Here is a 115,343-nt window from a genome sequence, read left to right as displayed (position 1 = left end):
ATAATTGAAAAGGAGCAATCCGCTCTCTTAAATCCATCATCAATGCAACAAATTGCTCAATGTTTAATGGTTTAATCCGCTGGTAAAAATCCGAGTTTTTATCCCAAAACATTTCTTTAAAGTTCTTTTCGAATAAATAATCCAATGAGAGAAAGCCGTTATTCGATTCCTTATGCTTTGCAAGTTCTTCATGGGTTAGGAGATTGTCATTTGTGAGATGAGAATCTTCCAAATGGAATCTTACCGCTGGCAATAATCCGCTTCTAGAATGCATAACCATCTTAAATCCATCACTTTCGGCATTTAATTTATAGGTCAACTTGCCTTCATCATCCTGTAAATAACATCCATTTTTCCTCGCCAAAGTTCTTATGGCATCTATCGCGGTTAAAGAAGAACCTTTAATGGCCACAGGGTGATTGAGTTTCAATGCTATTTTAGTAGGTGGATAGGGAGAATCGAAATATCCTTCAACCTTACCTTCATGTTTAATGGGCCAATTGTGTCCCGTACAGACAATTACACGATCGAATTTTAATCTCCCCTTACCTTCAGTCTCTACAATAACGTTATTGAAGTCTGGTTGATCGATAATATCAATCACATTACTACCAAGATGTAAATGTGTGGTAATCCCTTTTTTGATAGCCATTTCCTGTAGAAGCTCAAACTGCGCAGCTAAGTAGTGTCCAAAAAACAATCGCGGTAAAACTTTATACTCATTAAAATTAGAGGGGGTGATGCTGTAGGCATCCAGTAGTTCTTTTGGAGCAACTTCAACCCATTCTTCTATCGAAGTTACAATTTTGGGGATTTCATTATCAGAAACATTTGTGATGTGTTCCTTATTTGCGCCATCTTTACTGTAAGGCATGCCAGCACCTAATTGATGCTTTCTTTCAAAGATAGAGATCTCGAATTTTTGATTTTCAGATTCTATCAATCTTTTATACATGAACAATCCGCTAGGACCACCACCTAAAATGGCGACGTGTTGATGTGTTGATATCATTGTAGAGCGTTACTTACTAAGATTTCCAGGATTATAGGATGATTAAGATTAGGTCATTGCGTCCAAAGCGATGTAATAATATTTTCTTATAAGATGCTAATCTTTATTAATAATTAAAGAACCACCAATTGATACTGGATTATTACTGCCTGTGCCTTCTGTTTTAGGAGTAGATCCATCTGTCGAATCTTCAGTATCCCCATCTTTTATTTCTTGCAGATGATCTTGTTGAGTTGTTGGATTGGCATCTTCGGGATTTTTAGGCCGAGATCTATTTCCATGTCCATCCGATTGAATGGAACTTCCATATCCTACTGGTTTACTTTCGTCCAAGGGGGTTTGGCCCTTTTGTTCTGAAGTTAATTTGGGGGTATTTTGATCTTGAGTTTTCATGTTAATTCTTTTTTTTACAGACATCAACAATTTTATCATCGTTAAGTTTTGAAAATTACCATTGCACTATCTTACCGACCAAAAAAAAGGGATTGTTTAACAATCCCTTTTACATTTATATTAAGTTGAGTTAAGGCTTCACTATACTAATTGAGGCAACACTGGGAATTCTGGCTACCAATTTTTCATAGAGCGCTCTGTTTTGGGTACTCGTAACCACAATGGTGTTATTAGTACCAGTCCTGGTGGTTTGTCCGAAATCATTTGGTGTTAAACCTTTAGCAAGAGCGTTAAGTTCTAAGGAGACTTTAGCTATGTATTTTCCTTTAACAATCTCATAACGAGACATATCAAAGTTGAGAAGCTGTGCGGCATTTAATTGTACCACTACAGGGATCTTAGTGCCCGATTGTTCTATATAGGTACCATTTAAAATTAAGGGAGCCTGAGTGGATGAATCGTTCATAGTTAGCTTAAAATGGATATCCTCATAAACACCTGCAGTTAATGGAATAGTTCCTGCAAGCGAATCGGGTTTAAGTGCATTTACACTGTATAAATTTTTAGATTCTAAGCTGATAGAACTGCCGGCACGTTTAGCGCTAAATTCTACCTTTGCTACATTTAAACTAACACTCGTCCAATTGATACTGCTATTGGTAGCTACAGCAACTGGAACGCCACTTAATGATGCGTTTACATTTAAGGAAGCGTTCATGTTAATTGCGCTAAAACTATAACTTAATTCAGTAGTAGCTGTATCTGCGTCTTTTGCACAGCTAGATAATAATAATGCTACAACAATAAATGAGGGTATAAATTTTTTCATGATTTGTAGTTTTAATATTTGGCTACGAATAACTTACGGTACACGAATATACTAATAGCTAAAATTAAAATCTAATTCTGTAGCAAAACTGAAGTTGATGATGGGAGGAATAAAGGACGTATGGAATACGAAAGCAGGCGCGAATATTGAGGGTTTTAATTTAGCATTTCAAGCGCCTCTTCATTTCCTTGCTGTGCAGCGAAATCAGCCGCTCTAAGACCTTTTCCATCACAAATCGTACTATCGGCACCTTGAACTAATAAAAGTTTAACGAGATCGTTTCTCCCATACATGGCGGCAAACATTAAAGCAGTTGCCCCGTTACTATGTTGTAGATTTAAGTCGGCCCCATTTTCGATTAACAGTTCGGCAATATCGAGGTATCCTTTAAAGGCTACGCCCATTAGCGCTGTATTGCCCCCATTATCTCGAGCATTTACGTCGGCATTATTTTGAACCAGTAGTTTAGCCGCATCATATCTATTGTTATAACACGCTAAGATTAAAGGGGTATGACCTTTATCGTCGTAAATATTCAAATTGGCTTCGCCTTTGATCAGTTCTTGTAACACTTGTACATCTCCTGTTCTGGCAGCATGAAAAATCAGTTCTTGTTCTATTTGCATGGTGAGATAATTAGCAATTAGCTAGTGTGATGATTAGCTAATTAAGGTTTAAGTACTACTTTTACGCAATCTTCTTTTTTCTCGTCAAAAATTTTATAGGCGTGGGTGGCTTCTTCCAAAGGTAATGTATGGGTAATGATATCATCAAGCACCACTTTTTCTTCCCTAACCAATTCTATCAGCTTGTCTATATAATTTAAAACTGGAGCCTGTCCTTGTTTAATGGTTATACCCTTATCAAATATCCTAAATAACGGGAAATTATCATAAGGAGAACCATAAACCCCCATAATTGATACTGTTCCCATCCTCCTAACGGCCTCAAAGCACATGTCTAGCACTTTCATTGAGCCCTTTTCGAAATTAACCGTAGCCTTAACTTTATCCATAAATGTTCTTTCGGGCTCAAAACCAACCGCATCAACGCAAACATCAGCTCCACGGCCACCTGTCATCTCTCTTATGGCTTCAACCACGTCCACTTTGTGCGGATTTAAGGTCTCAACTTTATTTACAGCTCTTGCTTTTTCTAAACGATACTCTAATGGATCGATGGCGATAACCCTGCTGGCACCATTAATCCATGCCGCTTTTTGAGCCATTAGCCCTACCGGCCCGGAACCAAAAATGGCTACTACTTCGCCACCTTTTAATTGAGCCCAATCTATTGCCGACCATCCCGTAGGAAAAATATCAGTTAGAAAGAGCGCTTGTTCATCCGTTAGGTTTTCGGGAACAATCCTCGGACTAATATCCGCATAGGGAACGCGAACGTATTGTGCTTGTCCACCAGAATAACCCCCATATAAATCGGTATACCCAAATAAGGCAGCCCCTTTCTGATCCAACATGTTACCAGCAGGACCATAGGTTTTAAAATTTGAGTTTTCGCAAGCCGGACTTGCTTCATGATTACAAAAAAAACATTTACCACAAGAAATTGGAAATGGAACAACAACCCGATCGCCCTTTTTGAGGTTGGTGATGGCCGAACCTACTTCTTCTACGATTCCCATAAATTCGTGGCCCATAATCATAGGGTCTTTTTGGGGTACTGCCCCACTCAAGATATGCAGATCTGAACCGCATATTGCTGTAGAAGTTACTTTTAAAATAACATCTCTTGCATCTAAAATCTTTGGATCTGGAACATTATCAACGCTGATGTCGCCTGGTTTGTGGAATACTGCTGCTTTCATAGGTAATATTTTAGGTAAATACCCTAACAGAACAGCATACTATAATTAAGGTTTTAGATATTTAGAAATGGTGGAATGACAAAAGGAAAGAATAATCGAATGATCGAATGCACGCCATAAAAAAAGCGGAAGCAACACATCCGTTTGCCCCCGCTTATTTACTTAACCCTTGTTATAGAGACGAAAATTGCACTTAAATATTGTATAGATGCAGATAAATGATAATCGTAATAGTTGTAAGGGGGTTGGGTTGAAGGTTGAGGTTGGAAGTAGGGTAAATTTAGAAAGCCACAGATTTTAAGAGGATTAAATCTTTTTGATCTGAACCTATATTAATGTAGGGGGTTGGAAGGTGGGAACTAAGGTAAATTTAAAAAGCCAAAGATTTTAAGAGGATTAAATCTTTCTAATCTGTAGCTGATCATAAGTTTATGAAGTTATATTTTATCTTCCCTCTTACATCTTACATCTTACATCTCCTTCTATCTAACCACTTGAGTATAATAAGGGTTTGCCTCATCAATATCGATATTACTTTGTGTAGCCAACCAGTTCTCTATCGCATCTACCACTTCTTCCCAATCAGGTTCATTGCAGATAAAATGACTTCGATTGGGGAATTCCCTAATAGAGGTTACGCTATTTTCATCCGTATATGCTTTAAAGTTCTTATCATTTAAGTCAGCAGGACAGATCTTATCTTCCGCCCCCGCGATAAATAAGAGAGGTGCATGAGGCTGTGTTACATCAAAATGTGCAGTAGCACCCATACAATCCCTAAATACGTTCCTACTATCATGGGTAGCCGTGCTTTCAAAAGCGATTGCAGCTTCAGCCTCGCTTAATGTATTAGCAAAAGCGCCATGGAATATTTCTAGATCCATAGGAACGTAGGCATTTCCTTTTAGCGGATTCGCAATTGTTACCGCATTTTTAAAGAATGACCAATCAAAATCGATCATTGCATTTGGAGCAACTGAACTTATGGCAACGCCAATCTTTGCAATTCCTCTGTTTATCAAAATCTGAGTAATTAATCCACCAACAGAATGACCTATTACAATGGGTTTTTCGGGTAAACTATAGATTAATGTTTCTACTGATGTAATAATCGCATCCAAATCCAAGTCGCCCAGCCCTTCGGGAGGATTGCTCCTAAGCTCAGCAGGCTCACCTTCGTGCAATGGCCATGCTGGAGCCAAAACCTCATATCCTTTAGCTTCAAAAAATTCGATCCAGTTTTTCCAACTTTTTGGGTTTTGGAACATTCCGTGTATCAATACAATGGTGCCTTTCATAATGTAGTTTTTAATTACTACAAGTCATGATAAAAAATGTTTTCTGGAAAAGTATTCCTTGCGAGAATAAGAAGTGGGGCTGGAGCAGGGGGCATGGGGCATGGAGCAGGGAGCTTGGAGCGTAGAGCATGGGGCGTAGCCAAGATTCAAAAAGGCTACCGCTAGAGAGGGCTATTGACTGTAGGAATAACTACTACCTCGCTTGTAATGCCTATGCACCAATCTATGAACCATGAACCATGAATCTATGAACTATGAACTTATCTACCGGAGTTCATAGCCCCAGAGGTGATTACTAGATCGTCAATTTTCTTGACCTCGCAAAAATATCCCAAGATTCGGTAACATTACCGTTTTCTATCACAGTAGCACTTTCAAATAAGGCACATGTTGGACAAATATGAAACGGTAGGCCATAAAACACATCCCCTATGTTATAATTGTGATCTTCTCTAACGGCCAGCATCATATGTTCTTCACTGTGCCCTATTACCTTTACCTCGGGGGCATTTAAAAATTTAATTCTATCAGCCAAACCATTTTCAGACGCAATAGATTTATGACCAATATCTAAGCAGATTCTATCTTTTGTAGGCATAGAAACCACTCTTCCCACTACCAAAGCAGCAGGAATAAAGTTTTGCTCGGGTAATTTTTCTAGATAACTCTGGTCCCAAAACACAAAAGTACCGGGGCTACATTCTACATCTTTCAGCTTTGCATATATGGGAAATGAGGGAGAACCGCCCATTACCAATCGTAATCCATTAATTCCCTTTTCCTTTAGGGTCTGCTTTAAACGGTTGGTATCTTCATAAATGGACCAACAAATCGCTGTTCGTTCTGCTATGGCAAAATCTTGTGTTTGTCCATCATAGGCATGCAAGCCCTTAAGTTTAACATTTGGAAACTTATGAACCTCCATCGCTAAGTTTTCCGCCTTTATTGAGGGTTGGATACCTGTTCTATTCATCCCTACATTTATATCCAGAAACACAGCTATCTCTAGTTGATGGCTTTTTGCCGATAAATTGATTTGAAAAGCGGATTCTAAATTATCGATGAGACATGAAAATGAAGTGGCAGGATATTTTTGGATAAGTTGGATAAAACGTTCCAGTTTAGGTCCAACGGGTTGATAGGCCAACAATACATCTTCGCATCCGCACATCCCGAGCATTTCGGCCTCTGCAATAGTAGCACACTTAAATTTGGTAATCCCTGCATCGAGCATTAATTGCGTAACCTCCCTGGTCTTGTGCGTTTTTACATGGGGTCTTAACCGGTCTACATCATCAACGCTTTTTAGCAGTAACTGAATATTTTCTTTAACACGATCTACATAAACCACTAATACTGGGGTGTCCAACTGCTCTATAGCATTAATTTTGTACCAGGGGGATGAGGAGTTTGTCAAAGTGGAATAGAATTTAATTGGTTAACTGGAAACTGATTTACCAATAAACCGTATATATCGCAGCTAAAATACCAACAATAATTACAGAAAGGATCAAAAATGAAGTGCTAACCTTAAAATCTTCTTTATCGGGCACAATAATAGTTGATGTATCTTCTTGCGGTTTGGCCAGGCTAATTCCGATAGTTAATAATAAAACAATTACAAATGTGATCTCCATGCGGTTAAAAAATGGTAGATCGGGAAACCATCCATTTGTATAAGTTGGGAGCAGTTTTAATAGGATAGAAATGATAAAAGTGGCAATAGCCGCAGAAAGAGCCGCAGCACTAGAAGTGCGTTTCCAGAACAAACCTAACATAAATATTACTACCACACCAGGGGTGATAAACCCTACATACTCTTGGATAAATTGATAGGCCTGATCTAGAAAACCTAATTTACGAGCTACGATTGCGCCCAAAAACATCGATACAATTACTGCCCATCTTCCCACCTTTACAATTTTCTGCTCCGAAGCCTTTTTGTTAAAGTATTTATGGTAAATATCTAACGAAAAAATGGTTGAAATGCTATTGGCCTTTCCCGCGAGCGAAGCCACAATTGCCGCAGTTAACGCAGCAAAGGCCACTCCTTTTAATCCGGCTGGCAATAAATTCATTAGTGTAGGATACGCGTGATCTGGTTTTACGGTACCTAAAGATCCCATCATTTCTGATTGGAACAATCCTTTTTTATGCAATACATACATTACCATACCAGGTAAAACGGCAATAATAGGAATTAGCAATTTCAAAAAAGCTGCAAATAGAATCCCACTCCGGGCAGTTTTAAGGTCGGCTCCTAAAGCACGTTGAACAATATATTGGTTACAGCCCCAATATGCAAGATTATTGATCAGCATCCCACCTATTAGCACTGAAATTCCAGGCAGTTCCTTGTAATGTGGACTAGAACGATCCAATATCATATGTAAATGATCCGAAGCCTCAGTTTTTAAGACCGAAAGTCCTCTTAAAATATCATTACCAAAACCAAACTCTTGGGCCAATAAAGAAAGTGCCAGATAGGTGGTCACTAATCCTCCAATAATCAATATAAGTACTTGGATTACATCTGTATAACCGATTACCTTCATCCCGCCCAGGGTAACTACAATAGCAAAAAGAGCTAATCCAACAACCGCCCAATCAAAATTTATACCCGATATAGACGAAATAGCAAGTGCACCTAAATAAATAATGGAAGTAAGATTGATAAACACATACACAAACAGCCAGATGATAGCCATAACTGTGCTCACAGCCGGACTATAACGTTGCGCCAAAAATTGGGGCATCGTATAAATCTTATTTTTAAGATATAGGGGGATGATAAACCAAGCTACCAAAATAAGCGTTCCGGCGGCCATCCATTCGTAGCTAGCTATGGCAAGGCCGATAGCAAAACCAGAACCAGACATCCCTATAAAATGCTCTGCTGAAATGTTTGATGCAATTAACGAAGCCCCAATAGCCCACCAAGTTAGCGAGCCCTCTGCCAAGAAAAAATCACGGGAGGTATCTGTTTTTTTCTTCTTCTGATAAATGTAATATCCATATCCCACAATAATAAAGAAGTAGATAACGAATACAATGTAATCAGCAGTTTGTAATGAATTCATCAATCAATATTTGGTTTGAAAGCAGTAATTTAAAGGTTAAATATCATTCACAAATTGTGAATTTAGTATAATTATAAGATTAATTTTCAAATAGTTAAATCGAATTATATAAATTAAAACTTAATATTAGTTGGCAAATATTTTTTTACGAGTTCTTGGTAGTAATCTTTGAGCTTATCCCAGTCTGGGGCCACTGGATTTTTAGAATATAGATCATAAGGATTGAAAAGGTTAACCCATTTAAGCATCTCCCTATCGTGATCATCCAAAAGGTAACCGTACTCCCCTTCCCTATGCCACGAGTAAAAAGAATGATAGCGCAACATGTAAAGTGCGGGTTCTGGCAGGTAATCTTTTAGCATATGGTAAACGTACTCATCATGGCCCCAAGACATGGTTACATTGCGCAGTCCGCAGCCTTCTGCATATACACCAAAACGGGTATTGTAGTTAGGATTATTAAAATCAGGATTTGCATTAAAAAACTCTGGATAAACTATTTTATTAGAATAGGCACAGCCTACCGGAAACGTATCCCCTACCACAGCCCATTGAGGTTCATCAAATAGACAAAGTACTTTCCCCATATCGTGCATCAATCCGGTTAGTACCATCCAATCTGGGTGACCGTCATGCCTTATCGCTTCAGCGGTTTGCAGCAGATGCTGAAATTGGCTCAGATCAGTATCTGGATCCGAATCATCAACCAATTGGTTTAAAAATTCAAACGCATCCCAAACCGTCATTTCCTTGCGATTGAACCTTAAGTAATCATTCCGCTTTGTTTGCACAAAATCATAGGTCTGAAAAGTATGGTTTAATCGATAGAATTCTTTTACCGTATCCCTGGCGGGATCATCATATTGGCGATATTCCTTCGCCTCTTTACTTTCGGCACTATGCGCTGGGGCCGGATAACGCACTAATAAATCGTCTTCCCATTGATCCAGTCCTTTCAGAGGATTTAATTCATTTTCCATAAAAACAGGTTTTGCAAAGCTTAAAGCAATGCGATTAATTCTTTACAATTGGTTGATCTGTAATGAAATCATATACCAAAATAGTAATTATGTATGAGAATTAAAAAGTTTGTTTGTACATATGTGTAGTCTCTAGTCGATAGTCTGAAGTGTGAAGTCGGGGTATTTTAAACTAAAAAAGTCCGATGATAATTAATCACCGAACTTTAAATCCATTCATTTTTTGCTTGTTAAGCCATAAAAGGCGCAACTATCTTTTCTACGTCTGCCCTATCCAATGGCTCATCAAAGCTAGAGGTTACTGCGTTCCCAACATCAAAACCATTGATGTTGTTGAGGTTAAAAATAACCTGAGTTTTTTGATCCTCACCTTTATATATCGCTTCTAATGGTGTCCCTTTGGTATTGTCGTCTTCAACAATCCATGGTTTTACTATAGAGTCGAAACCATTGAGTCTTCTCGCAAAACGGATATGTGCCGCATGTCGTGCTTCTACAGAATGGATTTGTAGGGCAGCTTTAAGGATTGCATCCGATTTTTTGATATTCCCCGCTTGTCCTTTATATGCTCTTACGCCTGTATCTTCAAAACCTTGGGCCACTGTAAGGAACGTTTTATAGCTTTTAAAAACATCGGGAAATGTTCCTTTGGCCGTAAAGTCATACTTTGCAGCCGAAACCGGTGTCCCGCCTGATGCGCTGATGGTATCCGTTAAGAATTTAACATGTTCGCGTTCATGCGCTTGTATGGCCTTAATGTTATCCTTGGCTATGAGCAAATTGGGTTTTGACAGGGCCGTACTATAAAAATTATATTCCAAATGCTCTAAAGAAAGGGCAAAATTAAGCACCTCAATTACGTCGTCGGGAATTTTACTTTGTCCGTATGCCTTAGTAAACATACTTCCTAAGGCCAAAGGCAATGCAGAAACTGCAATCTTTGAACCGAAAGCAAAAAAATCTTTCATTGCTTTTCTTCTAGGACTCATCCGATCGGCGATCGATTCATCCACTTTTTCAATTTCGTCTATAATATTAATTAAGTTCATTGCTTTAAGATTCTAAAGTGGGTAAATTATCTCCGTTTATCCGGGTTTTGAAGAACTTGGCGGTCATGGCCAACACTTCTTGTGGACTTCTCGACACGTCCAATCCACCGATGTTGCTTACCACATCAGCGCCAGCAAAATCCCCATAACTGATCAGGTCGCGGATTACCGCAGCATGCCTAGCCTCAACAGAAACAATTTTTCCTGCCTGAGCCAAAAAGGGAGCAAATTTCAACAGATTTCCAGCACCGTTATAGGCAGAAACTCCAGTATCTTCAAAGGTTTTAGCTGCTTTAAGTACACTGTTTCTATTGGAGAAATTTATTGAAGTGAAGTCAAATTCTAAGGATAGATCCTGTATCTTATTTAAGAATAATACTTTTTTAAACCATTCTCTATGTGCAACTTCATCATTACTGATATCCGTTAAAAATTCTTTTTCTATAGGAGTAACGCCCGAATAAAAATTTTCCACAACCTTGGTATAAAAAGCAGCTTCGAGCTGTTCTAATGCATACGCATAGTTAAGAATACCGAAATCACCTTTTCCAAGGTCTACTCCAGTTGAACTTACCTTTCTAACGGTACAACCGATACCAACAAGCGCAACACCTGCTGCTCCAGCTCCGGCATACTTAAGAAAAGAGCGACGAGCTAATCTCGCCGAAAGTAACTCGCTTTCCATGTCGGGCAAGTCCACTGCTTTTTTAATGTCTAATTCTTTCATTGTATTTATTTTATGTTTGCAATCTAAAAGATTCAAAATTGATTGCTCTTTAGTTTAACAGCTTAATAATTAAACAGTTTGAGGTGGCAAAATAAATCACACAACACTAAAGAATAGAGTGCCACTGCAGGTTGGATAAGCTGTTTATATAATTAACATTCAGGAAAGAATTGCGAATCGCTTAGCCTTCAACCTATAGAATCATTAAACATTTTATTGCACCACATATTTATTACCTTTATTTCGAAACTTTTATTAATCATACAAATGGAACACAAAGGCATATCAATAAGACCATTTATCGGAGCTAAGAATTTTGAAACCTCTCGTAACTTTTATCGTGATTTAGGTTTCGAAGAAGTAGTTTTATTTCATAACATGTCGCTCTTTAAAACAGGAGGTTTAGGGTTTTATTTACAAGACGCCTATGTTAAAGACTGGATAGACAATACGATGCTCTTTATGGAAGTGGATGATGTAGATCGCTATTATAAAGAACTACTAGCCTTAAACCTTCCGGCTTCCTATCAATTCGCCAGCCTAAAAGCCCCAAAAACTTTTTCGTGGGGAAAAGAGTGCTACTTACACGATCCATCAGGGATCTTATGGCATTTTGGGGAATTTACTGGGAAATAGGTTTTAGTCCATAGTCGATAGTCCATAGATTGGATGCATAGAAAATCTAATAATAAATATCTCTAGCGATAAGCTAGATGCATCCAGACGTAGTCTATGAACCATAACATGGGCCAGTATAACCGCGCTCTGGCAATAGTCCCCTCTGCACCCAGACCATCGTCTATGGACTATCAACCATGGACCAGATCATCACCCTCGGGCAAAAAACTAAAAATTCTCATGAAACATTTGGAATGTTCGAATTAATGTAGTTACTTTGAATTACAAAGTACTTTATAAAAATGGAAACATTTGCCGAAGATATAAGATTACGCACGAAAATATATGTTTGGATAATTATCATAGGATTGGCGGTGAGCGGGATCACAGCCTTCCCCATGGAAACAGAGCTTTCTTTTTTGGTAAAATCGGATAGTTGGCCGGCCCCGATGCAAACTTGGTTATTAACCGTTTTCAATGCCATAAAAGATACCAATTTAACATATTCTTTTTTAAGTTATGGTACAGATTGGCTTGCTTTTGCACATGTAATGTTGGCGATTCTTTTTATTGGTCCACTTAAAGATCCAATCAAAAATAAGTGGGTAATTGAATTTGGCATTATTTGTTGTATCCTGGTTATCCCTCTTGCCCTAATAGCAGGAAGCAGTCGTGAAATTCCCTTTTTCTGGCGTTTAATCGATTGCTCATTTGGCGTAATCGGGATCATCCCATTGGTTTTATGCCGCTTAAACATCAAAAAACTAGAAGAGAAGCAACAAAAAATACAGATACAGAGTTAATACTAAAGAAAAAGATGAGAGATTTTGTAGAGAAAAGTTCGATAGTTCGAAAAATTTGGGGAAACGCAGATGTGATCCTATTCATATTTGCTGGAGCAGCCGCCGAATTCAGTTTAAATAAGGCTGTAGATTGGCTGTACTTTACGGGCAAACTCCCTAAAGATCCATTGGGAAGATTATTTTCTACGGTGGCCTACGCACAGAAAATTGTATTTTCTACTGAGGATGAAGCCCATTCGGCAATTGACCAGATTACTGCAGTGCATAGGCATGTTGAGGTGGCTAGGGAGGCAAAAATTCCTGATTGGGCGTATAGAGATGTATTATTTATGCTTATTGGTTACTCCATCCGATCTTTTGAGTTGTTGGAAAGAAAACTTTCTTTCGAAGAAAAAGAAGAAATTTTTGACACTTTTTATCGTGTTGGACAAAGAATGGGGATAAATGGTCTCCCCTCAAATTTCGCCGCATGGCAAATAATGCATCAAGTACAGCTACAACAGGATTTGGCCTACAGTAATTTCTCGGAAGATCTTTTTATTCAATACCGCAAACAGCTAGGTTATGTAAGATATATCTTGGTAATAAAAATACAAACGCTATTAGTGCCCTATGAGGTTAATAAACTGTTGAAGCTGGGCAAAGGCAAACTCATTTCTCCAGTTTTAAAGTTATATAAGCTAAGTGGTGTATTTAATCTACGTAAAGTATTTAGAAATCTTTTGCTACCCGAAACATATAAAGCACAGATACTGAGCTTAGATAAATGAAATTAAATTATGCCCTATCAACCCTAACATCCTATTTAACCCTATAATCCTGTATCCTAGTCCTTTTCGATCCTGCAATCCTGTAATCCTATTAATCCTAGTTTTCCTAGTAAATCTTAGTATCTTTGTAAAAAATGCAAGCCATTCTATCGCTCCGCTGCACATGCTACGGAGAGGAAAGTCCGGGCAACATAGAGCATCTCGCTTCCTAACGGGAAGGCATTTGGGATTGAAGACCTGAACGACGGAAAGTGCCACAGAAAATAAACCACCTCGTAATACACATATTTTCTATTCTATAGTAAAATTGTGTTACTAAAGGGAAAGGGTGAAAACGTGAGGTAAGAGCTCACGAACTCGCTAAGTGATTAGTGTTTTGGTAAACCCCGGGAGTTGAAAGACCAAATAGGCTAACATCCGCCGGTTGGCGGATAAATGGTTGCTCGCCAGATGTTAGTGGGTAGGTCGTTAGAGATAAGCGGCAACGTTTATAGTAGATTAATGATAGAAATACCGAGCAATTGGTATACAGAACCCGGCTTATCGGCTTGCATTTTTTTTAAAACGTTAAGCGTTAAGCGTTAAGCGCAAAGCGTTCAGAAAGCCCAACCCAATTCGTCAAACTTTTGTTCTCTTTTTCCGTTGTATTAAAAACTATACACTATATTAGTGGCCTATACTTATCCAACATGGCAAAACTGCTGATAATTGATGATGAACGCGCAATAAGAAGCACGTTACGCGAAATTTTAGAATACGAAAGTTATGATGTCGACGACATTGACAATGGTATCGATGGGTTAGAACTCATTAAAAAAAATACTTACGATCTGGTATTGTGTGATATCAAAATGAACAAAATGGACGGGATGGAAGTGCTAGAAAATGCACAGATCATTAAACCAGACCTTCCCTTTATCATGATCTCCGGTCACGGAACCGTAGAAACCGCCATTGAGGCCAGTAAAAAAGGAGCATTTGATTTTGTTTCCAAACCACCTGATCTAAATCGTCTTTTAATTACGGTTCGTAATGCCCTAGATCGTGGCAACTTGGTTACAGAAACCAAGGTTTTAAAGAGAAGAGTAAGCAAAACGCGTCACATTTTAGGAGAATCGGATAGTATTACAAAAATTAAAGAAACCATTGAGAGAGTAGCGCCAACCGAAGCCCGTGTTTTAATTACCGGTGCGAACGGAAGTGGTAAGGAATTAGTTGCCAGGTGGATCCACGAAAAATCTAACCGGGCAGAAAGCGCTCTAATTGAAGTAAATTGTGCTGCCATCCCTTCAGAGCTTATTGAAAGCGAATTATTTGGTCACGAAAAAGGATCGTTCACCTCTGCTGTAAAGCAACGGATCGGTAAATTCGAGCTCGCCAATGGGGGCACTCTATTTCTTGATGAGATTGGCGACATGAGCCTTTCTGCACAAGCAAAGGTACTTCGTGCCCTGCAAGAACATAAAATTACACGTGTGGGTGGAGAAAAGGAACAAGAAGTAAACGTAAGAGTGCTCGCAGCAACCAATAAAGATCTCCTAAAAGAAATAGAAGCTGGTAATTTCAGAATGGATTTATACCACAGGTTAAACGTAATCAACATCCACGTGCCCCATCTTACCGAAAGAACTGATGATATTCCTGTAATAGCACAACAGTTTTTAGAAGAAATCTGTGGAGATTATGGGATGCCCGTTAAAAAAATAAGTGATGGAGCAATGGAAGCCCTTAAAGCATTACCATGGACAGGAAATGTACGTGAGCTACATAATATGATAGAAAGATTGATCATTTTGAGTGATAAAGCTATCACAGAAAATGATGTTATTGCTTTCGCAAATCCAACAGGTGGCACCAATATAGGGGCAGGAAACGGGCAGTCGAGTACACAAAGTGGTCCAGCTTTAAATTACGACAAGTTTTCTAATTTTCAGGATTATAAAGATCACGCCGAAAAAGAATTCATCAAATTTAAACTTGAAAAGAACAACTGGAACGTATCAAAAACCGCCGACGATATCGAAATTCAACGAAGTCATTTATACAGCAAGATTGAGAAGTTTGGACTTAAGAGAGCCGAGTAGTAGTCCGAAGTCCTCAGTCCCTAGTCTTTAGTCTGTTCCAACTCAGGACTATCGACTTCAGACTTAAGAGTTACCATTTGGCTTTCTTTATGATGAACTTCGTGAAGGTATTGGTTTTTTAGCTGGTCATAAAAAGAATGCCTACTGATAAGATTAGCTATTAAATTGGCGAATAAGGCCGTTAGCATAATGTAAAAAATCACATCATGTGTATCGGTCATTTCCAATACTAAAATAGACGAGGTGAAGGGACTTCTGGTAACACTCGTTAAAAAGGCGGTCATACCACATAAAATAATCAAATTTGTTGAGGTGGCTGTTAAATGTAGCCAACCTGCAATTAGTGCTCCTATACTAGCTCCAGCAGTTAGGGATGGCGCAAAAACCCCTCCAGCACCACCTGTTGTAAATGAAAGTATAGAGCCGAATATTTTAAGCAAAGGAATATACCACTCCACATGTTTATCGTTGCTAAACAAGGTTGCTACCATAATTTCTTTACCAGATCCAAATGTTCTCACATCAATAAAAATTGCCGAACTGGCAATGATTAGTCCACAAACAATGATGTAAACATATTTATGGTAATTTTTTGGAAAGGCATTCTTAAGCTTAAATATAAAAAGGATGGCTTTACACATCCAACTTCCAATAGCCCCTACAACTACCGCCAATGGGATAACGATTAAAATAATTCCAATAGAGGTTTTGCCTAGCTGGGGATATCCCAAATAAAGATAAGGGCCCAAGAAATTTAATGCCGTAAGCCCAGCTATAATCACACCGGTTAATAAAGCGGATTTGAAAAAACTGAAATGGGTTTTCGTGAGCTCTTCAATCGCAAAAACTATCCCGCCCAATGGAGTATTAAAAGCGGCTGCTAATCCTGCAGCGGCTCCGGTAACGATCATGTTTCTTTTCGAAATCTTTGGATACCAAGCTGGTAAGCTATCATTTATCTTTTTGAAAATTGCAGCAGAGAGCTGAATGGTTGGTCCCTCCCGCCCGATTATACCTCCACTAAAAACCATGATCAGGCTAGAAATTACTTTAACATAAATTACCCTTAAACTTAAAAGGGAGTTTACCTTGTAATTATGCTTAGGGTTAGATAATTCAATGGCTGCGCTTACCTGTGGAATTCCGCTTCCCCGTGCAAAGGGAGCGAATTTTATTACAATCCAAGCGGCTAAGCAAAATCCCAAGGGGGTAACTATAAAAAAGAGGTAACGTGCATGAAGGTAGAGCAAATGTGTGCCCTCCTCTGCCCAAGAAAATAACTTGGCATACACCACAGCAACTATTCCTGCGATAAAGGCACCAATCCAATAAGGAAGTGCATTTAAAATATTTGACTTAAACTTATTGTCTGGAAGCGAATCAAATCTTGATTTTAGAAATTGCCTAACCTTATTTAATTTAATCGACATGATAGAAGGAATGTTTGCTATTGATTAGTAAGGTGTGCTCACAGTTAAGAATCGAACTTATCGAGTAGCTTTAATAAGGTAGTAAAATCTTTAGGATAAGGTGCCTCGATGCTGATATCCTGTTCATCAAGCCCTTTAAAAACAATGGCTTTGGCATGTAGCGCAAATCTTTTCATGATTGGCTGTTCTTCAGCATCTTTGGCTATACGGTATCCTTTTTTAAGTGCTGATAGAAATACAGGCTTACCTTTATACATATGATCGCCACATATGGCGGCCCGTTGCGTAGCAAGGTGGATCCTGATTTGGTGCATACGACCGGTAACTGGCTTACACTCTACCAGTGTATAGTGCTTATAATATTTTAAAGAATTAAAATAGGTTTCTGCACGCTTCCCCTCCTGCCTATCTATCGTTACATTCTTATTGCCATCATTTAAAATTGGGAGATCAACAAAAAGGTTATCAAATTGATATTGGCCATCAACCACAGCATGGTAGATTTTTTTTACCTTCCTCCGCTCAAATTGCATGGCAAGATGACGGTAAGCTTCTGGGTTTTTGGCTATCACAATAGCTCCTGAGGTCTCTTTATCTAGTCGGTGGCAAACTTGTGCATCTTCGCTATATTGTTTCGCTAATCGAAGGATATTTACTTCGCCAGCTGCGCCGCGTTCATCCAATGAAGCTACGAATGGTGGCTTGTTTACAACAATATAATCATTGCTTTCAAATAGGATGAGGTCTTTAAAGTTTGGGTATTTCACCCCGCAAAAGTACGAAAATAAATGATGTTAAGATGGAAGAGGTAAGATGCCTGCCTGCCGGACAGGCAGGGAATATGACTAGGAAAGGGGCATAAATTAGAAAGCCACAGATTTTAGGAAGGATTAAGTCCGTATAACTGTACCTAATTTACTCCGTTAATCTTTAATGTCTTAACTCTTCGGACCCCGGACTCTCCGACTTTCGGACTCTTTTCTAACTTAGTTCGAACTTATACCCCACCCCTTTTACGGTAGCCACATAATTTTCGCCCAGTTTTTCGCGTAGCTTACGAATATGTACATCGATGGTACGATTGGTTACCACTACCGAATCTTCCCAAATGTTTTTAAGAATGGATTCTCGGGTGTACACCTTCCCAGGTTTAGAAGCGAGCAGGTATAAAAGTTCAAATTCTTTTTTGGCCAACACTACCTTATTTCCATTCTGAAAAACGAGATATGCTTCACGATCAATGATCAGATCACCAATTTCAACTTTGTTATCAGAAATTTCATCACTGCTTGAATTTCTCCTAAGAATAGCATTAATCCTACTTACAAGTGCCCTAGGTTTGATGGGTTTAGCAATATAATCATCAGCGCCTACATTAAAACCCGCAATTTCAGAATACTCTTCACTCCGTGCAGTTAAAAATACCATAAATGTATTTTTAAATTCAGGAATTGCACGCATTAGTCTACAGGCCTCAATACCATCCATCTTGGGCATCATGATATCCAAAATAATTAGATCTGGATGAACCCGCTTTGCCACGGCAATTCCATCTTGTCCGTTACTTGCTAAAAATACATGATAACCTTCTTTTTTGAGGTTGTACTCTATCAGCTCTAAAATATCCGGTTCGTCATCAACAATTAGTATTTTTTGTTTAGCTGTACTCATCGCTTGTTTTTATTTATACGAAAGTAAGGATAGAATTGCATTATTGGGTTAAACCAAAGTTAACAAATTGTTAAACCTATTGATATTTTAATAGTAGAGTTACATTAAGGTAACGTCTTATTTAAAAATGCATCAAGCTCTTCACCACGAAGATTTCTGGCTATGATCTTTCCATTAGGGTCTATTAAAAAGGATGCTGGTATGGCTTCAACCTGATAAAGCCTTACCGTTGTGCCTTCAAAATCAGCTAATTCACCAGCATGAGTCCAAGTTAGGCCATCCTGCTTAATGGCCTGTTGCCAAGCAGCTTTATCCTTATCCAGTGAAATACCTAAAATGGTGAAGTTCCGATCCTTATATTTAGTGTAGGCTTTTACTACATTTGGATTTTCATTTCTGCAAGGTGCGCACCATGAGGCCCAGAAATCGATAAGTACATATTTACCTTTAAAATCTGCCAAACCAATAGTTTTCCCATCGATTGTATTTATATTAAAATTAGGCGCGGGCTGTCCAACCTGAACTGCTTTCAATTTATTTACTCTCGTCACAAAATCTCTTACTGCGGTGTTTTTCTTCAGTTCGTCACTTACCTTTTCTGCATAGGTAACCATAGCGGCTTCGTTGCCTGATGGATTTACCAAACTAATAGCATAAAAACTTACTAGAGAGCTTGTATTTTCATTTGCAAATTTTACGATTGCGGCATTTAGATCCGAAATAGTTTTCATGTACGCAGGCGACATTTGCTGAACAAGTTCTTCTCTTTTTTCGGGGTTTGAAGCTACTTTTTGCTCGAAATCATTTTTTATAGCCTCAACTTTAGTCGTATACGAATTTTTAAGCTTGTTAAATTCTGTAAGTTTATCGGCCTCATCTGCACCAGTAATTTGGTATTCTCCAGTTTTGTTAGCGAGATCAGCGGTTAAACTTATCACATCGCCGTTTTTGGCAATTACCATAAATTCATGGGCGCCAATGTTAACCCGGTAAAAGTCTTGTTCAGGAGCCACCCCTGTAAACATAAACTCTCCTTTTTCAGATAGCACGGTCGAATCCAAGACACTCATGTTCTGGCTCTTCATACCGTACAAAAGCACCTTTTTTTCAGTTCCGAAGTTCTCAAATTTACCTTCGATCTTAAATTTCGTTTTGTCTTTACAAGCTGCTAACACAGCGATTAGACCTAAAATATATACTATTCTTTTCATTCTTATTTTAATTTCTCTGTAATTAAATCACTTACTTTTTTAGCATCTGCCTTACCTTTGGCTAATTTCATCACCTCGCCAACAAACAAACCTAAAACGCCTTTTTTGCCATTTCTATATGCTTCTACTTGAGGTTTATATTTTTCGAGTACTGTGGCAATATATGCATCCATTGAATCCTGATCCTCCACAATCAACAAGTTTAATCTCGTGGCTATATCTTCTACATCATCATCTTTTGTAATCACGGGGATTAATTGCTGCAGGGCAACCGCCTGACCGATCTTCTTAGCATCAACCAAATTGATAGTTTGAGCCAGTTGCGAAGGACTAACATTAAAGGAAGCAATACTTTTTCCTTCTTCGCTTAGTAGGGCTCTAACAGACCCCAATAACCAATTAACCAGGTTTTTAACTTGATCTACTTTAACCTTAGCTTCATTAAAATAGGCATATAGAGCCGTGTCCTCTGCAAGCAAATTTGCTTCGGCATTGCTGATGGCAAGATCGTTAACCAATTGCTTTGCCAATTGCTTAGGAAGCATAGGCATGGCGGCTTTGATTTGGGCAAGCCATTCGTTGGATACTTCGATGGGCGGTAGGTCGGGATCTGGAAAATAACGATAGTCATTCGCTTCTTCTTTACTGCGCATAGGCGAAGTGCTTCCTTTATCTGCATCGAAGTTTAAGGTACTTTGTACGATCTGTCCTCCTTGGTTAACTACTCCAACCTGTCTGTTAAATTCAAACTCCATTGCTCTACGTACGTTACGGATAGAGTTTAGGTTTTTAACTTCACAGCGTGTCCCAAATGCTGTCCCTCCAGTTGGCCGGATCGAAATATTAGCATCACAACGAAGTGATCCTTCTTCCATATTGCCATCACTCACATTCAAATGTCGAACCAATTGCCTAATTTCTGTAAGCAAGGCTGATGCTTCTTCGGCACTCCGAATATCTGGTTCGGTAACAATTTCTATTAAGGGTACCCCCGCCCGATTTAGATCAACATAAGAGAATTTCGCGTCCTGATCATGCAAACTCTTACCCGCATCTTCCTCTAGATGGATTCTATTTATACCGATCCTTTTTTCATCGCCGTTGGCCAATAAGACGTTTATATATCCATTTTTACAAATCGGGCTGTTGTCTTGTGTAATCTGGTAGCCTTTAGGCAAATCGGCGTAAAAATAATTTTTGCGATCGAAGAAGTTATGTTGGTTAATGGTGCAGTTTAATGCAAGTCCGATTCTAATGGCTTTGGCTACCACCTCCCTATTTAATTTGGGCAATGCCCCCGGAAGCGCCAATGATACTGCAGAAATATGTTCGTTTGGTTTGGCGCCAAAAGAGGCACTATCCGAAGAAAATATTTTTGATTGAGTATTTAATTGAACATGAATTTCTAAACCAGAAACCAGTTCGAATGTTGCACTTGAGGTGGGATTTTGTGTACTCATTAATGGGCAATAAACTATTAAAATGGTCATTAACAACCCCTCAAAGATAGCTAAATATCTAGCAATTCTATTGTATAGAGGGCAATTTAATCGACGTGGCACAGTATTGGTTTTAGTTGGAATACACAAAAATGAAACATTATGAAAAAGTTAGTTCTATTGGCATCAATTGCCGTAGCTGTGGTTGCCTACCAACCTGTAAAAGCTCAAGTAAGCTTAAATATTAATATCGGCTCGCGCCCCTATTACGAACCCAATTATTACAGCCCAAATCATTATTACGTAGTACCTCAAAGGGTTTACTCACCACGAACTGTAATAGTGAAGAGACCTGTGTATGTCCCTACGACGGTTTATCGCAGTTATTATTCAAGCCCAGCAAACCGGTATAATACCGTTAGAAATTATCGACAAAATTTTAATAAACACGAAAGAGGACATTCAAAGGGACACCATAAAGGCCGACATTAACCTATCACTTAAATTACAGTCATGAAAAAATCAATCGCATTAATAGTGCTCGCAGTTGCATTATTGGTGCACAAAGAATCAAAAGCGCAGATTAACTTAAATGTTAACATTGCCCAACAACCATTATGGGGACCAACAGGATATGATCATGTAGACAATTATTATCTGCCTGATATAGAAACCTACTATAGCGTTCCAAGGCATCAATACATTATCCAGAATGGCGGAAATTGGATATATACCAACACCTTGCCCGCAAAATATGCTAATTACAATGTTTATAATGGGTATAAGGTAGTGGTAAATGGCGATAAACCCTATGCAAATTTTAATGCAGACAAGGTTCAATATGCCAAATACAAAAATTGGGGCGGCAAACAAAATGTGATCAAAAATAGTAACGACAAGAAATACTATGTAGTGAAAGGTCATCCCCATGGCATGCCTCCCGGACAGGCTAAAAAAATTAGCGGTACCAAAGGGAAAGGAAACTCCAATTTAAAAAGCAATATTGGAAGTAGCAATGGCAAAGGAAATAAAGGTAGCAAAGGAAAACATTAGTTTTCAAACAAAAAAAGGGATCCAAATTTGGATCCCTTTTTTTGTTAAAACCGTTTACCTATAGTTATGCCAGATCGTGGATATCCGCCGATGGCGTCGTTACCAAAAATTCTTCCGAGCCCTAAATAAACTTCTCCTGTAAATCCGTTTCTGGTCAAGAATTTTGCCCCTGCTGCTGCTCCTAGTCCGAAATTGGTTTCTTTTATAGGTGGACCTGAGTAATTCGAACTAGCGCTGCCAAAGAAATAATCTACCTCAACTGTTGATGATACCACGGCTGCATTTGCTTCTACAAAAAATCCAGCTGCTTTTTTACCACCAAAATATACCCTGAAATGGGGAATGGCAGCAAAATCATACTCTTGTTGATCATCAATTCCCACAAAAACGGATAAACCTATTCCCATGTTATCTTTTAGCAAACGTTCGTAAGTTATTTCTGGAATACCTACAATGGCATACAAAAGATTTAATTTTAGTTCGTTATTGCCTCCCTGCCCAATAGCTTCGGCATTTTTCTGAATAGCTTTCGAAACGCTATCCGCTGTTTTCTGTGCATTTGCAATAATAAAAGAGCAAAATAGTGCACCTGTTAATAGTAGTTTTTTCATGTGTTTTATAGTTTAATTTATGTGTTTTGCATCAAAATCTTTTGCCTATGGTAATGCCAACCCTTGGATAAGCATCAACGACTACGTAATCACCGAAAAATCTTCCTAAACCTAGGTAAGCTTCACCCAAAAATCCATTTCTGGTCAAAAATTTTGCCCCAGCGGCAGCGCCCACACCAAGATTAGTGTGAACTTCTCTATGACTGGGGCTGTAAGAGGAGTTAGTATAAAAAAGATAATCCCTTTCGCTTACCCTGAAAATGGCTGTATTAGCCTCTACAAAGAATCCGCTCGCTTTTTTAGAGCCAAAATAAATCCTAAAATGGGGGATCGCTCCAAATTTGTAATAATCTAAATCATCACCTAGTCCGGCCAAAACTGATAACCCTAGCCCCATATTGTCGCCGATAATTCTTTCATAGCTTATTTCGGGGATTCCTAATACCGCATTTAACAAATTAAGCTTGATTTCGTTATTGCCGCCTTGACCAATAGCTTCGGCATTTTTTTGAATAGCTTTAGAAATACTATCCGTTTTATTTTGGGCCTTCGCTAAAATAAACGAAGCCATTAAAATACACGTTACTATTATCTTTTTCATTTATATGTGGTAATTTGTGTTTAAAACCTTTTTCCTAACGTTAATCCGCCTCTTGGTAAAAAATAGTTTCCAGATTTAGCAAAGGTTTGTGATCCACCCAAATAAATATCGAAGGTAAATCCTTTCCTTGTTAAAAACTTCCCTCCGGCGGCAGCACCGAACCCGTAATATGTTTCTTTAATGGGTTGAAAAAAAACACTGTTACCGAAACTATCGATGTAATAATCAGGCTTGTCAACACTAGCACCATCAAATGCTAGCAAAGCACCATGGCCCTCCAAAAAGAAACCGCTTGCCTTTCTGCTGCCGAAGTAATACCTAAAATACGGATTTATCCCAGACTTAAAATCCATCTTTACAATTGTGGTTAAGCGGATAAAAGCTGAAATTCCGATTGCAGTATGATCACTGAGAATTCGTTCGTAGGTAAGTTCGGGAGATCCTAGAACGGTGTACAAAACGTTTAGTTTAATCTCATTATTACCTTGTAAGCTAGTAGATAATGAATCATTTTTCGTTTGAGCTTGAGCAAAAAACACCGAGGTTAATAATAACCCGGAGAGGAGGCATTTTATCATAGGAGAGATTTAGATTTTACTAATTTATAAAATCTTTCGCTTTTAGCAAGACATTTGTTAAACCTGATGGATTTTTTCCTCCTGCAGTAGCGTAAAAAGCCCGTCCGCCTCCACCGCCTTGAATTTCCTTGCCTAATTCGCGTACAATCTTAGCCGCGTTAAGGGTTTCGCTAACTATATTCTCCGAGATCATTACGGTAATACCAGGTTTATTTTCTATTAAGGTTGTAAAAACAAGATATACATTTTGCAAAAGCGCTTTAACCTCAAAAGCTAAATTTTTAACAGCTTCTGCATTGGGCAAATCAACATGTGCAGCAATAAAATTGATACCGTTTATATTTTCTGCTTGATCGGCGATAGACTGTTTCATATCTCCAGCCTTTGCTAAAATCCCCTTTTCTACCTCTTTCTTTAGGCGGGCGTTCTCTTCCAGTAAACTTTGCACAGCAGAGCTGATATGTTGGTTACCTTTCAATAATCCTTTAAGCTGGTTTAGCTCATTGCTTTGAGCTACGATAAACTGTTCGGCCTTGTCGGCTGTTATGGCTTCAATTCTGCGTACTCCTGCAGCTACTGCACTTTCTGATATTATTTTAAAATAACCAATCTGTCCGGTAGCTTTTACGTGCGTACCCCCACATAATTCTTTCGAGAAATGGTCATCAAACGTAATTACGCGAACTCTATCTCCATATTTTTCTCCAAATAAGGCAGTAACACCCGAATTGATTGCCTCGTTATAAGGCACATTACGTTGTTCTTTTATGCGAATATTGGCCCTTATTTTTTGGTTAACGATACGTTCTACCGCTGCAAGATCTTCATCACTAATTTTTGCGAAGTGCGAAAAATCAAATCGAAGGTTATCTGCATTTACTAAACTTCCCTTTTGGTTTACATGAGAGCCTAGCACCTTTTTTAACGCAGCATGAAGCAAATGTGTTGCCGAGTGGTTATCCTCGGTTAAGATCCGTTTATCCTCGTCTATTACTGCCCAAAATTTTCCTTCTACATCTGCTGGCAAATCATCGGTATAGTGAACAATTATGCCATTTTCTTTTTTGGTATCCGTAATTTCTACCCAAAACTGTCTACTGTGATCTTCTAATCGTCCAGTATCTCCTACTTGACCACCACTTTCGGCATAAAATGGGGTTTTGCGCAGAACAATCTGGTATTGGTCTTTCCCTTTTGCGCTAACTTTGCGATATTTTAAGATTTCGGTTTCAATTTCCGTAAAGTCGTAACCAATAAATTCGGTATCATTTCCTGGATTAACCGTTACCCAATCACCGGTATCAACCACTGTTGCGGCACGAGAACGATCTTTTTGGGCAGTTAAAGCTTTGTTAAACCCTTCCATATCAACCGTTAATCCCTTCTCTCTTGCCATCAACTCTGTTAGATCTATTGGAAAGCCGAACGTATCGTATAGTTCGAACGCAAAATTTCCATCAATTTCTGTATGGGTTTCATATTTTTCAAAGCGTTGAATCCCTGTCGCTAAGGTTCTTAAAAATGATACTTCTTCCTCTAAAACAACTTTTTGAACAAAGTCTTTTTGCAAGTACAGCTCATCAAAAATCCCTTTAAATTGCGCGGCTAAAACCGGGACCAACTGATTAAGAAAAGGTTCTTTAAGGTTTAGGAAGGTATAGGCATAACGAACGGCCCGGCGCAAAATCCGGCGGATTACATATCCTGCTTTATTATTTGAGGGCAATTGTCCATCAGCAATTACAAAAGAGATGGCTCTAATATGATCGGCCATTACACGCATCGCTACAGCCTCGTTCCAGCCCTTGTTTCCCGGCTCTGAATTACCTAAATATTCAAAACCAGATTTTTCAGAAATAAATTGGATCAGGGGTTGGAATACATCACTGTCGTAGTTACTGGTTTTTCCCTGTAGCACACGCACCAAACGTTCGAACCCCATTCCAGTATCGACATGCTGTGCGGGTAGGGATTTCAATGATCCATCCTTTAAGCGATTAAACTGCATGAATACATTGTTCCAAATTTCGATTACCTGAGGATGATCTGCATTTACAAGATCCTTTCCGCTTGTTAACATGCGTTCGGCGCTAGATCTACAATCAACATGGATCTCAGAACAGGGGCCACAAGGACCGGTGTCACCCATTTCCCAAAAATTATCTTTTTTATTTCCTAAAATGATGCGATCTTCCGGTACAAACTCCTTCCACAATTCAAAAGCCTCGGTATCACGGGGCAATCCTTCTCTCTCATCACCTTCAAAAATAGAAACATACAATTGATCTTTTGGGATTTTGTAAACCTCAGTAAGCAGTTCCCAGCTCCAGGCAATAGCTTCCTTTTTAAAGTAGTCGCCAAAACTCCAATTGCCTAGCATTTCGAACATGGTATGGTGATAGGTATCTATTCCCACTTCCTCAAGATCGTTATGTTTACCAGATACCCGTAAACAGCGTTGCGTATCGGCAACACGAGAATATTTAATGGCAGCCTCTCCCAAAAACAAATCCTTAAATTGGTTCATTCCAGCATTGGTAAACATCAATGTTGGGTCGTTTTTTACAACAATTGGCGCTGAAGACACAATGTGATGTTGTTTGCTTCTGAAAAAATCTAAATAGGTCTGTCGTATTTCTTTCGCTGTCATCTCTTAGAAAATTAAGGAGAACAAAATTAAAATTTTATTGCGGTATTCTACTAAAATCCCATTACATTTGAATACTTTAAGTAAAAGCTACAAACAATTCATAATCAGCTTGGAACATGCCATACAAGGAGAGAGAAATTAATAAAATGTATTATACCATGGGCGAAGTAACCGAAATGTTTGGCGTAAATGCCTCTCAAATCAGGTTTTATGAAAAAGAGTTTGATGTGCTTCAGCCTAAGAAAAACAAAAAGGGCAACCGACTTTTTACCCCAGAGGATATCGATAATTTAAAAATTATTTTCCATTTGGTAGATGATAAAGGCTTTACGTTAAAAGGTGCTAAAGATCATCTTAAACATAACAATAGCGAAGTTAAGGAAAATCAAAAAGTGATCGCATCATTAGAGAAGCTGAAAGATTTTTTATTGAAGCTGAACGAGGAAATATAGACTGGGATTATAGACTAGGATGATAGAATAGATTAGTAAGATTACAAGATTATAGGATATTAAAATGGCCTATAGCCAACACCTCACCCCTCGCTAGAATGGGAGTTTATCTAAAAAAAATGCCGACCATTTTCATGGCCGGCATATTAACACTAATTAATTATTAGTCGGTAGCAATTACATTTGCTTAGTAGTATCAGGCATTTTCTTAGTGGTATCCACCGTTCCTGTATCAATCATTGTTGTATCAACTTTTGTACTATCAACTGCTGACGAGTCCATCGTACCATTACCGTTTTTGCTCGAGCTACATCCTGCTATTGCCATACCAGCAACTGCAAGGACTATTAAAAATTTCATCTTCATCTTTTTTCTTTTAGGTTAGAAATGTTAAGGCTGACTATGTCAACTCTTTTAATAAATAGGTTTAACCTAAGAATTGTTTTTATAAATGAAAAAAAGTTGAGTTTTGGGTTTTACGTGTAATAGAACCTAAGGGTTGATGGTTCATGGATTATAGTTCATAGATCATGGTTCATGCACTGGGAGCCTAGGTGTAACCGTTAATAGAAATTAATGGTTCATAGATCATGGTTCATAGACTGGGAACCTTGGGTTTAACCGTTAATAAATTTATGGTTGATGGTTCATAGATCATGGTTCATGGTTGATATTCCATAGTTGATGGTTGAGGGGTAGAGAGTAAGTTATACCTCAGCATTATGCACTCTGCATCCAAGCTATGAGTCATGAACCATGAACTATTAGCAATGGGCGATGGGCTATCCACAAGAATCTCAAAAAACCAATCTCCACTTCATTTGTTACCTCTCCATGAATTTAGACAAGTTTTATAACAAGGCATACGATTGGATTATCATTTTTGGTCCACGTTTAATTTTAGGTATTGCGGCATTACTTATTGGTTTATGGGTAGTTAATCTTTTAATTAAATGGATCCATAAAAGCATGCATAAGCGTGAAGTGGATTCTACGGCAAAGCCATTTTTGTTAAGTTTAATTGGGGTTATTTTAAGGATCTTACTTTTCTTAGGAGTAATGCAGATCTTGGGCATCGAAATGACCATTTTTACAGCATTAGTAGCTTCTTTCGGTGTAGCTGCAGGTTTAGCATTATCTGGAACACTTCAAAATTTTGCAAGTGGCGTAATTATCTTATTAATTAAACCTTTTGTAGTGGGTGATAATATCATTACCGAAGGGTTGGAAGGAACGGTTACGTCTATTCAGATATTCTATACTTTTATCACCACTTTTGACAATCGATCGGTGATTGTACCCAATAGTAAACTCTCAAATGAAGTAATCATCAACATCAGCAGAGAAGGAAGTAGACGTTTAGACATAGAAATGAAGTTCAAATATGCGGTCGATTTTGAAACTGTGAAATCATTAATAAATGCAGCAATTGATAAATCCAAAAACATTTTAGCAAAACCGGATAGGAGAATTGGGATTGCCAGTTTTGAGCCAGAGGGATTTAAGGTGAGTATTAATGTTTGGGTAAATGCACATGGATTTCAAGATACAAAACTTGCTTTACAGGAAACCATTTTGAAGGATATGAAAGCTTCAGAAATTGATATCACTACAAAGTAAGTTTAGAGTTGGGGGATTGGGGTGTTAAGCTGGTCTTAAAAATCCATTTATAAGAGTGCAGTTATTGGTTCGTTGCAAAACTATCTATAAGCGCGCCCTGACGATCAACGATGTTTATCTTAATAATCGTTAGCTCGTCAATAATTCCAACTACATGATCTTGTAATTCCTGTGAAAAATGAGCTGCCCCTGTTCCACCCTCAACTGTAAGTGTAATTTCTGCTTTACCAGTAACCTTGATATCAGAAATCATATCGTAGTATTTGTTCTGTAATTGTTCTATTAGTTCGTCCATTGTGGTTAGTTTTATAAGTGTAATAATATTAACTGGTTAACTGGCAACTGTAAACTGATAATTGATTAGTCGATCAAGTTTATAGCTAAGCAACGAACAAGTATATTGTCTTGTTTAAATTTATCTTGTAAAGTTTTTTTATATTTTTCCCAATAAGAGATATCTACCTGATCTGTCATTACTTCATAAATAACTAATTTATCCTTTATGATATTATTCTGGGAATCTTCCCACCTTCCACCTAGTGGAGCTCTGTTATACATGGATAATCCTTCGAATTTGTTGATTAATGTTTTTTTAACATTATCGAAATATTTAGTTGGATAGGGTTTTCCCTCTTCATTTTCAATTGGCAAAAACAATTGGATCAGCTTAGTCTTTGTGGTATCTTTATTCTTCTCATTGGCAAGCATAGAAATAGCCTTTTTGGAGTTTACCCGTTCAATTACATTAAATACCTTTCCTGCTTGAGCATTATAATTGGTAAAGAAATTTATCAATTCATCTATAAGCTGTTTAGGGAAATCTTTTAGCTCTTTTACGTTTGCATAAAGGTTTGAAACTTGCGGAATTACGATATAACGATCATTACGGGTTTTCTTGCCATCCAACTCATGTTGATCAGCTTTAATTGCTCCAATTATCCGGCAGTCCATAGCACATCCGGGAAAAGTTTTAATTTCAGAAATTACGATGGCATCCAATGGATCACCATCCTCACCAATGGTACCTTCAACAAAACCAAAATCAAATGGAAAAACCATGCCTTGGGGCATTATTTTATTTAACTTGATGTATCCAGTTTTTGGATCAAAATCGTACTTAAGTGGGCTGCCTTGTGGAGTTTCTACAATAACACTAACTGTTTGCATATTGGGGTGATGCGAACTGCTTTTCAATAAAGCCGCCAATGTCTTCAATAAATTCTTCCGATAGTTTCTGACCTCCTATTTGCTCCCAGCCATCTGTTACTTTGTTGATAGTCCCAACTAAATGATCGTTAATACAGATATAAAAAACATCGTTAACATCTACCTGTAACAGGGTGTAAAGGAGGGGGAGTTGATTTTCAAATAATTCGCACAAATAATCAATTTTTATCATAACTCATATCAATTAATATTCATCTGAACAACTTAAATAGAAACCAACAAGCTATATCATTTGTTTGGATAGTTAACGATTAACTTATTTTAAATTAAAATTAGCTTTTTATTTAGAAAATCTCCAAAACATAAATGATACATTGTTGTTAAACAGCAAATAAAAAATTATGCAAAAGTATTCATCTTACCTCATTTTCTTAACCTTAGGCATTTTAAGTGCGTGCAACAATTCGAACACAACTTCGGAAACAGCTACCGATACTACGAGCAAAAAAGCTGATACCATTATTAGTAAAACCAGCAACGCACAAGATTTGGATACCACTGATGTATCCTTTTTTCAAAATGCAGCATATGGTGGCATGGTTGAAGTTGAAAGCAGCAATAAAATAGTTCAAGAATCGAAAGATGCCGCAGTAAAAGCTTTTGCAGAGATGATGGTTAAAGATCATACGCAGGCTAATGCAAAATTAAAAGCTATAGCTGCTGCTAAAGGTTATATTTTACCAGCCCTAATTCCTGAGAGTAAGCAAACCATGATCAAAAAGATGGATACCTATAAAGAAGAAGGAAGGGACGAATATTATGTCCAATTGATGATAGCCGAACATAAAAATGCCATTGATGTATTTTCAGCAGGTAGCAGATCACACGATACCACCATCTCTAAGTTTGCCTCTTCCCTATTGCCAACCCTAAACCATCATTACCAACATACCTTAAAAATTGATACCGCATTAAAAGCGCTTAAAGCTAATCAGGGTGATGACCCTTTAAAATTGAGCAATCGTAAAAAACAATAGAACCATTTACCTATGGAAAACTTAAATAACAATTATGCACTAATAACAGGAGGCACAAGTGGGATCGGATTTGAATTGGCGAAACTATTTGCCAAAGATAAATACGATTTGATTATTGTTGCCAGAAATCAGGATGAACTTGATAATGCAGCAGCAGAACTGAAAAAGGAAGGCGTTAAGGTAATTACCATTAGCAAAGATTTCTTTTTATCAGGCGCAGCCTTTGATCTTTATAACGAGATCAAAGGAATGGGAATTACCGTTAAGGTGCTTGTAAATGACGCCGGACAAGGAGTTTACGGTAAGTTTATAGAAACGGATCTACAACGTGAAATGAACATTATCCAACTAAATATTGGAGCTACGGTAGTGTTAACCAAATTGTTTTTGAAGGATATGGTTAAAAGAAATTCGGGCAAAATTTTAAATGTAGCGTCGATCGCTGGCAAAGTACCTGGACCTTATCAAGCCGTGTATCATGGAACAAAAGCGTTTGTTCATTCCTTTAATGAGGCGGTGCGCAATGAAATTAAAGATACTGAAGTTACATTAACCTCTCTTTTACCTGGCGCAACAGATACCGACTTTTTTAGAAAAGCAGATATGCTGGAATCAAAAATTGTGCAAGAAGGTAATTTAGGCGATGCCGCGGAGGTTGCGAAAGACGGCTATGACGCATTGATGGAAGGAAAAGATATGGTAATATCTGGATTTAAAAATAAAGTACAGGTTGCCGTGAGCAATATCATCCCTGATAGTGTAGTAGCTAATAATATGCGTAAAACGCAGGAACCTGTAGATGAGTCATGAGTAGGAAGTCCGAAGTTTTCTAAGCCTGTTCAAACTAAAGACAACCGACTGTTAACTGTTAATTGAGAACTTATTTACTATGCCCCTCTTTCACTCCTTGTCTATTACGATCAGGTTCTTCTTTAGATAAATCTGTTGATTCAATAGTGGAAGGGATCTCTTTTTGATCACTAATCGTCTTTGGAGCCCTATCAATGAAATTGTCGTCTGTTAATCTAGGATTGTGGTTGCCCCATTCTAGCTGATTTGAAGTGCTTTCCCATTCTAGCTGATTTGAAGTGCTTTGTGGTGAGGTTGGGTTAGGATTTTTATTCACTATGCAAGGTGTTAATGTTAAAATAATTAAACACCTTAAGAGTAAATTTGTTTGTTATTAAATCAAAAAATTCGCTTATTAGTTGATTTCTTTGATTATAGCGATAATATCTTCTTCGCCCCGCCTCAGCTGTGCTTTATTAAAGCTATCATGAGCGGCACTGGCGAGTGGCGAATTTAATCCTTCATCCTTTGCCAGGCGCAGATCTTTCGCAATATGTTTGAGTGCAAATACTGGACTATAATTTTCCTGTAATATCGCATCGCCCTTTATTTTCATGAATATATTTCCCAGTGCACTATTATTGATCAATTCTAACAGGTCTTTTAGTTCAATTCCTTTATCTTTTGCAAAAGCCACCGCTTCTGCCAATCCTTGGGCATGAAAACTCAATAACGAGTTAATAGCCAACTTAGCAATATTACCAGCACCTGTATCTCCAACATGAAGTGTTAATTTACCTAAACAATCAAAAATAGGCTTAACAATGTTAAATACATCTTTATCACCTCCCACCATAACCACCAGCGAGCCTTCCTGCGCTTGTTTTAAACTGCCAGAAACAGGAGCATCAATATAGGTGCAGCCCTTTTCAAGAGATAAGAGCGCCATTCTCTTACTAATGGAAGGAGAAACGGTACTCATGTTTATGATCACTTTTTGATGAATATTTGAAGCGAATAGCCCCTCTTCACTCATAACAATTTCCTCAACGGCCGCATCATCCGAAACCATTAAGATTACCACTTCACATAAGGTGATTAATACTGCTGGATTTGCGACAAGAACTGCTCCTTCACTAATCAAAGGTGCAGCCTTTTCGGCATTTCGGTTAAAAACGATTAATGCATACCCAGCTTTAATTAAATTCTGTGCCATTGGGACTCCCATCTTCCCTAAACCAATAAATCCTATTTTTTGCATGCTAATGATTTGTTTTTTTTAACTGGTAAGTATTGGTTAACTGGTTAATTGGTTAATTGGTTAACTGTTGATTAAATTTTTTGATTGATTAAGTTTATTAGAGGCCTCGATTAAACAATTTATACAATTAACCGATTAACCAATTCTCATTCTACTCCTTGCACATTCATCGGCAAGATATAGATAGATTTTGAAGCAGTAATGAATAAAATATTTCTTTTTTTGCCGCTAAAACACAAATTTGCGGTATGATTTTCGGGGACATTAATATGTGCTATTTTTTCGCCCTGCGTATTAAATACATCTATTCCTTTACCAGTGAGATAGAGGTTTCCATATTGGTCTAATGTCATTCCATCAGAACCCCTATTAATAAAGAGCTGCCTATTTTTTAAAGCTCCATTTTTCTCGATTTCATACTTGTAGGTTTTACCGTCTTTAGCATCGGCAACGTATAAGTATTTGCCATCAGGAGTGCCAACAATTCCATTAGGGCGCAGCAAACGATCTTCAACGGTAACTATTTCGCTTTTTCCTTTGGGCAAATAGTACACTTTTTCGCCAGGTAGGGCTGGCGATTTTCGGGTCCAATAGTCGCGTTGATAATAGGGATCGGTAAAATAAATTCCACCTTTACGATCTATCCATAAATCGTTAGGACCATTTAAGGCTTTATCTGTTGGGTTTTTATACAACAATTTGGGTTTCTTATCCGTGCTAAAAATCCACAGTTCATTTTGCTCATCTGCACAAACAATCAAATTTCCCGCTTTATCCACATAAGTACCATTGGCCCTGCCTGCTTTATCCGAATAAAGTGAAAGCTGGCCGTCTGTACTGTACATCCAAATTGTATTGTTCGGTTGATCGGTAAAGAAAACATCGCCTTTGGAATTTACCGATGGTCCTTCGGTAAATTTAAACTGAGAAGATATAAGGGTTAGCGAGTCCTGATTAAACAAGGGTTTGATAGGTATTTGCGCATTAGCGTATACTGCTAAAAATACCATCACAAAACATATATTGATCAATTTCATCTTGCTAACTCAAATCGTTAACCGAAAACTGGCATTTGATAATTGCAAACTGCCAACGGGCTACGCTTTCCACTTTCCACTTTTCTTCATATATCGGATAGTTGCATAATAGAATGCTAAGACAATCAGCACAGTTATCCCGATTTTATCCCTTAAAACCACATCGTTATGGGTTAATTGTGGATAATAATAAAGGAGGATTACAGCAATGCCCAACAACCAAACCGTTTGTGTATTGTATTCTTTAATTAACCAGCGTTTGCCATTAAATGCCATGCTGTTAATGGTTTTACCCAGACCGTTAAAATTTATCCACCAGCGATTTACCCTGGCACAATACGCATCAAACTGGGCGCCAAATTTCCCCCTCAAAAATTTCTCTTCGGCCAGTACAATTGCCTGATATATGAACAGGAATAATGGAATGAAAATTAGCATAAAGATCATCGAATTCATTAAAATTCCTACACCTACCAGCATTAAAATATTGCCCACATACAGCGGATTTCGGCCATGGTTAAAAAACCCTTCGGTTACCAGATCATCGGCATGCACTTTTTTGTTTAGTCCGCCACGCACTATATAGGCCAAAGAAATGGCTACACCTCTTATTAACTGACCAAAAACGGTAATAAATAGGCCAATTATCAAGGGATAAAGGTAATAGGATTGCCCAAATACATCTTCAGTAAAAATTTTTGGCGATGGGATAAACAATGCGAGGTACAAGAAAATAAACAAGAAGTTTCTGTATTTGAAAAAGAAGTTTCCTATAGCTATCATATTAATTTTTAACTGCGATAAAACCTGAAAAATTATACCATTTAAAAAACGTTTCGGTATGTTGAAAGCCGGCTTCCATAAGCATCTTCACGTTTTCGCTCAACTTATAAGGAATCAGTACGTTTTCTAACGCTTCTCTTTTTTGTGAAATCTCCATTTCACTGTAGTGGTTTCTGCGCTTGTAATCGTAGTAGTATTTAATAAAATTTCTATTGAATAAACTGTCTTCAGCCAATATTTTTTCGGAGATGATTAATACTCCTCCCGGAACTAGTCCATCGTAAATTCTTTTCAATAAACGTTCTCTGAAAATAGGCCGTACAAATTGTAAGGTTAGGCAAAGTATAACAACTGAAGCGTTCTCTATCTTAATTTCTCCGTGCAGATCAGCATTAACCAATTGATAGGTTCTTTTAAATTCTGCCTCTTTTAGCTTTATATCGCATTTTTTTAACATTTCTGCCGAGTCATCAATCCCTACAAAGGTAATATCATCTGCTACATACGGATTTAGCCCTATCATCGTTGTGCCCGTAGAACAGCCTAGATCTATCACATTGGTATTTGGCAAGGCGTGTTCTGCCGCCAATTCTATGATCATACGTTGAATTTCGTTGTAAAATGGCACGGAGCGTTCAACCATGTCATCGAACGCATTTGCTACCGTTGCTCCAAATTTAAAATCGGAAGGTTTTTTAATTTCTTCCTTAAACACGTTATCTAGATTATCTTTCTTATTCATTTAGGCTATTTTTCGATTTTCTAAAGGTATCGACTTAATAAATCAGAAAAGGATTAGTTATAAGAGTTAACGAATTTTTTACATAAGCTAAACCATTCCTTTTTCGCATGGCGGATGAGTACAGGGATTGAAGGAGATACACTGAGATTCCCCCATATGCTGAAGAAGAGGAACTACATCTATCATTATCATAATGTTTCTAAATGCTTTAAACGTAACCAATCCTTCCAACCTCCCAACTTCCAATATCCTCCTACCAACAAAAAAGGCTTACCTAACCTTCCGATTTGATAAGCCTCCTGTTTTTTTGGGGAGTTTATTTACCGTTTGTTGCAGCAGTTGAGGTTGGAGATGGAACAACTTCGCCTTTAAAATATATTACTAGAACCGGAGTTTTAGCATTCGATTTTATGGTGGTAGCTTTAGTAAACTGGCCTGTTGCAGCGGCGTTATAGGTTAATACAATCGAACCTTTTTCGCCCCGTTTAACCGGTGTAGCGGTAAATTTAGCAACTGTACAACCGCAAGTTGGCTCAACTGATGAAATAATCAATGGTAGTTTGCCAATATTGGTGAAAGTCATTTCAACTGTTACTGGTTTCCCTTGTGGAATTTTGCCAAAATCATGTGTTTCTTCATCAAATTTAAACTCTGGTTCTTCAGATACTTGTGCAGCCATAACTGGGGCTGTAGTTTTCTTAGTGGTTTGCGCATTAGCTTGAAAAGCAACTACTCCAAGAGCTAAAGCCATTAAGCAAATTATTTTTTTCATGGTCCCGATTGTTTTTTTCAAATATAAAATATAGAACTAATGAAAACAAGAGGAAAAACCATGAATCACGTTATTTTATAATCCTTAAGTAACGGCTTTAAGACAATTTGAGAACTATTGAAAATCAAATTAACTTTGCAGAAATATATTTACATGAAACTCAAACTTTTTTTCCCTGCCGCTATCGTAGTGTTTAGTCTTTTTTTAATTTCTTGGGGTTACACGGGTCATAAGACAATTGGACTAATTGCCGAAAATCACCTTAACCCAAGAGCAAAAGCCGCAATTAAAAATTTACTTGGAGATACCAGCATAGCTGATGCGTGTACATGGGCTGATGATGCCAGGAAAGATCCTCAATTTAAGGAAACGGGCAATTGGCACTTTTTAAATTTGCCATTAGGTTTAAGTTTCAACGATTTTAAACAATTTATAGATACCACTAAGAAAGACAATGTGTATAGCGCATTACTTAATGCAGAGAAAATATTAAAGGACAACAGTAGTACAAAACAACAGCAAATTAACTCGTTAAAGTTTTTAATGCATTTTGTGGGCGATCTCCATCAACCAATGCATATCAGCAGAGCTGAAGATAAAGGTGGCAATACCATTCAACTTAATTATGAAGGCAAAGGAACCAACCTCCACAGCCTTTGGGATACTAAAATGTTGGAGCACCAAGGCTTAACATTTACCGAATTAGCTACTAAATACGATACCATTTCACTTACCGATATTAACCAATGGCAACAAGATCCGATGATTACTTGGATTTGGGAAAGTTATCAGATTAGTAGTCAGCTTTATGCAGAAGTAGACGCCATGGGAAAACAGGTTGTTGATGATGAATACTACCAGAAACACTTACCTATTGTAGAGAAAAGAATTCAGCAAGCGGGAATTCGGTTGGCCGGATTGTTAAATAGTATCTATCCAGAGATATAAGATCTTATTTTTACCACCTTAGGAAGCTCAGAGACCTAAGTTAATCCAAGTGTCAAGCGCTTCACGCCATACGCTTACCCTTTTGTTGTGTCCCAAATTGTCAGTCTGAGCGCCCGCCTGCTTTTCGGGCAGGTAGTCGAAGACCAAATTAAACCCCTTCGACAAGCTCAGGGTGACACCCTTTTAGTGTTCCCAAAAATTGTCAGTCTGAGCGTAGTCGAAGACCAAATTAAGCCCCTTCGACATGCTCAGGGTGACACCCTTTTAGTGTTCCCAAAAATTGTCAGTCTGAGCGTAGTCGAAGACCAAATTAAGCCCCTTCGGCATGCTCAGGGTGACACCCTTTTAGTGTTCCCAAAAATTGTCAGTCTGAGCGTAGTCGAAGACCAAATTAAGCCCCTTCGACATGCTCAGGGTGACAATCTTATAGGTAGGCTCTAATTTCAACAGCTTAGAGCTGCTTTGCTTACCCTCAAAACATTTTTTCATTTTAAGGGTTAATTATAAATTAAATCTTCATGAATGAAAAGTAAAAAGAACCTCATTAACGCACTAAAAAGTCGGGAACTTAACACACAAACCACAGTGGCCATCATCGCAGGCCTAACTATTGGTGTAGCCATAGGTGCATTATTTAGCACTGAAAAGGGAAAAGAATTGAAAAAGAATTTAATAGGTTATGCCGGTGATTTAATCAATAATCTTACAGGAAATACACCCGCCAAAGCACATGCAAAATTGGGAAGTCTAATTGGAGATGTAAGAACTCATATTAAGCTTAATGCCGAAGGGCTGCTCGAAAATAGACAGGAATATAGGATGAAGGATCCAATGCTAATTGACCAATAGTTAATTATTTCCTTTAAAGACATTAACCGTTGGTGTTTTCCATACGTTATAACCCTGCAAAGCACAAATTTGCGAAACCTCTTTCTCTATAAAGCTGGGCACATCATTGGCAATTCGCCAGCGAATACTGTATTTTAAATTATAACTTAAATAAACCACCACATCATCATCCATGGGTGGCATTTGAGTTAAAGGCCTTAAATGAACGTCCTGCAGTTCCATAGCTAATCTGATCAACCTCTCCTTTAGCACTTTAGCTAATGGAGCATGGGGATTAAACTCATCAAAGATGGCAAGGACAGTAACGGTCATAAAGTAATGCTATTATTTTTAGCAAAACTAACTAAAATTATTGGAATTTTATCATGGATTTGTAAAGAATGATTTATTAATCAATCTTAAATTTTCTTGTCACAAACACCCCATCGTTACTTTTTTCCTTTTTCACATCCCGATCAAAAACACGGTTAAAGTTATTAGCCGCTAAATCTTCAAGTCTACTATTAACCCTTATTTGATAAATGCCAGCTTTCCAACCTTTTAGAGGAAAGAATTTCCAGATCTGATCTTTGCTTACTTCACTTCTCCCATCTATTACCTGCGCATTAACATCAAGAACGGTTAACGATTCCTTTAGTAACATAGCATCCATTCCTTCAAGAGCATCAATGATTAAGGGCAATTGAGTGTTCGCTTTTGGAACATTGATCTTCCAGGAATCTATAATAGGCATGGTGTGATCCATATCCTTGGCGGTAAAAGTTTTAGTGTAATTTTGGCCCAAATTTAACCCATGACTATCCTTCCACTGCTGTGAGACCATTAATCTGTAGGTTGAATTTTTGGTCAATGGATTTCCATATTTACGGTTCAGTACCAAATCACGCTTTATGCGGCCCGGGTCGATCCAAATAGTTAACACTTTTCCGCTGGTATCCCATAATTCTGGCTGTAGATTTAGAAATACGTTGCGCATGGTATCTCCATTTTTGTCCAATAAACAAATAAAATCTAGTGATCTGCCGGTTTGCATAGGCTTTGAAAAACAGAAATAGAATTTAAGCAAATTTTCGGGCACAGTATCTCTCTGTGGATAAATGGCCCTTAGCACGGGGGTCTTCTCGCCTTTCGGCAGAGGGACGTCGATACTCCCAATCAATTTGTTATTCTCCCAAACTTCGTAGATAATTCCGTAAGTAAGCGGAATTAAGGGCGTAAACTCAATTTCATCCGCCTTGACGTCGAAATTGCCAAGGATGGCCGTCAAGGGCTTTACCCCACCCCTGTAAATCTGTATCCGCTTATGTTCATTTTGATTAAGTACTAATGATTTGGGAATAATAATCGAAACTGCTAGTCCATTTTTATAGCTTAGAGAGAGTTGCTTTGGCTTTGTTTTGCATCCTAAAAAAACAACCACTAAAAAAAATGCCATGCTATATTTTACATATAACATGGCATTTGTACTAGTTATTAATTTATATGGTTTTCCCATCGGTTGTCCACAAATCTAATTCTCCAGTAGCTGATCGTTGTATTACAACGGCTCTGCTTTCGTCTAACTTGTCCATCTGCGTAACTTTTTGATAGGGCAACGCCGTAAAGTTTACTCCTGCAGTTGTTGCCACTCTTTCGGTCAAGGAGCCTTCAAATTTTTTGATTTCATTATAGCTTACTTTTGCTGCTGGGCGATTATCGTTGGCCATAACCAAATAATTTTCACCACTGGTTTTTAACCAGATCATATCTGATGGGGTGTTTTGATTTCCCATTTCGGCAATTGTTCTTCCTTTTACTGTTGCACCAGGTTTAAGTTCATCCATGGCAAAAAGCACGAGCGGAGTACAGGTATAGCTGGCCACCACATAGTCTTTTCCTGCAATGGTGGTAGTGCTAAATGTACGCACAGGAGAGGTAGTTTCATATCTACCATGTGACGTATGGTACATTTCTAAGGTCGATCCCTCATCCTGATTATCAGTAAAAGGAAAGTTCAAGCTTCTAAAAGTAGAACTAAACTCTTTATTGCTTAAACCACTTACCAGCAATTTTCCATTCGCAAAACCCAAATCAGAGATTGAAGAGATGCGGAGGGATCTACCGCGATTATCCTTTGCATCAACAGCAGGGGCATTGTTTAACGCTACCGTAGAGAAACTAATGTCTTTTAAAGAAACTGGCTCAAATACATTATCTGCATTTAACGTTAATAACAATGGAGTGCCATCAGCGCTCTTGACTGCCAGGTATAATTTCTTTGAAATTGGGTTAACGGCTATATCGGTAATGCTAACATTTTCTTTAGTAGTGCCTAAGGCAGCAGCAATTTTAGTGTCAATATCTTTCAGATCAAAGGCTTTGGCGGTTTTAGTGGCTTTAACATCTTTGGTATCAACCGCTACAATTGTGGCATTTTTAGAATCGCCAATAAACAAAATTCCCGTCGGACCAAAGGTTAAGGCAGTAATGGATTTAATTTCTGGTGTTCCCATTGTCATACCATAAGGCAAAACTGATTCGCGGTTTATGCCAGCAAACAATAGCACTCCGGCTATCCCAGCAGCAATAAATAGATAAGACTTTTTCATTTAATTAACAATTAAGGTGAATATTTTAGTCTTAAGTCTGAAGTCGATAGTCTTAAGTCTGTTTAAATTATGCTAATAGCAACATATGGATGAAGTCTTGAAATTTCTTAATATTTAAAGGCTTTTTTAACAAATAATCAATTCCAATATCTTTTTTTAGTGTGTCTTCGTCGATATCGGTAGTAGAAAATACTATAATTGGAGTATCTGGAGAGGCAGCCTTAATCTGTTTGGATGCCTCAAACCCATCCATTTCTGGCATATATAAATCCATTATTACCAAATCTACAGGATCTTTTTTAAATTTTTCTACTGCATCTAAACCGTTCACTGCAACGATTAACTTAAACTGGTAAGGCTTTAAAATTTGCTCCAATACCATCACGCTCATTGGTTCGTCTTCTACAATTAAGATTTTCTTGGGTTCTTCAGTTACGGCTTTCTTGAATGTGAATTTCACTTTGTTTTTATTTTGAATGGTTCATGTAAATATAAATAATGCAAAACCTATTCGCAACATTTCTTTGTAAACAATGAAACTAAATGTTCAAACATGTATTATTTCGTAATCGATTCGTAAGCAAATGCGCCTTCGGTACATCTTCCCTAGCTCTTTGGCACGGAGTCATCTTCCCTCGTCCATTTTACATCTTCTCTCCCCGTCTGTTAGGCAGGCATTTTCCATTTATTTCTCTAACGTTAATAACCCTGCTCTTGTGGATAATTACCCTAAACATCTGATGTTCACAGGCGTTATTACAACAACTATAAAAATTTATCCCATGGAAAAGTGTATTTATGTAGTAGAGGACAACGCCAATATCAGAGAAATTATAGAGTATTTATTGGTTGAAGAACAGTATGAAGTAAAGGCCTATCCTAATCAGGCTACTTTTTGGAAAGAGATGAATTTACACCGGCCGGATTTGATTGTACTTGATGTAATGTTACCTGATGGCAATGGTCTCGATATTTGTGCTAAACTTAAAAGCAATGTCAAAACTCATGATATTCCTGTAATGATGATGTCTGGTAATAATTATTTATCCAATGTTAAAAGTAAATGTGCAGCCGAAGATTTTATCAACAAACCGTTCGACCTTAATGATTTTATAAATAGGGTTGAACATTATGCGCCACACTGATTAGCAATTATCAAATTATCAAATTAGCTAATGTCGTTCTACCGTTGATGTTGCTCTTAATTAGCTAATTATCACATTTACATATTAGCTAATGTTTTCAGTATCTTTGTAGAAACTAAAAAAATGGCAGTTCTACATAAAAAAGAAGAAAAAATACAGGCGGTACTGGGCAGATTACCCAAAACATACACCCAAGAGGAGTTCGTTGCCATGTTTATCAAGCTTTACTCTAAAGATTGGGGCAAAATAAAATCAGCATATAATAAACAAGCCCAAGACAAGGAGCCCGGAACGGTAATCAATATGCCAAAACCGGATTTGTACCTTAAACAAGTGCTTGATATTTACTTAAAGCAAAATGCGATCACTCAACCTGTAGAAGAAGAGAAACCACTTAAAGAAACCACGCCAGTGGCGAAAGTGAAACCTATAAAAGAAGCCGCTAAGAAAAAGGACATAGTGTTAGAAGCTAAAGCTGATAAAAAGCCCGTAACCAAAACAATTAAAAAAGAGCCTAAGCAATCCGAAGCGGATGCGCCTGTTAAAGAAAAAGTGGTTAAGATTAAAGTGCCCATTGCCGAAACAAAGCCTGTGCGAGCACCAGCTAAGAAGAAGGCCGAAGGAGTTGAAGCTAAAGCAGACAAAATACCTGTTATAAAAGCAGCTAAGAAAGAGCCTAAAACAGATGCTGACGTGCCGGCAAAACCTAAAAAAGAAAAAAACTAAAATAAATAACCAGATATATAATAAATCGATTATTTAGTCGTCTATATATATGAGAGCGTTAATTTAGATGCGGGGATTGGTCGTAATGATTGATCCCCGTTTCTTTTTTGTGGGATTTCACCGTCCCGATAGCTATCGGGATGAAGATGATTGCACCGGTTAAGGCACAAACGCTATACTGAACTCCGCCCTACTTCTCCGTAGAATCTTTCCAATGATCCAACTTAAATGGCCTCGCAGGTAAACCGGCATCATTATATAAAGTAGCTTCGGGATTAGTTGCCCAAGCGTATCTTACAGTAACTGGATTTAAAACTTTTTCACTGCTAAGAATTACCTTATCACCTTCTATTCTGGCATCGGCCCAATAAAATTGCTTATCCAATCCTGCGATTTCAAAACCTTTGAGTGAACCATTTTTAGCTACTAATCCCCCTGCTGTATTTTTGAAGTTAATCTCAATTTGCTTACCCACAAATCTTACCTTATCAAAAGTTGGGCCCTCGTACACCACATCTTGATGATAGGTTTTAGCCAAAGCTATTAAGGCTAGTCGTTTACCTACATCCTGTTTATTTTTGGGATGAATATCTTTTTCATTACCAATGTCTATGATTACAGCCATCCCCGTATTGGGCAACTGTAATGTGCCTTGTTGTGCATCCCTTAGTTCTGCCCAATCAGAATCCAATGGCTGGTTTTCTTTAGCTTTAAAATTTGCAAGTTGAACGAAATAGAAAGGAAAATCACCTCTATTCCATCGGATGCGCCAATCTTTAATTAAAGAAGGAAATAGGGTGCGATATTGATGCGCTCTTGGTGCATTCGACTCGCCCTGATACCAGATTACGCCTTTTATAGCAAACTGGATAAATGGGTTAACCATTGTATTGTACAATAATGTGGGTCTATTTACATTTGAATTAACCATAGGTGATGGACCAATATCTTTGAGGTTCATCGCCATTTTATACTTCCAATCTCCGGCAAGGGAGATTACCTGATCTTTATCCAAACTTAGGTTCATTAATTTAGCTTCACTTGCCGAGCCGCCCGAACCACCGCTATCGTATATTCTAATGGAGATGGTATGCTCGCCACCCGTGACCCTATCCGCACTGATTTGATACATTCTGTTGGTATTGGCAGTTAGCGTTTCACCAATTTTTTCATCGTCGAAATAAGTGATATCCTGATCGTCAATGGCACCAAGACTTAGTTTCAATGGTTTTCCGGCCCATGATTCTGGGATCATTATTTTTCTTCTAAGGTATACCACTCCATCAAAATCAGGCAATACCGATTTTTCCCACAAGCTTGGCATCGTTATATTCCCCCACGTAGAGTCATCGAATGATTTTGAAAGAAACACAAACTTCCCATTTTGGTAGCCAAGATCATTCTTTAGGATTGATTTCTGCCAATTTGCTAACTTTTCGGAATCGCTTAAACCCACTTCTGCCAACCCAGACTGTTTGATCCTCTCCACTTCGGCCGAAAAATCGGCATCATTTTTTAAGGTATTTTCGCTGATCCAGGCTTCTGCAACGGTACCGCCCCATGAGCTGTGTATCAAACCTATCGGGATGCCTGTTTTCTGGTAAACTTCCCTAGCAAAAAAATACGCGGTTGCAGAAAAATCGCCTATTGTGGTTGGACTACAGGATGTCCATCCATTGCGGGTAACCTTAACATCATTTGCTGGCAGCTTTCCTGCCTCGTGGATTACCTGCAACAATCTGATATTAGGAAAATCAGCATTTTTAATTTCTTCCTGATAGTTATTGATCTTACCCCACCCTGCCAAGGGCATTTCCATATTAGATTGACCTGAACAAAACCAAACTTCGCCGATAAGTACATTTTTTAGTACTACCAGATCTCCATCATTGATATCTACTTGATAAGGCCCGCCATAGGTTGGCGTAGTGATCGTAATTTTCCATTTTCCATCTTCTTTAACTGGTGTTGTATACCTTTTTTTATTCCAGCTAGTTGTGATCTCAATTTTTTTCCCAGGCGTTGCCCAGCCCCAAATGGCGGTTTTAGTCTGCTGCTGGAAAACCATATTATCCGTAAAAAAAGCAGGCATTTTAACTGTCGCAACAGCAAATTGGCTCGAGAAAAGGAGAAGAGAAATGAATAGGCAGAAGGAGCTGATCTTTTTCATGGGTTTAAATTACGAAGGATTATTGTAAAAAATAGGAATTTGTTGGTTGGATTATAGTTTATGGCCATGGTCCGTAGTCCATGGTCCATAGTCCATAGTCCATGGTCCATGGTCCATGGTTGCATACTGCCCTTTCAAAATATTGCAAATAATAATAATTTAATTTTTTTATAAAAAAATTACATCAACTATTGCAACGTACGTTTTTAATACATACCTTTAATTTATGAAACCTGAAAAAGAAGAACAATCGATCTTTGTTCCAACTAAAACAGAATTAGATGTGCTACAAGTTTTATGGCAATTCGGACCATCAACGGTACGTTTTGTTCACGACAAACTTAATGAAAAGAAAGAGGCCGTTATCTATACTTCTACCTTAAAGTTAATGCAGGTTATGAAAGAGAAAGGTGCATTAGCCAGAGATGAAAGTAAAATGAAACATGTTTATAAAGCGATCCTACTTGAAGATAAAGTGAAAGGGAATTTACTCATCCGTTTTGTAGACCATCTTTATAATGGCTCTCCAAGTAAGATGATGGTATCTCTCTTGGGCACCGATAAAACATCTGCAGAAGAACTGAAACAGATTAAAGACTTATTAAATAACATTGAAAGCTAGCATGATTTTTTTACTCGTAGATACCAATATGCCTCATTTTATCACCGCATTTTGCATGATGTTATTACATTCGTTATGGCAAGGGTTGTTACTAGTAGTTTTAGCTAGTCCGTTTTTATTTCTTAGCAGGAACGGCCCGAGATTAAAATACAGCATATTAGTGGTGCTATTTATTGTTTTCGTTGGCCTGTGTGGGTTTACTTTTTGGTCATATTATCAGCGGGTCTTATTGGTAGATACACCTCTAAATGTGCAATTTTCAACTGATGCGGCGCATTTGTTTATTCAAAACTGCAGGAGTTTTATCGATGCAAATTCACACTTTATATTTTTATTGTGGTTGATATGTTTTAGTTTTCATTCTCTTAAAATAATGGTTAATCTATTTTATTTTGATGTTATCCATCATTCTAAAATGATGCCACCTCCCCTCTTATGGGTAGAAAAAACCACGGAATTGACGAAAATCCTAGGCATTAAAAATACTGTAAGGCTATTTGAATCAACTTTAGTGAAAATTCCTGTAGTGGTTGGTCATCTTAAACCCCTTATCCTATTTCCTATTGGTGCACTAAGCAACTTGCCAATGGAACAGGTAGAAGCCATATTGCTACATGAACTTGCACATGTACGCAGGTATGATTATTTGGTGAACCTCTTACAAAATTGTGTTGAAGCCGTATTTTTCTTTAATCCTGGGTTATTATTGTTATCAACGTGGCTAAGGGAGCATCGGGAATATTGCTGTGATGATATTGCCTTGAGCCATACATCCAATACCAGGGCATATCTAACGGCATTGATCAGCTTTAAGGAATACGCGGTTTTAGCCAACCCTATTCCTGCATTTGTAAGTCACAGAAATGAACTGTTAACCCGTGTAAGCCGTATTTTAGGAAAAACCTATAAAAAGCCATCTCTAACTGATCGGGTTTTTTTATTGGTTTCTTTTTTTATTCTTATTGGTATGTTAAGCCTAACTACTTATCAATCCGATAGTTTAACTACCCAACTCAACAAAATAAGTAAGCAGGCAACTTTTGAGAGGCCACTTTCTTCCCTACCAGCCGTTGAAATCGTACCAATCAAGACTGATAAAAAGCCCAGGAAAAGAAATTACAAATCACTTGACAGAGCAACACTCGCCCAAGAACTTCCACTCGTTGAAGCTCCTCTCACTCAAACATCAACTGCTATTTCAGCTACTAGCCCCGAACTAGAAAGAAGAGAAAGCATACTGATCCGTTATGCCGCATCATTAATACAATACGATAAGGACATCGCCCAGTACAAAAAGGACTTAGAAAAATATGATCAAGTGATAAAACACTATGACCAGTTAAACTATCCACCTATAAAAGAAACCTATCCAAATCAATAATGCCTATGGATAAATGGTAAAATTATAGTTCCTTTTATAGACAAAGGCGCCTTGTCTATCCAAACACCTTTACCATTATTAAAAAACGGCTTTCGGCCGGATGGAAATCTATTGCCTAAAATTTAAACCTTTTAAAATTATCAACATGAAACCAAACACTTTAAAAATCAATCTTTTATTAACCGTAATGATAGTAGTGGGAATAGTATGTTATACCCAAATCAGCATTGCTCAAACCAGTACCAAACTAACTATCATAAACCAAGATTACGAATTGGCTAAACTCGAATCCAAAAAGCAGCATAAAATGATACTGATCGATTTTTACACCACATGGTGCGTTCCCTGTAAATATCTTGATGAAGCTATATTTAAAGATGCCAAGATTAGTGAAGAAATGGCTAAACACTTTGTGGTACTCAAGTATGATGCAGAGAAGGATAGCGTACACAGACTGACTTTAAAATTTCACATCATGTTATATCCATCAACTGTTATTTTAAATGAACAGCAGTTTGTGGTTAACAGACTATATGGCACAGGTGGACCAGAAAAGGACTTGGTAAAAAATTATAGTTCCTTTTTAACTAAATCGATAGAAAATAATGCAAGTGGACGTTACATTAAGGGTATTTCTAATGTTACCAACCTCGCATATCCCAAATTTTATGAAGAATACGTGAATCGGACTAACACCAAAAATGTAACTGAAAATCTAATGAAATATTGGGAAAGCCATCCTAATCATTTGGACGAAATCACGTTTACCTTAATGTGCTATTTTGACTGTGGTACAGATGAAATGGTAAATTATTTTTATAAGAACAAGAATAAATATGAAGAATTGTACGGGGATTTAGATGTAAAATTTGTCAATTCGTTGGTCATTTCTAAAAAAGTATATGCAGCCTACGATGCAAAGGATAGAAAATTGTTTAATGAAGCAGTTGATATCGCCAAAGCCAATATGCTGGCAAAAGATACTTCGGCCTATATCCGTGCGATAGAACAGCGCATGCTTACTATAGAAAACCGATGGGCAGATGCGGCAAAAATACTAGAGCAACGGATGAATCAGCCCGACTATGATCCAGAAGTCACAGCAAATTTCTGTTGGTCTGCCTACGAAAAATGTAATGATCTACAAGTATTAAAAAAGTGCGCATATTGGATAAAAAAATTAACCGAGAAAGAACCTAATTTTGCCAGATTAGATACTTATGCTAGGTTATTATCAAGGTTAGGCAATAAGAAACTGGCCATTACAACCATGCAAAAAGCAATTAAGATTGGGAAGATCAATAAGGAAGATACGAGCAGCGGAGAAGAATGGCTAAAAAAGATGGGATAAGTTGAATAAATAAAGCCCCATGAAAGCGTGGGGCTTTTTCCCGAAGGGATGCCTTTGGCACAGTTTTCGGTTTAGGTTCCTAAATAGCCATTCAAAATAGCATATTTAATAAGGGCTGCTGTATTTTTTGAGGCAGTTTTGTCTAAAATGGATTGTCTGATTCCCTCAATAGTTCGCCTGCTCAAAAAAAGCTGATCGGCCATCTGCTGATTGGTCCTGCCCTCTGCTATCAGTTCCAACACATTAAGCTCTCGTTCAGAGAATGCTATTTTTTTAGATGTTTGGTCTATATAGTTAACCAACTGCTTATGATAGCGCTCTAAAAGACGAATTCCAAGTTCGGCAGAAAAATAGCGTCTTCCTTTGATTATAGTATTTATTGCAAACAAAAGCTCATCAATATCTACGTTCTTTGAAAGATACCCATTAGCACCTGCTAAGAACGCTGTTGATGAGTATTTCTCATCTTCAACCATAGAAAGCAGTATAACAGGTGTGCTTATTCCTCTTTTTCTCATTTCTCCTATCATTTCGATTCCGTCCATCTCTGGCATCAAGAAATCGGAAAGTATAACATCTACGTTTGGATTACTCTCTAACAAAGACAATAGGTTTTTTGCACTGTTAGCTTCGGCAACAATTTGAATGTTATCACTTATATCAAGCAAGGCTGATAACGAAGACAGCAGTAATTTATGGTCGTCTACAATTATTATTTTGATCATTTATGGTTAAAATGGTTTTTATGGGTTATTGGTCAGCTGTTAACTGGTTAATTGTTTATCCCGATAGCTATCGGGAGGTCAATGTTAACTGTAAACTGAAAACTGGTTAACTGGAACCGATCACTCCTTCGGCAGTTCTATATAAAAGATTGTTCCTGTTCCTTCTTCACTTTCAAACCATACTTTACCGCCATGGAGGGTAACGATTGATTTAATAATGCTCATTCCCAATCCGCCAGATTCTTCACCATCTAGGCCAGACTTCAAGGCTTTCTCGCCCCTATCAAATAATCCTTCTTGCAAAGTTTGTGGTATCCCGATGCCATTATCCGTTACGCTTACCAATACGGTGTCTTGTTTATTTTGGATCTTAATATCGATAATACCACCAAAACCGGTGAATTTAATGGAATTGGAAATCAGATTATTTATCACCTGAAGAAACTTCATGCTGTCTAAAAAGAGATAGACTTTATCATCAGAGCTACTGAATCTGAAATCTTTTAGCTCGCGCAGGTGCGATTTTTTATAAAAACGAACTACATCCTCGATTTCCCATACCAGATCGGCACGTTCTTTCTTTAATTCAATTACCGAAGATTTTAGAAACTCATGGTTAACCATACTTCTAATTAACTTCATATTGCGCTCGCACATCTCCTTAATAAAGGAAAGCGAATCCATTATCTCATTATTTCCAAGTGGAAGGAGTTCTTTTTCCATGGCACTTGCCGTAAGACGCATCATACCTAGAGGTTCCTTTAAATCGTGCGACAAGACTTCAAGTGTGGCGTTTTTACGGGCATTGATTTGCTCAATATGTATTTTATTATGTTTAGCTACGGTAATATCTTCAATAATGCCCGATATCGTAATATCGTCTCCATTATTAAGCGGAAAGATAGAACCGAGTAAATATTTCTCCTCACCATTTACCATTAATCTGATCTCATATTTTTTGGCTACCAAATCTTCTAGGCACTCCTCATAGCAAGAGCGTACGTGGTCTCGGTCTTCGGGGTGGATAGCTGCTATCAATTGTTCCGGATCATGCTGTATGCTCTCCCTAGTGATTGCGAATATCTTCGAAAAAGATCCATTTAGGTAAATAAATGTAGAAGTTGAAGTACTAAAAATAAAATAACCATCATTTGATATTTCGCCCATTTGGCAAAACAACTGATTGTTCAATTCGTTCATAATTTTGAGGATAGTAAAAATAGATTACTTATATAAAACATCAGCAATCCCAATAAGTTTGTTTATGCAAAACTATAAAAGTAGGTAAACAGCTGCTTTTCGATTAGCCTTATTTATTCAGCAAGAAAAAATAAGTTGCCGCTCTCCACCGTAGGTGCAAAAACCCGTTCTTAGCCTCAAAATTATCATAAATTGTAGCTAAAGAAAATTTATTTCTTAACTATTTTTTCACTGATTCCTTAGTCTGATTAACTATACATTTTTCTTAAAGAATGTGTTGTTTTTCTTTGATTAATATAGAACTGAAGATTAAAATCTTAAAAATTTGGGGCGAAAGCTCCGTATTTGTACGCAAATAAATACGGGAAATGATGCAGTTTGGATAAAAACTATTTTTTGGGAACAACTATTGTATTTTAAGAAATATAAAATTAAATCATATGCCTACATCTCTATCTTTTAATTCATTGCTTGAGGAGCACACTCCTATTTTAAGAAACTTTGCCTTCAAATTTACTCATGATTCTGCAGTGGCTGATGATCTTTATCAAGATACAATGCTTAAAGCCATTAGGTATTATGATCAATTTAAAGAAGGTACAAACATCAAAGGCTGGTTATTTACCATCATGCGCAATACTTTTATTAATGATTACAGACGTGATGTACGTAAAAACGCATTGATCACTCAGGAAGAAGAACTATCATCTGCCCATCTTATGAGAAGTTCTTCTATTAATGCAGCCGAAGGAAAATTTGCGATGGCCGATATACAACGTACCCTCTCGAAACTTCCAAAATGCTATTATGATCCATTTATGCGCTATTTTGAAGGGTATAAATATCATGAGATTGCAGATGAAATGGATATTCCGATCGGTACAGTTAAAACACGGATTCATATGGCAAGATTAATCCTTAAAAAACAACTTAAACCTTATAAAAGATAATACCCACACATCTACCAATGAAACCTAAGCCCTGTGATTTTATCATGGGGCTTTGTAGTAGTTTACAGTTGTAGCAGCAAGTTTTAAGGACATTATAAGAGAGGGTGCTCTATTAATGTAGAATGTTTCGCATCTAGCACCTCAATTTCCTTTCGGTTCAAATATCTTCCCCCACTCCATTGTAGATGGTCAGGCCATGCTTCATTTGAAGATGTGGTTTTTCTCATTCCGCGTTTAATGGCAAATATGTTTAATAATTTGGCGATTAATGCTATTACCATCGATCATGTTTTTTTGGTTTCGTATGTTAATTACGTTAGCGAAGGAACAAACGCTGGGAAAAAAGCTTCTTAAAAAAAATATTTTAATTTACCCAGCATTTGGCAATTTTGATACGTAATATAATTTAGGAACGCTAAATTAGTTGACCCCAAAGCGCATTAATGACCCCTCCTTTAGAGCAGATCACATTATTGGTAAAAGGTTGTATAGCCAACGAACGCTCAGCGCAGGAAGGTCTATATAAACTCTATTATGCGCAAATGATGCGTTTATGTTGCAGATATTTGAAGACCAACGAGCTTGCCAAAGAAGCATTGAATGGGGGTTTCTTAAAGGTTTATCAGCATATTCACTCCTATCAGACCAGCAAAGGCGAATTGGGTGCATGGATCCATACAATCATGGTAAGAACCTGCATTGATTTGGCAAGAAAAGAAGAAAAATTTACCGCCCTTACTGATCAGGCAATAACCAATGAATATATTTTCGAAGAGCCTATCATTTTACACAAATTATACGCAGAAGAAATACTGTACTACATCAGACAGCTACCTACGGTTACCCAATTGGTTTTCAATTTGGCTGTAATTGACGGTTATTCGCACAAGGAGATAAGCGAGAAATTAAAAATGACACAAAGTACCTCAAGGTGGCACCTATCAGAAGCAAAAAAACAACTGAGGGTGCTCTTAACACCTAAGGGCTTAGATAATGATGAACAAACTGAAAACAAGAACAAATGAAAAATTCAGCATGGGATCATAAACTTTGGTCAGAAAAACTTGATCAACTTCGCTTAACAGAGGAGGCTGATACCACATGGCAAGACATGAAGCAACTACTTGACGAAAACTTGCCCGAGGGAATTAACACTCCGTGGGCAAAACCCTCAAGAATTAATAAAGCGAACTTATTTTTCATTATTGCCGTTATCATAGCCATAATTGCTGTTTTTGTTGCAATAGTTTACCATTCAACATCAACCCCTATTCGTAATCTAAATACGCCCAAAAACAATCATTCACTATCAAATTTACAACATTCTATAAAAAAGGAAATCAAAAACAGTGCTGAAATATTGGATACCGCATCTATGCGCTATGTTTCTAAAATCCTTGTTATTCCATCATCGGAGAATACATCCTCTTCGAGCACAGGGGTAAATCCGGGTTTAAAAAGAAAATTTGCAGCTAGCAAATCGACAAAAAAATTAATAGGCGAAAGCGAAAAGGCACTGGTAATCACTCGCTCAGCAGGTAACAATAGCCAATTGGTAACAATGCATACTACAAAGGAATTAGACCAAGAATCAGAGGTGAAATCAATGGTATCTGTCCCCATTGAAAATGAGCAAAATGGTAAAGACACGGTAAAAAAGAAATTTGATAATTTAACTCTTCCCACTACTCAGCCCAAAGCCAATTCAGCCGACATTTTACCAAGCAGCATTAATGTACACACTTACTATTCAAACAGTTTAGTCGAAGCATCAGAAGCCACACAAACGTCAGCATTTATTTCGACCCCCGCTTCAAAAAAAGAAGCTCGGATAACAAAACAGAAAATAGTAAAGCAAAAGTCTAGTAAGAGTAGAGAGCCACAGCCTTTTCTCAGTTTGGGACTAAGTGCTGGCACAAGCTTAGGGCGTATACCTAATCAGTTTTTAGGGGCTGATGCATCATTAAAAATTAACAATCACATCCGGATCAATCCCGGTCTTGTTTTACATCAGAACCGGCAAATTTCTGGGAACATTATTCATCCAAGTTATTATAAACCGGATTCTATTGCGCCATTTTCTATCAGCGATACTCGAAAAATAGATGTCCTCTCCCTCCCCTTAACTATTCAAGTAAAAGCTACCAACTCACTGAGCGTTAATGCTGGCCTGGCATTTAATATCCTGCAAAAGCAATATGGAGCTACCACTAAAATTAGCACCATGCCTGATAAACGTGATACGCTAAACCAAAGTCTTTTTGTGAACAGAAGCCTGCAACAAACTCAGTTTCTACATGCTAATCTAGGCTTACATCTTGGAGTTGGCTACGAATATCGAGGATTTAAATTAACCGCAATGTATGTAAACAATTTCAAAAGCTATCAGGTTACATCCCCTCTAGGCAGTTACAGTACCTCATTTCAAGCATTTCAACTAGGTGTAGGTTATCAGTTCAAGCCATTTAAAAAAGGAAAGAAAAATGTTAAGAAAAAAAACCTACCTCCCCAACATTAAGTGTAAGTACCGTATATAAACAGTTGATGATTATATCGGCTACGTAGGATAACGTTTAGAAGGTATACCCTTCTATAAACGCCTTCCTAGAAACCATATGTAAATAAGCGTAATCTCCCGAAAGCTGTTTCCTATGCTTTAGCTGGTACAAAAAATAGCCGCCGAAATCAATAATAATGGGGCATTTGGCCTCAAACCAAACCCTATGGGGATGTCTCCAGCAAAAAGAGTAATAATGAGAAGTGAGGGGAATGTTTCTTAATTCGGGATGGTGAAATGTAAGTGTCTTTGGTTTCGTTAACTTGGCTATCACTTCACTTTTTCTTACCATGGTGAGATTTGCGGTATGGCTAAATTCAAAGTCCGATATCAACGGATCAGCTATATCTGGTAAGGCTTTTAGTACTCTAAATCCTTTAAATTTTTTACCGTTAAGGATCCAAACGAGTTTGGGGTAAAAGGATTCTCGGCTGCTTAGCTCATGAAGGGTGATTGGGGAGTTTTGGAATTCGATTGTGGTGCCACATGCTGTATGTACATCCGCCCTGTGCAACTGACCTAGAACAGGATCTAAAAAAGTTCTTTCCCTAAAGTTACAGGGAAACGCGTTTTTCCAGTCCCTATGCCAGGCCGTTTCACCAAAATAATTCGGCAACTTCGCAGGGGCTGATAAGTGAATAGGTTGGATCTCGCTCATCTCTTGAGATTTTATATCACCACCCTAAAGGTTAGATTAAGCCTAGGTTTCATGGGTTTAGTAGATTTTGCGATGCGATGGTCCCATTTTGATTGCAGATCGCCTTTCATCAGCAATAGCGACCCATGTTCTAAACGAACCGAAAATTTTTCGGCGTGGTTCTGTTTGTTGCGAATATCAAAAGAACGTACTTGTCCAAAGGTTACAGATGCAATTGTGGGGTGGGTACCAAGCGCTTTTTCATTATCGCTGTGCCATGCTACCGAATCCTGGCCATCACGATAATAATTTAACAGTACGCTATTAAAGGTTAGACCGGCAATAGGCTCAATCAAATTTTTAATTTCTAGGAGATCAGGTGTCCAAGGATTGGGTGCTGATTTGCGCAATGAAGAATAATCATAGGTAGCTGCATCGGCAAACCATGCCGAAAGCCATGGTGTAACTACTTGTTTATCATACATATTCACTACTTTTTGTACCCAAGGTGTTTCTCTGATAAACTTTTCCATCAGCTTGGCTCCCCACTCCTCATTTATAAAATTTGCCCTATAATCTAATACCGACGTAGGAAGCCCATGGGTCTGTCCACACTCCTTAAAAAAACTAAGTTGCTCCATCATTTAAATCCCGTAATTATGACTACACAAAATTATAGTATTTGACTGATAAATTTAACTAAAAGGTAAATAAAAACTAATATTTTTAGTAAAAAGCAAGCACTAATAATAAGTTATTATTTATTTGGGTCTTCGAGAGCCTGAGATTGGCAACAGCAAGTACTATGAACTATAGACTAAGAACTACACCCTAAATCTTTACTCGCTGTAAAATAGCAGTAACTTTTGGTGATAAAAGCTGCACATCATGATTTTCGAACAAAGGGATCTGCATAAAATCCCCTGCAGACATTAGTCTAACCTGCTCGCCAATGGTACATTTACATTCGCCTTCGAGTATCAAAAAGCTTTCGTGTTCTACCAGGTGCACTTCTTGTTCAATATCAGTTGTAGACACTATCAATACTTGCATCACTTCTTCGTCATGGCGCAATACACGAATGTGTCTTCCTTCATCTAGTGGCATTTCCCCAAAACGAGAAAGCAGTTTAAGCCAATCTTTGTAGTTTGAATAGGGATTGATGAGCGGTAGATTAGCAGGATCCATCTCTTTTTCCTTTTGTAGATTATCTATCGAATCTAAAAGCTGCCGTTTTAGTCTTGGAGATGGTTCGATAGCGTTTTTATCAGCATACTGTTCAAAAGCGAGCTCAATCTGTTCTAGCTCATTGGCAAGTTCCGGATAAATTGCTAGATAATGGGTTACTTCAGCTCTTTCTGCTTCGCCTAACTGGCCCATTGCAAAAAGCTCTAAAATCCCACTTTCTATATATGCTTTGATGTTCAAATCCTTTTGTTTAGATGCCGAAGAATGTTCTAAAATAGAATTTATTTTATCTTTAAGCAAATCGTTTGCGTTTAAATTGATTGCTAGTTTTAAATTGAATTTTGATTGCTCAAAGTTAGTCCCTATTGGATCCTTTGGATGTTTTATGCTTTAAATTCTATGGTAAACTTTGTTCCCACATCAAGTTTACTGTTAACAGTTATATTTCCTTTTAGCTGTTCAACCTGCATTTTAACCATATACAGTCCCATACCTTTTCCTTCAATATGCAAGTGGAAGCGTTTATAAAGTCCGAACAATTCTTCATGGTACCTTTCGAGGTCTATGCCCATTCCATTATCTTCAAACTCTAGGATTAGTTTCCCCTTCTCCGCCCTACTGCTAACCTTTATAACTGTAGCTACATTTGTTTTTCGATATTTGATACTGTTTAATATCAAGTTATGAAAGATACTATGCAAATAAGTTTTAAAGCAATATATATGATCCAACTTAGAGAAATCACTTGTCAAAGTTACATTGCAATCTACAATTAGGTTGGTGATACCGATTTTTATATCTGCAAAAAGTTCGTTAAGGTTAACCTGTTGTTTTGCTTCGGTGCTCCCATTTTTTATGTTTAAGATAAAATTGAGGTCGCTTATTACCGCATCAAGTTTACTTGTCGAAATGGTAAGTGCAGATAGTATGTCTGATCCATCTTTTCCGGTAGTTTCTGGATTGAGGAGTGAAATAAGCGACATGATATTGGCAAGTGGAGCTCTCACATTATGAGAAACCACATAAGAAAACTGTTCCAGATCTTTATTGCGATCCATTAGGTCGGCAATTATGTTAATCCGTTCTGTTTCAGCATTTTTTTGATCAGTGATATCGAGGTAAATGCCCAGCATGCTCCTTGCGGTATCGCCAGAAAGTGTATAAGGAACTTTTAACGTTTGAAAATACTTTGTGCTTCCATCTTCATCTACCAATTTAAGTTCGGGAATGGTTAAGCTTATCCCAGTGGTAATTACGTGTTGATCCTCCTCTAGGAATTTATGCCTGTTTTTGTTGTGTTCTACCCCTTGATGCTTAGGGTTTTGGAGAAACTGCTCAGGCGATTCTCCAGAAAGCTTCGCAAAACTATTGTTTACAAAGAGGAATTTTCCCTGCATATCCTTTACAAAGATCCCTTGTGGAATGAGATCCATTATAAGTTGGAGATTTTTTTCAGACTGAGTTCTTGCCCCTTCCGATTCCTTAATTTCAGTAATATCGTGTGCTACGCCATGGAGGCCGGTAACCTTACCTTGTGCATCAAATTCGTATTCTCCTTGCGAATAGACATGCCTGATTTTTCCATCCTTTCTAATTATCCTATGGTAGATGGCTGAGCTTTCAAATGAAGCCTTTACTTCGTTGATTGTAGACATTACATTGGGCAAATCATCAGGGTGAACCATCTCGAGCCAACCGTCATAGGGATGGTTATTATCGCATAAATCAAGACCATAAATCTTACACAGCTCTTCAGACCAAGTCGAAACACCTGTTGTAAAATCAATTTCAAAGCTTCCTACATGAGCAATTGATTGGGCCTGTTTAAGCCGCAGTTCTGAGTGTCGGTGCTTTTTTTCGGCCACTTCCCTTAAACGTTCCTTTTCGAAGATATCCAATGCAAAAGAGATATTATCAGCAACCTCTTTTAAAAGCCTGTATTCTTTTTCGTCGAACAGATTGGGCTGTGATGAATAGAGGTTTAATGTACCAATTAGTTCTCCACTTCTAGTGATTGGTAGGATCATAAAGGATTTGATTGCATTAACATCCGCAAAGATTCTCCAACTTGGAAGTTTTAATTCATCGATATCATTGCATACAAATGGTCTTCCTGTTTTTACAACTTGGTACATTGGACCCTTCTCATTTACCTCAGCATTTTTAAAACTTGCTAAGTATTCCTTTCCTATTCCCTTGCTTTCTGAAAGTGTAACCATAGATTTATCGGCATTGAACAATCCCACCCAAGCCATTTTGAACTGCCCATATTCGGTAGCTATTCTGCATGTTTCTATAAATACTTCCCGATCGGTACGGGTTTGCACAATCACCTGGTTAATTTGGCTCGTAAATGCATAAAGTCTATTCGCATTGTTTATTTTTTCTTCGGCAAGCACACTGGTTGTTACATCCCTAAAATTATCCACTATTCCTTTAATATTAGGATCATGGAGCATATTGGTAACCACTGCTTCATACCAGTGCCATGTACCATCGCCGTGCAGCATTCTACCTTTGTGCCCGATAACCGGAACTCCGGGCTGGACCATTACACGTTCCATTACGAGTTGGAGGGCTCCAATATCATCAGGATGGGCAATAGATAAAATATCCAAATTTAAGGCCTCCTTAACAGTATAGCCAAGCACCTTGTGTATAGAGGTTGAAACATGCACTAATTTTCCTTTTTTATTAATGATGACTACCGCATCACCGGCATTTTCAAGAAGGGTTTGATACCTACTCCTTAGCCGTTTTAGTCGATGGAGCACATACAAGAACATTACTAGCATGAGCGCAAAAATGATAATAATTATATCCGGCACCATCTTACCAGATTTAAGTGTAATTGACCAAACACGAAATTAAATTCGAGGAAATTGGGCATGCAACGTGCGTCATGACCATACATAGTTATAGGGATTTGATTTAAGTAGGGACTTAAATATACAAAATAAAATGTGGGATGGAAATAAAAGGTCGAATTTAACTACCCCATGCCTCCTTGCGAAAGGAAGATTTACAATCTTGACTATTTCCTTTTCTGCACTATTGGGCCTGTCTGCGTTTAATGATCAGATTTTGAACATTCTTAATTGCAAAAAGAAAATTAAATCCTTATCGGCATAAAACCAAAAGCTTTTCAAACCTAAAGTATTAAAAAATGTTATCCTTACAATGAATGATGTTTTAGAAAGATTTATTGCCGCTCAGGCTCAAAATTATGCCACAGCACTTGCAGAAATTAAGAGTGGTAAAAAACGTAGCCATTGGATGTGGTATATCTTCCCGCAGATAAAAGGTCTTGCACAGAGTGATACAGCCAATTATTATGGTATTAATAATATGCAAGAAGCTGAAAATTATTTAAGCCACCCTATTCTTGGGAAGAGATTAATCGAGATTAGCACCGCTTTACTTGAACTCGAAAGTAATGATACCTATATAATCTTTGGAACTCCTGATGATCTTAAGCTTAAATCGTGTATGACACTTTTTTCTTACGTCCCTAGTGCTGATCCTGTATTTAGACAAGTATTAAATAAATTTTTTGACGGTAGCGAAGATAAACGCACGTTGGACATCTGCGGTTTACTTTAAAACCGACAGTGTATAATGCATTTGAACCATATAAGAAATATAAGGTCATTTAAGTTAACGCAATATCTTATATTTTCTTAAATGTCTTCCCGATAGCTCCAAAGGAGTGCCTGTGGCACTATCGGGATGGTTCAACTATTACTTAATTAAACATTGTGCTCCTCAGGGGCCTGATTATTATCTAGTTGTACGGGGAGAATTGATAGATTCTTTAACAACTGTTATCGCCATAACTGGTTCCATTATTTCCCTAAAAACCAAGTTGATGTTTAGTTGTACCTCTTCTGGCTTTGAAACCATGGCAAATCTTACATTGGGTTGTTGGTAAAAATTAAAGAAACTTGCTGATTTAATGGTTTTTGTACCGTTAAACGTTATGCTCTGATCTTTATTCGTAGTTATATCAAAATCCATGCTTACTTTATAACTATCGGTGCCGTTGTCTAAAACAGCGCAAATAAATACCTTTTTCATAATGGGTAGCACCATAGTATGGGTAATCTCCAATCTGATCTGATTGGGATCACTATTTAGAGATGAGTTACTTGAAGATGGCAAACCGAATTTTAGCGTATTAATTTCATCTAGCACACCATTGTAAAAGGTAAAATCGCCTTTGGCCTCTAATAAACTGGATGCTAAAGTGCTACTGTATTGGTTGCCTCCCGAAATCTTAATATCACCATCCGCTTTATATCTCATTTGGGCGGACGCATTGCCAGCGAAGATAATTCCGATAATAATAAAGAAAGCAAGCGAAATACTTTTCAGATAGTTTCTTGAGGGTACTGGGATGTGTAAGTTTTCCATAATTAAGTTCTTCCCTTATTTTGTAAACCTTAATTTAAGCAAGAAATTCATCCGTCACAAGATCGGGATGATTTTGTTTAGGTGATAAAAGGTAACAATGCTGTCAGGGATACCAACACTATTATTCTTTTTCTAAACATAGGAAAAAAAACAATAGTTTATACACAATAAATAAAAAATATTCTATTCTATTAATATTCAAACGATTAAAATGTACTGATTCGCGAATCGGTATAGCAATTGAAATATTGATGTAAGAGGTAATATAGAAAATGGAAGATGGCAAACTCCTTCCATCTTACCTTTTACATCTTATGTCTTTGCTATATTCCTCTTAAAGACCTTATAGATAACATAAAAAGTTATCAGCGATAATGCGATGAGTATCGCGTAGCTGTAAGTCAGGTTCAGTTCGTCTTTTGGCGGAATGACGGAGATTACACCGTAACTTAGAATTGAAACAATTACGTAATTAATTCCGCCTGTTAAACCGCCTGCAATCCCAGCGTTTTTGGGGAATCGGCTTAAACAGAACGTAAAAAAGGTATTGAACGAAAAACCCGAGCAAGCGTGGATCAGAAAGGCAAAAAATACCAACGAATAAATATTAGCCACAAAATTAAGGCTTAAGAACATGGCCAAACAGCTTAAAGCCTGGATCGCTAAATTGATAGAGAGTTTGGTGGCAAAGGGCCTATGAAGTGTGGTTTTACTCGTTAATCCCCCCACCATTACTGCGGCTCCTAATATCAACGACGAATATCCAGCTACAATGGGGGTTAGCCTAAGTTGGTGTTCAATAATAAAAGGTCCGGTCATGTTATAGATCATTACCATCCCGTAGGATAGCCCTAACATTACTATACCCAATGTAAAACTTGTAGTTTTAATCATATCGGCATATACAGTTGCAATCTTCTTGAAACTAAACTCCATGCGTTGCTTTATCGTTTCTCCGCTAAAGATTAATTCGAGCACAAGGATGATCACCGCAAACACAGCCAAGAAATAAAAATTAGATTGCCAGCCAAAGTAGCTTTGAAGATATCCGCCAGCAAATGGCGCAATAATTGGCGCGGTTGCCCAAATAATCGAAAATAGACTGAGGTAATGCTTTAGCTGATCGCCAGAAAACACATCTACAAAATAGGCCCGCTTTGAAACAACAATAGCGCCCACGGTAATACCATGCACAATTCTAAGCACATAAATAAAATAAATATTGGATGTATTGGCAATAAGAATACTTGCTATGGCAAAAATTACTAGACTAACAAGATTGATACGGTATCTACCGAAACTATCCAGCAAACTTCCCACAAACAGTTGCGAAATACCATAGCTGATCAAGAACATCCCTAAGGTTAACTGCACCTGCATACTGCTTACGTTCAGCGTTTCGGCCATGGTAGGGAGAGAAGGAATATAGATATCAGTGGCAAAACCTGATAATGGAATAAGCGCAAAGGCCAAAATCGTTGCCATGCGTCGATTTTCGGGCCGTAATAATTTAGTATTCAAAGGACCGGGTTAAGGCCACAAAGATAGACTTAGGGCGTGCAATTTTAGGACTTATAAAAAACATGAGATTGTAATAAAAATAAACTGAATTTAATTTTTTTACCATCCCTGCCTGCTGGCAGACAGATAAGACATCCAGCGCATCTTAGTTTTAATAGCTAAGTTTTTATCCCCAAAATGTCAGTCTGAGCGAAGTCGAAGACTAATTAAGTTCTTCAATAACTTCATTAGGACAAACTTTGGACATTTGCTAACTCTAAACTGATAACTGAAAACTCTCTACTCGATTATTCCTATATTGGGCATCTAATTTAATGACATGAATTATACTCCTTCAGCCACCAGGTATCAGCACATGCAATACAACAGATGTGGCCACAGCGGCATAAAATTGCCGGCAATCTCTTTAGGTTTATGGCATAATTTCGGGAATGTAGATGATCCAAAAAACTTTAGGGAAATTCTTTTACATGCCTTTGATAACGGCATTACCCACTTTGATTTAGCCAATAACTATGGTCCGCCTCCTGGCTCTGCAGAAGAAAATTTTGGAAAGATTATGGCCTCAGACTTTAAACATCACAGAGATGAGATGATAATTTCAACTAAAGCGGGCTATACCATGTGGGATGGGCCCTATGGCGATTGGGGCTCCAAAAAATATTTGGTTTCGAGCTTAGACCAAAGTTTAAAACGAATGGGAATTCCTTATGTGGATATATTTTATCACCATAGACCAGATCCGGCAACGCCATTAGAAGAAACGATGACCGCCTTAGACCTTATTGTGCGACAGGGGAAGGCATTATATGTGGGCCTCTCCAATTATAATCCGAACGAAACGCGTGACGCAATTGATATCTTAAACCAGTTAGGTACGCCATGCCTTATCCACCAACCCAAATACTCAATGTTTGAACGAACTCCAGAGAAAGGGTTATTTAGCGTTCTAGAAGATGAAAAAGTAGGCTGTATCCCTTTTTCGCCCCTGGCACAAGGGATGTTAACCAACAAATACCTTAAAGGAATTCCAGCAACATCACGCGCTGCCAAAGCCACGGGATTTTTACAAACCGAAGCCATAACCGCAGCGAAGGTTGCTCAGATTAACCTATTAAACCAACTCGCGATCAGCCGAAACCAATCGCTTGCACAGATGGCATTGGCCTGGGTATTAAGACAGAAATGTGTAACTTCAGTTTTGGTTGGAGCGAGCAGTTCGGCCCAGTTAACAGATTCGATAAAAACGTTAAACAATTTTGAATTTAGTGAAGATGAGCTTAAGAAGATTGAGGAGGTTTTGAAGGCTGAATAAACGAACTTCCCAGCAATCCTTTGGGCACATTTAATTCTCCAGTGGCAAAATCAATAATACCATTCTTTTCGTCCTCTATATTGGTGGCCTGCGTATATACATCGCCTGCAATGGCATGTTTTCTCAGTTCTTGCTTAAATAATGAGATTTGTGATGCACGCTCTTGCCCATCATTTGGCCCGCCATAGTTTGCAAAGCCGAAGCCTCCCCATTCGCTAATGATAATTGGAACTTGTTTGCGAAAGAAGAACGGATCGCCAACGGTGAGCGGAAAAGCGGCCACACCTTCCATCTGGCCATTCTCCAATTCGCTAAGTAGGTTAGCCCAACGTTCTAGCTCTGCGGTATAGATGTGCACGGTTAACAAATCAGATTTTAGTCTCCCTTCGAAGCTTACATGTTGCCAGCCATCATTATCAACAACCAAAAACTGGGGGTAAGCAATCTGCATAAAATGATACAGGCCCATAATGTAGGTTCGGGTTACCTGATTGGTGGCAATATCCTGAGCGCCCCAGTCTTCATTATATAGACTCCAGATTACAACTGAGGGATGAGTGGCGATCAGAGCAAGCATACGCAACAATTCGGCCTGATGGTTGATCCTACTTTTCTCGCTTGAATTATGTGGACTGGGCACTTCAACCCAGAGCAACAATCCTAATTTATCGGCCAGGTTATAGATCCGAGGGTCTACCCCTGCAATATGTATGCGTACTAAATTGCAGCCCAATTCTTTCATGGCATACATATGCCGCTTAATTTCTTCATAGCTAGCATTTCCTGGTTGATACAGAATTCCATCCAAATAAATTGATTTATTGTTCAGGTAAATATGCTTCCCCCTGGCCTCGATCTTACGTAAACCAAAATTTGTTTCAATTTGGGCAACGTTATTTTTTTCATCTATCAACTCAGCAACAAGGGTATAAAGGTGTGGGTTTTCTGGCGACCAGAGTTCTGCACCAGGTATTTCTATAACCAAACGTTGAGATTTCTGTCCGGCATCTAACTTTAAAGTAAAGCTATCCGTAGTTATCGGCTCCTCGCCTTCTTGCTTGCGATGATAGATTTTTAATTTTATGGTATACGTTCCAGGATCATGGATACGGGTGGTTAGGTTAAATCTTACTAAATTATCTTCAACAATGCTTACCACACCTAAGCGCGAGCGTAATCTGTTGCGTTCAACCGTTTCGAGCCAAACGCTTCTAACAGCGCCAGTATAGGTTTGGTACCAGATACCACCTCGTTTATACACATATGATTCTTGCTTCCCTCTGGGCACATCCGCATCCATTGTGTCTTCTATCCTAACGGTGAGCCGGTTTTCTTTGCGCAAACTTTTTTCATTCAATTCATAAGAAAAAGAAGTATAGCCTCCCGTATGGATTTCCTCACCTTCAATCGTTTTTAAAGGGATACCATTAAGCCATACTCGAGTGGCATAACCGCAGGCGCCAAAAGTTAGCTGCAACAGATCCTGCTTTTCATCTTCTGGTATCACCGGTATCGGAAACGTTCTCTCGTACCATACCACGATCTTATCTTGCCAAGATCTCCCTTCTTTTAGCCCCCTTGCATTTTCAATGTGGGTTTCGATAGTGCCGGGCCAATTTGCCACGTTAGTATAATTGTGCCCAAGGTGCCATCCACTTTGCAGTCCCAAATCATCGTTGTCTATATCAAATTGCCATTGTCCATCTAAAATGATAAACGTATTAGGCCTAATTACAGCCCTAGGGAGGGGATTTAATACAATTTGTTGATTAGAAGTTTCTTCTTTGGCTTTTGATAAGCCATAATTTGGATGGTCAGAATTCATATGAGCTTGTTTACACTCTAATACGCGTAGTTGGACTAAATGTTTGGATAATCTAAAAATCTTGGGCGCAAGGCCGGTTTGGGAGACCAAAAAAGATAGTTGTATCTGCCCTATGTTTCTATGTAGTGAATAAATTTACCATTAAGATATTAAGGTTACTCGGACAAACCCAACCTTATATATCTTATATGTCTTATATGTTTAACAAATATGTGCCCTATGTTTCTATGTGGTATAATAAATGAACCATATAAGACATATAAGGAATATAAGAGGTTGCAGCCTTATATGTCTTCCCGATAGCTATCGGGAAGTTTAACAGTCGGGAGATGGAAGAGGATCACCTATGTGCCCATGTTTCTATGTGTGAATAAATTTACCATTAAGATATTAAGGTTACTCGGACAAACCCAACCTTATATATCTTATATGTCTTATATGTCTTATATGTTTAACAAATATGTGCCCTATGTTTCTATGTGGTGAAATAATAAAGGTAAACCCTTAAGAAATAGGGCATTCAGACAATCGCAAAGCTTATATGCCTTATATGTCTTATATGTTTAAATTGGGATATGGAAAGAGGAAAGTTCTATGGCCCTATGTTTCTATGTGGTGGAATAAATGAACCATCCCGATAGTGCCACAGGCACTCCTTTGGAGCTATCGGAAGATATATAAGGAATATAAGAGGTCGGTCCGCTCCTCCCCAAAGAATTTGTTTTTGAAGCTTTGCGTTTAAAAATTTGGCCTTCTAATAAGTCATCCAACTGATTAGGGTCACGAAAGCCAATTTTGGAACAAAAAAAAACATCCGCCAAAAGGCGGATGCTTCTCAATTTATGAAGGAAAAACTCTTAGTCTATCTTAACATTAACTGCGTTCAGGCCTTTTTTGCCTTGTTCGATATCATAACTTACCGCATCATTCTCACGAATTTGATCGATTAGGCCTGATACATGTACAAATATTTCGGCATCACCGTTTGAAGGTGTGATAAATCCAAAACCTTTTGTCTCATTGAAAAATTTTACTGTTCCTTGTTGCATTATATTGTAAATTAATAAGTTGCAAAGATACATTAATTTTCTGTAATTCGCAACAAAAGGCACAATTCTCTCTTTAAAGCTTATGAGCCAACATTTAATACTTAAATCTGATCATAATTCTTAAAACTTTCTTTCTCAAAACGTGTTCTTACCAAACTTTTGGCAGCAGAAGCATTACAAAAAAAACTCTAAGATTTATGAAAATAGCATTTCACGGCGCAGCTCGTGCCGTAACGGGTAGCAAGCACCTCATCAAAATGGATAATGGCACCAACATTTTGCTCGATTGTGGGATGTTTCAAGGCATGGGCGAGATTACCGATAAGCTAAACGGTTATTTTGGTTTTAAGCCTTCGGATGTTACTTTTATGATCCTCTCCCATGCCCATATAGACCATTGCGGGTTATTGCCACGCCTGGTTGCAGAGGGATTTGAAGGCACCATCTATTCTACTCCTGCTACAATGGACCTAGCTCGGATCCTTCTTCTTGATTCGGCTAAGATCCACGAACAGGATGCGGAGTTTGCCAACAGCAATCTCAACATCGATCAGCCAGAAGAGCTTCCATTATTTACAGAAGAAGACGTGATCAAGACCATGGGGCAATTTAAGGTGATTGATTACGGTGAAGATTTTGAAATTAACCCACGTATAACTTTAAAGTTTACCGATGCGGGCCATGTAGTTGGCAGTGCTGCAGTACATTTAACCATATTAGAAAATGGTAAGGAAACCAGGTTAACTTTTAGCGGTGATATTGGCCGATATTCTGATCTGTTGCTCCGTAGCCCTCAGGTTTTTGATCAGGCCGATTATATCCTATTGGAATCGACCTATGGGAATTCGCTGCACAAAGATCAGGTACCTATTGAAGATCTTCTACTGGAAATAATTAACGAAACATGCCTAATCAAGAAGGGTAAAGTAATCATCCCGGCTTTTAGCGTTGGGCGTACCCAGGAGCTTCTTTTTGCACTTAATAGCTTGGAACTGAAAGGCAAACTCCCAGATGTACCCTACTTTGTTGATAGTCCACTGGCTACACAGGCCACACAAGTACTTAAAAACCATCCTGAGGTATTTAACAATGGAGTAAAACAGATTTTAAAGGTCGATGAGGATGTCTTCAGTTTTAAAGGCTTGCGTTATGTAGAAAGTCCGGCAGAATCAAGGAACCTGAACGCTGATACCAGACCATGCGTAATTATTGCCTCATCGGGAATGGCCGAAGGAGGAAGGATCCGTCACCATATAAGAAACACGATTTCCAACCAGAAGAACACCATTCTTATTGTAGGCTACTGCGACCCGCATTCTCTTGGAGGGAAGCTCGTCGCAGGCGAACGCTTGGTACAGATTTTCAAGGATCATTTCCATGTTCATGCCGACGTAAAAGTAATTAAGTCTATGAGTGCACATGGTGACTATGAAGACCTTTTGCATTTCGTGTCCTGCCAAGATCCAAAATTGAACAAACAAGTCTTCCTCGTCCATGGAGAATATGCCACCCAACAGGCATTTGCCGATAGATTAAAGGAAAAAGGATTCATGAACATTGCCATCCCGGCATACCATGAGGAATTTGAATTGGAATAAGACGGTTTTCAGTTGGGAGTTGGCAGTTGGCAGTTGGCACAACTCGAGTTTGTCACCCTGAACTTGTCGAAGGGCTTAACCTGGTCTTCGACAAGCTCAGACTGACAATTTAGGGATGAAACTGAGGTGTTTTTTATGCATACAAACCTCCAAGTGTGTCACCCTGAGCCTGTCGAAGGGCGGAGACAGTTTTCAGTTTTCAGTTAGCAGTTAACACTTAGCAGTTAGCAAATCTCCAAAGTTCTATGGTCACCCTAAGCTTGTCGAAGGGCTTAACTTGTCTTCGACTACGCTCAGACTGGCAATTAAAGGGGGGTGACTTAGTTGTTCTTAGATGGCTAACCCGCCTGCCGGCAGGCAGGGATGGTGAAAAAATAGGGCGAGTGATATGAAGCACTTATTCCCTCCTCTCCCCAATCTGTTGGCGCCACATGGAATAATATAATCCTTTATCCTCAAGTAATTCGTTATGCGAGCCAAATTCAGAAATCCTTCCCTTTTCTAAAACGTAGATGATATCCGCATGCATGATCGTTGAAAGTCGGTGAGCGATCAGGATTGTCATTTGGTTTCTGGAAGAAGAGATCTCTCGGATGGTGTTTGTGATCTGCTCTTCGGTTAATGAATCCAATGCCGAAGTGGCCTCGTCAAAAATCAAAAGTCGTGGATTACGAAGCAAGGCCCTGGCTATAGAAAGTCGCTGCTTTTCTCCTCCCGAAAGTTTCATTCCGTTTTCGCCTAGCATGGTATTAATACCATGTGAGGCTTTGGCAATCAATTTGGTAGCTGATGCCTTGGCTAGAGCTACTTCAATTTCAAGATCTGTGGCATCAGGCTTTACGAAAAGAAGATTATCTTTTATCGTTCCGGCATAGAGCTGGGTATCCTGTGTTACAAATCCGATCTGCCTCCTCAGCGGATTATACTGCACTAAGGTAGAAGAAACATCGTTAAAAGAAATCTTTCCTCCCACTGGTATATACAATCCAACCAACAATTTTACCAAGGTAGATTTTCCCGATCCTGAAGGTCCAACAAAAGCGATTGTTTGCCCGGTTTTTACAGAAAAAGATAGGTCATCAATTGCATTATAGCTTGCGGTCTTATGACGAAACACAACGTGATCAAACTCCAAGCGGTTCAATTGCTCTACTTCTACAGAATTTTCTGGACGCTGTTCTATAGGCCTGTTCATCAGTTTGTCAAAAGTCCGAAGTGAAGCATCCGCTTCGCGATATAGAATGATCATATTCCCCAAATCTTGAAGCGGATTAAAGATAGCTGTAGAAATAAACTGCATCGCGATCAATTCTCCAGTAGTGAGCACTTTCCGAAAAATAAGCCACAACAAAATAAAAAGAATGGATTGCTTTAAAAGACTAAGTAAATTCCCCTGTAAAAAAGTCAACATCGCCACTTTGCGGGCTTTGAGCATTTCCAGATCAAATATTTTAAGGGTCTGGCTGTTCAATCGCCTGATTTCAGAAAAGGTAAGCCCTAAACTTTTAACCAGTTCGATATTGCGCAGGCTTTCGGTAATCACTCCTGCTTGGCTGTCGGTTTGCCGATTAATTGAGCGCTGTATACCTTTGATCCGCTTAGAAACGAGGCCCGTTAATGATCCTAATAATAACACCCCCACAAAAAACACGGGAACAAGCAACCAGTTCTTCTCCAAACTGTACCAGATCAAAAAGCCCACTCCAACCATTGCCGAGAACAGTACATTGATAAAGGAATTGGTAAACCGTTCGGTATCGGTTTTTACTTTTTGCAATACAGACAAGGTAGCGCCACTTCTCGAATCTTCAAACTCTTGAAATGATAACCTTAAGGTTTGTTTAAGGCCATCATTAAAGATATGCATCCCAAATTTGGCCACTGCCTTTCTGGCTACAAAATCCTGTAATGCTTTGCACAGCCGGGCACCCACTGCAATTCCCAACGCCAATAACAACCAGTACACAATTCCTCTCACAAGCTCGTTTTCTGGGAGATTGTCCCGATTGGTTGCATACTTGTCGATAATCGTTCCGAAAATCATGGGGTCTAGCAAAGTAAGCACCTGCGCAGCGGCGGCCAACAAGAGCGCCAAAGCGATAAGCACCCAATGTGGACGCAAGTATTTCCATAAGATCTTCATAGGCATTTATTAGGCGAAAATAACATCCCTAATGGTAACAGCACAAAAGGACGAATGTTTCATCATCATTTTATTTGCAAGAAGGCGCCACTAACCCATTATCCCTTTGAGAGAAAATAATGTTGTAATAATAAGATGGTCTTTACATCTATGAACCAACCGCTTAACAATTTTTCTTTTGCCTCTGCAATTTTCATAGTAACCAGGTCAATATCTTCGCCCTCACCTTCAACTCCGCCACCCTCGCCGTGTGAGCCCTTACTATCATAAGCCGCAATAAAAAAATAGATAATTTCGGTATTTCCCCCGGGAGATGGATAACCCTGCATCACCTTTTTCAATCCAGAAATTTCATAACCAGTCTCTTCCCTAACTTCTCGTATTATCGCTTCTTCAGGACTTTCATTGTCTTCCAGTCCACCTGCACAGGTTTCTACCAAATATCCGCTCCCATTACCGTTTAGGTAGGTTGCCAAACGAACCTGTCGGGTAAAAAGAAATACCTGCTCTTCCTCATCAACCAGAAGTGCAGTTACTCCATCAGGCCTATAATAAATTTCGTTCTTTTGGGCAGTCTGTTTGCCATCTGAACCCTCTTTTTCGAATTCATATAATTTAAGCAGGAATTCCTTATCTGATAGGGTCTCTTCCTTTAAAATGTTGATCTGTGCCATAGCGAAAAAACAATATCAAGTTAAAGCGGTTTTGATTATTAACATCATATGTACAAATTCTGTAACATAACATAGATAGAAACGCAAGAGCGGATGGAAAAGCTAAAAGAACCTGTATTGAAAATCCTAAACAAAATGTATGAGCCCTCTACGCTTATTGAGCAACGATTTGGGCGTTACGACCTGGCCTTTCGCACCGACGATCAAGGTCGTCCTATTCTTTTGTTTATGGGCAAAAAGGACGCCAATGGGAAAATTAAGGGAGAACGGTACGCAAGAAGATTGGTTTTTGATAGCGAAGGCAAAACCATAAAAGACCATTGGGACAATAAAGGAAAAGCAAGTGTGTAGTTTTACCACTAATATTTTTCCGCAGATGGCACAGATGAACACAGATCATCAAGCCATTTAAAACGTTATGCAGCTAAATTTAGAGGGCATTTGTGTTTATCTTTCATATCGCGTTTAATATTTTTACAACCACGGATGGCACAGATGAACACAGATTATCAGCCATTTAAAAACATATGCAACTATAATTTAGAGGGCACCTGGGTTTATCTTTCATATCGCGGTTAATATCAGCGCTGCATTCATCACATTACCAATTAGATAAATAAATATTATAATCAGTTAAAATTAGGGCGTTAATCCCGCATTAATTATCGTAAATTATACCATGAACAAAATGCTGTTAATTTTCTGTTTGTTATTCTCTGCCATAGGATCAAAAGGAGCTATCACACTACCTAGTTTGGTAGGAAATAATATGGTTCTGCAACGCGATAAACCTATCAGAATTTGGGGATACGGCAAGGAGGGAGAAAACGTGAGCATCTCTTTTGCTAAAATAAAAACAAGTACTATCGTGGGCAAGGATGGAAAATGGTTTGCTCAACTACCTAAAATGCCGGCTGGCGGACCATTTACTATGGTACTGCAGGGCGAAAATAGAATTATCTTAACCAATGTTTTAGTGGGCGATGTGTGGATCTGCAGCGGGCAATCTAACATGGAGTTTAACCTTCAGGATGTGTTAAATGCTGAGCGTGAAATCAAATCAGCCCAGTACCCAAATATTAGGCTTTACCATATCGATAAGCAGATTTCGTTGCAGCCCAAATCGGATAGTAAAGGAAATTGGAGTTATTGCACACCTGAAAATGCAAAGTACTTCCCTGCCATTGGTTACTTTTTCGGAAAGAGAATCCATACCGATCTGAAAGTACCCATCGGTCTTATTAATGCAAGTTGGGGAGGTACAGTGATCGAAAGCTGGATTAGCGCCCCCGGCCTTATAGGGGAAGCTACCTTTGGAGAAAAAGCACAAACTGTTGCCAAATTTGACACCTTAGCCTACAACAACAAACAGCGGGAACTGAACAACCGTTGGGTAAAGAATTTTAACGATCAGGATTTGGGCTCAGTTAACGGCACTTTTAATTGGGCACAAGGTGAATTTGCTGATGGGAAGCCAATAGAGTTGCCCAGCGCATGGGAATTTACAAAATTGCCCGACCTCTGGGAGCTGGACGGCGTGGTATGGTTTAAAAAACAGATTGAGCTAACTGAAGCAGATTTAAAAGGAGAAGCGAAATTAAATTTAGGCGTGATCTTAAATGCGGATCAAGCCTTTTTTAATGGAACATTAATTGGGCAAACAGCCGATGTGTGGGGTAAAAACAGATCCTATCCCATTTCTCGTAGTCTCCTGAAAACGGGGATCAACACCATCACTGTCCGCATTGAAAACTATGGAGGCGATGGGGGTTTCATGAGTGGGGCCAATCAGTTTTTTCTTAGCACCTCTGGCCATAATCTCCCTTTACAAGGAACATGGCAGTACCAGATTGGTTATAAACTGTCAACATATAACCGACCTGAAAAAGAAATTAGTCCGAACACCCTCCCTACCCTGATGTACAATAATATGATTAGTCCGATTACAGGCTTGGCCGTTAAAGGCATCCTATGGTATCAGGGCGAAAGTAATTGGGAGCGTGGTGAGCAGTACCAAACCTTGTTCCCGAGAATGATTGCTGATTGGAGAACCCAATTTAATGACCCTGACCTTCCCTTTTTATATGTACAATTGGCCAACTATCATCAAAAAATGAATGATCCGGGCGATTCTTACTGGGCCGAAGTACGGGAAGCGCAAGACCTTACACAAAAAGTAAAAAACACAGGCATGGTAACTGCAATCGATGTAGGTGATGCGGCCAATATCCACCCCAAAAACAAGCAGGAAGTAGGACGTAGGTTGGCACTTTTGGCAGAAAAAATGGTCTATGGATTGGCCGTAGATTCGTTAAGTCCAGCTTTTAAAAGCTTTGAGATTAAGGAAAACGCTATTCAGATCAACTTAAAAAACACCTATGGCACTATTAAAACTACCGCTGGTGAACCAGGTAATTTCCAGATCGCAGGCGCTGATCACCTTTGGTATTGGGCCAAAGCCAAAATTGTAAACCAAACCTTGTTGGTTAGCAGCGAAAAAGTAAGTAATCCAATTGCCGTAAGGTATGCTTGGGAAGACAATCCCGCAGCTGCAAATGTGATCAATGCCAAAGGTTTACCGCTATTGCCATTTAGAACGGATAATTGGAAAGGATGGAGTACAGGGAAGAGGTAGGCTTCCGTTATAACCTCTGAGTTCAATACTTTAGAAGTCTTAAATTTAAACATATAAGAAATATAGGTTGCCTAGCTGGAGTATAACTAGCCGCAGATATATCTCCCCATCGTGTATTTTTGAAGTTGATTGCTTATGCGGTCTTTGCTTCTTTGTGGTTATCTTTTTACCACTTTAAAAACCTAAGTTATTTTCCTCAATGATCACCCTGAGCTTGTCAAAGACTAGTTATGCCCTTCGACTACGCTCAGGGTGACACGATTAAAAGACTCTAATTGATCATTAAAAGTTGCCACTGTTAGGTTGTTGAGACATATTAAAACTATCTGCGCACGCTTATCGCCTAACGCTCATCCTTCTTATGAGCTCCATACATGCCCTACTATTGTGATACGGACACTTCCACACACCAACCTTGTCTTCATCCGTGGGTTTTCCATTTTCATCCACCCCCCAAAACCATTCTCCTTTTTGATGATCAATGATGTTAGCTTTCACAAACTCCCATGTAGTTAGGCTAAGTTTTAAAAAATCTTCGTTATTCGAGATTTCCCAAGCATTGTAGAAACCGATCATGGCCTCGGCCTGTACCCACCAATGTTTTTCTTTAACGAGATGATTTTGGTTTGTTTCAAACTCGTATGCTAAACCACCATCTGTGTCAAGACCTTCTTTGCTAGCCTTAGCCATTTGTACGCCTAACCCTTTTAATTGTGCAATTAGTGTTTCATCGTTAATGGTTTCGGCGGCTTCTAACAACAGCCAAGCGGCTTCAATGTCGTGTCCGTAAGAAATGGTAGCTGATTTAGCTTCCCAGCTTTCATTAAAAAATAAAATGAGATGCCCCGTTCTCTGATCAATGATATGTTGGGTAAAATTACCGATCAATGAACTAATTTCCAGTTTAAGGGTTTCATCTGGCCAAATTCGGTAAAGGTTGGTAAATGCTTCCAGCACATGCAGGTGCGTGTTCATTGTTTTTTGCTCGTTAGCATCTTTATCACTGAGGCGCAAATCTGCAATAGGTTGCCATTCTCTGCTAAAGGCTTCGAAATAACCGCCTTTAATATTATCGAAAGTATGTTTAATTAAATCGTTATATAGTTTAACGGCAAGTACTTTTGCTTTAGGGTTTTGGGTGGCCGAGTGGTATTCGCTAAAAGCATAAATAGCAAATGCGATGGCATAAACTTGTTTTTTTGGATCTAGTGGATTACCCTTTGCATCCAATAACCAATATACTCCACCAAACTCGTGATCAACAAAATAGGTGCTCATATACTCGAATGCGCGATCTGCGATAGGGAGATAAACCGGATTTCCGGTTAAGTTATAACCCGCGGCAAAAGACCATAAAATCCTTGCATTTAATACGCTGCCCTTCGCAGCATTTGCCTCAATTTTATTAGAATTCGTAATGCGCCCAACAAATCCTCCATTGGTAAGATCGAGCGTATGATCCATCCAATATTGAAGAATGTTTTTTAACTCATCATTAAGTTCTTTGCAATAAGTTTGTAAGTCTTCTCTAGGGGAATTAAACGGTGTCACTTACATTATTTTTTTCAATGTTACTTAAAATTGCGTTAACCGTACTTGCCGAACGCAAACCATCTGGTGGTGTATTCATTACATAATCTAACAAAACAGGGAGCGTACTTGTTGCTACATGCATTCTGGTATCAGAAGAGGCATAATAAATAAATATGCTCCCATCTTCATCTAAGATCCACCCATTGCTAAAAACCACATTAGAAACATCTCCAATCCTCTCTTCTCCCTCTGGAGCCAAAAAATAACCGGCGGGCTTATAAATTACATTGGTGATATCCTGGAGATCGGTCATGAACATATACAGTACATAGCGTAATCCAGCGGCGGTATTTCGTACCCCATGGGCAAGAAACAACCAGCCAAATTTGGTTTTAATGGGTTCTGGTCCCATTCCATTTTTAGCTTCATATACGGTATGGTATTTCTTGTTATCAACAATTGTTTCTTTCTCAATTATGGCATTTTCGATAGATTTACTTAGTCCAAATCCTATTCCGCCGCCCGTACCACTTTCAATAAACCCATCTTGTGGGCGCGTAAAAAAAGCATATTTCCCGTCTACAAATTCAGGATGTAAAACCACATTCCGTTGTTGCGGAGAGGGTGTTTTTAAGTCGGCCAGGCGATGCCAGGTCTTAAGATCTCTGGTTCTCACTATTCCGCACTGGGCTATGGCCATGGATTGATCATGTGATGGTGCAGCCGGATCTTTTCTTTCGGTACAAAAGAGTCCATACATCCAACCATCTTCATGTTGGACAATGCGCATATCATAAACGTTGGTATCGGGCACACTTGTTTCTGGTAAGGTTATCGGCTCATCCCAAAAAGTAAAATTATCTATTCCATTGCCGCTCTCTGCCACTGCGAAGAAAGATTTACGATCTACGCCTTCCACCCTAACTATAAGTACATATTTATCGTTAAACTTAATCGCGCCAGAGTTAAATGTCGCATTGATACTAATCCGTTCTAAGAGATAGGGATTAGTTTGTGGATTAAAATCGTATTTCCAACTTAATGGCACATGTTTAGCGGTAAGCACAGGATTTTCATAGCGTTCGAAAATACCATTACCCGTAGTTACCTTTTTATTGTTAAGGGTAATTAGCTTTTTGTAACTGTCTTCTAATTGTTGCCTTCTTTCTTCGAAATCTATCATAAAAACTTTCTTTTTAATCTTCTAATTTGTTCCACCAGGTTCTTTTTAAAATCATTATGATTACAAAAAGAATGGCTATCGTAATCCATAATGGTGCTTGCATATTCAGGATTAAATACATGGGCAAAATGGTTAGGCACAACTGTGCGATGATGCCCAGCACAACATTAAACATATCTAGTTTAAACCTATCGTTGCCTTTAAAATCAGGCTCTTCTGCAACTACCAAATCGTGGATGGGTTTCCAAAAACCCCAAGGCCTTACGGTTCTATAAAATGATTTTAAGGTTTCAACAGGTGTAGGTTCAGCAGCATAAGTACCTATAATACATCCAATTAAAGATAGCACAAAAAGCAGTGGCCACCAATACAGCGGTAATCCTGAAGTAACATAGGGCATAAGTAATGCAGCGATAATACCTACGGCCATTCCATAAAAAAATCCATTAGCATTGAAACGCCACCAATACCATTTTAAACAATTAGCGGCAACATATCCACCGTAGAGGCCACCCACTATCCATTGCAGTACATCATTCACATTTTTGGCAAAGAAGCCTAGCACTACTCCAATAACCACCACCAGAATGCCTACGATATAGTTCATCCTGATGATTTTTGTTGTACTTGCCTTTGGATTAAAATATTTAAGGTAAATATCATTTACGATATAGGCCTGAGCCGCATTCAGCGTTCCGCTAAAAGTGCCCATAAAAGCACCTAAAAGGCCTGTTAGTACCAATCCAAGGATTCCTACTGGCAAGAAATTATTTATCGTTGCGGGCAAAATCCGCTCAAAATCTGTAATCCCATCTGGACCTTTTAAATACAATTGATTATAGTACAGCAGCGCTAAAACGGTTAATCCGATTACCATCGAATAGCGAATAGGTAACAGGATGATACTTACAAAACCTGTCATTTTACTCGCATCTTTAGGGCTTCTGGTGCTCAATACTTTTTGCATATCGTAATTAGGTGCCGGGCCGGCCAACGATGCAAAAACTCCTTTCATTAACATCATCCCAAAGAATAAGCTGAACAGACTAAAACCATCATCGGCTATTTTCTGATTGGCTTCTGCCGCAATCTTAGACCAATCTAGATCTAGTTTCCAACCAAAAAATGGGTCATCCCAACCCTTTGGCACATTTAACGTTTGTCCGTTTAAATGTGTTATTGCGATAACAGCAATAGCCACACAGGCGACGGTCATGATCGCATACTTGATTATATCGCCCTGCACAATACTGTGCATCCCCCCTAAAATGGAATAGAACATGGCAAAAAGCGTAAATACTATTCCATAAAAGTGCGGAATATACTTTGGAGCAATATCAAAGGGGATGTAACCGCTCACCATATCCCATGGGATAAAGATTTCTACAAACTTGCCCAATCCAATAAAGCCATAGGCGAGGAAGCCAAAACAACTCAGCAGAGCGAAAGCAATAACTACAATATGAGATGCCCTTACACCCTTTCCGGTTAGTCCAAATCGTGTTTGCAACCATTCGGCACCAGTATTCGCATTACTTCTGCGCAACCATTTGCTCAAGAACATCATCATAAACACTTGGTTAAATACCGGCCAAAGCCAAGGGATCCAAATGCTTTTTAAACCATATACAAAACATAAAGCTACCATCCACATGGTACCACTGATATCGAACATATCCGAAGCATCACTTAAACCAAGCTTATACCAGGGTAAGGATTTGCCTCCCAATAGGTAGCTTTCCTTGTTTTGCTTGGCTTTTTTACGGTACCAAAATCCAAGGAACACCATGGAGGCGAGGTAGAGGATAATAATCGAAATATCTATGAGTTGAAGCTTCATGTAGTTAGTTGAATAGCTGGTAATTTATTTACTGATAATTGGTAATTGGTTATCCCGATAGCTATCGGGAGGTTAACTGGTAACTGTTAATTGTAAACTGCTCACTGGTAACTGATTAATTAGTTTGGTATAAATTTGTTCTCATATCGTTTAGGAAAAGTGTCTTTGGATGGTCGTAAAACTGTTTAAAATCTTTTTCACTCGTGTGTCCGGGGTATGGGGCATAAAAATGTCCGGTGTGTGCGTTTCGCCAAACCAACATATATGCTATCCTCGAGGCATATTCATCTGCCATGATTCGATTAAAAATGGTAGTAAACCAAGTTGGCTGTACAATTTTTTCCTGCCCTGTTTCGGTTAAAGCAGCAAGTTTGTTCTTAGCTTGGGCATACCTACAAATTTGGCTGAGCGAGCTTACCGCTAGGGCCACCGAGGCTTCATCATTAATATCTTTAAACTCAAAATAATCATCAAAGCCAAGCACATCTACATAGTTGTCTCCCGGGTAACGTTCCAAATAGCGACTAAAATCGCCTTCAATCCGGTCGGGCGAATAGGCATAAAGAATGTTATGCAGCTGTTTATTATCTCGAAGATAAGCTACCGTAAATTGCCATAAGGCCTTGTACTCGGCAATGGTACAGAAGGGTCTGCCCCACCAAAACCAGTTTCCGGTATGTTCATGAAATGGGCGAAAAATAACAGGGATAGCCACTCCTTTTGATGTTTTTAAGGATTTGACAAACGCCGCTACCTGATCTAGTGCCTTTACAAACTCTTGGTGCTTGCTACCACCAGGTAAAATGGCGGAGACACATTTGGTAGTATCGTAAAAATTTTTGCCCGTTACAAAGTTTTGCATATGCCAGCTCAAGGTGTTTACCCCCCCCATTTCAACCACCTGTTGGCAATAACGTTTTAGGTTTAATCCATATTCTCTTGCACTTTTGGCGGTATCATTGGTGGCAATGCTTTGTAAATCCCAACCAAAAACGGCAGGGTGACTTCCGGTTACCATTTTCACATCGCTCTTGTCGTATTCATTCTTCCATCCAATGCCATACAGTAGTGCATCTTGTTGGCCAAATAACACTCCTTTGCCACTAAGCGACATTAGATTGGCGAACAAAGCTTGTGTAGCAGATGTAGCTTTAGGATCAACCAAAATGTACTTTCGATTTTGTGCTAGGCCAAGTTGGGCAAGGTTAACCAGCAATAAGGTAATTAAATAACTATATTTCCTCATTGCTTATCGATAAATAGAATATTTTTTTAACCCATCCTGCAGCAAAATCTTGCCCGACTTCCAAATCCCTATAAAATCATTGGCAGATGTTTGTCCCGGATAGGGTGCATAGTAATGATTGTCTTTTTCTTTTTCGCGATAGCCTGCATTGCGCCAAAACAGGGCGTAAGATGGGGGTGTTTGCGCAATGGCTTTTGCAAAAATGGTCGACCACCAATTGGACATAGGGATTTCAACGAAGCCTATTTCGGCAATGGCGTTTAGCTTTTTCTTGCGTTTGGCTAAGCGATCTTGGATGGCTAATTTTTTTATAATGTCATTTTTAAAGGATTCTGCTTGTTGGGTTCCATGCTGATATGCATCAAAACTGAGCACATCAACAAAAGAATCGCCGGGATAACGTTGCAGATATTGTTCTTCGGTATTGAAATCGCAGGGATTAAATACATAGATGAGGTTGTGGAGCTGCTTCACGTCACGCAGATACTGTACAGTAAACCTCCAAAGTTCTTGGTATTGTTTAGGACTGCAGCTTTTTGCGCCCCACCAGAACCATCCACCACTGTGTTCGTGGAAAGGTCTGAAAAGAATGGGGATTGCGTTCCCATCGGTTCCTTTTAAGGACTGGGCAAAAATGGCAAATTGATCGAGCCATGTTTTATAGAGCTGATGTTTTGCGCCTTTCGGGAGAATTACACTAACCGCATTACTGGTAGTGTCCCATGCCGATTTTAGATTTAAGGGGTTATCCATATGCCAGCTTAAGGTATTGATGGCACCTAGATCATATGCTTTTCGGATGTATTGCCGCATGTTAGCAAAGGGCACACCATCAATATTTAACTTTTCTTTTTTCTCCAGTCCCGCTAGTTCCCAACCAAATACTGCCGGATAGTGTCCTGTAAGGTCCTTGATGTCGCTCCTTCCCGATTCATATTTCCAGCCCACCCCATAGGCCATATCATCCTGATGCCCAAAAAGCACTTCTTTACCCGCAAGCTGCTGTAGTTTAGCAAACAATTTTCTAGTGTTTGGGGTAGCCTTTGTATCAATAAGCTGAGCTAAAGCAGTAGCTTGAAAGGAGACAACTACTAATAAGAAGAATAGGATCTTTTTGTTCATTTAATCTTTGGTATCATTAGAAATTGGCCAATCTAATAGTTAACTAAAATAGGGATGAATTTAACTTAACGGATAATACTATTTTAACCAATTCAAATATTAAATCCATTATTTAAAATATAATTATGCTTTAATTACACATTAAACAAAATATATTTTGTTAAATTGCATCAATGTTCTTTTATCTTAAAGTTATTTTTTTCTAACTTAACTATGCATAACATCATTAAAGAAATTACGCCGCTTACCCAGAATGATTGTTTTACTATTTTCTCTAGGGTTAAGAAAGATTTCGATTTTCCCTTGCATTTCCATGAGGAATTTGAGTTAAATTTTATTTTAAATGCTCCAAGAGCAAAGCGGATTGTAGGAGACAATATAGAAGAAATTACAGACATGGAGCTGGTTTTGGTTGGACCAAATCTTTCACACGTGTGGACAACGCATCTCTGCCAGAGCGAAGAAATTACAGAAGTTACCATTCAGTGGCATAAAGACCTCTTTGATGATAAGATGTTGAGAAGAAATCAACTGAGCCTGATCAGAAAAATGTTTGAACGTTCGGTAAGGGGAATTCTTTTTCCGAGGGAAACCATTGAAAAGGTTCACCAACGTATTTTAGCCATTAATCAGCTTCAGGGATTCGACTCGGTATTGGAACTGATGAGTATCCTGCACGACCTTTCTACCTCTAAGAGCATGCGTATTTTATCAGATGCTACGTTTAACAACGATCAGGTGCTTAACTACAACAGCCGGAGAATAGACAAGGCTTTCGAATTTATGAATGCCAATTTTGATAAGCTGATTACCCTAAAAGATTTGGCAAAGCTTGTTAGCATGACGGAGGTTTCTTTTAGTCGGTTTATAAAAAAACGTACCGGTAACACCTTTATCGATAGCTTAAATGAAATAAGGTTAGGCCATGCCACACGGATGTTGATAGAAACCACACATTCGGTTGCCGAAATCTCTTACAACTGCGGATTTAATAATATTTCCAATTTTAATCGGCTATTCAAGAAAAAGAAACACTGCACCCCGAAAGAGTTTAGAGAGAATTTCTCGGGAACGAGGGTTTTTATATAGCATGGGGCATGGGGCATGGGGCTTTGAGCATGGATCGTTTGGCGTAGCAAATATTTTAAAATGCAAAGAAGTTTAGAGAAAGCTAGTTGATGAGTTATTCTTCAATAGGTTCACCAATTTTTCAACACTTTAGATACCTAAGGAGCCTTAGCTTTTAGTAAACAAAGCATGCACTCTATTTTTTTTCACCATCCCTGCCTGCCGGCAGGCAGGTAAGACATCCAAGAACAGCTAAGATTTATGCAACAATAATCTCAGCGTTCTTTGCGTAATACTTTGCGACCTCTACGTTAGATTAGGCGCATCGCTATGCGTTGGGCGGAGAGTAGCGTTAGGCGGTAAGCGTGGGCTTAGGTTAAAGATTAACCTTTTCCAGAATTAACATCAGCACATCATGAGCGGGAATGGTGGCCTTCAAATTCGTTTTTGTAGTACCTAATGATTTTCCTGTCCAAGCGTTTTTAAGTTGATATAGTATCTGCTTCGCGTTTATTTCCCTGTTAAACAACTCGTCCTTTACAAGTTCCGATTGCCAACTAAAAGTGATCTCCTTATCTGTTGTAGAACGATTCAGGAACCACACGGCCCAATTCCCATTTTTCAATGGCTTAAACCAGGTTTCCATTCCATCTGCAACAGCATATCTAAAACCTTGGATACCCAGCGAATCCTGATTAACTGAAATCACTGCCTTATTGGTTAATACATCCAACGTTTCCTTGTTCATACTTCGTAAATCATTACCGGCAATAAGTGGCGCTGCCAGCATCGCCCACATGGCGAAATGTGCCCGATCTTCTCCCTCGGTAAGTTTACCGTTTCCGATTTCTAGCATATCGGGATCATTCCAGTGGCCCGGACCTGCGTATTTCCTTAATCCTTCTTGTTTATCTAAAATCTGCATCACGCCCCATGATTTCCAGCTCCCATGATCTTCGATGCAATCAAAACAATTAAAAATATCTCCACTTGTGCGCCATAAATGCCCAACCGCAGGACCCCAAACCCATGGCTGGTCTGTTCCCCATTCGCAGATACTCAGCACCATTGGTCTTCCCGCCCTGCGCAATGCTGCTGTTATGGTTTTATAAGCACCCTCAGCTTTAAGGCCTTCGGTATTACACCAATCATATTTTAGGTAATCTACTCCCCAATTAGCATAGCTTAGTGCGTCCTGAAATTCGAAGCCCCTACTCCCCGGCCGGCCCCCACAGGTTTGCGAGCCCGCATCAGAATATAGGCCTAATTTCAATCCTTTGCTGTGAATGTAATCTGCCAAGGCTTTCATCCCAGAGGGGAAACGCTTCGGATCAGGATGAATAAAACCTAAGCTATCTCTATCGCCGTGCCAGCAATCGTCGATATTGATATAGGAATAGCCCGCATCCTTCATCCCAGAACTAACCATAGCATCAGCAGTTTCGCGGATCAATTTCTCGTCTACATTACAAGCAAATTTATTCCAGCTGTTCCATCCCATCGGCGGGGTTAATGCCAGGCCATCAAACTTCTTGTAATTTTGAACATATTTTTCTCCCTGGCCAAAAGCCGTAAAGGAGATAAATAAACAGCTTAAGAAAATACTAATCTTCATTTTATTGGTTTAAATTTCGTAGTTGCGTTCTAATGTACTTCCCTGCGGGTGTAAGCATCTCGATGGGCCAATTACCGGTAACCTTAGCGCCCGGCATAAGCAGCGCAGTAGTTTCTTTTTTATCTGTTATATTCCAATTGGCCCAACTTAACTTATGTCTTTCCATCCATGCAAACCATTTATCGGTTTTTTCCTGGTCAAATTTACCATCGCCATTAGCCTCTCCTACACCCCATTCGGTTACAAAAACGGGAAGGCCTGCTGCAATAGCTTCATCGGCACGTGCCATTAATGCTTCTTGATGGTGAGGTTCTGATGCATAAAAATGAAATGAGTAGGCAATATTTTCCACATCTTTAAGCGGATCTTTGGCTACCGTATCAATATCTTGATCCCAGTGCGGGCTGCCCACAACGATAAGTGAGTTTTGATCTTGCTTTCTGATGGCTGTGATCACCGTTTGGGCATAGGTTTTTACCACCCCCCAAGATGCACGTTCAGGTTCATTGTAAATTTCATAAATCACATTTGGAACCCCAGCGTAACGTTTGGCCATCTTGCCAAAAAATGCTACCGCTTGGGACTGGTGTTCCTCTGCATGATGATCGTGCCAATCTAGCAATACGTACAACCCTTTTTCGAGAGCTGCATCAACGGTTTCGGTAATTAGTTTTTCTTGACCTATTTGATCTTGCAGATAACCTCCCTCTGGCTCAATGGCCATAGAAATACGCAGCAAACTGATGTTAAAATCGGCATCGAGCCAGTTCACCACATCCCTGTTATAATATTTTCGGCCTGCCCAAATGCTCCACGACAAACTGATCCCACGAAGCTGTGGTTCAATGTTAAACTTGTCCAGTATCTTACCATCAACCACCTTTAGCGCACCATGTTTTTGCACTGGGGTTAATTTTTGCGCAAAGGTAATGGTGCAGCATACCAACAAAAACAAACACAGAGCTGATCGCTTTTTCATAGAATGATTATTTGATCTGGTACATGGATGGCATTTTATCGGAAAATAGCACAAAACCATCGTTTTTAAAATTAACAAAATCTGTTGCCGCGGCATGACCGGCATAGGGCGTCCAATACGCATCTTTGGTATTCGCCCACACCAGCGCATAAGCAAATTCGAGGTTTTGATTTTTGAGCGATTTTAGTAATTGTTGGGTATACCAATCTGATCGCGTAAGATTTTGCAGTCCTGTTTCTGTTAAAGCGGCCAATTTATTGTGTGCTTTGGCATAATCAGAAACGATTTTAAACTTGGCTGCCGCAATCGAGGGCGAAACGTTGGCTTTCATGTCTTCATAATTATCTGTACCTACCAGATCTACATATTCATCTCCGGGATAGTAATTTAGGTATTGTGCTTCAGAATTAAAGTTTCGATCTGGCGACCAGGCAAAAAGAAAGTTCTTCACTGCGAGATCGTCCCTCAGATAGGTAACGGTATAGCGGTACATAGCAATATACTCTGATGCAGAGGCATGACCACTTCCCCACCAAAACCAGCTTCCATCCATCTCATGAAAGGGCCTAAAAATAATCGGAATGAGCTTGCCATCACTACCCACAAGGGTTTTTGCATAGTCGGCTATTATTTTTAGAGAAGCTTTGAAGGTTTCATTTGCTGTTCCTCCAGGGATGGTTTGGCTAGCCGCAGGCACCGGCGAGTCTGTCCAATAAAAGCCACCTTTGCTTACAGGGTTCGCATAATGCCAACAATAGGTATTTATTCCTCCACGGTTGTAGGCTTCTATGGTTAAGGTTCGTGCTATCGATTTTTCATAGTCGAACCAGTTTCCCGAAGCAAAATTGGTCATGTGGATAAAATCGTGCCCATATACGGCCGGATAGGATCCTGTAACCGTTTTAACGTCGCTCTGCGTATTTGAAACGCCAGAAAACTGCTGCTCGTTGGCCCACTGAGTGCTGGCATTGGTAACTCCTCTTTTGGTATCGTCTTGATGGCCAAAAAGCACATTCGTTTTGGCAATTTGTTTAAGGTTATAAAATAAAGCGGCTGTTTCATCAGTGGCATTTTTGGTAACCAACCATCCTTTTACTTCGGCCAAAGTTGGCGTTTTCTCGGGGATGGGAACTATGGGCACTACGGGTTCTGGTATAACATCTTTACTTCCTTTTTTACAGGAAAACAGGCCGCTTACCAGTAAAGACAGTAAAATTACCCTAAAAATTTGTGGTCGGATCGGATTGTTAAATGGTTTCATAATTTAATTGCTGGGTATATTTTCTGTGTTGGCACTTTCTTTTTCAAAATCTGTGAGGGACATCGCTTTGGCGCTAAGATCGTCTACGAAAAATGTTCCCGAAGCTTCACTTAAGGCTACCATTAACCTAAATCCTGTAGCATCGTCTGGAACCCGTATTAATTTTCTAAAGTTGGTCCATTCTATTGAGCCCTTCTTTTCTATCAAAACTATGCTTTCTCCAATTTTCTGGTCTACTTTAGTGAATTCTATAATCACAACAGCTACATTCCATGCATTTTTGCCCTGCTCAACTTCATCGAGTTTATAGGCGCCACTAAGTGCCAAAGCTTTTGTGTTTTTTGGAAGTTTGACCTTCTGATCAATCCCTTCCCATTTGCCTGGCACATAAGCAACCAACGCCAAGCTTGATTTCCCTGAATTTTGGATGAAACTGGAGATTTTAGCATTTCCAGCACCCCATCCGTTTAATCCTTCTTCGAATCCCCCATTATTGATCAGGTTTTGTTGCGCCTTAACTTGGAATGAGCTTAAGGTTAAAATAAATGAAAGGATAGCCCCAGTGCGTTTCATGGCGATGTAAATTGGAACTTTAGGGATAAATCGGCTACAGACAATAAAAATTCGCCCGGCTCTGTTACCCTCTTCAGTTGGTGATTGATAAATGAAAGCTTCTCTTTATCGAGATAAAAACGTACGGTTTTAGTTTCGCCACTGGCAAGATCTATTTTTTCGAAAGATCTAAGGCGCTTCACCTCTGGTGTAACCGAAGCTACAAGATCACTCACATACAGCAACACGGTTTCTTTGCCGCTTACCTTTCCGGTATTGGTTACATCAACGGCTATCTCTATTTTAGTTGTGGGAGTTAGAGTTGAAGTATTGATTTTTAAATTACTGTATTTGAAGGTGGTATAACTTAAGCCAAAGCCAAAAGGCCATTGGGGATCATAGCCTCCAGTAGGATCAAACTCTAAGGTTTCGGTATATTTATGGTAGTAATTAATTAATCCGTTGGTACTTCTAGGGTAGGTGTAGGGCAATTTCCCACTGGGATTGATTTTTCCAGCCAATACGTCGGCCACCACATTTCCTCCTTCGTTACCTAACCAATAAGTTTGTAAAATTGCCATCGCCATTGGCTCGATTGGGGAAATTATCCGTGGTCGGCCCTCGGTTAATACAAAAATAACGGGCTTACCTATTTTAGCAAGCGCAGTAGCAAGCGAGATTTGGGCGGCATCGATGGTTAGATCATTAATATTTCCGGGGGTTTCAGTATAACTATTTTCGCCTATGCAAAGAACAATTACATCCGCCTTTTCTGCTTTGGAAACGGTTTCGGAGATATTTTCTTTTCCATCAAAAGACACTCCCTCACCATAGCTTACGTTGTTTTGTCCAAACACATTTTGTAGGGCTTCTAGAATGGTATTCTTGTCTTTTTCTGTTTCGTTGCTATTGGTGCCTTGCCAGTTGCGTGCCCAGCCCCCATTTAGGCTTCTCATGCTATTGGCAGAAGGGCCGGCAACCAGAATTTTTTTTCCTACTGCGAGCGGTAAGGTGGCACTGGTATTTTTTAGGAGCGTAATGCACTCAGACGCAACCTGATAGTTGATGGTATTGTGCGCAGCACTATTAAATTCTTGATAATCAGTTGCATTCCCTATCGGATTGGCAAACAGGCCGAGTTCCATCTTAACTTTCAAGATCCTCGAAACGGCATCATTGATACGCGACATGGGCACCTTCCCCTCTTTAACCAAAGCAAGAAGAGCATCACAGAACGTAAAATCTGTGGGCACCATACTCATGTCTATTCCTGCATTTATTGCTATCATTACTGCCTCTTTATTGTCTTTTGCAATGCGATGGCGCTGATAAAGGTATTCGATATCTTGCCAGTCGCTAACGGCAAAGCCACTAAAGCCTAGTTCACCTTTCAAAATATCGGTTAGGATATGGTGATTGGCATGTACGGGCAATCCATTAATTTCGCCGCTATTAATCATTACTGTTCTTGCTCCTGCTTTTACCGCAGCGGCAAACTGGGGAAGAAAGTATTCGCGTAATTCTCTCTCTGGGATCCAAGCAGGCGTACGATCATGACCACTCAGCGGCATGCTATAGCCCATATAATGTTTAAGACAGGCTGCTACATGATAGCGATCGGAAAGATTGTTGCCCTGTAGCCCTGCTATGCTCGCTTTTCCCATTTCTGCTACCAATAAGGGATCTTCGCCAAAAGTTTCCCAAATGCGTGGCCATACAGGCTGCCTGCCCAGATCTAAAACCGGACTAAAGTTCCAGGGAATAAATGAGGCTCTTGTTTCGTAGGCTGAAACTTCCGCAGCTTTTTTAACCATGGCCAAATTAAACGAAGCAGCCTGGGCAATCTGTTGAGGGAACAGTACTGAATTAAGCGTATAATTATTGCCATGAATGGCATCTATGCCATATAAAACCGGGATCTTGGCGCCTTCCTGCATGGCTAGGTTTTGGATTTGGGTAAGGGTTTGCCTCCAATTTTCTACTGTTTGTGCATCACCACCAACGTTGAGCACCGATCCAATTTTGTACTTCTTTATGGCAGTACCCAATTTTTCTAAATCCAACTGATGAGGTTCTAAAGCCACCCCATTTTTAGATTTAAGAAAAGCCTCCAAACTGATCTGCGTCATCTGGCCTATTTTCTCCTCTAAGGTCATTTTAGACAATAGGGCGTTTACTTTTTGCTGGTTAACATCCGCTTTCTGCGCATTTGCGGTAAACATCAACGATGCGAAAAAGGCAACTAACAGATATGTTCTCATTTTTATGGATTGTGCTTAGTGTAAGGTTTATCGATTCAAAAATAATTTGATTATTTGCCAGGTAGATCGATCGCTATCAAACACGGCATTTAATCCCTGTTCTTCCTGTGGTGGATCGCCAGAAAAATCGTCTCCATCTTTCCAAAACAACTGATCTTTTACGGGCCTTGAAGTTCCACCGAAGGCCCAAAAATTACATCCTGCGATAGCTCCGTTCGTAACCTTGCTGCTTTGCCATACCGAAAAGATCTCTTTAAAATAGCCATCTCTTAACGTTGTGGCCACCGCGGGATCGAAGCTATGATTGTTTCGCGGCAGCCCAAATTCTTCTATTACAAGAGGCTTGTTTAATTCTTGGGCAATTGTTTCGTGCTGTTTGATATAATCTACTGTTTTGCTGGATACGGTTGGCATGGCCTCAGCCGTTGGACTATCCTTAAACCAGCCCCAGTTTTTTGGCCAGATGTGAATGGTGAGATAATCAATGGTTGGGTACGAATGGATTTCCTTAAATAAGGTTATATTTTCTTCTGTTCCCATCTGCCCTTCCGACCCGATGGTAACCAAATGTTGAGGGTCTATGGCCTTGATATGTTTTGCGGTAGCGATGATCCAATCTTTGTAGGCTGTTACCGCTGATGGCCTCATCGGCCGTGGTTCGTTAGCCAGTTCCCATGCCATAATTGCGGGATCATGGGTGTATTTGATACTTGTAAGGGTGTTTTTGCGCAAAAGAACTAAGTCTAATTGTTTAAGATAGTCTTTTTTGCAGGGCTCGCAATCGTAGAATTTACTCGTATAATCGCGTTGCTCATCCCAAGTTAATTTTCGTTTTAGGGTTTCGTTATCGAGCAGCCCGTTCCAGTTTACATATTGCAAAAATCCGCCGCTCCATTCCCAATTGTTGCTTAGATAGAGCACTGCTTTCATATGGCGTTTGTTCATTTCTGACAAAAGAAAATCCAATCCCACTAAAATCTGCGGATCAAAGTTTCCTTGTGTAGGCTGTACGGCGGGCTTAACCCGATCAACTCCATTGATCCTTCCTGTTCCTTCTGCCCCTACCATCACCCGCAGGTTATTGATGCCTTTGGATACTAAAAAATCCAGTTCTTTGATCAGCCTTTGTTTTCCGCGGGCCTGGTCTTTAGTTAAGGCCAACAAACCGCCATACCAATAATTGGTTCCAATGTAGTAGTAAGGTTTGTTATCGATTAAAAACTGATGATTTTTGACTTTAACAAAACCTGCGTGCTGGGCTTTGGAGCTGAAAAAGGCACCCATTAAAGCTAGCGAAAACAAAAAACACACTATTCTACCCCTGAGCTGCATCATCAATTTATTAGACATGAAAAACCCGATTCGACATTATAGAAACGAAGAATCGGGTTCAAATTATTGGATTATTTTACGAGAATGAAATCATCTAGATAAAAGCTTTCGTTTTGTGGATCAGGTCCTTTGATCCAAAAGCCAATCGTATTAAACGTTGATCCAGTGCTCCATAGGCCTAAAGTAGAAAGCGGAATTTTATAATAGGTCCATACGTTTGCTGGCACTACGATTGGTGCAGATTGGTCTGAATTTCCATAACCTCCTGCACGTTTGTCGCCGGTAATGTATAGTGTATAGTCTTGCGAGCCGCCTTTCATGTAAAAAGATAGGTATTTATAATCTGGTGAAAAAGCCATGCCCGGCCACCAATTAGCTACACCATTTGCACTCCAATTGCCTTTTGAATAGTTTAATTTCAGCGATTTTGTTCCAGATTTGAACGCCGCACCAGAAACTTCTCCACTTCCCCAGAAATTGCCCGACCAATCGGTACCATAATCATCTTTAAAAAAGGCATAGGCCTGATCAAGATTAACAAAAACCTGAGTAGGTCCTACTACACCCGAAGGATAAGTTAGAACTAAAGTGGTAGAAACCAATGTCGAATTTGGCATCTTAATAGTAAGCTGTGTATCGCTTTTGCTCACAATGCTTGCTTTTGCCGTAGTTGCTCCCAATTGCACATCGGTTACCGATCCTAAACCTATTCCGGTTAATGTAATTTCAGAACCATTAGAGAAATTATAATTAGAAACCTCGGTAACGGTTGGCGGAGGTAATAGGATACTAAACTTATAATCAACCTGTCCATAAAGAGTAGTAACGGTAAGTTTATTTACTTGAGTTGGGCCAGCTGGTGTAGTTTTAGGGATGCTCACCAAAATGGTAGTATCAGAGCCAAGCGCCTTATTAAAGTATACCGAAACGTTATTGAACGATACATCTGTTACACTAGCCAGATTTGTACCGATAATGGCATACATATTCTGCAGCTTTCCGTCTGTGGTGGTCGAGTCCATGGCCACAACCTGCGGAGTGGTATTCGAATAACTTGTCGAAGTTGCCTTGCCGCTCGCGTCGTAAGTGGTTATGGTGGTTACCAATGAGCTATTGATCATCGTTTTACTAATGGTACGTACCCTGCTAATTGTTGGGTTACCTTTGCCGCCGTCCTCTTCTTTTTTACAGGCAGAAAAAGACACCACTGCTATCGCGAAAAGCAAATAAAGCAAGCGGCCTGTTGGTTTAATAAATGTTTTCATATTTTTTTTATGAGGTAAATAAACTATTTGAAGGTATAAGGAACTGGATCCATCGTTAAGGCCGGATCATTAGCAACTTCTGTAGCTGGATAAGGAAATCTAAAATCAGCGTTATTAGGGGTGTAAAATCCATTTCCATATCTAATTGGTGGCGTATCGTTGCTCGAATCACCGCGGTCTTGCGCTTTAATTATCGCTATTGCCTTAGGATGTGAGGTAACGTTAAACCCATCTATACGTCCTAAATCAAACCAATAATCGCCTTCGATGGCAAACTCAAGCCTGCGCTCTTTGATAATGTCTAAGAAAGTTAAGGTACTCAGGTTATTTAAGCCCGCTCTTCTCCTAATGGTATTCACATAATTTAATGCTGTAGCATTGGTTGTACTTGCAGTTAGCGGTAGACCTGTAGCACTGCTTCCTACTGATTGACCAAGGATGGCCTCTGCGGCGATGAGGTACACATCAGCCAGGCGCAACATGTAGGTATTCATTCCGGTTGATTGAAAGGCGCTTTTACCGCCATTATCTGCTGGAGATCCGACTACATATTTTTTAATCTGGGCGTGCGTGCCTTGCGAGCTTGCATTTAGCGGAACAGTATAGCCGCCTCCCGCCTGGTTAATTTCAGGATATTTATCGCCAGGTAACATGATGGTGGGTTTTCTTCGCTGATCATTTACGGTGTAAGCATCAATCAGATCGAATGTTGGTGCCAATACCCCATATCCATCACCCGTTTGTGTAATTTCGCTGCTGTAGGCTAAAGATGCCTGCATACCATTGCCAAAACCATAACCACCATTAGAGAGCCATTGCAGAGCGATAATAGACTCTTTGTTGTTGTTATTGGCAATCTTGAACAAATCGGCATAGGTTTTTCCTGCGATATCAATCCCAAATAATCCAAATTCATTGCTGGCGATTACTTTTTCTGCCTGAATACGGGCGTTCGCATAATCTTGCATGTAAAGATAAACTTTGGCCATTAATGCAGATGCCGAGCCACTAGAAACATGCCCTGTACCGGCCACATTTGGCGTACAATTGGCTTCCCCAAACTTAAGGTCATTTATGATAAACTTGTATACATCTGGAACCGGATTGGAACGGATGGTTGATGGACTGCCTACGAAATCCAATGGATTTTCGATGATCGGCACGTTGCCAAAAATCCTGACCAAATGGAAATAAGCCAGTGCCCGCATTACCCTAGCCTCGCCAATCGCATTGTTAACTACATTAGCTGGAATAGAGGGCGGCACGGTAGGCAAATTATAGATTACTGCATTAGATTGCGCCACTACGGTAAATAATGAGTTCCATGCGGCGCTCAGTTCAAAGTTACCGTTAGATACAGAGAAGGTTCCAAAGGCTTTCACGTCGTCAGAGCCGCTTCTACCATTACCACTGGCCAACTCGGTAATTGCCCAACTTACTTTGGTATTCCAACCAAACCACGGCGCAGCATACAGGGCGTTGGTACTCGATTGTACCTGGGCGGCCGTGGTGTAATAACCGCCAACAGTGTACTGATCTTCTGGCGGACGGTTAAAAAAGTCTTTCTTACAGCCTGTGGTAGAAACTACTACCAATACTGCAACTATTACTATCTGTTTTATATAAAGCTTCATCTTGATTTTCTGTTAAATTAAAACTGTGCGTTAATACCAAAGGTGATGGTTCGAGGTATAGGATACCTTCCCATATCAATATTGCTATAGATCGGATTTTGGTTCAATGATCCGATTTCTGGATCCAGGCCCGAATATTTAGTAAATACATACAAGTTTTGTGCACTAGCATAAATATTTAACCGACTAAGCTTTGCATATTTGATCCACTTGTCTGGTAAGGTGTAGCCCAATCTTACGTTCTGTACCCTTAAGAAAGAGGCACTCTCCAAAAAGCGATCAGACATCACCAAATTGTTGTTGGCTATCCCCGCTTTTGGAGTAGGAATGTCTGAGTTTGAATTGTTGGGCGACCAAAAATCGGCAGATGATGCCAACTGGTTTGAATATAAGCCCGAAAGACCTGCGACCTGATACTTTAATGCGTTTAAGATCTTGCCACCTTGCGATCCATTTAAAAACACAGAAAGATCAAAGTTTTTATAGGTGAAATTGTTGGTAATGCTATAGGTGAAATCAGGATTTGGATTGCCCAATGCGGTTTGATCATTGGCATCTACTTTCCCATCGCCATTTACATCTTGATACATCAGATCACCAAGATAGATGGAGTTTGCAATCGAAGGATCATTCGTAATCACCGCTGGTGAGGTACCGCCAGTTACATTCTGTGGATGCGAGGCGATAAATTGCAGATCTGCAGTTGTTTTAATTACGCCCTTTACTTTGTAGCCAAAGAATTGTCCTACCGGACCACCCTCTACGGTTTTAGTAACCGGCAAACTGATAAAGCTACTATTGATGCTTCCGATCAATGCCGGAGAGCCATCAAGCGATACCACCTTGTTTTTATATTTAGAGAAAATTAGAGTGGTATTCCATTTAAAGTTTTGGCTTGCTACGTTTCTACTATTGATCGAAAATTCGAAGCCTTTATTTTCAATTTCACCCGCATTATAATACGGAGATCTGATGGCGGCCACATCTGAGTATTCGGCCACGCCACCTAATAAAAATGCTGGCAAAGGTTTTTGGAATAGAAAATTATTAGAGTTTTTAATAAAGTAATCAAAACTACCTTCTATTCGTCCTTTAAATAAACCAAAATCTAAACCGGCTCCTTTTTGGATGGCCGTTTCCCAAGTTAACTCAAGGTTGGCCACATTGTTGGTTACAAATCCTGTACCCAAGCCGGTAGCAACCGCTTTTATAGATGATCCATATAAGTAATTTGGTATATTTTGATTTCCGGTTTCTCCATAATTTAACCTTATTTTAAGATTATCTACTATAGATTTGAGGCCTTGCATAAAAGGCTCTTCAGATAAGCGCCATGAGACAGCTGCTGCAGGAAAATATCCCACTTTGTGGCCCTCAGAAAATTTAGAGGATTTATCTGAACGAATGCTTGCTGTGATGCTGTATTTATTATTGTAGGTATAAATTGCTCTTCCTAAAAAGGATTCCATTACTTGGGTACCTTTGTTCTGATCAATCAATGCAGTAGTCTGATCACCAAATCCAAGCGTTTGTATGGTATTACCAGAGGCGAAATTCTCTATTTTATTATTTACTCCACCCCAACTTGCCTGCCAAACTTCGTAACCTGCAAGCGCAGTTAGGTTATGCTTGGTACCGAAAGTGTGGTTATAGTTAAAATATTCTTTCCATCCCCAATAGGTGCTGTTAGAATTATATTGGTCTAACCTGGCAGTTTGGTTTTTAAATGCTCCCCATGAGTAGGTTGGTTTAAATGTTTGTGCCTCAGACCAGTTAAAATCGCCATTAAGTTCAGACCTTAAGGTAAGATCTTTATAAAAGCGCAGATCAGCATAGGCGCTTCCATTAATATTATTACTTAATAAGGTATTGGTTAAATTTAATGCCTGAGCTATGGGGTTGATCGTACCTTGCGCCAAACCCCCAGCATCTAAAGACGGACCCGCAAAAGATCCATCCGCATTATAGATCGGGTTATCTGGAGCACTTAACAAGGCATTGTATACAATTCCGGTATTACTTCCCAGACCCACGTCCTGATTTGTTCTACCTGCACCTACTGCAGTACCTACCTTTAACCATTCTTTTACCTGTCCATTTATATTTGTTCTAAAAGAGTAGCGTTTAAAATCACTTCCTATAATCGTTCCTTCCTGTTTAAGGTAACCTCCAGACACATAGTAATCTATCCCTTCCCTAGCGCCAGAAATAGCCAATTGATGGCTCTGCATAGGAGCAGATTGGAAAATGGCTTCCTGCCAGTTGGTACCCGATCCTAAGATACTTGGATCAGCAAATTCTACCCTACGTTGTACATTAAACTTATCTGCCAATGCATTTTGGAGGTTAGCGAACTGTTTCAAATTCATCATCTCCAAAAAATGTCCCTGCTTCTGGAAACCTGAATATCCATCGTAGCTAACTCTGGCGGTTCCGTTTTTGCCCCGTTTAGTGGTTACGATTACTACTCCATTGGCTCCGCGACTACCATAGATTGCGGTTGCAGAGGCATCTTTTAAAATATCTATTGATTCTATATCATTTGGATTAAGCCTAGAAAGCGGACTTACACCGGTTTCTTCTTGACCACCTCCGGTACGAGTTAACTGTGCCGATTTGCCATTGCCGCTTTTGTTCATGGCATCACCTTGAATAGGCACACCATCAATTACATACAGCGGTTCGCTACCACCAAATGAAGTAACGCCTCTAATGCGTACAGAAGTGGCACTGCCCGGGCCACCAGAGTTCTGTGTAATAGTAACACCCGCAGCCTTACCTTGGATAAGTTGATCGATACTTGATTGCGGCACATTGGCAATATCTTTGGCCATTACAGAAGACACCGAGCCATTTACATCCTGACGCTTCTGAGAACCATAACCAATTACCACCACATCTGCTAGAACCGTAGTGGCAGATCTTAACGTTACATTAATTTCAGACCGTGTTCCAATAATTACCTCTTGATTTAAAGAGCCAATGAAACTGTAAACTAATGTGGTTGCGGTTGAGGGAACAGTGATTGAATATTTACCATCAACATTTGTCTTGGTAGCGATGGTTGTGCCTTTCACCAAAACACCTGCGCCTGGCAACGCGGTTCCTTTTTCATCATAAACTGTTCCGGTGATTACCTTGGACGAATTTTGTGCCAAAGCGAGGGTTAGAGAGCCCATACACACCACAAACAGAACTATTGTTCGTAAAGTTGTATTCATACTGTTTATATTTAGGTTTTTTGTTATTCAAATTTAACTGCAATGCTCATCGCATTTGTAATATTATTTTAACTTAAATTAATCTAAAAACCACATTTACGAAAATATGATAAGCCCTAAGACTATCATTATCAAACAATTTACCCTTTAAATTGAGCACTAATTAGTTATACTTTTTTCTCCTAAAGTGATTAAATATTGACGGTTTCTATAGAAGATTACAGAAGCGTTCCATTTAGACTAACGTTAATGCTCCAAACAATTAGCTCCTAATTTACGTTATAGCCAAATCCAACTCTTAAATTAACGCAATTGGCCGCAACAGAAAAACAACACCTCAAGAAAGGATTTAACGTAGCGAAGATGATACTGATCTTGGGCCTTGGCATACTGCTTATTGGCGAAGGTTATTTTGGCTACCGCCTGCACGAGCTTTCCGAAAGGCAGGAACAGTTGAAAAAAGACTATGCCGACATGAACAACATTATGCTGGGCCTTTTTTCTATAGAGCAATGGCAGGGAAAAATAGAAAGCATCATTTCTCACCAAGCAAAAAATCTTGACATTTCGCCCCAACAAAAAAAGGAACTACAAAAGGAAATTGAAGGAGTGATCATCGCGCTGATTGATAAAGCTGAAGCACTGGTTACTAAACCTGAGAAAAAATCATTCAGGGGTAAACTGGTTAAATTTGCGGTTAAAAACTTTGTAAAAATAGACACGATCAAAAAACAGGTGCCAGGCATTGCCAGAACCATTATGAACAAGGTTGATAACCCGACAACAAAAAAGCAACTGGGTTCTATGGCACTTCAAAAGCTAGACCAGATTGATGATATCGCATTTATTGACAGTACCTTAAAGGCGAACGCCAGCAAAGTGGGCAAGGTATATGCAAGATACCACGTTTCTAACCGGGATAACTTTAACGGCAAAATTAAAGCCGGACTAAAAGAGATAAAGAATATTACTTATACCTATTGTATAGCTATGCTGGGTGGTATTGTGGTGTTCCTGTTGGCATGGTGGGTATTCAGGAAACGCAAACCTCTGCACGCCACATTGTTCGTGATGTCGTTATTATTCGCATTTATATTATTAGGTGTTGGACTTACCGCATCGATGATAGAAGTTGATGCCCGGATCAGTTCGCTAGAATTTGTACTCCTTGGTCAGCACATTACCTTTACAGACCAAGTGCTTTTCTTCCAAAGCAAAAGCATTTTAGATGTGGTTAAGATCCTGATCAGCGGAAACGCAATTGATTCTATTGCAGTAGGCGTATTAATATTAATCTTCAGTATACTTTTTCCTATCATGAAGCTGAGCTCAACAGGCATCCACCTTTTGGGCAAAAAGAAGCTGGCAGAAAACAGGGTGATCAAATACTTCGCGTTCCAATCGGGCAAATGGAGCATGGCTGATGTAATTGTGATCGCAATCTTAATGGCATACATTGGGCTTAATGGCCTTTTGGAAGATCAACTTCAAAATCTTAAAATTCCTGCAACGTCGCTTACACTCATCTCTACCCATAACACTGCACTGCAGCCGGGCTTTATCATATTTATTGCATTTGTGCTGTTTGGCCTTGTGCTTTCTACGATCCTCAAGTTCATTACGCCGCATGATTCACATTAAACTCATTACAACCAAAATAACTTCATAAAAATACTTAAATAAGCCAACACCTTGACAACGAGCCAACCTACCGCAAAAGTAAAAAGATCTATCCTTCCCCACATTCTATTGATTTTGGGACTGGGAATATTTTTATCGGGCGAGTGCTATTTTGGCTACCGGCTCCATTCGCTTTCGGAAGAACAGGAGCAGATCAAGGAAGACTATTCCATGGTTAACAACATCACCTTTGGGGTATTCTCTGTAGACCTGTGGCGAGATAAGATTTCATCGTTGGTAACCCAGAAGATAAAAGGGTTCAAGGTTACCGACGAACAGAAAAAAATGATGAAGGAGCAGGTTGAAAAACAGCTTCATGGTATGGTAGATGAGGTGGTGAAAGAATTTAACAAACCGCAGAAGAGTCTTTCGGGAAAGCTTAAAAATTTCGCTTTTAAAAAGTTTGTTGATCCAAAAGAACTGCACGATCAAGTACCATCGTTCGCAAAGACGATTATTGATCGTATCAACAGCCCTAGAGCTACCAAAAAACTAAAGAATATCGCCACTAGCAAATTTGCGGAATTGGCCGATCAGACCTACGATAGCACCGCCACTGCAAATGCTAAGATGACCAGCGTCTTGTTTAAAAAATATGCGGTAGCTGATGCTGCTGCCTTCAATACTCATTTGGAAGCCAGATTAGATGGTATCCGAAAGGTTACCTACAACTATGCATATGCTATGCTAGCATGCATTTTTGCCGCCGTGATTTTATGGGTGTTATTGAGAAAAAAGGTACACATGCACAGTACGTTATTTGTGATGTCGCTGCTTTTTGCGCTAGTTGCTCTTGTTGTAGGCGTAACCGTATCGATTATCGAAGTAGATGCGAGGCTAAAATCTCTAGACATTTTCTTAATGGGCGAAAAGCTCACCTTCCATAACCAAGTCCTGTTTTTCCAGAGCAAAAGTATCCTTGGCGTGGCCGAAGTATTGATTAAACAGCCAAAGCCCGATTCGATTACCGTGGGCATACTGATCATGCTGTTCGTTATTGCCTTGCCTATCTTGCGGATGACAGCAAGGGGACTTCACATGCTGTGCAGGCCGCTCATTGCGGAGAATAATATTACGAGGTACCTTGCTTTTGAATCGGGAAAATGGGATATGGCCGATGTGATGGTGGTTGGTATTTTAATGACCTATATCGGGTTAAACGGGATTTTAAAAAATCAACTTACAGATTTGAACATCAAAAATGAGTTCCTAACCACTACTACAATCAATTATACCTCGCTACAGCCAGGATATATCATCTTTGTTGGTTACGTAGCTTTTGCTTTCTTTCTTTCGTATGTACTTAAAAAGGTTACTTGTGGTACGTCTCAACCAGAATTAAAATGAAGGTTTGATACGCATTCCAGGGAATGAGCAGTTGGAACTGTCTACAAGAAACAATATAAAAACACGAAACAATTCGTCCAGAACTTGGTTATGCAAAATATCAATATTTTGAAATGATGAAAAAAACCTTTCTATCCTTAACATTGGCCGCCATTACTATGGCATACGCCTGCAACAGCGGAACTACGGCGTCGGAAAAAAATCCAAAAGATTCTAGTCAAACGGCAGAAATTGCCTCTGAGAAAGACAGTACCAGAAAAGCTGATTCAACCCTCGTAACCACTCAAAATGCGTTTGCAACCAAAGCAGCGGTGGGCGGAATGATGGAAGTTGAAACCAGTCTAAGGATGATCAAAAGCACCGAAAATCCCGACATCCAGACTTTAGCAACAATGATGATTAAAGATCATGGGGCTGCAAATACCGAGCTTACCTTAATAGCAAGAAGAATGAAATTGCAACTGCCAACGGTTCTTCCAAAGGAAAAAAGTGTTATACTAGCTCAAATGAATGCGTTAAAAGAAGATGAAAAGAACGAATTCTACGCGGATCTTATGGTTAAAGAACATAACGAAGCTGTGGCACTATTTGAGCAAGCAAGCAAAACAGAAACTGGAGAATTGCAGGCATTTGCCGCCAGTAAGCTGCCCATACTAAAATTACATCGCACCCATGCGCTCAGCGTGCAGAAAATGATCCATAGTATCAAGGGCGATAAAGGCGATAGATCTTTAAAGATTACGAAAGATAAACAATAGTTAATCCTACCTGAAACGACCTTCTAATTGAGGGTAAAGATGTTAATCCCCTGATTGAGGGTAAAGATGTTAATCCCCTGACTACACAGTTAGGGGATTTTTTATGGAACTAATTAAAACTTCCGATTAAGGATAAGTTTCCTTTGCTTTTTTGATCGCTAGTTCCAGATCAATCCCCTTTCCTAGCACGCCCTTAAAAATATCTCCTTTTACCTTAAGCCTTTCTATCGCATTAAATATGGTAAAATCTTTCATTTTTAGACCTGGCTTAACTTCATCCCATTCTAATGGCATCGAAACGGTTGCGCCAGGTTTCGGTCTAAGTGAGTACGGGCCAGCAATAGTAGCACCGGGTCTGTTTTGCAAAAAGTCTAGATACATTTTTCCTTTCCGCGCTGCGATCATACGCTCTAACGAAGTAAAATCAGGGATTTGCTCATTAACAATGCCTACAATAATTCTAGCAAAAAGCTGTGTTTGATCATAGGTGTATTTTCCGCCCATTGGGATATAGATATGGATACCTGTTGAACCCGAGGTTTTTGGATAGCTTGGTACATCAATCGCATCTAAAACAGATTTAACCACCAAGGCGGCTTCGATTACCTTATCGAAATGATGTTTATCCGGATCTAAATCGATAACACAATAATCGGGATTATCTGGAGACTGCACACGAGAAAACCAAGGATTGATCTCAATACAGCCCAACGTATTCATCCAGAGCAGTGTAGCTACATCATCGCCAACCAGGTACTCTTTCGGCTCGCCGTCGCTTGTAGAATAAGGGAAAGTTTTTGCCCACTCTGGCGCCTTCCCTTTTACATCTTTTTGGTAAAAGCTTTGCCCGTGGATCCCCCCAGGGAATCGGTTCAACGACAAGGGACGATCTTTTAAATAAGGTAATATAAAATCGGCTACTTGATAATAATAATTGAACATATCCCGCTTGGTTACTCCATCTTCTGGCCAATAAACTTTAGAAAGATTATTAAATTTAAGTTCTTTTCCTTCTACCTTTCTTACTTGGCTTTCATCCTTTGGATTTAATAACGTTTTTGGGATAGTAACCTTGGGAGGACGAATAGCAGCGGCGTGCTTGTCCTCTACTGCTATCGCCTTTTTAGCATCTTTAGGTTTTTTTGCCTTATTTTCATTACTATGGGTTTCGGTATTCGCTAGTTCTGCTTCAACTTCTTCTACAACCTGTTCGGTATCCGCCGCGGTTTCACGTACTACATCCTTCGCATTTTTGTCTATACGCATCCCCTGAAAAGATGGATGTCTAAAAATACCTTCGTCTGTAATTTCGGTAAAAGCCACTTCACATACCAGTTCGGGTTTCATCCATGTTGCTTTCGCATTTAGCTGCTTGTGCTGAAACCGCGACAATTTATTAATATCAGGTACAACCGTAAACGGACTTTTATCTGTGATATATGGCTCAAATTGCTTCATCATCTTTTTCTGATCTGAATCTGAAAAGCCTGTCCCAACCTTGCCAACATAAGTTAATACCTTTTTCTCCCAAACCGCTAAAATGAGCGAGCTAAAAAGTTTGGAGGTATCTTCATTACGCGTAAAGCCTGCAATAATCACTTCCTGCCTTCTTGAAACCTTAATCTTAAGCCACTCCTTAGAGCGGTTGGATAAGACATAGGTCGAAGATTTGCGCTTTGCCATGATACCTTCCAGTCCCATCCGCTCTGCCGCAGCAAAAAAATCGATCCCACTTGCATCAAAAACTCGCGAAAGGCGAATTCTATCATCATCAACAGGCAGCACTTCGTTTAAAACCGCTTGTCTTTCAACCAAGGTAAGTTCAGTTAAATCTTTTCCTTCGTACCATAAAATATCAAATACATAGAAAACCAGTTCTCCATCGGCCTCGCTCCTCCAGTTTTGAAGGGCTCCAAAATCAGACACACCACGTTCATTCAGCACAAGAATTTCGCCATCAAAAACGGCATTGATACTCCAAGAAGAAAGAATTTTATGAATGGGATAAAACTTATCATCAAAGGATTTATTATTGCGGGAGAGCAGCTCTACTTTTCCTTTATTAACAAAGGCCAATGCCCGATACCCGTCCCATTTAACTTCATACTGCCAGTTTGGATCATCAAAAGGCCCGTCTACCAAAGTAGCAAGCATGGGCTTTACTCCTTTTGGGAGATTTCCTTTTGGTGCAGATTTTAGGATCGATTTAGCATCCAGCGCAGCCGAATCCATGGCTACCTCAGCAACATCAGCCTTTGCTGTGGTTTTTTTTCCATCGCTCTTTTTTGCCTTAGGCTGCTTAGCTTCAACGGGTTCTGATCGGTTAGAATGCCAAACGGCATCACTATCTTTTTCCATCACTTCGATCGTTTTGCCAGAAAGCACTGAAGCATCCTGTTTTGTTATATCTTTTTTGGAAGAGAAATCGTCGTCATGTTTAATCAACAGCCAAGAATTTTCTCCCATCCCATTGGTACGTACCAGGGCAAATTCGCCATTTAGCTTCTCCCCATGCAGTTTCATCTTTACCGAACCTTTTTTAAGTTCAGAAAGTAGGTATTTCTCCTGCGCCTTTTTGCCTTTGATAGGCTCAATAGTTTCATACCAGCCTTGGTCCCACACAATTACCGTTCCGCCGCCATACTCTCCTTTTGGAATGAGGCCTTCAAAGTTTCTATAATCAAAAGGATGATCCTCTACCATCATAGCTAAACGCTTAACCTTAGGGTCTAAGGTTGGTCCTTTTGGCACCGCCCAACTCTTCAACACCCCTTCCATTTCGAGCCTAAAATCATAATGAAGCCGGGAAGCATCATGCTTCTGAATAACGAACATCAACTTATCTTTGTCCATGCTCCTGCCCGCTTTTGGTTCGGCAGTCTTAGAAAAATCTCGTTTCTCGTTGTATTTATCTAGTCCCATAATATTTATTTTTTAAGGAATTGCTGAACCTTTTCTGGCGAACCGCCAACGGCAAGCACAGCTGTTTTTAACGTTTCTGCGCTTACTTTCAGCTCTGCTGCCCAATCCCAAAGTTCGTATGCCCTATTTATATCAATCAGTTCATCGGTACGATATGTCTTTTTATCCTTGCTCATTATCATCTCTTTTAGCAAGGGGTAAACAGTGGAGCGTCAAAAAAGTTTAGGCAAAATTCTGTTTGAAAAAAACCTATAGAAAAAAATAAAATATTTTAAACAATCACATAAAAACATTGTTTTTGCTACGTTTTACCAATAATTTTTGAAATATGAATGGGATTTCACTAAGGCGGGCAGCATCAGCGCCATCCGCCAGTGATGCACGGACAGCACACAAAACAAAATCGATTGGCAATCAAATCTTCAGCAATTCGCTTAACACGGGCGATAGGATACGTAAACAACTATCCTCTAACCCTTCCGGCCAGTCCAGCTGATACCTGGCGGAGCATATACCCAGGCAGCCTGCTCGGCGGCAAGGGCAGTATAGTAACGATTATTCATTTTCTTATTTTTCTAAACCCCCATAAAACTACCCACAGACAATGGAATGGATCAGCTTTTCTTTGGACCATGAAAAAAAAATACAATTTGAACAAGAACTTATGCCTAGCATTTGCAAGCGCTATGGAAGCCTTCTACAAATGTCAAACGAAACCTGGAATGCTTATTATGAACGCAATGGACTGGAGAACTACCGTTGCCTTTTCTGTTCTGACAGTGTGGTGTTACTAAAGTTTGTGAAGGATTTTGCCGGAAGCTACACTAGGCATTTTACAACGCCAGAAACCGATGGAATGGAATACTTCGGTGATCAGCACCTGGACATTCATGCAAAATAGTCATAATATCCACATCTGTGCAAATACTTAAAACTCTTTTGCCTAGAAGTGGTTTAAGATGCAATATCCCCTTCTGTTAACCTGCTAAACAAATTAAGAACATTTAGCTAGACTACGGAAATGTTGCTAGCATGGAAAAGGCATACCATAGCTAACATCACATTTATTAAACATCATCCTTTATCTATAATAAAACATCACCATGAAAGAAGAATTATCATTACCCAACAATCTTATCTGTTTGTCTCACTTGCGATGGGACTTTGTATACCAACGACCGCAGCACCTATTAACCCGTTTTGCAAAACAGACCGTGGTATATTTCTATGAAGAACCTATATTTGACGGCAGTGAGGAGGCTTTCCTCTCTATTTCGCAACGAGGACATAACCTGAACGTGGTGGTGCCACATCTGCAAAATGGCTTGAGCGAAGAACAGATTGCCAATGCAGTTACCGCACTATTTGATCAATTCATTTCAGGATTTGATCTTGAAGAAACGGTATTCTGGTACTATACCCCAATGGCTCTAACGTTTACCGAAAAACACAGTCCAAAAGCTATAATCTACGATTGTATGGACGAACTTGCTGGCTTTAAATTCGCTCATAGTGAAATTGGCAAGTACGAGCGGAGGCTTATGGCATTGGCCGATGTTGTATTTACTGGCGGTCATTCGTTATATAATGCAAAAAAGCAGTACCACAACAATATCCATCCTTTTCCGAGCAGCATAGAGAAAGAACATTTTGCCCAGGCCAGAACCTGTGATGAGGCACCAGACCAAATGCATATCCAAGGGCCAAAGATCGGTTTCTTTGGAGTGATCGATGAGCGATTTGATAGCAACCTGATTGCCGAACTTGCCGCAGAGAGGCCCGACTGGAATATCATTCTGATTGGTCCCGTGGTAAAAATCGATCCAGCTACGCTTCCTCAAAACGCAAACATACATTATCTCGGACAGAAATCTTACAAAGATCTACCAAGCTATTTGGCCGGTTGGGACGTGGCCATGCTTCCCTTTCTCCTTAACGAATCAACACGTTTTATTAGTCCAACGAAGACGCCCGAATACTTGGCGGCAAATATACCCGTAGTATCTACACCTATCCAAGATGTGATAAACCCCTATGGAAATCTGGAGTTGGTACACATTTGCACATCCAGTAAAAGCTTTGCAGACGCTATCGACGCAGAACTACAATTGAAAGATAGGAGCGATTGGGAAATCCAGGTAACAAATTTCCTTGCCGATATTTCATGGGACAAAACGCAATCTGATATGGCAGAACAGATTTGCCAAACTATAGCCAATAAACAGACCATATCTATAGCAAGCTAGATGTACGACTACCTTATTGTTGGAGCCGGTTTTGCAGGCAGCGTGCTTGCAGAACGATTGGCGACCGTTCAGAATAAAAAAGTATTATTGATTGATAAGCGCAACCATATTGCGGGTAACGCCTACGACCATTACGACAAAGCCGGAATATTGGTCCATAAGTATGGCCCACACATTTTCCACACCAATTCTAAAGAGGTATTTTCATATCTCTCCAATTTCACTGAATGGCGTAACTACCAGCATAGAGTGTTGGCTAGTTTAGATGGACAACTTGTGCCAATGCCGATTAATCTAACCACGATAAACACGCTCTATGGCCTTAACCTTTCAAGTGATGAGCTTACTGCCTTCTTTGAATCGAAAGCTGAAAAAAAGAGCCATATCGAAACTTCCGAAGATGTTGTTGTGAGCGTGGTGGGAAGGGAACTATATGAAAAATTCTTTAAGGGATACACCAAAAAACAGTGGGATATGGATCCATCAGAGCTTAATGCTTCGGTAACAGCCCGTGTACCTACCCGTACCAATAAAGATGATCGCTATTTTACCGATACCTATCAGGCAATGCCGATAGATGGCTATACTAAAATGTTCGAAAAGATGCTCGACCATCCTAACATCCACCTGATGCTTAATACCGATTACAAGGATGTTATTGGCGAGGTGAGCTATAAAAAACTCATCTTTACCGGACCGATCGATGAATATTTTGATTACCAGTACGGCAAACTGCCCTACCGCTCAATCGAGTTCAAATTCGAGACGCTAGATCAGGAGACCTTCCAATCAACCGGAACGGTAAACTATCCGAACGACTATGCCTTTACCCGCATTACCGAGTTCAAATACCTTTCGGGACAGCAACACAAGCGCACCTCTATAGTTTATGAGTTTCCTAAAGCAGAAGGCGATCCTTATTATCCGATTCCAAAACCGAGCAACACAGCCCTCTACGAAAAATACCGTGAATTGGCGGGAAAACTTGAACACACTTATTTTGTGGGGAGGCTAGCCACCTATAAATACTACAACATGGACCAAGTGGTTGCTCAGGCACTCAGCACTTTTAAAAAAATCCAGCTGGAAGAAAACCTGACTACAGTTACAGAAAAAATAGAAAATGGAAGCCTGGGGCGGAATTGAATGTAGCATAAATCGAGTTGGGGACAACTATTTTGACCAATTTATAGCTAATGGCCTTTACCAAAAACCCGAACTTTTGAATACCATTTTTGGGCTTGGAATAAAAACATTAAGGTTCCCGATACTTTGGGAAAAAAATTGGGAAGACGAAAATACGCCTCCCAACTGGGCAATTGAAGACCAGTTAAAACTGCTGAGAGAAAATAAGATCAACATTATTGCCGGGTTGGTACACCATGGCTCGGGGCCGCGCTATGCAGAAATCCAGAGCGACGGCTTTGCAGAAAAGCTTGCCGAGTATGCCAAAAAGGTGGCCCTTAAATTTCCATGGATTGATGATTATACGCCCATCAACGAGCCGTTAACCACTGCACGGTTCTGCGGCCTGTACGGGTTGTGGTATCCGCATGCTAAGGATAGCAGGGTTTTCTTGAAGATTTTGATCAATGAATGTAAAGCTACTATTCTTGCAATGAGGGCCATACGAGAAGTAAACCCTAACGCGAGACTTGTTTTTACCGAAGATCTGACCAAGATTCATGGAACAACAGAACTGAAAAGCCAAACTGATTTTGAGAACGACCGTAGATGGCTTAGCATCGACCTGCTCTGTGGCAAGGTAAAAAATGGGCATCCCCTATGGGAATACCTCATGCAGCAAGAAATTAGTGAAGTACAGCTCCGCTTTTTTACCGATAATCCCATGCCTCCAGATGTGCTTGGCTTTAATTATTATGTTACCTCCGAACGTTACCTTGATCACAATCTCGACGGCCATCCGCCCGTCTCACATGGTGGAAACGGAATAATCAGCTATGCCGATATTGAAGCTGTTAGACATCCAGATGCCGCTATTGCGGGAATAGCTAACCTTTTACGTGAAGCATGGGAAAGGTATAACCTACCAATGGCCATCACCGAAGCGCATTTATGCTGTGGACGGGAAGATCAGCTGAGATGGTTAAAATCTATTTGGGATGCCTGCTCTACGCTTAACACTCAAGGGATAAAAGTGATCGCGGTTACCTTTTGGTCGCTCTTTGGTGCTTACGGCTGGGATAAATTGCTCACCGAAGAAAAGGGGACCTACGAATCCGGCGCTTTTGATGTTAGCTCGGGGAATGCGAGGCCTACGGCCATTGCTAAGCTGATTGAAATTTTAGCCTCCAACCAGTTGTACTCTAGTCCTGTAATTGATGGCCGGGGTTGGTGGCAGCGAGAAAGTACAACTGCTAAAAATATTAGGCCAGTACTCATCTTAGGCGGTTCGGGCACACTCGGATCTGCCTTTGCCAAAATCTGTATAGAACGAAATATTTCCTTTATCGCTCCCACACGAAAGAAACTTGATATTTCCAAGCCTGAACAAATTAGCAGCATAATTGAGGAACACCAGCCCTGGGCGATTATTAATGCCGCCGGATTTGTGAATGTAGAGGCAGCAGAACAAGAAGTGGAAGCTTGCTTCTTGGCCAATACCATTGGACCGTTAAATCTTGCTGAAATTTGTAAGACCTATGCTGTTCAGCTGTTGAGCTTCTCATCAGACCTTGTTTTTGATGGGACCAAAACGGCTCCCTATATAGAAAATGATTCCGTCCACCCGCTAAACATCTATGGTCTTAGCAAAGCTGAGGCAGAGCGCCAGCTAATGAGCCATTACCCCGATACGCTAATTGTTCGTACTAGTGCCTTTTTCGGTCCTTGGGATAAATATAATTTTGTAGCTATAGTATTGGAAAGCCTAAAAAAATCCAACCGTTTTAGTGCAATGGATGATGTATATATCACTGCTACTTACGTCCCTCACCTGGTACATGCCTCGCTGGATCTGTTAATTGATCAGCAATCTGGAATTTGGCACTTAAGCAATAGCGGTAAAGTAAGTTGGTATGAACTGGCAGTAGATATTGCTCAAAAAGCGGGATATGATGCAAATACTATCCAACGGATATCACAGTATGAATCAAATCTATTAGCGAAACGCCCAAAAAATAGTAGCCTTGAGAGCAGCAAAGGAGTGCTGATGCCCACGTTAGAAAAAGGCCTTGATGAATATTTTCACTATTTCCCTGAACTACTTCCCAGAGTAGCGATAGTTTAAATAAATCATCACCCCTGCGCATAAAAAAGAAAACGCATTGGTAACCATGATCGGCATTTCGCCAAGAAGCATCCCATACCAAAACCACATTCCGTTTCCGGCCAACAGAACAATAAACATCAAAGGAGAAACGGCCTGCGCTTTTTTCTCCTTGATCACTTTAAAAATCTGCGGAAGCGAAGACACTGCAGTTAGTATTCCAGCACTGATGCCAACAATTGTTTTAATGTCCATAGCAGCTTAGGTTTGGCGATTAAACAGCCCCAAGATGTAATTGTTTGATTTATTTGGGGCTTAACGTGCGATGATGAGCTGTTGGAAGTATAAAACTTAAGTAGGTCTTACCAAAAGTCATGCTGAACTGTCGAAGCACAAAATGAGCTAAAGTAAGTCTTCCCAACGGTGTCATGCTGAGCTTGTCGAGGCACAAAAGAACCTCAATTAGGTCTTCCCAAAAGTGTCATGCTGAGCCTGTCGAAACATAAAATCAGCTAACGTAAATCTTCCCAACGGTGTCATGCTGAGCCTGTCGAAGCACAAAATGAGCTCAAGTAAGTCTTCCCAAACAATGTCATGCTGAGCTTGTCGAAGCACTAAAAGACTTAACTAGGTCTTCGACCGGCTCATACTGACAACTATACATTAGAATTATCACCAAAAGTGCCATGTGAGCTTCTCGAAGCACAAAAAAGACTTAACTAGGTCTTCGACAGGCCCAGACTGACAACTTATATTGGTCTCATCGCTAAACGCCCATCTCTTACAGTATTACTCCACCGTATAACTACGTTAAAACAAATAATTATCCCCAATCCGAAAATAGCTAAAACAATATTAGCGAAATCTTCTTATAAGGGCGTAACCACGGTGCAACTTCCTAAAGGAATTAAAACCAGACTACAAACATTTCATTTACCTAAATTATATATTATGTTCTACCATGTAAAAGACCTTCAATTTAACGCAAGAGTATCGCGTCCAGACCCAAGATTTGCTAACATCCTTCTTGAACAGTTTGGAGGAGAAAACGGCGAATTAGCAGCTGCAATGCAGTACTTTACCCAAGCTTTCGGCGCAAAGATGCCACACCCCGATAAGTATGATATGTTAATGGATATCGCTACCGAGGAATTTAGTCACCTAGAAATAGTTGGTGCAACTATCCAGATGCTGTTAAAAGGAGTAAACGGCGAATTAAAATACGCCGCAGACAGCGAAGAAATTATGCAAGTGATGGAAGGAAGCGAAAAACGTGAATCTATCATTCATAAAGCACTTTCGGCCAATCCTCAGTTCGATATCCTCGCTACAGGAGGTCCAAGATTAACGAATAGCCAAGGTATTCCATGGTGTGGATCATATATCCATTCTAATGGCGACCTTACGGTTGATTTGAGAAGTAACTTGGCTTCAGAATCTAGAGCAAAATTGGTATACGAGCATCTGATGAAGTTTACCGATGATCCATATGTGAAAGAAACACTATCATTTTTAATGACAAGAGAAGTTGCCCATTACAAAATGTTTGAGGCCGCTTTGTCTACCATCCAACCTAACTTTCCACCGGCAGTACTTCAGGCAGATCCAAGATTTACCCAGCAGTATTTTAACCTTTCTAATGGCGATGCCTTTAAAGGACCTTGGAACGAAGGCGAAATACCAGATATGGGCAAAAACTGGGAATTCATCGCAGATCCGATCAGCCATGTACAGCAAACTGTTGGGCTTACCGAATTGCCAGATAACAAAGAAGAAGAAATGGCTGAAACTAAAAAACTAGATCAGCAGATGAGCGAAATGAAAAGCGATGAGGTAATCAGCTCAGAGCCTGAAGGAGTAGCTCAATGGAGCGATTATGCAATTCCTGAAAAAGAAGCATAAACAGCGTTCTTGATGCTTCCCCCTCACACTAAAATTATAAAGAAATAATAGTTCAAAAAAAAATAATAATATGGCAACCACTAAAAAAGCGGCAAGTACCGCAGCAAAAAAAAACCCTGCTAAGGGCACAAACTCTTCTGCTAAGCCAGAAGAAAACGAATTCCAAGAGTTCTTTGTAGACGAACTTAAAGACATCTATTGGGCTGAAAAACATTTGGTAAAAGCTCTTCCCAAAATGAAGAAAGCGGCTACTAGTCCAGAATTGGCCGCAGCCTTTGAAAAGCACGCCCAAGAAACCCAAGTTCATATCCAGATCCTAGAACAGGTATTTGGATTGTTAGATGAGAAAGCAGCTGCAAAAAAATGCGATGCCATGGCAGGATTACTTGAAGAAGCAGACGGCATTATAGAAGATACCGACGCCGGCACAATGATCCGCGATGCGGGATTAATTCTAGCTGCACAAAAAGTAGAACACTACGAAATTGCTACCTACGGAACGCTTGCGGTATTTGCGAGAACAATGGGACGCGATGATGTAGCTGAACTATTAGCTCAGACTTTAGAGAATGAAAAGGCAACGGATGTGGCGTTAACCACTATTGCCGAAGGCTTGGTAAACGCACAAGCGGTAGAAGAATAACAAAGATTGTTTTCATAGACGATTGGCTCCTGGGGATTTTCTTTAGGAGCCTTTCTATTTTGGGCATAGGGCATGGAGCGGAGAGCGGAGAAAGATGCAACAACTATATTTTAAATCCAATTATTCTACTTTTATGATATTTAATTTCCTTAATTTATTATTTGAGCCTGTATTTTTTTATATTTGAGTTTACATTAGAATAATTCATACGGGATGCTAGAATTAGGAAAAAAAATCAGGTTATTAAGACAAGCTAAGGGCTGGTCTCAGGGAGATGTTGCTGCAAAGATCGGCATCTCGGTTTCCGCTTTTTCGAAAATAGAAAAGAACATTACCGATATCAGCATTTCGAGGATAGAACAATTGGCGGAACTATTTAATATTTCTTTGCAAGAACTTATTTTAGAACCTGAACAACAAGGGTTTAATTATCAAGACCAATTGAAAAAGTCTAATGAGATTATAGAACAGCAGTATACTAAAATCATAGCTCTCCAAGAATATATCATTTCTCTTTACGAAATGATGCATCCCACAAAGAACATTTCAAATACCAATAGTTCTAAAAATTAACAAGAAGTACCTAATGTCTTAGAATTAATTAGGTTGGCGGCCTTCAATTAAATTATTAATTGTATTAAATAGTTTATTTACATCAAAAGGCTTACTTAAAATCGCATCTGCTAAAAAATTGGTGGCCACGGCAGGCCCATCAAAGATTGTAGATGCACTCATTAAAACGATGGGAAGGTTCTCTGTTAGAGAAGATCGTTTCATTTCTGTGCAAATAGTTAGTCCGTTTTCCTGCCCAAGCATCACATCCATCAGCATCACATCAGGCTGGAAGTCGGTTATTGCCCTACTAATTTTACTGGGTTCATTAAGCATACATACCTCGAAACCCTCACTTTCAAAAAGCAGGCCTAGTACATCTAGATTATCCGGGCTGTCATCTACAATCAATATTCTTTTCATATCTAGTGCTATTATTCAACTTTTTAAGAACCTATTCCAAGCGTTCCAATAGCCTTGCTAAGTACTTAATAATGCATGGAGCACAACGGTAAATACGCATAGGGTAGTTTATTTCACGGAATGTACCACAATATTTTCAATTAAAAATAATTATTCTACTTTAAGAATATTTTATTTCAAACAAAGAAAATTAAAAGGAGGCGATTTAAATTCTATTATAAGGGGTACAACTATCGGGAATACATAACTAAAGCACTTATTCTCCCAATCAATAGGCAATGAGTTCTATGGTCACTTTATTTCATTTCTAAAAACGACACCAAATAATTCATTAACTAATCAGAATTAATTGGAAATGGGCCGTTTTTTTCTTAAGTTGCATATCATAAACAAGAGAAAAATAAATACCAACACTTGATGTTATACCCCTTATCTCTTTAGACGCCATTGCCAACTCATCAGGGAATTAAGTTCAACGACTACCGATATAAATCAACCCTAAAAGGCTGTTACCAGCGTGAAAATGAAATACGACTATCAGATAAACTGCTATTGCTTTAACCCCAATTGCAAAAATTCAATTTTCTACCCTGTTACTTGCATAGTGATAAAAAGATCATTTGTGGAAGTTACCACTAAGGGAACAGTATGTGAAAAGTGTAGTCAACAATTGGTATCGGCACCTCTACTTCAGATGAGTCGTCAAATCAATTATGCCCTGCATCACGAAAAAACACTAAAATGCTTTATTATAGATGACGATCCGTTGTTCCAAACACTAGCAAAGGAATTATTTGTACACTCAAAAACATTTTCTGATTCTACGCATATCAACAATGGTCCTGAAGCATTAGCCTTTTTGTTTAAACATAAAAATCAGACCGCCCTTTTGCCTGACTATATTTTCTTAGACGTTAACATGCCCCTGATGGATGCTTGGGAATTTCTTGATGAATTTGAAATGATTGAAGCGAGCTTGGATAAAATAATTAAGATTTATGTGATTACCGGAAGTGTAAATCCGGTCTACCGTGAACTGATTAAACCTTATCATTCTGTGAAAGACATCATTACAAAAGATTTTGATCTCGAGTTCTTAGACGCTATCTGCTAAAATTATGGCAAAGGTTACACAAAATACCGCGCTAGAGGAGCCCCATCACATCGTTGCAATTGGTGCGTCTGCAGGCGGAATAGAAGAACTGAACCTATTTTTCGATAACACTCCTATGGATGGGGTATGCTATATTATTATACAGCACCTTTCAAAGGATTTTAAGAGCAGAATGGCCGAATTGCTTGCCCATCATAGCAGCTTAACCGTTTTAGAAGCACAAGAGGGCTCGAAGGTAAGGCCAAACTATGTCTATTTGGTGCCTAGTGATAAATTCATGACCATAAGTGGCGGCAAACTTAAACTCAAGGAAAAAGTTTCTTCGGGTCGGCCCCACCTTACCATCAATGCTTTTCTTATCTCTCTGGCAAAAGATGCCGGCAAAAAAGCGATTGCTATTATTTTATCTGGATTAGGTTCTGATGGTACCTTGGGTATAAAGGCCATAAAGAAAGCCGGAGGAATGGTTATAGCAAGAAATCCATTAGGATCTGAGTTTGGGAGCATGCCCACTAGTGCAATTGAGACCGGTCTGGTGGATTCTGTGCTTGAGCCAGAACAAATGCCAACAGCAATCGCACAACATGTGGAGAAAAGCATAACAGCTTTAACTATGAAGGGAGAAGACCAGGAAGTAATTTCGGATATCCTAAAAATGATCCATATGCAGCTTCCTTTAGATTTTTCTGAATATAAGCAAAGTACCATTGCTAGGCGAATTAGCAAGCGAATAGCTTCTGGCAGTTTCCCTTCTATGGAAAAATATGTGAATCATCTGCGCACCTCTCCAGAAGAAGTTAAGGCCTTAGCCCAAGACTTGCTGATCAGTGTCACCGCATTTTTTAGGGATAAGGATGCTTACGACTACCTAGAAACAAAAGTAATTTCCGAGCTACTATCTAATCTTCCATCTGATGGACAGCTTAAGATCTGGGTAGCGGGATGTGCCACCGGCGAAGAAGCCTATTCTATGGCCATGCTGGTTTGCGAACAGCTTACCGGTCCTTATAAAAATATAACAGCAAAAATATTTGCAACAGATATAGACCAACCTGCTCTTCAACATGCAACAAAGGGTATGTATGATATTGCACTCGCTAAAAATCTTTCGGCAGAAAGGCTAGAGCGGTTTTTCATTACTGAAGGGTCAACCATCCAGATTAAACCCGAAATCAGAAGAATGGTAATCTTTGCCCAGCACGACCTTACACGTAACCCGCCCTATTGTAATCTTCAACTCATTTCGTGCCGCAATCTGCTGATCTACATGACGCCAACCTTGCAAAAAAAGGTATTTAACATGCTCCATTTCGGACTTAGGTTAAATGGTTATCTCTTTTTAGGTTCGAGTGAAAGTCCTACGCCGATCATGGACAAGCTAGAAGTTGCGAATAAGAAATATAAAATATACAAAAATATCCAGGTAGACCGGCATCCCCGTTTCGAATCGTTCACGATGCCCGAAATACTCGATGCGCGCCATGCACTACAAGTGCTACCTCCCATCCTCCCCTCCAAACCTTCGGTTAATAATCTAGCCGAAGCTGTAAGTGAAGAATTGAGTGATGGGCTAGGCTGTCTTACCATTTGCATTGATCAGCTGCAAAATGTAGTAAAAACCTACGGTGATACGGGAAAATACCTCATCCAAAAAAACTTTACGCTTAATCTTACCGAACTGTTGCCTAGGCCATTAGCTATTGTGTTTAACAGTTTATTGCTCCAAGCAGAAAAAACAGGCGAAAGAGCGTCCATCATTGGACTAAATCTCGCTACTGAAAAAAGCAGTGATGACCATCACGTAAATATTTCTGTAAGCCCACTGTCGTATAAAACAGCGGATGGAACATTTTTTATGGTTTGCATAAGTGATAATTCAACATCAAATTTAGCCATACAAAGTAAAGTATTTGATGAAACCTTTTATCATGATCAGTATATTCTAAACCTTGAAGAAGAACTTCGCGACCATCGTGGCCAGCTGTATGCAGCACAAGAGCGATTGGAAGTTACCAATGAAAACATGCAATCATTTAATGAAGAGCTCCTTTCTGCCAATGAGGAGATGCAAAGCACAAATGAGGAAATGCAATCGATCAATGAGGAACTGCAGACCATAAACAGCGATTATCAAGCAAAGAATCGGGAGCTGGTAGAACTCAACGACGACCTAAACAATTACTTTAAAAGTAACATTACTGCTCAGCTTTTCGTAAATCTTAATATGCAATTGGTTAAATTTTCTCCGGGCGCATTTATGCTGATCAATTTACGGGAAAGTGATATTGGGCGGCCATTAAGTGATCTTACTACAAACATTAAAATCCATACCATCATTGCTGATATCGAAGAAGTATTGGAGAAGGGAACCATAATAAGACGTGAGATCCAAACCAACGATGATAAGTGGTACCAAGTAATAACAATGCCTTATATGCGCGAATTAACCCGCCAACAAACGGGGGCCATTATTACTTTTAATGATGTAACGGAGCTGAAAATCGCTAAAATTGAACTCGACGTTAAGAATAAAGCGCTAGAAAGGATAAATGCAGATCTCGATCATTTTATACATGCTGCTTCTCATGACCTGTTGGCTCCATTAACTAATATTGAGCTCAGCATTGCGGCTATGAACCGCATTACGGTAAACGATACGAAGTTGTTAAATTGCATTAACATCATCAATAATTCGATTACTAAATTTAGTGCGCTGATTAAAGACATCGCTGTTATAGCCGAGACCGAGAGCGATATTGACCGTGAAGAAGTGGATTTAAAAAAGCTGCTTGATGATATCTTATGGAGCCTTGAATCCAAAATGAATGCTTTAAACGCAAAAATTACAATGGATCTTAAAGTTTCACGCATTATTTTTTCGAAAAAGAATCTCAGGAGTATCCTCTATAACCTAATATCTAATGGGATCAAATTTCATAATGATCAGATTCCAGAAGTTCATATTTTGGCGAAGAAAGAAGAGGGATATATTGCACTATCAGTTCAAGATAACGGGAAAGGTATTAGAAAAAGCGACTTCCATAAGATTTTCGATCTTTACGGCAGGCTAAACCAGCATATTGAAGGTCATGGAATTGGGCTTTATTTAACAAAGAAAATCATAAACGCCGCTGGGGGCAATCTTATTGTAGAAAGCGAACTGGGAAAAGGAAGTAAATTTACCATCTATATTAAAGATCAAGAAAATTAGGCAGGAATGTCTTCCATAAGTTCCTGGTCGTCGGCGGTCAGGATCTTACGGATCCGATCTATATGCACTTGAGAAGCGGCTGCTCTTTCTAAACTTGACTTAGCGGCAGCACCTTTTTGTTTTTTTGAAAAATGGGTTAGCAGATTTCTTCGTTCTTCGAACATTCTTAGCGCCGTCCACATGGTTTCTTCAATTTTTTTGGTTTGTTCTGCTAGTAGTGACTTAGCTGTATAGGCATGCCCTGTGTGACAGCGAAAACGAAGAAGCGGTCCTTTATCGATCTGCCAAAGTACACCTCCACAACCAGGACAGTTAAACGGAACCTGATCACCCAGTGAATTTACCGAGGCAAGGTCGCTAAGCACCCGTTCTGCTATTTTTGCTTCTCTTACAATATCTTTGGGAATCTCAACCGCCTTAGGCTCTTTATCCAAAAGTAATTTGGTTAATAGTCCTCCCATTTGTGTAACTGCTACCTGATAATCAGCTTTTACCTGCGCAAGTGCATTGTTAGGCATATCCGGATAGTCTGCATCGGCAGGGTCTTGCACTATGCACAGTCCACCGCATCTTTTAATAGCGGTTAATCCCGAGGTGCCGTCGTCAAGATATCCCGTTAAAA

The 115,343-nt window shown here is 39.4% G+C and carries 105 protein-coding genes and 1 other RNA gene (2 of these 106 running past the window's edge); 39 read left to right on the top strand and 67 right to left on the bottom strand.

Annotated features, from left to right (window positions below):
- The 11 genes from AC6H0V_RS04625 to AC6H0V_RS04575 all read right to left on the bottom strand — a co-directional run.
- Positions 1-1,012, bottom strand: partial view of an FAD/NAD(P)-binding protein gene (locus tag AC6H0V_RS04625; RefSeq protein ID WP_497562544.1) — the 5' portion only. The gene continues 704 nt to the left of window position 1, outside the view; 1,012 of the gene's 1,716 nt are visible here — the first part of the coding sequence; its start codon is at positions 1,010-1,012; its stop codon lies beyond the left edge, outside the window.
- Between the two features lie 96 nt (positions 1,013-1,108).
- Positions 1,109-1,405: a hypothetical protein gene (locus tag AC6H0V_RS04620; RefSeq protein WP_497562543.1), complete on the bottom strand. Its 297-nt coding sequence runs from the start codon at positions 1,403-1,405 to the stop codon at positions 1,109-1,111.
- A gap of 130 nt (positions 1,406-1,535) precedes the next feature.
- A complete protein-coding gene (locus AC6H0V_RS04615; protein ID WP_497562542.1) occupies positions 1,536-2,234 on the bottom strand; it encodes a hypothetical protein in 699 nt (232 codons plus the stop codon).
- Between the two features lie 155 nt (positions 2,235-2,389).
- Positions 2,390-2,860 carry an ankyrin repeat domain-containing protein gene (locus AC6H0V_RS04610; protein ID WP_497562541.1) on the bottom strand — a complete coding sequence of 157 codons (471 nt, stop codon included), beginning with the start codon at positions 2,858-2,860 and terminating at the stop codon, positions 2,390-2,392.
- A gap of 41 nt (positions 2,861-2,901) precedes the next feature.
- Positions 2,902-4,059 (bottom strand): zinc-dependent alcohol dehydrogenase, encoded by a 1,158-nt coding sequence (locus AC6H0V_RS04605; protein ID WP_497562540.1) that lies wholly within the window; start codon positions 4,057-4,059, stop codon positions 2,902-2,904.
- A gap of 482 nt (positions 4,060-4,541) precedes the next feature.
- The gene (locus AC6H0V_RS04600) at positions 4,542-5,357 is read right to left on the bottom strand and encodes an alpha/beta hydrolase (RefSeq protein WP_497562539.1); all 816 of its coding nucleotides are present in this window, start codon (positions 5,355-5,357) and stop codon (positions 4,542-4,544) included.
- A 295-nt stretch (positions 5,358-5,652) separates the two neighbouring features.
- Complete coding sequence (locus tag AC6H0V_RS04595) at positions 5,653-6,774, bottom strand: D-TA family PLP-dependent enzyme (RefSeq protein WP_497562538.1); 1,122 nt, start codon at positions 6,772-6,774, stop codon at positions 5,653-5,655.
- A 37-nt stretch (positions 6,775-6,811) separates the two neighbouring features.
- Positions 6,812-8,437: a sodium:solute symporter family transporter gene (locus AC6H0V_RS04590; RefSeq protein WP_497562537.1), complete on the bottom strand. Its 1,626-nt coding sequence runs from the start codon at positions 8,435-8,437 to the stop codon at positions 6,812-6,814.
- Between the two features lie 113 nt (positions 8,438-8,550).
- On the bottom strand, positions 8,551-9,417 hold the full coding sequence (locus tag AC6H0V_RS04585) for an inositol oxygenase family protein (RefSeq protein ID WP_497562536.1): 867 nt from the start codon (positions 9,415-9,417) through the stop codon (positions 8,551-8,553).
- A 230-nt stretch (positions 9,418-9,647) separates the two neighbouring features.
- The gene (locus tag AC6H0V_RS04580; RefSeq protein ID WP_497562535.1) at positions 9,648-10,466 is read right to left on the bottom strand and encodes a ferritin-like domain-containing protein; all 819 of its coding nucleotides are present in this window, start codon (positions 10,464-10,466) and stop codon (positions 9,648-9,650) included.
- Between the two features lie 4 nt (positions 10,467-10,470).
- Positions 10,471-11,193: a ferritin-like domain-containing protein gene (locus AC6H0V_RS04575; RefSeq protein WP_497562534.1), complete on the bottom strand. Its 723-nt coding sequence runs from the start codon at positions 11,191-11,193 to the stop codon at positions 10,471-10,473.
- A 267-nt stretch (positions 11,194-11,460) separates the two neighbouring features.
- Between AC6H0V_RS04575 and AC6H0V_RS04570 the strand changes: the two genes are divergently transcribed.
- The 5 genes from AC6H0V_RS04570 to AC6H0V_RS04550 all read left to right on the top strand — a co-directional run bounded on the left by AC6H0V_RS04570 (position 11,461) and on the right by AC6H0V_RS04550 (position 15,468).
- Positions 11,461-11,829, top strand: coding sequence for a VOC family protein (locus AC6H0V_RS04570; RefSeq protein ID WP_497562533.1), 369 nt, complete (start codon positions 11,461-11,463; stop codon positions 11,827-11,829).
- Between the two features lie 284 nt (positions 11,830-12,113).
- Positions 12,114-12,614: a hypothetical protein gene (locus tag AC6H0V_RS04565; protein ID WP_497562532.1), complete on the top strand. Its 501-nt coding sequence runs from the start codon at positions 12,114-12,116 to the stop codon at positions 12,612-12,614.
- 14 nt (positions 12,615-12,628) lie between these two features.
- Positions 12,629-13,384, top strand: a complete 756-nt coding sequence (locus AC6H0V_RS04560; protein ID WP_497562531.1) for an oxygenase MpaB family protein — start codon at positions 12,629-12,631, stop codon at positions 13,382-13,384.
- Between the two features lie 133 nt (positions 13,385-13,517).
- Positions 13,518-13,943, top strand: an RNA gene (gene rnpB, locus AC6H0V_RS04555) — RNase P RNA component class A.
- Between the two features lie 130 nt (positions 13,944-14,073).
- Entirely contained in the window at positions 14,074-15,468 is a 1,395-nt protein-coding gene (locus AC6H0V_RS04550; protein ID WP_497562530.1) for a sigma-54-dependent transcriptional regulator, read from the top strand.
- A 20-nt stretch (positions 15,469-15,488) separates the two neighbouring features.
- Here the strand turns inward: AC6H0V_RS04550 and AC6H0V_RS04545 are convergent, their stop codons facing one another.
- The 5 genes from AC6H0V_RS04545 to gatB form a co-directional block, all read right to left on the bottom strand.
- Positions 15,489-16,898: a chloride channel protein gene (locus AC6H0V_RS04545; RefSeq protein WP_497562529.1), complete on the bottom strand. Its 1,410-nt coding sequence runs from the start codon at positions 16,896-16,898 to the stop codon at positions 15,489-15,491.
- Between the two features lie 44 nt (positions 16,899-16,942).
- Positions 16,943-17,665, bottom strand: coding sequence for an RluA family pseudouridine synthase (locus tag AC6H0V_RS04540; RefSeq protein ID WP_497562528.1), 723 nt, complete (start codon positions 17,663-17,665; stop codon positions 16,943-16,945).
- Between the two features lie 214 nt (positions 17,666-17,879).
- On the bottom strand, positions 17,880-18,569 hold the full coding sequence (locus AC6H0V_RS04535; protein WP_497562527.1) for a response regulator transcription factor: 690 nt from the start codon (positions 18,567-18,569) through the stop codon (positions 17,880-17,882).
- 104 nt (positions 18,570-18,673) lie between these two features.
- Positions 18,674-19,780: a redoxin domain-containing protein gene (locus AC6H0V_RS04530; protein ID WP_497562526.1), complete on the bottom strand. Its 1,107-nt coding sequence runs from the start codon at positions 19,778-19,780 to the stop codon at positions 18,674-18,676.
- 2 nt (positions 19,781-19,782) lie between these two features.
- A complete protein-coding gene (gatB, locus tag AC6H0V_RS04525) occupies positions 19,783-21,240 on the bottom strand; it encodes an Asp-tRNA(Asn)/Glu-tRNA(Gln) amidotransferase subunit GatB (RefSeq protein WP_497562525.1) in 1,458 nt (485 codons plus the stop codon).
- Positions 21,241-21,381: 141 nt separating this feature from the next.
- Between gatB and AC6H0V_RS04520 the strand changes: the two genes are divergently transcribed.
- Positions 21,382-21,711, top strand: coding sequence for a hypothetical protein (locus AC6H0V_RS04520; protein WP_497562524.1), 330 nt, complete (start codon positions 21,382-21,384; stop codon positions 21,709-21,711).
- Positions 21,712-21,732: 21 nt separating this feature from the next.
- Complete coding sequence (locus AC6H0V_RS04515; RefSeq protein ID WP_497562523.1) at positions 21,733-22,272, top strand: hypothetical protein; 540 nt, start codon at positions 21,733-21,735, stop codon at positions 22,270-22,272.
- A 44-nt stretch (positions 22,273-22,316) separates the two neighbouring features.
- Here the strand turns inward: AC6H0V_RS04515 and AC6H0V_RS04510 are convergent, their stop codons facing one another.
- From AC6H0V_RS04510 to alaS, 4 genes are read right to left on the bottom strand one after another with little or no spacing between them, the layout of a single operon-like run.
- The gene (locus tag AC6H0V_RS04510) at positions 22,317-22,883 is read right to left on the bottom strand and encodes a hypothetical protein (RefSeq protein WP_497562522.1); all 567 of its coding nucleotides are present in this window, start codon (positions 22,881-22,883) and stop codon (positions 22,317-22,319) included.
- Positions 22,884-22,914: 31 nt separating this feature from the next.
- Complete coding sequence (locus tag AC6H0V_RS04505) at positions 22,915-23,484, bottom strand: hypothetical protein (protein WP_497562521.1); 570 nt, start codon at positions 23,482-23,484, stop codon at positions 22,915-22,917.
- Between the two features lie 20 nt (positions 23,485-23,504).
- A complete protein-coding gene (locus AC6H0V_RS04500) occupies positions 23,505-24,062 on the bottom strand; it encodes a DUF3575 domain-containing protein (protein WP_497562520.1) in 558 nt (185 codons plus the stop codon).
- 19 nt (positions 24,063-24,081) lie between these two features.
- Positions 24,082-26,712 (bottom strand): alanine--tRNA ligase, encoded by a 2,631-nt coding sequence (alaS, locus tag AC6H0V_RS04495; protein WP_497562519.1) that lies wholly within the window; start codon positions 26,710-26,712, stop codon positions 24,082-24,084.
- A gap of 116 nt (positions 26,713-26,828) precedes the next feature.
- On the opposite strand from alaS, the gene AC6H0V_RS04490 reads away from it, so the two are divergent.
- The gene (locus AC6H0V_RS04490; protein WP_497562518.1) at positions 26,829-27,164 is read left to right on the top strand and encodes a MerR family transcriptional regulator; all 336 of its coding nucleotides are present in this window, start codon (positions 26,829-26,831) and stop codon (positions 27,162-27,164) included.
- A gap of 177 nt (positions 27,165-27,341) precedes the next feature.
- Here the strand turns inward: AC6H0V_RS04490 and AC6H0V_RS04485 are convergent, their stop codons facing one another.
- Complete coding sequence (locus AC6H0V_RS04485; RefSeq protein ID WP_497562517.1) at positions 27,342-27,530, bottom strand: coproporphyrinogen III oxidase; 189 nt, start codon at positions 27,528-27,530, stop codon at positions 27,342-27,344.
- Between the two features lie 468 nt (positions 27,531-27,998).
- On the opposite strand from AC6H0V_RS04485, the gene AC6H0V_RS04480 reads away from it, so the two are divergent.
- A complete protein-coding gene (locus AC6H0V_RS04480) occupies positions 27,999-28,784 on the top strand; it encodes a mechanosensitive ion channel family protein (protein WP_497562516.1) in 786 nt (261 codons plus the stop codon).
- A 61-nt stretch (positions 28,785-28,845) separates the two neighbouring features.
- On the opposite strand, the gene AC6H0V_RS04475 is transcribed toward AC6H0V_RS04480, so the two are convergent.
- From AC6H0V_RS04475 to AC6H0V_RS04465, 3 genes are all read right to left on the bottom strand, one after another.
- The gene (locus tag AC6H0V_RS04475) at positions 28,846-29,079 is read right to left on the bottom strand and encodes a hypothetical protein (protein WP_497562515.1); all 234 of its coding nucleotides are present in this window, start codon (positions 29,077-29,079) and stop codon (positions 28,846-28,848) included.
- A gap of 65 nt (positions 29,080-29,144) precedes the next feature.
- Positions 29,145-29,951, bottom strand: coding sequence for an inorganic diphosphatase (locus tag AC6H0V_RS04470; RefSeq protein WP_497562514.1), 807 nt, complete (start codon positions 29,949-29,951; stop codon positions 29,145-29,147).
- Positions 29,938-30,183, bottom strand: a complete 246-nt coding sequence (locus tag AC6H0V_RS04465) for a hypothetical protein (protein WP_497562513.1) — start codon at positions 30,181-30,183, stop codon at positions 29,938-29,940. The genes AC6H0V_RS04470 and AC6H0V_RS04465 overlap by 14 nt, the downstream gene beginning before the upstream one ends.
- Before the next feature lie 169 nt (positions 30,184-30,352).
- Here AC6H0V_RS04465 and AC6H0V_RS04460 point away from each other — a divergent pair, with 169 nt between their 5' ends.
- Entirely contained in the window at positions 30,353-30,988 is a 636-nt protein-coding gene (locus AC6H0V_RS04460; protein ID WP_497562512.1) for a DUF4142 domain-containing protein, read from the top strand.
- Positions 30,989-31,000: 12 nt separating this feature from the next.
- Positions 31,001-31,798 carry an SDR family NAD(P)-dependent oxidoreductase gene (locus AC6H0V_RS04455; RefSeq protein WP_497562511.1) on the top strand — a complete coding sequence of 266 codons (798 nt, stop codon included), beginning with the start codon at positions 31,001-31,003 and terminating at the stop codon, positions 31,796-31,798.
- 70 nt (positions 31,799-31,868) lie between these two features.
- Here the strand turns inward: AC6H0V_RS04455 and AC6H0V_RS04450 are convergent, their stop codons facing one another.
- From AC6H0V_RS04450 to AC6H0V_RS04425, 6 genes are all read right to left on the bottom strand, one after another.
- A complete protein-coding gene (locus AC6H0V_RS04450; RefSeq protein WP_497562510.1) occupies positions 31,869-32,114 on the bottom strand; it encodes a hypothetical protein in 246 nt (81 codons plus the stop codon).
- Positions 32,115-32,192: 78 nt separating this feature from the next.
- A complete protein-coding gene (locus AC6H0V_RS04445; RefSeq protein ID WP_497562509.1) occupies positions 32,193-33,038 on the bottom strand; it encodes an NAD(P)-dependent oxidoreductase in 846 nt (281 codons plus the stop codon).
- 146 nt (positions 33,039-33,184) lie between these two features.
- Positions 33,185-34,075 carry an SMP-30/gluconolactonase/LRE family protein gene (locus AC6H0V_RS04440; RefSeq protein ID WP_497562508.1) on the bottom strand — a complete coding sequence of 297 codons (891 nt, stop codon included), beginning with the start codon at positions 34,073-34,075 and terminating at the stop codon, positions 33,185-33,187.
- A gap of 60 nt (positions 34,076-34,135) precedes the next feature.
- The gene (locus AC6H0V_RS04435; protein ID WP_497562507.1) at positions 34,136-34,858 is read right to left on the bottom strand and encodes a methyltransferase family protein; all 723 of its coding nucleotides are present in this window, start codon (positions 34,856-34,858) and stop codon (positions 34,136-34,138) included.
- A 1-nt stretch (position 34,859) separates the two neighbouring features.
- Positions 34,860-35,600, bottom strand: coding sequence for a carboxy-S-adenosyl-L-methionine synthase CmoA (cmoA, locus tag AC6H0V_RS04430; protein WP_497562506.1), 741 nt, complete (start codon positions 35,598-35,600; stop codon positions 34,860-34,862).
- 316 nt (positions 35,601-35,916) lie between these two features.
- Positions 35,917-36,372, bottom strand: coding sequence for a DUF1573 domain-containing protein (locus AC6H0V_RS04425; protein ID WP_497562505.1), 456 nt, complete (start codon positions 36,370-36,372; stop codon positions 35,917-35,919).
- A 153-nt stretch (positions 36,373-36,525) separates the two neighbouring features.
- Here AC6H0V_RS04425 and AC6H0V_RS04420 point away from each other — a divergent pair, with 153 nt between their 5' ends.
- Together AC6H0V_RS04420 and AC6H0V_RS04415 are read left to right on the top strand one after the other, a co-directional pair.
- Complete coding sequence (locus AC6H0V_RS04420) at positions 36,526-37,320, top strand: S1/P1 nuclease (RefSeq protein WP_497562504.1); 795 nt, start codon at positions 36,526-36,528, stop codon at positions 37,318-37,320.
- A 522-nt stretch (positions 37,321-37,842) separates the two neighbouring features.
- Positions 37,843-38,169 carry a YtxH domain-containing protein gene (locus AC6H0V_RS04415; RefSeq protein ID WP_497562503.1) on the top strand — a complete coding sequence of 109 codons (327 nt, stop codon included), beginning with the start codon at positions 37,843-37,845 and terminating at the stop codon, positions 38,167-38,169.
- On the opposite strand, the gene AC6H0V_RS04410 is transcribed toward AC6H0V_RS04415, so the two are convergent.
- The 4 genes from AC6H0V_RS04410 to AC6H0V_RS04395 form a co-directional block, all read right to left on the bottom strand.
- Positions 38,170-38,481 carry a hypothetical protein gene (locus tag AC6H0V_RS04410; RefSeq protein WP_497562502.1) on the bottom strand — a complete coding sequence of 104 codons (312 nt, stop codon included), beginning with the start codon at positions 38,479-38,481 and terminating at the stop codon, positions 38,170-38,172. It abuts the gene before it with no gap.
- A gap of 76 nt (positions 38,482-38,557) precedes the next feature.
- Positions 38,558-39,604, bottom strand: coding sequence for an Ig-like domain-containing domain (locus AC6H0V_RS04405; protein WP_497562501.1), 1,047 nt, complete (start codon positions 39,602-39,604; stop codon positions 38,558-38,560).
- A 43-nt stretch (positions 39,605-39,647) separates the two neighbouring features.
- On the bottom strand, positions 39,648-40,757 hold the full coding sequence (locus tag AC6H0V_RS04400) for a hypothetical protein (protein ID WP_497562500.1): 1,110 nt from the start codon (positions 40,755-40,757) through the stop codon (positions 39,648-39,650).
- 67 nt (positions 40,758-40,824) lie between these two features.
- Positions 40,825-41,217 carry a response regulator gene (locus AC6H0V_RS04395; protein WP_497562499.1) on the bottom strand — a complete coding sequence of 131 codons (393 nt, stop codon included), beginning with the start codon at positions 41,215-41,217 and terminating at the stop codon, positions 40,825-40,827.
- Positions 41,218-41,539: 322 nt separating this feature from the next.
- Between AC6H0V_RS04395 and AC6H0V_RS04390 the strand changes: the two genes are divergently transcribed.
- Positions 41,540-41,902: a response regulator transcription factor gene (locus AC6H0V_RS04390; protein WP_497562498.1), complete on the top strand. Its 363-nt coding sequence runs from the start codon at positions 41,540-41,542 to the stop codon at positions 41,900-41,902.
- 123 nt (positions 41,903-42,025) lie between these two features.
- The gene (locus AC6H0V_RS04385; protein ID WP_497562497.1) at positions 42,026-42,628 is read left to right on the top strand and encodes a hypothetical protein; all 603 of its coding nucleotides are present in this window, start codon (positions 42,026-42,028) and stop codon (positions 42,626-42,628) included.
- 190 nt (positions 42,629-42,818) lie between these two features.
- On the opposite strand, the gene AC6H0V_RS04380 is transcribed toward AC6H0V_RS04385, so the two are convergent.
- Entirely contained in the window at positions 42,819-44,798 is a 1,980-nt protein-coding gene (locus tag AC6H0V_RS04380; protein ID WP_497562496.1) for a sialate O-acetylesterase, read from the bottom strand.
- Positions 44,799-45,024: 226 nt separating this feature from the next.
- Here AC6H0V_RS04380 and AC6H0V_RS04375 point away from each other — a divergent pair, with 226 nt between their 5' ends.
- From AC6H0V_RS04375 to AC6H0V_RS04365, 3 genes are all read left to right on the top strand, one after another.
- The gene (locus tag AC6H0V_RS04375) at positions 45,025-45,420 is read left to right on the top strand and encodes a BlaI/MecI/CopY family transcriptional regulator (protein ID WP_497562495.1); all 396 of its coding nucleotides are present in this window, start codon (positions 45,025-45,027) and stop codon (positions 45,418-45,420) included.
- A 1-nt stretch (position 45,421) separates the two neighbouring features.
- Positions 45,422-46,801 (top strand): M56 family metallopeptidase, encoded by a 1,380-nt coding sequence (locus AC6H0V_RS04370; RefSeq protein WP_497562494.1) that lies wholly within the window; start codon positions 45,422-45,424, stop codon positions 46,799-46,801.
- 145 nt (positions 46,802-46,946) lie between these two features.
- Positions 46,947-48,152 carry a thioredoxin family protein gene (locus tag AC6H0V_RS04365; protein WP_497562493.1) on the top strand — a complete coding sequence of 402 codons (1,206 nt, stop codon included), beginning with the start codon at positions 46,947-46,949 and terminating at the stop codon, positions 48,150-48,152.
- Between the two features lie 71 nt (positions 48,153-48,223).
- Here AC6H0V_RS04365 and AC6H0V_RS04360 read toward each other — a convergent pair whose 3' ends face one another.
- Complete coding sequence (locus AC6H0V_RS04360) at positions 48,224-48,877, bottom strand: response regulator (protein WP_497562492.1); 654 nt, start codon at positions 48,875-48,877, stop codon at positions 48,224-48,226.
- A 120-nt stretch (positions 48,878-48,997) separates the two neighbouring features.
- Positions 48,998-50,077, bottom strand: coding sequence for a PAS domain-containing sensor histidine kinase (locus AC6H0V_RS04355; RefSeq protein ID WP_497562491.1), 1,080 nt, complete (start codon positions 50,075-50,077; stop codon positions 48,998-49,000).
- Positions 50,078-50,517: 440 nt separating this feature from the next.
- On the opposite strand from AC6H0V_RS04355, the gene AC6H0V_RS04350 reads away from it, so the two are divergent.
- A complete protein-coding gene (locus AC6H0V_RS04350; protein ID WP_497562490.1) occupies positions 50,518-51,027 on the top strand; it encodes an RNA polymerase sigma factor in 510 nt (169 codons plus the stop codon).
- Between the two features lie 92 nt (positions 51,028-51,119).
- On the opposite strand, the gene AC6H0V_RS04345 is transcribed toward AC6H0V_RS04350, so the two are convergent.
- Positions 51,120-51,308 carry a hypothetical protein gene (locus AC6H0V_RS04345; RefSeq protein ID WP_497562489.1) on the bottom strand — a complete coding sequence of 63 codons (189 nt, stop codon included), beginning with the start codon at positions 51,306-51,308 and terminating at the stop codon, positions 51,120-51,122.
- Between the two features lie 162 nt (positions 51,309-51,470).
- Between AC6H0V_RS04345 and AC6H0V_RS04340 the strand changes: the two genes are divergently transcribed.
- Both AC6H0V_RS04340 and AC6H0V_RS04335 read left to right on the top strand, forming a co-directional pair.
- Positions 51,471-52,052 carry an RNA polymerase sigma factor gene (locus tag AC6H0V_RS04340; protein ID WP_497562488.1) on the top strand — a complete coding sequence of 194 codons (582 nt, stop codon included), beginning with the start codon at positions 51,471-51,473 and terminating at the stop codon, positions 52,050-52,052.
- Entirely contained in the window at positions 52,049-53,545 is a 1,497-nt protein-coding gene (locus tag AC6H0V_RS04335) for a hypothetical protein (protein ID WP_497562487.1), read from the top strand. Before AC6H0V_RS04340 ends, AC6H0V_RS04335 begins: the two co-directional genes overlap by 4 nt.
- A 55-nt stretch (positions 53,546-53,600) precedes the next feature.
- Here the strand turns inward: AC6H0V_RS04335 and AC6H0V_RS04330 are convergent, their stop codons facing one another.
- From AC6H0V_RS04330 to AC6H0V_RS04315, 4 genes are all read right to left on the bottom strand, one after another.
- A complete protein-coding gene (locus AC6H0V_RS04330; RefSeq protein ID WP_497562486.1) occupies positions 53,601-54,242 on the bottom strand; it encodes a competence protein CoiA family protein in 642 nt (213 codons plus the stop codon).
- Between the two features lie 11 nt (positions 54,243-54,253).
- Positions 54,254-54,865 (bottom strand): alpha-ketoglutarate-dependent dioxygenase AlkB family protein, encoded by a 612-nt coding sequence (locus tag AC6H0V_RS04325; protein ID WP_497562485.1) that lies wholly within the window; start codon positions 54,863-54,865, stop codon positions 54,254-54,256.
- Positions 54,866-55,052: 187 nt separating this feature from the next.
- A complete protein-coding gene (locus tag AC6H0V_RS04320; protein WP_497562484.1) occupies positions 55,053-55,709 on the bottom strand; it encodes a cupin domain-containing protein in 657 nt (218 codons plus the stop codon).
- Between the two features lie 83 nt (positions 55,710-55,792).
- A complete protein-coding gene (locus AC6H0V_RS04315) occupies positions 55,793-58,240 on the bottom strand; it encodes a PAS domain S-box protein (RefSeq protein ID WP_497562483.1) in 2,448 nt (815 codons plus the stop codon).
- 349 nt (positions 58,241-58,589) lie between these two features.
- On the opposite strand from AC6H0V_RS04315, the gene AC6H0V_RS04310 reads away from it, so the two are divergent.
- Entirely contained in the window at positions 58,590-59,012 is a 423-nt protein-coding gene (locus tag AC6H0V_RS04310; RefSeq protein WP_497562482.1) for a DUF1810 domain-containing protein, read from the top strand.
- Positions 59,013-59,189: 177 nt separating this feature from the next.
- On the opposite strand, the gene AC6H0V_RS04305 is transcribed toward AC6H0V_RS04310, so the two are convergent.
- Together AC6H0V_RS04305 and AC6H0V_RS04300 are read right to left on the bottom strand one after the other, a co-directional pair.
- Positions 59,190-59,822, bottom strand: a complete 633-nt coding sequence (locus tag AC6H0V_RS04305) for a hypothetical protein (protein WP_497562481.1) — start codon at positions 59,820-59,822, stop codon at positions 59,190-59,192.
- A gap of 312 nt (positions 59,823-60,134) precedes the next feature.
- A complete protein-coding gene (locus AC6H0V_RS04300; protein WP_497562480.1) occupies positions 60,135-61,343 on the bottom strand; it encodes an MFS transporter in 1,209 nt (402 codons plus the stop codon).
- A gap of 319 nt (positions 61,344-61,662) precedes the next feature.
- Between AC6H0V_RS04300 and AC6H0V_RS04295 the strand changes: the two genes are divergently transcribed.
- Positions 61,663-62,658, top strand: coding sequence for an aldo/keto reductase (locus AC6H0V_RS04295; RefSeq protein ID WP_497562479.1), 996 nt, complete (start codon positions 61,663-61,665; stop codon positions 62,656-62,658).
- On the opposite strand, the gene AC6H0V_RS04290 is transcribed toward AC6H0V_RS04295, so the two are convergent.
- Positions 62,624-64,483 carry a glycoside hydrolase family 2 protein gene (locus AC6H0V_RS04290; protein ID WP_497562478.1) on the bottom strand — a complete coding sequence of 620 codons (1,860 nt, stop codon included), beginning with the start codon at positions 64,481-64,483 and terminating at the stop codon, positions 62,624-62,626. The two genes, AC6H0V_RS04295 and AC6H0V_RS04290, sit on opposite strands and share 35 nt — an antisense overlap.
- An 857-nt stretch (positions 64,484-65,340) precedes the next feature.
- The gene (locus AC6H0V_RS04285; RefSeq protein WP_497562477.1) at positions 65,341-65,532 is read right to left on the bottom strand and encodes a cold-shock protein; all 192 of its coding nucleotides are present in this window, start codon (positions 65,530-65,532) and stop codon (positions 65,341-65,343) included.
- A 197-nt stretch (positions 65,533-65,729) separates the two neighbouring features.
- Between AC6H0V_RS04285 and AC6H0V_RS04280 the strand changes: the two genes are divergently transcribed.
- Entirely contained in the window at positions 65,730-67,130 is a 1,401-nt protein-coding gene (locus AC6H0V_RS04280) for an MBL fold metallo-hydrolase RNA specificity domain-containing protein (RefSeq protein ID WP_497562476.1), read from the top strand.
- Between the two features lie 397 nt (positions 67,131-67,527).
- Here AC6H0V_RS04280 and AC6H0V_RS04275 read toward each other — a convergent pair whose 3' ends face one another.
- Positions 67,528-69,273, bottom strand: coding sequence for an ABC transporter ATP-binding protein (locus tag AC6H0V_RS04275; protein WP_497562475.1), 1,746 nt, complete (start codon positions 69,271-69,273; stop codon positions 67,528-67,530).
- Between the two features lie 98 nt (positions 69,274-69,371).
- Positions 69,372-69,947, bottom strand: a complete 576-nt coding sequence (locus tag AC6H0V_RS04270; protein ID WP_497562474.1) for an NUDIX domain-containing protein — start codon at positions 69,945-69,947, stop codon at positions 69,372-69,374.
- Positions 69,948-70,040: 93 nt separating this feature from the next.
- Between AC6H0V_RS04270 and AC6H0V_RS04265 the strand changes: the two genes are divergently transcribed.
- Positions 70,041-70,298: a hypothetical protein gene (locus AC6H0V_RS04265; RefSeq protein ID WP_497562473.1), complete on the top strand. Its 258-nt coding sequence runs from the start codon at positions 70,041-70,043 to the stop codon at positions 70,296-70,298.
- A gap of 328 nt (positions 70,299-70,626) precedes the next feature.
- Positions 70,627-72,582 carry a sialate O-acetylesterase gene (locus tag AC6H0V_RS04260; RefSeq protein WP_497562472.1) on the top strand — a complete coding sequence of 652 codons (1,956 nt, stop codon included), beginning with the start codon at positions 70,627-70,629 and terminating at the stop codon, positions 72,580-72,582.
- Between the two features lie 336 nt (positions 72,583-72,918).
- Here the strand turns inward: AC6H0V_RS04260 and AC6H0V_RS04255 are convergent, their stop codons facing one another.
- From AC6H0V_RS04255 to AC6H0V_RS04235, 5 genes are all read right to left on the bottom strand, one after another.
- Positions 72,919-74,133 carry an AGE family epimerase/isomerase gene (locus AC6H0V_RS04255; RefSeq protein WP_497562471.1) on the bottom strand — a complete coding sequence of 405 codons (1,215 nt, stop codon included), beginning with the start codon at positions 74,131-74,133 and terminating at the stop codon, positions 72,919-72,921.
- Positions 74,120-75,298, bottom strand: coding sequence for a glycoside hydrolase family 130 protein (locus AC6H0V_RS04250; protein ID WP_497562470.1), 1,179 nt, complete (start codon positions 75,296-75,298; stop codon positions 74,120-74,122). Before AC6H0V_RS04250 ends, AC6H0V_RS04255 begins: the two co-directional genes overlap by 14 nt.
- Before the next feature lie 13 nt (positions 75,299-75,311).
- Complete coding sequence (locus AC6H0V_RS04245) at positions 75,312-77,138, bottom strand: sodium:solute symporter family protein (protein WP_497562469.1); 1,827 nt, start codon at positions 77,136-77,138, stop codon at positions 75,312-75,314.
- 115 nt (positions 77,139-77,253) lie between these two features.
- Positions 77,254-78,384, bottom strand: a complete 1,131-nt coding sequence (locus AC6H0V_RS04240) for a glycoside hydrolase family 26 protein (RefSeq protein ID WP_497562468.1) — start codon at positions 78,382-78,384, stop codon at positions 77,254-77,256.
- A 3-nt stretch (positions 78,385-78,387) separates the two neighbouring features.
- Positions 78,388-79,506, bottom strand: a complete 1,119-nt coding sequence (locus AC6H0V_RS04235; RefSeq protein ID WP_497562467.1) for a glycoside hydrolase family 26 protein — start codon at positions 79,504-79,506, stop codon at positions 78,388-78,390.
- 213 nt (positions 79,507-79,719) lie between these two features.
- Between AC6H0V_RS04235 and AC6H0V_RS04230 the strand changes: the two genes are divergently transcribed.
- Positions 79,720-80,595, top strand: coding sequence for a helix-turn-helix domain-containing protein (locus AC6H0V_RS04230; RefSeq protein ID WP_497562466.1), 876 nt, complete (start codon positions 79,720-79,722; stop codon positions 80,593-80,595).
- Between the two features lie 355 nt (positions 80,596-80,950).
- Here the strand turns inward: AC6H0V_RS04230 and AC6H0V_RS04225 are convergent, their stop codons facing one another.
- From AC6H0V_RS04225 to AC6H0V_RS04185, 9 genes are read right to left on the bottom strand one after another with little or no spacing between them, the layout of a single operon-like run.
- Positions 80,951-82,189 (bottom strand): glycoside hydrolase family 27 protein, encoded by a 1,239-nt coding sequence (locus AC6H0V_RS04225; protein ID WP_497562465.1) that lies wholly within the window; start codon positions 82,187-82,189, stop codon positions 80,951-80,953.
- A 1-nt stretch (position 82,190) separates the two neighbouring features.
- Positions 82,191-83,168: a glycoside hydrolase family 5 protein gene (locus AC6H0V_RS04220; protein ID WP_497562464.1), complete on the bottom strand. Its 978-nt coding sequence runs from the start codon at positions 83,166-83,168 to the stop codon at positions 82,191-82,193.
- 7 nt (positions 83,169-83,175) lie between these two features.
- Positions 83,176-84,429, bottom strand: a complete 1,254-nt coding sequence (locus AC6H0V_RS04215; RefSeq protein WP_497562463.1) for a glycoside hydrolase family 26 protein — start codon at positions 84,427-84,429, stop codon at positions 83,176-83,178.
- 3 nt (positions 84,430-84,432) lie between these two features.
- Positions 84,433-85,002 (bottom strand): hypothetical protein, encoded by a 570-nt coding sequence (locus AC6H0V_RS04210; protein ID WP_497562462.1) that lies wholly within the window; start codon positions 85,000-85,002, stop codon positions 84,433-84,435.
- Positions 84,999-87,242 (bottom strand): glycoside hydrolase family 3 N-terminal domain-containing protein, encoded by a 2,244-nt coding sequence (locus AC6H0V_RS04205; protein ID WP_497562461.1) that lies wholly within the window; start codon positions 87,240-87,242, stop codon positions 84,999-85,001. The genes AC6H0V_RS04210 and AC6H0V_RS04205 overlap by 4 nt, the downstream gene beginning before the upstream one ends.
- Positions 87,243-87,269: 27 nt before the next feature.
- Positions 87,270-88,592 carry a glycoside hydrolase 5 family protein gene (locus AC6H0V_RS04200; RefSeq protein ID WP_497562460.1) on the bottom strand — a complete coding sequence of 441 codons (1,323 nt, stop codon included), beginning with the start codon at positions 88,590-88,592 and terminating at the stop codon, positions 87,270-87,272.
- 53 nt (positions 88,593-88,645) lie between these two features.
- Positions 88,646-89,839, bottom strand: coding sequence for a cell shape determination protein CcmA (locus AC6H0V_RS04195; RefSeq protein WP_497562459.1), 1,194 nt, complete (start codon positions 89,837-89,839; stop codon positions 88,646-88,648).
- A 23-nt stretch (positions 89,840-89,862) separates the two neighbouring features.
- Positions 89,863-91,473 carry a RagB/SusD family nutrient uptake outer membrane protein gene (locus tag AC6H0V_RS04190; RefSeq protein WP_497562458.1) on the bottom strand — a complete coding sequence of 537 codons (1,611 nt, stop codon included), beginning with the start codon at positions 91,471-91,473 and terminating at the stop codon, positions 89,863-89,865.
- Positions 91,474-91,490: 17 nt separating this feature from the next.
- Entirely contained in the window at positions 91,491-94,694 is a 3,204-nt protein-coding gene (locus AC6H0V_RS04185; protein ID WP_497562457.1) for a SusC/RagA family TonB-linked outer membrane protein, read from the bottom strand.
- Positions 94,695-95,006: 312 nt separating this feature from the next.
- Here AC6H0V_RS04185 and AC6H0V_RS04180 point away from each other — a divergent pair, with 312 nt between their 5' ends.
- The 3 genes from AC6H0V_RS04180 (at position 95,007) to AC6H0V_RS04170 (ending at position 98,479) form a co-directional block, all read left to right on the top strand.
- The gene (locus tag AC6H0V_RS04180; protein WP_497562456.1) at positions 95,007-96,335 is read left to right on the top strand and encodes a paraquat-inducible protein A; all 1,329 of its coding nucleotides are present in this window, start codon (positions 95,007-95,009) and stop codon (positions 96,333-96,335) included.
- Between the two features lie 51 nt (positions 96,336-96,386).
- Entirely contained in the window at positions 96,387-97,721 is a 1,335-nt protein-coding gene (locus AC6H0V_RS04175) for a paraquat-inducible protein A (RefSeq protein ID WP_497562455.1), read from the top strand.
- A gap of 113 nt (positions 97,722-97,834) precedes the next feature.
- Positions 97,835-98,479 carry a DUF4142 domain-containing protein gene (locus tag AC6H0V_RS04170; RefSeq protein WP_497562454.1) on the top strand — a complete coding sequence of 215 codons (645 nt, stop codon included), beginning with the start codon at positions 97,835-97,837 and terminating at the stop codon, positions 98,477-98,479.
- Positions 98,480-98,605: 126 nt separating this feature from the next.
- Here the strand turns inward: AC6H0V_RS04170 and ligD are convergent, their stop codons facing one another.
- A complete protein-coding gene (gene ligD / locus AC6H0V_RS04165) occupies positions 98,606-101,401 on the bottom strand; it encodes a DNA ligase D (protein WP_497562453.1) in 2,796 nt (931 codons plus the stop codon).
- A 5-nt stretch (positions 101,402-101,406) separates the two neighbouring features.
- Positions 101,407-101,577: a DUF3606 domain-containing protein gene (locus tag AC6H0V_RS04160; protein WP_497562452.1), complete on the bottom strand. Its 171-nt coding sequence runs from the start codon at positions 101,575-101,577 to the stop codon at positions 101,407-101,409.
- 428 nt (positions 101,578-102,005) lie between these two features.
- On the opposite strand from AC6H0V_RS04160, the gene AC6H0V_RS04155 reads away from it, so the two are divergent.
- From AC6H0V_RS04155 to AC6H0V_RS04140, 4 genes are all read left to right on the top strand, one after another.
- A complete protein-coding gene (locus tag AC6H0V_RS04155) occupies positions 102,006-102,302 on the top strand; it encodes a hypothetical protein (RefSeq protein WP_497562451.1) in 297 nt (98 codons plus the stop codon).
- A gap of 202 nt (positions 102,303-102,504) precedes the next feature.
- Positions 102,505-103,647, top strand: coding sequence for a glycosyltransferase family 1 protein (locus AC6H0V_RS04150; RefSeq protein ID WP_497562450.1), 1,143 nt, complete (start codon positions 102,505-102,507; stop codon positions 103,645-103,647).
- Positions 103,648-104,793 carry a UDP-galactopyranose mutase gene (glf, locus tag AC6H0V_RS04145; RefSeq protein WP_497562449.1) on the top strand — a complete coding sequence of 382 codons (1,146 nt, stop codon included), beginning with the start codon at positions 103,648-103,650 and terminating at the stop codon, positions 104,791-104,793.
- Positions 104,794-104,869: 76 nt separating this feature from the next.
- The gene (locus AC6H0V_RS04140; protein ID WP_497562448.1) at positions 104,870-106,897 is read left to right on the top strand and encodes a sugar nucleotide-binding protein; all 2,028 of its coding nucleotides are present in this window, start codon (positions 104,870-104,872) and stop codon (positions 106,895-106,897) included.
- Here the strand turns inward: AC6H0V_RS04140 and AC6H0V_RS04135 are convergent.
- Complete coding sequence (locus AC6H0V_RS04135; protein ID WP_497562447.1) at positions 106,871-107,131, bottom strand: SemiSWEET family sugar transporter; 261 nt, start codon at positions 107,129-107,131, stop codon at positions 106,871-106,873. The genes AC6H0V_RS04140 and AC6H0V_RS04135 overlap by 27 nt on opposite strands.
- A 696-nt stretch (positions 107,132-107,827) precedes the next feature.
- Between AC6H0V_RS04135 and AC6H0V_RS04130 the strand changes: the two genes are divergently transcribed.
- The 3 genes from AC6H0V_RS04130 to AC6H0V_RS04120 all read left to right on the top strand — a co-directional run bounded on the left by AC6H0V_RS04130 (position 107,828) and on the right by AC6H0V_RS04120 (position 109,994).
- Positions 107,828-108,778, top strand: a complete 951-nt coding sequence (locus AC6H0V_RS04130; protein ID WP_497562445.1) for a manganese catalase family protein — start codon at positions 107,828-107,830, stop codon at positions 108,776-108,778.
- A 70-nt stretch (positions 108,779-108,848) separates the two neighbouring features.
- Entirely contained in the window at positions 108,849-109,421 is a 573-nt protein-coding gene (locus AC6H0V_RS04125) for a YciE/YciF ferroxidase family protein (RefSeq protein WP_497562444.1), read from the top strand.
- A 213-nt stretch (positions 109,422-109,634) separates the two neighbouring features.
- Entirely contained in the window at positions 109,635-109,994 is a 360-nt protein-coding gene (locus tag AC6H0V_RS04120; RefSeq protein WP_497562443.1) for a helix-turn-helix domain-containing protein, read from the top strand.
- 24 nt (positions 109,995-110,018) lie between these two features.
- Here AC6H0V_RS04120 and AC6H0V_RS04115 read toward each other — a convergent pair whose 3' ends face one another.
- Positions 110,019-110,396, bottom strand: a complete 378-nt coding sequence (locus AC6H0V_RS04115) for a response regulator (RefSeq protein ID WP_497562442.1) — start codon at positions 110,394-110,396, stop codon at positions 110,019-110,021.
- A 622-nt stretch (positions 110,397-111,018) separates the two neighbouring features.
- Here AC6H0V_RS04115 and AC6H0V_RS04110 point away from each other — a divergent pair.
- Positions 111,019-111,510 carry a response regulator gene (locus tag AC6H0V_RS04110; protein ID WP_497562441.1) on the top strand — a complete coding sequence of 164 codons (492 nt, stop codon included), beginning with the start codon at positions 111,019-111,021 and terminating at the stop codon, positions 111,508-111,510.
- A gap of 4 nt (positions 111,511-111,514) precedes the next feature.
- A complete protein-coding gene (locus AC6H0V_RS04105; RefSeq protein WP_497562440.1) occupies positions 111,515-114,721 on the top strand; it encodes a chemotaxis protein CheB in 3,207 nt (1,068 codons plus the stop codon).
- Here AC6H0V_RS04105 and AC6H0V_RS04100 read toward each other — a convergent pair.
- On the bottom strand, positions 114,718-115,343 hold the 3' portion of the coding sequence (locus tag AC6H0V_RS04100) for a chemotaxis protein CheB (protein ID WP_497562439.1). It continues 406 nt past the right edge of the window; 626 of the gene's 1,032 nt are visible here — the last part of the coding sequence; its start codon lies off the right edge, out of view — the gene reads right to left on this strand; it ends in the stop codon at positions 114,718-114,720. The genes AC6H0V_RS04105 and AC6H0V_RS04100 overlap by 4 nt on opposite strands.

The organism is Pedobacter sp. NO84 (genome assembly GCF_059703915.1).
Note: the sequence above shows the minus strand (reverse complement) of the source record. Positions and strands in the feature narration are given on the sequence as shown.

Bases quoted from the DNA above. Each gene is read 5' to 3' on its own strand.
- AC6H0V_RS04620 (WP_497562543.1), bottom strand. From the start codon at position 1,405: ATGAAAACTCAAGATCAAAATACCCCCAAATTAACTTCAGAACAAAAG.
- AC6H0V_RS04615 (WP_497562542.1), bottom strand. From the start codon at position 2,234: ATGAAAAAATTTATACCCTCATTTATTGTTGTAGCATTATTATTATCT.
- AC6H0V_RS04610 (WP_497562541.1), bottom strand. From the start codon at position 2,860: ATGCAAATAGAACAAGAACTGATTTTTCATGCTGCCAGAACAGGAGAT.
- AC6H0V_RS04605 (WP_497562540.1), bottom strand. From the start codon at position 4,059: ATGAAAGCAGCAGTATTCCACAAACCAGGCGACATCAGCGTTGATAAT.
- AC6H0V_RS04600 (WP_497562539.1), bottom strand. From the start codon at position 5,357: ATGAAAGGCACCATTGTATTGATACACGGAATGTTCCAAAACCCAAAA.
- AC6H0V_RS04590 (WP_497562537.1), bottom strand. From the start codon at position 8,437: ATGAATTCATTACAAACTGCTGATTACATTGTATTCGTTATCTACTTC.
- AC6H0V_RS04585 (WP_497562536.1), bottom strand. From the start codon at position 9,417: ATGGAAAATGAATTAAATCCTCTGAAAGGACTGGATCAATGGGAAGAC.
- AC6H0V_RS04580 (WP_497562535.1), bottom strand. From the start codon at position 10,466: ATGAACTTAATTAATATTATAGACGAAATTGAAAAAGTGGATGAATCG.
- AC6H0V_RS04575 (WP_497562534.1), bottom strand. From the start codon at position 11,193: ATGAAAGAATTAGACATTAAAAAAGCAGTGGACTTGCCCGACATGGAA.
- AC6H0V_RS04570 (WP_497562533.1), top strand. From the start codon at position 11,461: ATGGAACACAAAGGCATATCAATAAGACCATTTATCGGAGCTAAGAAT.
- AC6H0V_RS04565 (WP_497562532.1), top strand. From the start codon at position 12,114: ATGGAAACATTTGCCGAAGATATAAGATTACGCACGAAAATATATGTT.
- AC6H0V_RS04560 (WP_497562531.1), top strand. From the start codon at position 12,629: ATGAGAGATTTTGTAGAGAAAAGTTCGATAGTTCGAAAAATTTGGGGA.
- AC6H0V_RS04550 (WP_497562530.1), top strand. From the start codon at position 14,074: ATGGCAAAACTGCTGATAATTGATGATGAACGCGCAATAAGAAGCACG.
- AC6H0V_RS04545 (WP_497562529.1), bottom strand. From the start codon at position 16,898: ATGTCGATTAAATTAAATAAGGTTAGGCAATTTCTAAAATCAAGATTT.
- AC6H0V_RS04535 (WP_497562527.1), bottom strand. From the start codon at position 18,569: ATGAGTACAGCTAAACAAAAAATACTAATTGTTGATGACGAACCGGAT.
- AC6H0V_RS04530 (WP_497562526.1), bottom strand. From the start codon at position 19,780: ATGAAAAGAATAGTATATATTTTAGGTCTAATCGCTGTGTTAGCAGCT.
- gatB (WP_497562525.1), bottom strand. From the start codon at position 21,240: ATGAGTACACAAAATCCCACCTCAAGTGCAACATTCGAACTGGTTTCT.
- AC6H0V_RS04520 (WP_497562524.1), top strand. From the start codon at position 21,382: ATGAAAAAGTTAGTTCTATTGGCATCAATTGCCGTAGCTGTGGTTGCC.
- AC6H0V_RS04515 (WP_497562523.1), top strand. From the start codon at position 21,733: ATGAAAAAATCAATCGCATTAATAGTGCTCGCAGTTGCATTATTGGTG.
- AC6H0V_RS04510 (WP_497562522.1), bottom strand. From the start codon at position 22,883: ATGAAAAAACTACTATTAACAGGTGCACTATTTTGCTCTTTTATTATT.
- AC6H0V_RS04505 (WP_497562521.1), bottom strand. From the start codon at position 23,484: ATGAAAAAGATAATAGTAACGTGTATTTTAATGGCTTCGTTTATTTTA.
- AC6H0V_RS04500 (WP_497562520.1), bottom strand. From the start codon at position 24,062: ATGATAAAATGCCTCCTCTCCGGGTTATTATTAACCTCGGTGTTTTTT.
- alaS (WP_497562519.1), bottom strand. From the start codon at position 26,712: ATGACAGCGAAAGAAATACGACAGACCTATTTAGATTTTTTCAGAAGC.
- AC6H0V_RS04490 (WP_497562518.1), top strand. From the start codon at position 26,829: ATGCCATACAAGGAGAGAGAAATTAATAAAATGTATTATACCATGGGC.
- AC6H0V_RS04485 (WP_497562517.1), bottom strand. From the start codon at position 27,530: ATGAAGATGAAATTTTTAATAGTCCTTGCAGTTGCTGGTATGGCAATA.
- AC6H0V_RS04480 (WP_497562516.1), top strand. From the start codon at position 27,999: ATGAATTTAGACAAGTTTTATAACAAGGCATACGATTGGATTATCATT.
- AC6H0V_RS04475 (WP_497562515.1), bottom strand. From the start codon at position 29,079: ATGGACGAACTAATAGAACAATTACAGAACAAATACTACGATATGATT.
- AC6H0V_RS04470 (WP_497562514.1), bottom strand. From the start codon at position 29,951: ATGCAAACAGTTAGTGTTATTGTAGAAACTCCACAAGGCAGCCCACTT.
- AC6H0V_RS04465 (WP_497562513.1), bottom strand. From the start codon at position 30,183: ATGATAAAAATTGATTATTTGTGCGAATTATTTGAAAATCAACTCCCC.
- AC6H0V_RS04460 (WP_497562512.1), top strand. From the start codon at position 30,353: ATGCAAAAGTATTCATCTTACCTCATTTTCTTAACCTTAGGCATTTTA.
- AC6H0V_RS04455 (WP_497562511.1), top strand. From the start codon at position 31,001: ATGGAAAACTTAAATAACAATTATGCACTAATAACAGGAGGCACAAGT.
- AC6H0V_RS04445 (WP_497562509.1), bottom strand. From the start codon at position 33,038: ATGCAAAAAATAGGATTTATTGGTTTAGGGAAGATGGGAGTCCCAATG.
- AC6H0V_RS04440 (WP_497562508.1), bottom strand. From the start codon at position 34,075: ATGAAATTGATCAATATATGTTTTGTGATGGTATTTTTAGCAGTATAC.
- AC6H0V_RS04435 (WP_497562507.1), bottom strand. From the start codon at position 34,858: ATGATAGCTATAGGAAACTTCTTTTTCAAATACAGAAACTTCTTGTTT.
- cmoA (WP_497562506.1), bottom strand. From the start codon at position 35,600: ATGAATAAGAAAGATAATCTAGATAACGTGTTTAAGGAAGAAATTAAA.
- AC6H0V_RS04425 (WP_497562505.1), bottom strand. From the start codon at position 36,372: ATGAAAAAAATAATTTGCTTAATGGCTTTAGCTCTTGGAGTAGTTGCT.
- AC6H0V_RS04420 (WP_497562504.1), top strand. From the start codon at position 36,526: ATGAAACTCAAACTTTTTTTCCCTGCCGCTATCGTAGTGTTTAGTCTT.
- AC6H0V_RS04415 (WP_497562503.1), top strand. From the start codon at position 37,843: ATGAAAAGTAAAAAGAACCTCATTAACGCACTAAAAAGTCGGGAACTT.
- AC6H0V_RS04410 (WP_497562502.1), bottom strand. From the start codon at position 38,481: ATGACCGTTACTGTCCTTGCCATCTTTGATGAGTTTAATCCCCATGCT.
- AC6H0V_RS04405 (WP_497562501.1), bottom strand. From the start codon at position 39,604: ATGGCATTTTTTTTAGTGGTTGTTTTTTTAGGATGCAAAACAAAGCCA.
- AC6H0V_RS04400 (WP_497562500.1), bottom strand. From the start codon at position 40,757: ATGAAAAAGTCTTATCTATTTATTGCTGCTGGGATAGCCGGAGTGCTA.
- AC6H0V_RS04390 (WP_497562498.1), top strand. From the start codon at position 41,540: ATGGAAAAGTGTATTTATGTAGTAGAGGACAACGCCAATATCAGAGAA.
- AC6H0V_RS04385 (WP_497562497.1), top strand. From the start codon at position 42,026: ATGGCAGTTCTACATAAAAAAGAAGAAAAAATACAGGCGGTACTGGGC.
- AC6H0V_RS04380 (WP_497562496.1), bottom strand. From the start codon at position 44,798: ATGAAAAAGATCAGCTCCTTCTGCCTATTCATTTCTCTTCTCCTTTTC.
- AC6H0V_RS04375 (WP_497562495.1), top strand. From the start codon at position 45,025: ATGAAACCTGAAAAAGAAGAACAATCGATCTTTGTTCCAACTAAAACA.
- AC6H0V_RS04370 (WP_497562494.1), top strand. From the start codon at position 45,422: ATGATTTTTTTACTCGTAGATACCAATATGCCTCATTTTATCACCGCA.
- AC6H0V_RS04365 (WP_497562493.1), top strand. From the start codon at position 46,947: ATGAAACCAAACACTTTAAAAATCAATCTTTTATTAACCGTAATGATA.
- AC6H0V_RS04360 (WP_497562492.1), bottom strand. From the start codon at position 48,877: ATGATCAAAATAATAATTGTAGACGACCATAAATTACTGCTGTCTTCG.
- AC6H0V_RS04355 (WP_497562491.1), bottom strand. From the start codon at position 50,077: ATGAACGAATTGAACAATCAGTTGTTTTGCCAAATGGGCGAAATATCA.
- AC6H0V_RS04350 (WP_497562490.1), top strand. From the start codon at position 50,518: ATGCCTACATCTCTATCTTTTAATTCATTGCTTGAGGAGCACACTCCT.
- AC6H0V_RS04345 (WP_497562489.1), bottom strand. From the start codon at position 51,308: ATGGTAATAGCATTAATCGCCAAATTATTAAACATATTTGCCATTAAA.
- AC6H0V_RS04340 (WP_497562488.1), top strand. From the start codon at position 51,471: ATGACCCCTCCTTTAGAGCAGATCACATTATTGGTAAAAGGTTGTATA.
- AC6H0V_RS04335 (WP_497562487.1), top strand. From the start codon at position 52,049: ATGAAAAATTCAGCATGGGATCATAAACTTTGGTCAGAAAAACTTGAT.
- AC6H0V_RS04330 (WP_497562486.1), bottom strand. From the start codon at position 54,242: ATGAGCGAGATCCAACCTATTCACTTATCAGCCCCTGCGAAGTTGCCG.
- AC6H0V_RS04325 (WP_497562485.1), bottom strand. From the start codon at position 54,865: ATGATGGAGCAACTTAGTTTTTTTAAGGAGTGTGGACAGACCCATGGG.
- AC6H0V_RS04315 (WP_497562483.1), bottom strand. From the start codon at position 58,240: ATGGTGCCGGATATAATTATTATCATTTTTGCGCTCATGCTAGTAATG.
- AC6H0V_RS04310 (WP_497562482.1), top strand. From the start codon at position 58,590: ATGAATGATGTTTTAGAAAGATTTATTGCCGCTCAGGCTCAAAATTAT.
- AC6H0V_RS04305 (WP_497562481.1), bottom strand. From the start codon at position 59,822: ATGGAAAACTTACACATCCCAGTACCCTCAAGAAACTATCTGAAAAGT.
- AC6H0V_RS04295 (WP_497562479.1), top strand. From the start codon at position 61,663: ATGAATTATACTCCTTCAGCCACCAGGTATCAGCACATGCAATACAAC.
- AC6H0V_RS04290 (WP_497562478.1), bottom strand. From the start codon at position 64,483: ATGAATTCTGACCATCCAAATTATGGCTTATCAAAAGCCAAAGAAGAA.
- AC6H0V_RS04285 (WP_497562477.1), bottom strand. From the start codon at position 65,532: ATGCAACAAGGAACAGTAAAATTTTTCAATGAGACAAAAGGTTTTGGA.
- AC6H0V_RS04280 (WP_497562476.1), top strand. From the start codon at position 65,730: ATGAAAATAGCATTTCACGGCGCAGCTCGTGCCGTAACGGGTAGCAAG.
- AC6H0V_RS04275 (WP_497562475.1), bottom strand. From the start codon at position 69,273: ATGAAGATCTTATGGAAATACTTGCGTCCACATTGGGTGCTTATCGCT.
- AC6H0V_RS04270 (WP_497562474.1), bottom strand. From the start codon at position 69,947: ATGGCACAGATCAACATTTTAAAGGAAGAGACCCTATCAGATAAGGAA.
- AC6H0V_RS04265 (WP_497562473.1), top strand. From the start codon at position 70,041: ATGGAAAAGCTAAAAGAACCTGTATTGAAAATCCTAAACAAAATGTAT.
- AC6H0V_RS04260 (WP_497562472.1), top strand. From the start codon at position 70,627: ATGAACAAAATGCTGTTAATTTTCTGTTTGTTATTCTCTGCCATAGGA.
- AC6H0V_RS04250 (WP_497562470.1), bottom strand. From the start codon at position 75,298: ATGATAGATTTCGAAGAAAGAAGGCAACAATTAGAAGACAGTTACAAA.
- AC6H0V_RS04245 (WP_497562469.1), bottom strand. From the start codon at position 77,138: ATGAAGCTTCAACTCATAGATATTTCGATTATTATCCTCTACCTCGCC.
- AC6H0V_RS04240 (WP_497562468.1), bottom strand. From the start codon at position 78,384: ATGAGGAAATATAGTTATTTAATTACCTTATTGCTGGTTAACCTTGCC.
- AC6H0V_RS04235 (WP_497562467.1), bottom strand. From the start codon at position 79,506: ATGAACAAAAAGATCCTATTCTTCTTATTAGTAGTTGTCTCCTTTCAA.
- AC6H0V_RS04230 (WP_497562466.1), top strand. From the start codon at position 79,720: ATGCATAACATCATTAAAGAAATTACGCCGCTTACCCAGAATGATTGT.
- AC6H0V_RS04225 (WP_497562465.1), bottom strand. From the start codon at position 82,189: ATGAAGATTAGTATTTTCTTAAGCTGTTTATTTATCTCCTTTACGGCT.
- AC6H0V_RS04220 (WP_497562464.1), bottom strand. From the start codon at position 83,168: ATGAAAAAGCGATCAGCTCTGTGTTTGTTTTTGTTGGTATGCTGCACC.
- AC6H0V_RS04215 (WP_497562463.1), bottom strand. From the start codon at position 84,429: ATGAAACCATTTAACAATCCGATCCGACCACAAATTTTTAGGGTAATT.
- AC6H0V_RS04210 (WP_497562462.1), bottom strand. From the start codon at position 85,002: ATGAAACGCACTGGGGCTATCCTTTCATTTATTTTAACCTTAAGCTCA.
- AC6H0V_RS04205 (WP_497562461.1), bottom strand. From the start codon at position 87,242: ATGAGAACATATCTGTTAGTTGCCTTTTTCGCATCGTTGATGTTTACC.
- AC6H0V_RS04200 (WP_497562460.1), bottom strand. From the start codon at position 88,592: ATGTCTAATAAATTGATGATGCAGCTCAGGGGTAGAATAGTGTGTTTT.
- AC6H0V_RS04195 (WP_497562459.1), bottom strand. From the start codon at position 89,839: ATGAAAACATTTATTAAACCAACAGGCCGCTTGCTTTATTTGCTTTTC.
- AC6H0V_RS04190 (WP_497562458.1), bottom strand. From the start codon at position 91,473: ATGAAGCTTTATATAAAACAGATAGTAATAGTTGCAGTATTGGTAGTA.
- AC6H0V_RS04185 (WP_497562457.1), bottom strand. From the start codon at position 94,694: ATGAATACAACTTTACGAACAATAGTTCTGTTTGTGGTGTGTATGGGC.
- AC6H0V_RS04170 (WP_497562454.1), top strand. From the start codon at position 97,835: ATGATGAAAAAAACCTTTCTATCCTTAACATTGGCCGCCATTACTATG.
- ligD (WP_497562453.1), bottom strand. From the start codon at position 101,401: ATGGGACTAGATAAATACAACGAGAAACGAGATTTTTCTAAGACTGCC.
- AC6H0V_RS04160 (WP_497562452.1), bottom strand. From the start codon at position 101,577: ATGAGCAAGGATAAAAAGACATATCGTACCGATGAACTGATTGATATA.
- AC6H0V_RS04155 (WP_497562451.1), top strand. From the start codon at position 102,006: ATGGAATGGATCAGCTTTTCTTTGGACCATGAAAAAAAAATACAATTT.
- AC6H0V_RS04150 (WP_497562450.1), top strand. From the start codon at position 102,505: ATGAAAGAAGAATTATCATTACCCAACAATCTTATCTGTTTGTCTCAC.
- glf (WP_497562449.1), top strand. From the start codon at position 103,648: ATGTACGACTACCTTATTGTTGGAGCCGGTTTTGCAGGCAGCGTGCTT.
- AC6H0V_RS04135 (WP_497562447.1), bottom strand. From the start codon at position 107,131: ATGGACATTAAAACAATTGTTGGCATCAGTGCTGGAATACTAACTGCA.
- AC6H0V_RS04130 (WP_497562445.1), top strand. From the start codon at position 107,828: ATGTTCTACCATGTAAAAGACCTTCAATTTAACGCAAGAGTATCGCGT.
- AC6H0V_RS04125 (WP_497562444.1), top strand. From the start codon at position 108,849: ATGGCAACCACTAAAAAAGCGGCAAGTACCGCAGCAAAAAAAAACCCT.
- AC6H0V_RS04120 (WP_497562443.1), top strand. From the start codon at position 109,635: ATGCTAGAATTAGGAAAAAAAATCAGGTTATTAAGACAAGCTAAGGGC.
- AC6H0V_RS04115 (WP_497562442.1), bottom strand. From the start codon at position 110,396: ATGAAAAGAATATTGATTGTAGATGACAGCCCGGATAATCTAGATGTA.
- AC6H0V_RS04105 (WP_497562440.1), top strand. From the start codon at position 111,515: ATGGCAAAGGTTACACAAAATACCGCGCTAGAGGAGCCCCATCACATC.